Origin of the sequence: Actinomadura rupiterrae (assembly GCF_024172125.1) — a bacterium.
GTDB lineage: Bacteria > Actinomycetota > Actinomycetes > Streptosporangiales > Streptosporangiaceae > Spirillospora > Spirillospora rupiterrae.
Genome location: NZ_JAMZEA010000005.1, coordinates 684,174 through 799,516, shown reverse-complemented (window position 1 = coordinate 799,516; position 115,343 = coordinate 684,174). Strand labels below are relative to the sequence as shown.

General features: G+C 72.6%; 100 protein-coding genes, 1 tRNA gene and 1 pseudogene (2 of these 102 cut by a window edge). 62 read left to right on the top strand and 40 right to left on the bottom strand.

Features of this window, described 5'->3' with window-relative positions; all coding sequences use genetic code 11:
* Window positions 1-308: the 5' portion of a hypothetical protein gene (locus FHU30_RS20490; RefSeq protein ID WP_253877908.1), read on the bottom strand. It extends 55 nt beyond the left edge of the window; 308 of the gene's 363 nt are visible here — the first part of the coding sequence; it begins with the start codon at window positions 306-308; its stop codon lies beyond the left edge, outside the window.
* A gap of 137 nt (window positions 309-445) precedes the next feature.
* Here FHU30_RS20490 and FHU30_RS20485 point away from each other — a divergent pair, with 137 nt between their 5' ends.
* Both FHU30_RS20485 and FHU30_RS20480 read left to right on the top strand, forming a co-directional pair.
* Window positions 446-1,312 (top strand): ComEA family DNA-binding protein, encoded by an 867-nt coding sequence (locus tag FHU30_RS20485; RefSeq protein WP_253877907.1) that lies wholly within the window; start codon window positions 446-448, stop codon window positions 1,310-1,312.
* 3,896 nt (window positions 1,313-5,208) lie between these two features.
* Window positions 5,209-7,164: a DNA internalization-related competence protein ComEC/Rec2 gene (locus FHU30_RS20480; protein WP_253877906.1), complete on the top strand. Its 1,956-nt coding sequence runs from the start codon at window positions 5,209-5,211 to the stop codon at window positions 7,162-7,164.
* On the opposite strand, the gene holA is transcribed toward FHU30_RS20480, so the two are convergent.
* Both holA and FHU30_RS20465 read right to left on the bottom strand, forming a co-directional pair.
* Entirely contained in the window at window positions 7,161-8,120 is a 960-nt protein-coding gene (gene holA / locus FHU30_RS20475) for a DNA polymerase III subunit delta (protein WP_253877904.1), read from the bottom strand. The genes FHU30_RS20480 and holA overlap by 4 nt on opposite strands.
* Window positions 8,121-8,281: 161 nt before the next feature.
* A complete protein-coding gene (locus FHU30_RS20465; protein ID WP_301323301.1) occupies window positions 8,282-9,136 on the bottom strand; it encodes a LysR family transcriptional regulator in 855 nt (284 codons plus the stop codon).
* A 70-nt stretch (window positions 9,137-9,206) separates the two neighbouring features.
* Between FHU30_RS20465 and FHU30_RS20460 the strand changes: the two genes are divergently transcribed.
* Window positions 9,207-9,758, top strand: a complete 552-nt coding sequence (locus FHU30_RS20460; RefSeq protein WP_253877902.1) for a hypothetical protein — start codon at window positions 9,207-9,209, stop codon at window positions 9,756-9,758.
* Here the strand turns inward: FHU30_RS20460 and FHU30_RS20455 are convergent.
* Both FHU30_RS20455 and rpsT read right to left on the bottom strand, forming a co-directional pair.
* A complete protein-coding gene (locus FHU30_RS20455; protein WP_253877900.1) occupies window positions 9,673-10,236 on the bottom strand; it encodes an RNA 2'-phosphotransferase in 564 nt (187 codons plus the stop codon). The two genes, FHU30_RS20460 and FHU30_RS20455, sit on opposite strands and share 86 nt — an antisense overlap.
* Window positions 10,237-10,334: 98 nt before the next feature.
* The gene (gene rpsT, locus FHU30_RS20450; RefSeq protein ID WP_253877898.1) at window positions 10,335-10,601 is read right to left on the bottom strand and encodes a 30S ribosomal protein S20; all 267 of its coding nucleotides are present in this window, start codon (window positions 10,599-10,601) and stop codon (window positions 10,335-10,337) included.
* 285 nt (window positions 10,602-10,886) lie between these two features.
* On the opposite strand from rpsT, the gene lepA reads away from it, so the two are divergent.
* Complete coding sequence (gene lepA, locus FHU30_RS20445) at window positions 10,887-12,737, top strand: translation elongation factor 4 (protein WP_253877896.1); 1,851 nt, start codon at window positions 10,887-10,889, stop codon at window positions 12,735-12,737.
* Between the two features lie 240 nt (window positions 12,738-12,977).
* The gene (locus tag FHU30_RS20440) at window positions 12,978-13,781 is read left to right on the top strand and encodes a Uma2 family endonuclease (RefSeq protein ID WP_253877894.1); all 804 of its coding nucleotides are present in this window, start codon (window positions 12,978-12,980) and stop codon (window positions 13,779-13,781) included.
* Here FHU30_RS20440 and FHU30_RS20435 read toward each other — a convergent pair.
* The 3 genes from FHU30_RS20435 to FHU30_RS20425 all read right to left on the bottom strand — a co-directional run bounded on the left by FHU30_RS20435 (window position 13,774) and on the right by FHU30_RS20425 (window position 17,249).
* Window positions 13,774-14,385: a DUF4870 domain-containing protein gene (locus FHU30_RS20435; protein WP_253877892.1), complete on the bottom strand. Its 612-nt coding sequence runs from the start codon at window positions 14,383-14,385 to the stop codon at window positions 13,774-13,776. The two genes, FHU30_RS20440 and FHU30_RS20435, sit on opposite strands and share 8 nt — an antisense overlap.
* Window positions 14,386-14,799: 414 nt before the next feature.
* Window positions 14,800-16,206 carry a hypothetical protein gene (locus tag FHU30_RS20430; protein ID WP_253877891.1) on the bottom strand — a complete coding sequence of 469 codons (1,407 nt, stop codon included), beginning with the start codon at window positions 16,204-16,206 and terminating at the stop codon, window positions 14,800-14,802.
* Between the two features lie 173 nt (window positions 16,207-16,379).
* Window positions 16,380-17,249 (bottom strand): hypothetical protein, encoded by an 870-nt coding sequence (locus tag FHU30_RS20425; RefSeq protein ID WP_253877889.1) that lies wholly within the window; start codon window positions 17,247-17,249, stop codon window positions 16,380-16,382.
* 250 nt (window positions 17,250-17,499) lie between these two features.
* On the opposite strand from FHU30_RS20425, the gene FHU30_RS20420 reads away from it, so the two are divergent.
* Together FHU30_RS20420 and hemW are read left to right on the top strand one after the other, a co-directional pair.
* Entirely contained in the window at window positions 17,500-17,961 is a 462-nt protein-coding gene (locus tag FHU30_RS20420) for an antitoxin YezG family protein (protein ID WP_253877887.1), read from the top strand.
* Between the two features lie 490 nt (window positions 17,962-18,451).
* The gene (hemW, locus tag FHU30_RS20415; protein ID WP_253877885.1) at window positions 18,452-19,654 is read left to right on the top strand and encodes a radical SAM family heme chaperone HemW; all 1,203 of its coding nucleotides are present in this window, start codon (window positions 18,452-18,454) and stop codon (window positions 19,652-19,654) included.
* An 886-nt stretch (window positions 19,655-20,540) separates the two neighbouring features.
* On the opposite strand, the gene FHU30_RS20410 is transcribed toward hemW, so the two are convergent.
* Both FHU30_RS20410 and FHU30_RS20405 read right to left on the bottom strand, forming a co-directional pair.
* Window positions 20,541-21,320 carry a DUF4870 domain-containing protein gene (locus FHU30_RS20410; protein ID WP_253877883.1) on the bottom strand — a complete coding sequence of 260 codons (780 nt, stop codon included), beginning with the start codon at window positions 21,318-21,320 and terminating at the stop codon, window positions 20,541-20,543.
* A 185-nt stretch (window positions 21,321-21,505) separates the two neighbouring features.
* Complete coding sequence (locus tag FHU30_RS20405; RefSeq protein WP_253877881.1) at window positions 21,506-22,324, bottom strand: DUF3097 domain-containing protein; 819 nt, start codon at window positions 22,322-22,324, stop codon at window positions 21,506-21,508.
* Window positions 22,325-22,600: 276 nt separating this feature from the next.
* Between FHU30_RS20405 and hrcA the strand changes: the two genes are divergently transcribed.
* The 3 genes from hrcA (at window position 22,601) to FHU30_RS20390 (ending at window position 25,730) form a co-directional block, all read left to right on the top strand.
* A complete protein-coding gene (gene hrcA / locus FHU30_RS20400) occupies window positions 22,601-23,614 on the top strand; it encodes a heat-inducible transcriptional repressor HrcA (protein ID WP_253877879.1) in 1,014 nt (337 codons plus the stop codon).
* Window positions 23,615-24,754 carry a molecular chaperone DnaJ gene (dnaJ, locus tag FHU30_RS20395; RefSeq protein WP_253877878.1) on the top strand — a complete coding sequence of 380 codons (1,140 nt, stop codon included), beginning with the start codon at window positions 23,615-23,617 and terminating at the stop codon, window positions 24,752-24,754.
* 241 nt (window positions 24,755-24,995) lie between these two features.
* On the top strand, window positions 24,996-25,730 hold the full coding sequence (locus tag FHU30_RS20390; protein ID WP_253877877.1) for a 16S rRNA (uracil(1498)-N(3))-methyltransferase: 735 nt from the start codon (window positions 24,996-24,998) through the stop codon (window positions 25,728-25,730).
* Window positions 25,731-25,880: 150 nt separating this feature from the next.
* Here FHU30_RS20390 and FHU30_RS20385 read toward each other — a convergent pair whose 3' ends face one another.
* Complete coding sequence (locus tag FHU30_RS20385) at window positions 25,881-26,561, bottom strand: hypothetical protein (RefSeq protein WP_253877876.1); 681 nt, start codon at window positions 26,559-26,561, stop codon at window positions 25,881-25,883.
* On the bottom strand, window positions 26,558-27,145 hold the full coding sequence (locus FHU30_RS20380) for a SigE family RNA polymerase sigma factor (protein ID WP_301323450.1): 588 nt from the start codon (window positions 27,143-27,145) through the stop codon (window positions 26,558-26,560). The genes FHU30_RS20385 and FHU30_RS20380 overlap by 4 nt, the downstream gene beginning before the upstream one ends.
* A gap of 451 nt (window positions 27,146-27,596) precedes the next feature.
* On the opposite strand from FHU30_RS20380, the gene FHU30_RS20375 reads away from it, so the two are divergent.
* From FHU30_RS20375 to FHU30_RS20355, 5 genes are all read left to right on the top strand, one after another.
* Window positions 27,597-27,953, top strand: coding sequence for a histidine triad nucleotide-binding protein (locus FHU30_RS20375; protein WP_253877875.1), 357 nt, complete (start codon window positions 27,597-27,599; stop codon window positions 27,951-27,953).
* Between the two features lie 200 nt (window positions 27,954-28,153).
* On the top strand, window positions 28,154-29,215 hold the full coding sequence (locus FHU30_RS20370) for a PhoH family protein (RefSeq protein ID WP_253877874.1): 1,062 nt from the start codon (window positions 28,154-28,156) through the stop codon (window positions 29,213-29,215).
* Between the two features lie 6 nt (window positions 29,216-29,221).
* Window positions 29,222-29,701, top strand: a complete 480-nt coding sequence (ybeY, locus tag FHU30_RS20365) for an rRNA maturation RNase YbeY (protein WP_253877873.1) — start codon at window positions 29,222-29,224, stop codon at window positions 29,699-29,701.
* Window positions 29,698-30,993, top strand: a complete 1,296-nt coding sequence (locus tag FHU30_RS20360) for a hemolysin family protein (RefSeq protein WP_253877872.1) — start codon at window positions 29,698-29,700, stop codon at window positions 30,991-30,993. Before ybeY ends, FHU30_RS20360 begins: the two co-directional genes overlap by 4 nt.
* Before the next feature lie 221 nt (window positions 30,994-31,214).
* Entirely contained in the window at window positions 31,215-31,991 is a 777-nt protein-coding gene (locus tag FHU30_RS20355) for a hypothetical protein (RefSeq protein ID WP_253877870.1), read from the top strand.
* Between the two features lie 13 nt (window positions 31,992-32,004).
* On the opposite strand, the gene FHU30_RS20350 is transcribed toward FHU30_RS20355, so the two are convergent.
* The gene (locus FHU30_RS20350; RefSeq protein ID WP_253877867.1) at window positions 32,005-32,337 is read right to left on the bottom strand and encodes a cytidine deaminase-like protein; all 333 of its coding nucleotides are present in this window, start codon (window positions 32,335-32,337) and stop codon (window positions 32,005-32,007) included.
* Between the two features lie 160 nt (window positions 32,338-32,497).
* Here FHU30_RS20350 and FHU30_RS20345 point away from each other — a divergent pair, with 160 nt between their 5' ends.
* The 3 genes from FHU30_RS20345 (at window position 32,498) to era (ending at window position 39,343) form a co-directional block, all read left to right on the top strand.
* Window positions 32,498-34,618, top strand: coding sequence for an MMPL family transporter (locus tag FHU30_RS20345; RefSeq protein WP_253877865.1), 2,121 nt, complete (start codon window positions 32,498-32,500; stop codon window positions 34,616-34,618).
* A 75-nt stretch (window positions 34,619-34,693) separates the two neighbouring features.
* Window positions 34,694-38,338: an ATP-binding protein gene (locus FHU30_RS20340; RefSeq protein ID WP_253877863.1), complete on the top strand. Its 3,645-nt coding sequence runs from the start codon at window positions 34,694-34,696 to the stop codon at window positions 38,336-38,338.
* Window positions 38,339-38,407: 69 nt separating this feature from the next.
* Window positions 38,408-39,343, top strand: coding sequence for a GTPase Era (era, locus tag FHU30_RS20335; protein ID WP_253877862.1), 936 nt, complete (start codon window positions 38,408-38,410; stop codon window positions 39,341-39,343).
* Window positions 39,344-39,388: 45 nt separating this feature from the next.
* Here era and FHU30_RS20330 read toward each other — a convergent pair whose 3' ends face one another.
* Window positions 39,389-40,003 (bottom strand): hypothetical protein, encoded by a 615-nt coding sequence (locus FHU30_RS20330; RefSeq protein ID WP_253877860.1) that lies wholly within the window; start codon window positions 40,001-40,003, stop codon window positions 39,389-39,391.
* Window positions 40,004-40,102: 99 nt separating this feature from the next.
* On the opposite strand from FHU30_RS20330, the gene FHU30_RS20325 reads away from it, so the two are divergent.
* From FHU30_RS20325 to leuA, 3 genes are all read left to right on the top strand, one after another.
* Window positions 40,103-40,714, top strand: a complete 612-nt coding sequence (locus tag FHU30_RS20325) for a TerB family tellurite resistance protein (RefSeq protein ID WP_253877858.1) — start codon at window positions 40,103-40,105, stop codon at window positions 40,712-40,714.
* A gap of 95 nt (window positions 40,715-40,809) precedes the next feature.
* Complete coding sequence (gene ddaH / locus FHU30_RS20320) at window positions 40,810-41,580, top strand: dimethylargininase (protein ID WP_253877857.1); 771 nt, start codon at window positions 40,810-40,812, stop codon at window positions 41,578-41,580.
* Window positions 41,581-41,804: 224 nt separating this feature from the next.
* Window positions 41,805-43,511: a 2-isopropylmalate synthase gene (gene leuA, locus FHU30_RS20315; RefSeq protein ID WP_253877856.1), complete on the top strand. Its 1,707-nt coding sequence runs from the start codon at window positions 41,805-41,807 to the stop codon at window positions 43,509-43,511.
* A gap of 117 nt (window positions 43,512-43,628) precedes the next feature.
* On the opposite strand, the gene FHU30_RS20310 is transcribed toward leuA, so the two are convergent.
* Entirely contained in the window at window positions 43,629-43,880 is a 252-nt protein-coding gene (locus FHU30_RS20310; RefSeq protein WP_253877855.1) for a protealysin inhibitor emfourin, read from the bottom strand.
* A 62-nt stretch (window positions 43,881-43,942) separates the two neighbouring features.
* A complete protein-coding gene (locus FHU30_RS20305) occupies window positions 43,943-44,971 on the bottom strand; it encodes a M4 family metallopeptidase (RefSeq protein ID WP_253877854.1) in 1,029 nt (342 codons plus the stop codon).
* Window positions 44,972-45,156: 185 nt separating this feature from the next.
* On the opposite strand from FHU30_RS20305, the pseudogene recO reads away from it, so the two are divergent.
* The 3 genes and pseudogenes from recO to FHU30_RS20290 all read left to right on the top strand — a co-directional run.
* Window positions 45,157-45,882, top strand: a pseudogene (recO, locus tag FHU30_RS20300) (DNA repair protein RecO); the annotation flags it as partial.
* Window positions 45,883-46,118: 236 nt separating this feature from the next.
* Window positions 46,119-46,919, top strand: a complete 801-nt coding sequence (locus FHU30_RS20295; RefSeq protein WP_253877853.1) for an isoprenyl transferase — start codon at window positions 46,119-46,121, stop codon at window positions 46,917-46,919.
* A 194-nt stretch (window positions 46,920-47,113) separates the two neighbouring features.
* Window positions 47,114-47,956, top strand: a complete 843-nt coding sequence (locus FHU30_RS20290; RefSeq protein WP_253877852.1) for a TauD/TfdA dioxygenase family protein — start codon at window positions 47,114-47,116, stop codon at window positions 47,954-47,956.
* 216 nt (window positions 47,957-48,172) lie between these two features.
* Here the strand turns inward: FHU30_RS20290 and FHU30_RS20285 are convergent, their stop codons facing one another.
* The 8 genes from FHU30_RS20285 to FHU30_RS20250 all read right to left on the bottom strand — a co-directional run bounded on the left by FHU30_RS20285 (window position 48,173) and on the right by FHU30_RS20250 (window position 54,974).
* Window positions 48,173-48,598, bottom strand: a complete 426-nt coding sequence (locus FHU30_RS20285) for an OsmC family protein (RefSeq protein WP_253877850.1) — start codon at window positions 48,596-48,598, stop codon at window positions 48,173-48,175.
* A gap of 35 nt (window positions 48,599-48,633) precedes the next feature.
* Window positions 48,634-49,248: a hypothetical protein gene (locus FHU30_RS20280; RefSeq protein ID WP_253877848.1), complete on the bottom strand. Its 615-nt coding sequence runs from the start codon at window positions 49,246-49,248 to the stop codon at window positions 48,634-48,636.
* Between the two features lie 346 nt (window positions 49,249-49,594).
* The gene (locus FHU30_RS20275) at window positions 49,595-51,199 is read right to left on the bottom strand and encodes a M4 family metallopeptidase (protein WP_253877847.1); all 1,605 of its coding nucleotides are present in this window, start codon (window positions 51,197-51,199) and stop codon (window positions 49,595-49,597) included.
* Between the two features lie 238 nt (window positions 51,200-51,437).
* Window positions 51,438-51,833 (bottom strand): Fur family transcriptional regulator, encoded by a 396-nt coding sequence (locus tag FHU30_RS20270; RefSeq protein WP_253877845.1) that lies wholly within the window; start codon window positions 51,831-51,833, stop codon window positions 51,438-51,440.
* Entirely contained in the window at window positions 51,830-52,858 is a 1,029-nt protein-coding gene (locus FHU30_RS20265; protein WP_253877844.1) for a metal ABC transporter permease, read from the bottom strand. The genes FHU30_RS20270 and FHU30_RS20265 overlap by 4 nt, the downstream gene beginning before the upstream one ends.
* Complete coding sequence (locus FHU30_RS20260) at window positions 52,855-53,601, bottom strand: metal ABC transporter ATP-binding protein (RefSeq protein ID WP_253877843.1); 747 nt, start codon at window positions 53,599-53,601, stop codon at window positions 52,855-52,857. The genes FHU30_RS20265 and FHU30_RS20260 overlap by 4 nt, the downstream gene beginning before the upstream one ends.
* A gap of 41 nt (window positions 53,602-53,642) precedes the next feature.
* Window positions 53,643-54,602, bottom strand: a complete 960-nt coding sequence (locus FHU30_RS20255) for a metal ABC transporter substrate-binding protein (RefSeq protein WP_253877842.1) — start codon at window positions 54,600-54,602, stop codon at window positions 53,643-53,645.
* Window positions 54,603-54,695: 93 nt separating this feature from the next.
* A complete protein-coding gene (locus FHU30_RS20250; RefSeq protein WP_253877841.1) occupies window positions 54,696-54,974 on the bottom strand; it encodes an antibiotic biosynthesis monooxygenase family protein in 279 nt (92 codons plus the stop codon).
* Window positions 54,975-55,111: 137 nt separating this feature from the next.
* Here FHU30_RS20250 and FHU30_RS47140 point away from each other — a divergent pair, with 137 nt between their 5' ends.
* On the top strand, window positions 55,112-56,629 hold the full coding sequence (locus tag FHU30_RS47140) for a DUF1906 domain-containing protein (protein WP_253877839.1): 1,518 nt from the start codon (window positions 55,112-55,114) through the stop codon (window positions 56,627-56,629).
* 281 nt (window positions 56,630-56,910) lie between these two features.
* On the top strand, window positions 56,911-58,299 hold the full coding sequence (locus FHU30_RS20240; protein WP_253877838.1) for a glycine--tRNA ligase: 1,389 nt from the start codon (window positions 56,911-56,913) through the stop codon (window positions 58,297-58,299).
* A gap of 156 nt (window positions 58,300-58,455) precedes the next feature.
* Here the strand turns inward: FHU30_RS20240 and FHU30_RS20235 are convergent, their stop codons facing one another.
* Entirely contained in the window at window positions 58,456-59,142 is a 687-nt protein-coding gene (locus FHU30_RS20235) for a hypothetical protein (protein WP_253877837.1), read from the bottom strand.
* A gap of 286 nt (window positions 59,143-59,428) precedes the next feature.
* On the opposite strand from FHU30_RS20235, the gene FHU30_RS20230 reads away from it, so the two are divergent.
* The gene (locus FHU30_RS20230) at window positions 59,429-61,207 is read left to right on the top strand and encodes a bifunctional metallophosphatase/5'-nucleotidase (RefSeq protein WP_253877836.1); all 1,779 of its coding nucleotides are present in this window, start codon (window positions 59,429-59,431) and stop codon (window positions 61,205-61,207) included.
* 78 nt (window positions 61,208-61,285) lie between these two features.
* On the opposite strand, the gene FHU30_RS20225 is transcribed toward FHU30_RS20230, so the two are convergent.
* A complete protein-coding gene (locus FHU30_RS20225) occupies window positions 61,286-63,172 on the bottom strand; it encodes a glycoside hydrolase family 15 protein (protein WP_253877835.1) in 1,887 nt (628 codons plus the stop codon).
* Window positions 63,173-63,520: 348 nt separating this feature from the next.
* Here FHU30_RS20225 and ppdK point away from each other — a divergent pair, with 348 nt between their 5' ends.
* Together ppdK and FHU30_RS20215 are read left to right on the top strand one after the other, a co-directional pair.
* The gene (gene ppdK, locus FHU30_RS20220; RefSeq protein WP_253877834.1) at window positions 63,521-66,211 is read left to right on the top strand and encodes a pyruvate, phosphate dikinase; all 2,691 of its coding nucleotides are present in this window, start codon (window positions 63,521-63,523) and stop codon (window positions 66,209-66,211) included.
* Between the two features lie 113 nt (window positions 66,212-66,324).
* Window positions 66,325-67,107, top strand: coding sequence for a YdcF family protein (locus FHU30_RS20215; protein WP_253877833.1), 783 nt, complete (start codon window positions 66,325-66,327; stop codon window positions 67,105-67,107).
* A gap of 4 nt (window positions 67,108-67,111) precedes the next feature.
* Here FHU30_RS20215 and FHU30_RS20210 read toward each other — a convergent pair whose 3' ends face one another.
* Window positions 67,112-68,785 carry a M48 family metallopeptidase gene (locus FHU30_RS20210; protein ID WP_253877831.1) on the bottom strand — a complete coding sequence of 558 codons (1,674 nt, stop codon included), beginning with the start codon at window positions 68,783-68,785 and terminating at the stop codon, window positions 67,112-67,114.
* Window positions 68,786-68,932: 147 nt separating this feature from the next.
* On the opposite strand from FHU30_RS20210, the gene FHU30_RS20205 reads away from it, so the two are divergent.
* The 8 genes from FHU30_RS20205 (at window position 68,933) to FHU30_RS20170 (ending at window position 78,864) form a co-directional block, all read left to right on the top strand.
* Window positions 68,933-70,195 carry a deoxyguanosinetriphosphate triphosphohydrolase gene (locus FHU30_RS20205; RefSeq protein ID WP_253877829.1) on the top strand — a complete coding sequence of 421 codons (1,263 nt, stop codon included), beginning with the start codon at window positions 68,933-68,935 and terminating at the stop codon, window positions 70,193-70,195.
* Between the two features lie 49 nt (window positions 70,196-70,244).
* Window positions 70,245-71,471 carry an NAD(P)/FAD-dependent oxidoreductase gene (locus FHU30_RS20200; RefSeq protein WP_253877827.1) on the top strand — a complete coding sequence of 409 codons (1,227 nt, stop codon included), beginning with the start codon at window positions 70,245-70,247 and terminating at the stop codon, window positions 71,469-71,471.
* Window positions 71,472-71,541: 70 nt separating this feature from the next.
* Window positions 71,542-72,768, top strand: a complete 1,227-nt coding sequence (locus tag FHU30_RS20195) for an MFS transporter (RefSeq protein WP_253877825.1) — start codon at window positions 71,542-71,544, stop codon at window positions 72,766-72,768.
* A gap of 58 nt (window positions 72,769-72,826) precedes the next feature.
* On the top strand, window positions 72,827-73,288 hold the full coding sequence (locus FHU30_RS20190; RefSeq protein ID WP_253877823.1) for a GtrA family protein: 462 nt from the start codon (window positions 72,827-72,829) through the stop codon (window positions 73,286-73,288).
* A 199-nt stretch (window positions 73,289-73,487) separates the two neighbouring features.
* Complete coding sequence (locus FHU30_RS20185; RefSeq protein ID WP_253877821.1) at window positions 73,488-75,188, top strand: ABC transporter substrate-binding protein; 1,701 nt, start codon at window positions 73,488-73,490, stop codon at window positions 75,186-75,188.
* Window positions 75,189-75,198: 10 nt separating this feature from the next.
* Complete coding sequence (locus tag FHU30_RS20180) at window positions 75,199-76,188, top strand: ABC transporter permease (RefSeq protein ID WP_253877819.1); 990 nt, start codon at window positions 75,199-75,201, stop codon at window positions 76,186-76,188.
* Window positions 76,189-76,213: 25 nt separating this feature from the next.
* A complete protein-coding gene (locus tag FHU30_RS20175) occupies window positions 76,214-77,203 on the top strand; it encodes an ABC transporter permease (protein WP_253877817.1) in 990 nt (329 codons plus the stop codon).
* Window positions 77,204-77,208: 5 nt separating this feature from the next.
* Window positions 77,209-78,864, top strand: a complete 1,656-nt coding sequence (locus tag FHU30_RS20170; RefSeq protein ID WP_253877815.1) for a dipeptide ABC transporter ATP-binding protein — start codon at window positions 77,209-77,211, stop codon at window positions 78,862-78,864.
* Window positions 78,865-78,867: 3 nt separating this feature from the next.
* Here the strand turns inward: FHU30_RS20170 and FHU30_RS20165 are convergent, their stop codons facing one another.
* Together FHU30_RS20165 and FHU30_RS20160 are read right to left on the bottom strand one after the other, a co-directional pair.
* A complete protein-coding gene (locus tag FHU30_RS20165; RefSeq protein WP_253877813.1) occupies window positions 78,868-80,157 on the bottom strand; it encodes an alpha/beta fold hydrolase in 1,290 nt (429 codons plus the stop codon).
* Between the two features lie 38 nt (window positions 80,158-80,195).
* The gene (locus tag FHU30_RS20160; RefSeq protein WP_253877811.1) at window positions 80,196-81,065 is read right to left on the bottom strand and encodes an LLM class F420-dependent oxidoreductase; all 870 of its coding nucleotides are present in this window, start codon (window positions 81,063-81,065) and stop codon (window positions 80,196-80,198) included.
* Between the two features lie 84 nt (window positions 81,066-81,149).
* Here FHU30_RS20160 and FHU30_RS20155 point away from each other — a divergent pair, with 84 nt between their 5' ends.
* Window positions 81,150-81,524, top strand: coding sequence for a MerR family transcriptional regulator (locus tag FHU30_RS20155; protein WP_253877809.1), 375 nt, complete (start codon window positions 81,150-81,152; stop codon window positions 81,522-81,524).
* Between the two features lie 27 nt (window positions 81,525-81,551).
* Here the strand turns inward: FHU30_RS20155 and FHU30_RS20150 are convergent, their stop codons facing one another.
* Entirely contained in the window at window positions 81,552-82,169 is a 618-nt protein-coding gene (locus FHU30_RS20150) for a TIGR03086 family metal-binding protein (RefSeq protein WP_253877807.1), read from the bottom strand.
* An 82-nt stretch (window positions 82,170-82,251) separates the two neighbouring features.
* Between FHU30_RS20150 and pdxR the strand changes: the two genes are divergently transcribed.
* The gene (gene pdxR / locus FHU30_RS20145; protein ID WP_253877806.1) at window positions 82,252-83,652 is read left to right on the top strand and encodes a MocR-like pyridoxine biosynthesis transcription factor PdxR; all 1,401 of its coding nucleotides are present in this window, start codon (window positions 82,252-82,254) and stop codon (window positions 83,650-83,652) included.
* Between the two features lie 7 nt (window positions 83,653-83,659).
* Here the strand turns inward: pdxR and FHU30_RS20140 are convergent, their stop codons facing one another.
* The 3 genes from FHU30_RS20140 to FHU30_RS47135 are packed head-to-tail and all read right to left on the bottom strand — an operon-like array spanning window position 83,660 to window position 85,337.
* Window positions 83,660-84,310, bottom strand: coding sequence for a response regulator (locus FHU30_RS20140; RefSeq protein ID WP_253877804.1), 651 nt, complete (start codon window positions 84,308-84,310; stop codon window positions 83,660-83,662).
* Window positions 84,307-84,597 (bottom strand): ATP-binding protein, encoded by a 291-nt coding sequence (locus FHU30_RS20135; protein ID WP_253877803.1) that lies wholly within the window; start codon window positions 84,595-84,597, stop codon window positions 84,307-84,309. The genes FHU30_RS20140 and FHU30_RS20135 overlap by 4 nt, the downstream gene beginning before the upstream one ends.
* Window positions 84,537-85,337, bottom strand: a complete 801-nt coding sequence (locus tag FHU30_RS47135) for a histidine kinase (RefSeq protein ID WP_253877802.1) — start codon at window positions 85,335-85,337, stop codon at window positions 84,537-84,539. The genes FHU30_RS20135 and FHU30_RS47135 overlap by 61 nt, the downstream gene beginning before the upstream one ends.
* 317 nt (window positions 85,338-85,654) lie before the next feature.
* Between FHU30_RS47135 and FHU30_RS20125 the strand changes: the two genes are divergently transcribed.
* From FHU30_RS20125 to FHU30_RS20080, 10 genes are all read left to right on the top strand, one after another.
* Window positions 85,655-86,683, top strand: a complete 1,029-nt coding sequence (locus FHU30_RS20125; RefSeq protein WP_253877801.1) for an LAGLIDADG family homing endonuclease — start codon at window positions 85,655-85,657, stop codon at window positions 86,681-86,683.
* Window positions 86,684-86,897: 214 nt separating this feature from the next.
* A complete protein-coding gene (gene dnaG, locus FHU30_RS20120) occupies window positions 86,898-88,946 on the top strand; it encodes a DNA primase (RefSeq protein WP_253877800.1) in 2,049 nt (682 codons plus the stop codon).
* 77 nt (window positions 88,947-89,023) lie between these two features.
* Complete coding sequence (gene rpoD / locus FHU30_RS20115; RefSeq protein ID WP_253878070.1) at window positions 89,024-90,169, top strand: RNA polymerase sigma factor RpoD; 1,146 nt, start codon at window positions 89,024-89,026, stop codon at window positions 90,167-90,169.
* Between the two features lie 224 nt (window positions 90,170-90,393).
* Window positions 90,394-90,849, top strand: a complete 456-nt coding sequence (locus tag FHU30_RS20110) for a heavy metal-binding domain-containing protein (protein WP_253877799.1) — start codon at window positions 90,394-90,396, stop codon at window positions 90,847-90,849.
* A gap of 145 nt (window positions 90,850-90,994) precedes the next feature.
* A complete protein-coding gene (gene efeO / locus FHU30_RS20105) occupies window positions 90,995-92,140 on the top strand; it encodes an iron uptake system protein EfeO (protein ID WP_253877798.1) in 1,146 nt (381 codons plus the stop codon).
* Window positions 92,137-93,420, top strand: a complete 1,284-nt coding sequence (efeB, locus tag FHU30_RS20100; RefSeq protein ID WP_253877796.1) for an iron uptake transporter deferrochelatase/peroxidase subunit — start codon at window positions 92,137-92,139, stop codon at window positions 93,418-93,420. Before efeO ends, efeB begins: the two co-directional genes overlap by 4 nt.
* A 145-nt stretch (window positions 93,421-93,565) precedes the next feature.
* Window positions 93,566-94,213, top strand: coding sequence for a TerD family protein (locus FHU30_RS20095; protein ID WP_253877794.1), 648 nt, complete (start codon window positions 93,566-93,568; stop codon window positions 94,211-94,213).
* A 94-nt stretch (window positions 94,214-94,307) separates the two neighbouring features.
* Window positions 94,308-95,471 carry a DUF475 domain-containing protein gene (locus tag FHU30_RS20090; RefSeq protein WP_253877792.1) on the top strand — a complete coding sequence of 388 codons (1,164 nt, stop codon included), beginning with the start codon at window positions 94,308-94,310 and terminating at the stop codon, window positions 95,469-95,471.
* 125 nt (window positions 95,472-95,596) lie between these two features.
* Entirely contained in the window at window positions 95,597-96,925 is a 1,329-nt protein-coding gene (locus FHU30_RS20085) for an MGH1-like glycoside hydrolase domain-containing protein (protein WP_253877790.1), read from the top strand.
* Window positions 96,926-96,941: 16 nt separating this feature from the next.
* Complete coding sequence (locus FHU30_RS20080; protein ID WP_253877788.1) at window positions 96,942-97,439, top strand: hypothetical protein; 498 nt, start codon at window positions 96,942-96,944, stop codon at window positions 97,437-97,439.
* Here the strand turns inward: FHU30_RS20080 and FHU30_RS20075 are convergent.
* The gene (locus FHU30_RS20075) at window positions 97,436-97,855 is read right to left on the bottom strand and encodes a hypothetical protein (RefSeq protein ID WP_253877785.1); all 420 of its coding nucleotides are present in this window, start codon (window positions 97,853-97,855) and stop codon (window positions 97,436-97,438) included. The two genes, FHU30_RS20080 and FHU30_RS20075, sit on opposite strands and share 4 nt — an antisense overlap.
* Before the next feature lie 151 nt (window positions 97,856-98,006).
* Here FHU30_RS20075 and FHU30_RS20070 point away from each other — a divergent pair.
* The 5 genes from FHU30_RS20070 to FHU30_RS20050 all read left to right on the top strand — a co-directional run bounded on the left by FHU30_RS20070 (window position 98,007) and on the right by FHU30_RS20050 (window position 101,374).
* A tRNA-Asn gene (locus FHU30_RS20070) sits at window positions 98,007-98,079 on the top strand.
* Window positions 98,080-98,155: 76 nt separating this feature from the next.
* Complete coding sequence (locus FHU30_RS20065) at window positions 98,156-98,851, top strand: DUF2510 domain-containing protein (protein ID WP_253877783.1); 696 nt, start codon at window positions 98,156-98,158, stop codon at window positions 98,849-98,851.
* Window positions 98,852-99,007: 156 nt separating this feature from the next.
* A complete protein-coding gene (locus FHU30_RS20060; RefSeq protein WP_253877781.1) occupies window positions 99,008-99,661 on the top strand; it encodes a hypothetical protein in 654 nt (217 codons plus the stop codon).
* A gap of 351 nt (window positions 99,662-100,012) precedes the next feature.
* A complete protein-coding gene (locus FHU30_RS20055; protein ID WP_253877779.1) occupies window positions 100,013-100,738 on the top strand; it encodes a phosphodiester glycosidase family protein in 726 nt (241 codons plus the stop codon).
* 60 nt (window positions 100,739-100,798) lie between these two features.
* A complete protein-coding gene (locus tag FHU30_RS20050) occupies window positions 100,799-101,374 on the top strand; it encodes a TetR/AcrR family transcriptional regulator (protein WP_253877777.1) in 576 nt (191 codons plus the stop codon).
* 7 nt (window positions 101,375-101,381) lie between these two features.
* Here the strand turns inward: FHU30_RS20050 and FHU30_RS20045 are convergent, their stop codons facing one another.
* The gene (locus tag FHU30_RS20045; RefSeq protein WP_253877775.1) at window positions 101,382-103,010 is read right to left on the bottom strand and encodes a long-chain fatty acid--CoA ligase; all 1,629 of its coding nucleotides are present in this window, start codon (window positions 103,008-103,010) and stop codon (window positions 101,382-101,384) included.
* A 217-nt stretch (window positions 103,011-103,227) separates the two neighbouring features.
* On the opposite strand from FHU30_RS20045, the gene FHU30_RS20040 reads away from it, so the two are divergent.
* Window positions 103,228-104,958, top strand: coding sequence for an MFS transporter (locus tag FHU30_RS20040; RefSeq protein WP_253877773.1), 1,731 nt, complete (start codon window positions 103,228-103,230; stop codon window positions 104,956-104,958).
* Window positions 104,959-105,001: 43 nt separating this feature from the next.
* Here FHU30_RS20040 and FHU30_RS20035 read toward each other — a convergent pair whose 3' ends face one another.
* Window positions 105,002-106,192 carry an MFS transporter gene (locus tag FHU30_RS20035; RefSeq protein WP_253877772.1) on the bottom strand — a complete coding sequence of 397 codons (1,191 nt, stop codon included), beginning with the start codon at window positions 106,190-106,192 and terminating at the stop codon, window positions 105,002-105,004.
* A 100-nt stretch (window positions 106,193-106,292) separates the two neighbouring features.
* On the opposite strand from FHU30_RS20035, the gene FHU30_RS20030 reads away from it, so the two are divergent.
* Both FHU30_RS20030 and FHU30_RS20025 read left to right on the top strand, forming a co-directional pair.
* Window positions 106,293-107,141: a helix-turn-helix transcriptional regulator gene (locus FHU30_RS20030; protein ID WP_253877771.1), complete on the top strand. Its 849-nt coding sequence runs from the start codon at window positions 106,293-106,295 to the stop codon at window positions 107,139-107,141.
* Between the two features lie 130 nt (window positions 107,142-107,271).
* Window positions 107,272-107,760, top strand: coding sequence for a hypothetical protein (locus tag FHU30_RS20025; protein ID WP_253877770.1), 489 nt, complete (start codon window positions 107,272-107,274; stop codon window positions 107,758-107,760).
* Between the two features lie 28 nt (window positions 107,761-107,788).
* Here FHU30_RS20025 and FHU30_RS20020 read toward each other — a convergent pair whose 3' ends face one another.
* Together FHU30_RS20020 and FHU30_RS20015 are read right to left on the bottom strand one after the other, a co-directional pair.
* Window positions 107,789-108,145, bottom strand: a complete 357-nt coding sequence (locus tag FHU30_RS20020) for a hypothetical protein (protein WP_253877769.1) — start codon at window positions 108,143-108,145, stop codon at window positions 107,789-107,791.
* Between the two features lie 112 nt (window positions 108,146-108,257).
* Window positions 108,258-108,803, bottom strand: a complete 546-nt coding sequence (locus FHU30_RS20015; protein WP_253877768.1) for a GNAT family N-acetyltransferase — start codon at window positions 108,801-108,803, stop codon at window positions 108,258-108,260.
* 128 nt (window positions 108,804-108,931) lie between these two features.
* Between FHU30_RS20015 and FHU30_RS20010 the strand changes: the two genes are divergently transcribed.
* Window positions 108,932-109,876, top strand: coding sequence for a hypothetical protein (locus FHU30_RS20010; protein ID WP_253877767.1), 945 nt, complete (start codon window positions 108,932-108,934; stop codon window positions 109,874-109,876).
* Window positions 109,877-109,968: 92 nt separating this feature from the next.
* Here FHU30_RS20010 and FHU30_RS20005 read toward each other — a convergent pair whose 3' ends face one another.
* Both FHU30_RS20005 and FHU30_RS20000 read right to left on the bottom strand, forming a co-directional pair.
* Window positions 109,969-110,763, bottom strand: a complete 795-nt coding sequence (locus tag FHU30_RS20005) for a siderophore-interacting protein (RefSeq protein ID WP_253877765.1) — start codon at window positions 110,761-110,763, stop codon at window positions 109,969-109,971.
* On the bottom strand, window positions 110,763-111,785 hold the full coding sequence (locus tag FHU30_RS20000; protein ID WP_253877763.1) for an ABC transporter substrate-binding protein: 1,023 nt from the start codon (window positions 111,783-111,785) through the stop codon (window positions 110,763-110,765). The genes FHU30_RS20005 and FHU30_RS20000 overlap by 1 nt, the downstream gene beginning before the upstream one ends.
* A 177-nt stretch (window positions 111,786-111,962) precedes the next feature.
* On the opposite strand from FHU30_RS20000, the gene FHU30_RS19995 reads away from it, so the two are divergent.
* From FHU30_RS19995 to FHU30_RS19980, 4 genes are all read left to right on the top strand, one after another.
* Window positions 111,963-112,958, top strand: coding sequence for a FecCD family ABC transporter permease (locus FHU30_RS19995; RefSeq protein WP_253877761.1), 996 nt, complete (start codon window positions 111,963-111,965; stop codon window positions 112,956-112,958).
* Complete coding sequence (locus FHU30_RS19990) at window positions 112,955-114,082, top strand: FecCD family ABC transporter permease (protein WP_253877759.1); 1,128 nt, start codon at window positions 112,955-112,957, stop codon at window positions 114,080-114,082. Before FHU30_RS19995 ends, FHU30_RS19990 begins: the two co-directional genes overlap by 4 nt.
* 122 nt (window positions 114,083-114,204) lie before the next feature.
* Window positions 114,205-115,014, top strand: a complete 810-nt coding sequence (locus tag FHU30_RS19985; protein WP_253878069.1) for an ABC transporter ATP-binding protein — start codon at window positions 114,205-114,207, stop codon at window positions 115,012-115,014.
* 69 nt (window positions 115,015-115,083) lie between these two features.
* Window positions 115,084-115,343, top strand: partial view of an MFS transporter gene (locus FHU30_RS19980; RefSeq protein ID WP_253877757.1) — the beginning only. 1,231 nt of this gene lie beyond the right edge of the window; 260 of the gene's 1,491 nt are visible here — the first part of the coding sequence; its start codon is at window positions 115,084-115,086; the stop codon falls past the right edge of the window.

The window sequence follows — 115,343 nt, the reverse complement described above, 5'->3', positions numbered from 1 at the left end:
GCCTTACTGCCGAGCCGAATACCGCGCGGCATCGGCCACACCGGAACGTCCGTAACGCGCTGCCGGACGTGCTTGACCTCGAACAATGCAGCACACCGCGCATAGGGCCCAGGGGTGCCGGTAAACCCGTAAACGGCGAGCACAATCCTTCCGCCCGGCTGCTGCGGAGTTTGAGTGACCTCGGTTTCCGCCGCCGCGAACCCGGCCCGCCAAGCCGCGGATCCCGAGTTGATCTCCGACCCCGCCCGGGAATCCGCCGCCACAAGACAGACCAGAATGCACCCGAAAATCCCCAGCAGACGCGACATGACCGGCAATCTACCGCCCATCCCCGACGATCTTGATTCCCTCTTAGGCTCAGCTCTCTCACCAGCAGAAACGGGAGTTATCCACAGATCGGCGAGCGACTAGCACCCCGCTCGCGGTCTCTCCTAACGTCAATTGCATGAACCTTTTCGACCCGATGCCCCCACCGTCCGCCCACCTACGCTCAACCCCCCAAACCCCCGAACCCCCATCCCCCCGGAACCGCCCTCCCAGCCCGCGCCGCGAAGCACACCCACCCGAGCAAGCCGTCCGCGCCCCGACCTCCCGGAACACCCGCAACGCCACCTCCGAACCGCTGGCCAAGCGCCTGGTGACCCGCGCCCGAACCCTGCTGGACCACGACCGCCTGGACCCGGGCCTGGGCGGCACGCGAGCGCTCCTGATCGTCGGCGCCCTCGCGATCCTCGTCGCCGTCGGCTACCTCTGGATGGCCCGCCCCCGCCCCGACCCGGTGACGCCATCCGCGGCCACGGCCCCGTCCCTCTCGGTCACGTCGGCCGACCGGGCCTCCACCACGTCCACCCAGCCGTCCACCGCCACTCAGCTGGTGGTCCAAGTGATCGGCAAGGTCCACCGCCCAGGCGTCCTGACCCTGCCCTCCGGCTCCCGAGTGGCGGACGCCCTGAACGCCGCCGGCGGCATCCGCCCAGGCACCGACACCGGTGCCCTGAACCTGGCCCGCAAACTCACCGACGGCGAACAGATAGCCGTAGGCATCCACCCGCCGCCCCCAGCCCCAGGCCAAGGCCCGGCCCCGCCCACCACAGCAGGAACCCCCGCACCGACAAGCCCCCTGGACCTGAACTCCGCAACCGCCGACCAACTGGACCAACTCCCCGGAGTAGGCCCCGTCCTGGCCCGCCGCATCATCGACTACCGCACCCAGCACGGCCCCTTCCACACCACCGACCAACTCCAAGACGTCCCCGGCATAGGAGCCCGCCGCCTAACCGACCTAAAACCCCTACTAACAACCTCAAACTGACCCACCCAACTGCCCCACGCCAACGCACGCTCCCCACCCAGCTCCATCGCCACCAAAGCCCAAACCATCTCTCCAGAACCAAGCCACCCCAACTCCGCGCCCACCGACTACTCCAACCCCGCTCCGAACCAGCCCACCCAGAGTCCATGACCTCCTACTTCAGGCCGCAGGCCCGCCCCCGTCCCATCCCCGCGCCCGAAGCTTCCACCGAGCCCCCAGAACTCCGCCGCCACCACCGCCCAGAAGAGGACGAGGCCCACGTAAAGGCCCCGCCAGCCAGACGCCCAAGCACGCTCCATATCCACACCAACAGCGGGCCCGCCAACACGAGGGCCACGCCAGTAGGAGCGTCACGGCAGCAGCAGCGGGGCCCCAACAGCAGGGCTCCGCCGGACGGATGCCCGAACTGCCCGAAGTCCACGCCCGTCCCAAGCGCTCCTCCGAGACCGTCCTCATCAGGTCCAACACGCTCCAGCCAGCCAGTTCCGGCTCAGCCCGCTCCGCCCCGACCCGCTCCGCCCCGACCCGTTCCGTCCCGACCCGTTCCGTCCCGACCCGTTCCGTCCCGACCCGTTCCGTCCCGACCCGTTCCGTCCCGACCCGTTCCGTCCTAGCCCGTCCCACCCGGCCAGGTCCGTCCCGACCCGTTCCGTCCCGACCCGTTCCGTCCTAGCCCGTCCCACCCGGCCAGGTCCGTCCCGGCCCGTTCCACCCGACCCGGTCCGGTCCGGGCCGTCCTGTCCAGCCCGGTCCGGGCCGGCCAGCTCAGCCAGGTCTGTCCAGCTCGCGCCCGCCCGTCCCAGGCCCGCCCGTCCCAGACCTGCCCGTGCCAGGCCCGTCCGTCCCCATCCAGAGCGTGCGTCCCAGACCCATTCGAGCCCCGTTCACCCGCCCTAGCACTGTCTGAATCCGATCCATCGTCGAGTGGCGCAGGCCATCGCCCCTCGACAGGCCATGCTCGCGCCCGACCACCCGCACGAACGCGCCCGATTCCGAGCACTCCCGCCTGGCCCGATCCGCTTCACGCCAAGCCAGACACAAGCGACAACACCCGAACCCGCATCTGCAGCACTCGAGTACACGACATACGAGCCCGAACGTTCGTCCTTCCCGCGCCGCCTCCTGACCTTCACCTCCGACACCACAACCACCGCGCCGCACTCAGGAACACCCACGCCGCCATCCCGAACAGGACCCCACGCATGCTGCCGAACTCCGAGCCCGCCGCCAACCACCTCAACAGCCGAAGCAGTCACCACCCAACCCACGTCACCTCCCAGCCCTCAAAACTTCCTATGGCCACGTCCACACCCAGCTCTCTAGCCCCTCCCGCGCTGCGTCCCACGGTCCGCTCATCCAAATCTGCGCCGAACGGACCCGGGCGCGATCGAGCTAGCACTCCGATCGCGCCCGGGTTCCGACGAGACCGACTCCGAGGTGACCACCTCAACCCAGAACTCAACCGCTGGAGGCACCGATGACCCTGGATACGAACCCAGTGCAGATCGCACGAAGCGGCCGGGCGAAGGCACACGCACCCGCCCGCCCCAGTACCGCCAGCAAGGTGAAAGACGGAGCGACTACGAAGCACAGCGCGGAACGGCACCAGCCGACCCCACCCGCAGCTCGCCTCCGCACACGACCCCACTTCACACGCCAGCGCCCCAACACCCGATGCACCACCGCCCTACGCCAGCCGGTTCCGCGCCCGCTACCGCCCGCACGCCCCGCCTACCCGTGCTGCGCGCGCCTGCCTGGGCCGCGCCGTGTCACCCCCGCATATTGCGGACGGTCGCCTCGCGCCTGCCGTATTGCGCATGCCTGTCTCGCATACGCCACGTGGCGCGCATGTCTGTCTCGCATGCATCGCTCGCAGTCTGGTTCGCGAGCGTTTACCTTGCGCGGACTCGGGCCGGGTGCGCCTGCTTGGGACGGGCCGTGTTGCACACGCCTGTCTCGCGCACCCCCGGCTTCGCGCATGCTCGGGTTGGTGCCGCTGCGTGGCGCGGGCCTCTGCAGCGCTGCCTGTGTCGCGGACGCCGCAGACGTCCAGTGTCGTGCCTGCTTGCCTCGTGCGTGCCGGCTTCGCGCATGCTCGGGTTGTGTGGGCCCTGCCGGAACGGCCCCCCTTGCGCAGGCTTGCGCCGTGCGCCTCTGCTTCGTGCATGTTTGGCTCGCACAGGCTCGGGTTGGGTGCGTCTGCTTGGGTCGGGCCGTGTTGCACTCGCCTGTCTCGCGGACCCCCGCTTCGCGCCTGCTCGGGTTGGTGCGGCTGCGGGGGCGGGCCTCTGTACCGCATGCCTGTGTTCCGGACGCGGCGGACGCCCGGTGTCGTGCCTGCTTGCCTCGTGCGTGCCTGCCTCGCGCATGCGCGGGCTGTGTGGGCCTGCCGGAACGGCCCCCTGTTGCGCATGCTTGCGCCGTGCGCCTCTGCTTCGTGCACGTTTGAGCGGCACAGGCTCGGGCTGGGTTCCTTTGCCTGGGCGAGCTTGTCTCGCGCACGCTTGCGTTTCGGACGCCCTGTGCCGCGCTTGCCTGCTCGCCTCGCGCAGGCTCGGGTTGGGTGCGCCTGCGCTGGGCGCGCTCGTGTCGCGCAAACGCGTGTCGCGCAGTCTTGTTCGCCGCCGTGTGCCTTGCGCCTGCCCCGGCTGGGTGCGTCTGCCTGGGCGGGCCCGTGTCGCGCACGTCTGGTTCGCGGAGGCCTGCCTCGCACATGCTCAAGTTGTGCACGCCTGCCTCGTGCACCCTGCTTCGCGTATGCACGGGCTGGGTGCGTCTGCGTGGGCGGGCCGGTGTCGCGGGCGCCTGCCTGGCGCGCGCGCCGTGTTGCGGCTGTGGGCTGTGGGCTTTGGCACTGGATGGCACGGGTTTGCGAGGCCCGACGTGGCCTTGCTGGCTACGCACCTGTGGCGCGGGCGCGTCCCTGCCACTCGTGCTCGTATTGCGATCCGCGCAGGGCGGGGGCCGGTGGTGGGCTGGCCAGGTGCTTCGGAGGCGCGGTGTCGCGCCCGCTTGGAGCATGCCCGCGTGATGGGCGCTCCTGCTGCCCGTACATGTGGACGGGCCCGTCCGCCAGGCTTGGCCGGCCAACGCACGATCGGTTCATGCGTGCCGCGCTCGCACGCGTGGTCCATGCGTGTGTGGCGCGCACGCCTGCGTTTGCGAGCCAAGTCGGCTCGGTGGGAAGGGCGTTGTGCGCCTTGGTGTGCGGAGGGGGCGGCTGTCTGGTCTCCAGGGCGTTGGTGGTTGTGGCTGGCTGGTGGGAGGGGGTGCCGGTTGGGGGGCGAGGTTGTGGGCGGGACTTATTTGTGGGGTCGGGTTGGTGGAGAGGGGTTGAGATGCGGGAGGTCGGGGTGCGGTCGGAGCGGGGGGATGGGGGAGAGGACGAGCGGGAGGTAGTTGAGCAGGATTTGCGGCTTGTTGGGCCGGCGGCGGGGGCGTGGGGTGCGGCGCTTGTTTGTTTGGGGTTCGACGCGTGGGTTTGCGCGTTGGTGGGTGGGGTCTGCGGGGTTGTGGGGTGCGTGCTGCTCGTGTGGGCGGTCGGTCGGCGTGGGGAGGGGCGGCGCGGTGTGAAGCGGGGGCGGGTCGTGGAGTTGGAAGGGGCCCTGGCTGGAGGTGGGGGATTTGAGGGGGCCTGTGGCCGGGGTGCGGATGGTGAGGTTGTCCGTGATCGAGGTGTGGGGCGTGAGGGGGCGGGTGGCCGGGGCGATGGTCGGCTGGTGCTTGGTGGGGGTCGGAGTTTGGGGGGGTGGGTGGGGGTTGGGTTGGTTTGTGTGGCGGTTTCGGCAGTGGGGGTTGGGGTTCGGGAGGAGGCGGTTCGGGGCGGGCCGGTTTGGGAAGCCGGGCTTGCGCATCGGAGTGCGGGGGCGGTGGTTGCGGTGGCGGGGGATCCGAAGGTGAAGCGGGTGGGCGGACGGGAGGTGGTGATCGTTCGGGCTCGTGTGGAGTCGTTCGAGGGGACGCGGACGAGGGTGCCGGTGCTGTTGCTTGCTTCGGGACGGGAGTGGAGCCGGTTGGTTCCGAGCGCGAAGGTGCGGTGTTTCGGGCGGTATGTACCGTCCAAGCGGGCGGAGTTGCTGGCGGCGGTGGTGCTGGTGCGGGGGCCTCCGGTCGTGGTGGGCGGGCCGTCGCGGGTGCAGCGGGCGGCGAGCGGTGTTCGGGCGAAGCTTCGGGACGCGGCAAGCGTGCTTCGGCCGGACGTTCGGGGCGTCCTGCCTGCGATGGTCGTGGGGGACACATCGCGGTTGGATCCGGACCTTGCGGACGACTTCACCACGGCTGGGCTGAGCCATCTGCTGGTGGTTTCCGGCGCCAATCTGGCGATCGTGGTCGGGGCCGTTCTGGCTCTCTGCCGGATGTGCGGGGTGGGGAGGCGGAGTGCTCCGCTGATCGCGGGCCTGGCCGTCGTGGGGTTCGTCGTCATCGCGCGGCCGGATCCGAGCGTGCTCCGGGCTGCGGTGATGGCGGCGGTGGGACTGCTTGCGCTCTTTACGGGGCGTCCGCGTCAGGGGGTGCCTGCTCTGGCGGGTGCCGTGTTGTTGCTCGTCCTGGTCGATCCGGAGCTGAGTCGGTCGTACGGGTTCGCGCTTTCGGTCGCTGCTACGGCCGGGTTGCTGGTGCTCGCGCCTGCATGGCGGGAGCGGCTGCGACGGAGGTTGCCGGAGCGCGTGGCGGACGCCCTGGCTGTTGCGCTGGCGGCCGAGCTGGCGGTCGCGCCGATCCTGGTGATGATGTCTGGGGAGCTTGGCGTCGTTTCGATCGCTGCGAACCTGCTCGCCGATCCGGCGGTCGCCCCAGCGACGCTGCTCGGAGCGGTGGCCGCCGTGGTCGCGCCGTTCTCGGACGGGCTGGCGGGGATGATCCTCCGGCCGGCGCAGTTCCCAGTCCGATGGATCATCTGGGTCGCTCGCACGGCCGCGACGCTGCCCTATGCCACCTTGCCCTGGACGAGTGGGGCGCTGGGAGCGTTCGGACTGGTCGCGGCGGCTGGCGTGACCGTAGTGATGCTGCGTTCAGCCCGGCTGCGGTTGGTGTTCGCCGCCGCGGTCGTAGGTGTCCTGGTCGGCGTCGTCTGCATGCACGTCCTTGCGCCGGGTTGGCCGCCGCCCGGGTGGCAGCTTGTCGCCTGTGATGTCGGCCAGGGGGACGGACTCGTCCTGGCCGCGGGCACGGGACGTGGCGTTGTCGTGGACGCGGGGCCGGATCCGGACGTGATGGACGGGTGCCTCAGCCGCCTGCGCGTTCGCGAGGTTCCCTTACTGGTCTTGACGCATCCGCATGCCGACCACATCGACGGGGTGCCGGGCGTCCTGCACGGGAGGCGCGTGGGGCTGGTACTGGTCACCCCGCTTGGTTTCGGTCGCGAGGCGCGGTTCACGGGGCGCACTCCCATGCGTCCCGCGCTTCCGGGCGAGACGTGGCGGATCGGAGATCTCGGGCTGTCCGTCCTGGCTCCGATGCCGTCCAAGCCCCGGCTGACTCCGGGCGACGACGGGACGACCATGAACAACGCCAGCATCGTCCTGGTCGCGACTCGGCCCGGCTTCAGCGCGCTCCTGCCGGGCGATGTGGAGACCGAGGCGCAGCAGGCGCTCGTGTCAGCCGTCCCGCACGTCCAGGTGCTCAAGGTTCCGCATCATGGTTCGCGCAGCCAGCACCGCGCGTTCCTGGCTGCGGCCCACGCCTCGATCGGCCTGATCTCGGTGGGCAAGAACAACGATTACGGGCATCCGTCACCGGTGACGGTCGCGCTGCTGCAACACCTGGGCATCCGCGTGCTCCGCACCGACCAGCAGGGAGACATCGCCGTCGTCCGGACGCGGACGGGGCTGGCCACCGTCGCGCGCCACTAACGGGAGGAGCGGGCGTGGACGATCTGGGACACGGCCTTTTCGAGAGCATAGGCGGGGTCGGCGGCACCGCCCTTGACCTGGGCGTCCGCTTCGGCCACGACAGTGAGGGCGCGGGCCACGCCGTCGCCGGACCAGCCCCGCAGCTGGCGCTGGACGCGGTCGATCTTCCAGGGGGGCATGCCCAGGTCCTTGGCCAGGGAGGCGCCGCGCGCTCCCCGGGGGGCGCCGCCCACCTTGGCCAGACCCCGCACGCCCTGGGCGAGGGCGCTGACGATGAGGACGGGAGCGACTCCGGTGGCCAGGGCCCAGCGCAGCTGCTCCAGGGCGTCCGCGAGGTGGCCCTCGATGGCCTTGTCGGCGACGGTGAAGCCGCTGACCTCGGCGCGGCCCCGGTAGTACCGGGCGATGGCGGCGTCGTCGACCTTGCCGCCGGTGTCGGCGACGAGCTGGCTGCAGGCCGCGGCGAGCTCGCGCAGGTCGTTGCCGACCGCGTCGACGAGCGTGCGCGCCCCGTCAGCGGAGATCTTCCCGCCATGGCGGCGGATCTCGGCGCGGACGAAGTCGATCCGCTCACCGGCCTTGGTGATCTTCGGGCAGGCGATCTTGCGGGCGCCGGCCTTGGACAGGCCGTCGGCGACGGCCTTGCCCTTGGCGCCGCCCGCGTGCACCGCGACCAGCGCCACGTCCGGCGCGGGATTCTTCACGTAGCTGAGGACTTCGGCCGCCAGATCCTTGTTGAGGTCCTGCGCGGACCGGAGCACCAGCACCTTGCCGCCGCCGAAGAGCGAAGGGGAGGTCATCTCCGCCAGGCGCCCCGGCTCCATCCCCGAGGGGACGAGGTCGATCACCTCGGTCTCCGGGTCCTCCGCGCGGGCCGAGGCGACGATGTCCCCCACCGCCCGCTCGATGAGCAGCTCCTCGTCTCCGACGATCAGGGTGATGGCGTCCACTGGCACCCCCCAACAATGCCACACCCCCCGGACCGGACGAGCTGCTTGCGCCACGACAGGCGACCAGGCGCGAAGGGGGCCCGCTGAAGTCCCGGGTGCCGTCTCGGGTCACGGACAAGATGATCGCTCCGCCCGCAGGGTCGGTACAAGGAACGCGCGTGCAGCGCTCAGGGGTGGAGGGCGGTGAGGAGGGTGGTTGTGGGCGGGGAGGACGTTCGGTCGGGGTGGTGGAGGGTGTGGTAGCGGACTGGGGGGAGGTCGGTGATTTCGCGGTGGGTCAGGCCGGGCGGGGCGGGGATGCAGCCGTTCACTACGGCCAGGCCGGCGCCGAGGGTTACCAGGTGGAGGATCAGGGGCCAGCCGGATGCTTCGACGGCGAGGGTCCAGGGGATGTCGGCGGCGCGCAGGGCGCGTTCGAGGGAGGCGCGGTGGGGGCCGTGCGGCGGCGGGACGATCAGGGACGTCCCAGCCAGGTCGGACAGCGTCAGGGTGGGGTGGGCGGCGAGCGGGTGGTCCGCGGGCATGGACAGGACCTGGGGGAACGTCGCCAGCGGGGTCGTGGTTAGGTCGGCGGGCAGGACGTCCAGGACGGCGACCCCGACGTCGGCGGCGCCGCTGCGGACGGCGGCCAGGACGCGGGACCGGTCGCCGTTGACGAGCCGGACGCCGGAGGTGGCGTGCAGGCGGCGGATCGCGGGGCCCAGCAGGTAGAGGTAGGCGCCCTCGCCGGCGGCGAGCACCGGGACGCGGGCCCGGGACGTCCCGTTGAGGTCGGACAGGAAGGACGACATCCGGTCGTCCATTTCGCGGGCGAAGCGGGCGACGCGCTCGCCGTCAGGGGTGAGGACGAGGGTCCGGCCCTGGCGCCGGTAGAGGGGGCGGCCCAGGTCCTCGGAGAGCTTGCGGATCTTGGTGTGCAGGGCGGGCTGCGAGATGTGCAGGGCCTCGGCGGCGCGGGTGAAGTTGAGGTGCGCGGCGAACACGGCGAAGGAGGTCAGGGCGTCCGTCGACGGGCCGTTCATAGGAAGGGACTATAGAGCGAAGGCTAAGTAATAGTTCTGCTCAAGTGCTCGGGTTGCGACGCTCGGAGGCATGGAACCCAGGCTGGGCGTTGATTTCGGACGTGTCATTCAAGGCGGGCCGCTGGCCCCAGGGGGCGAGGACACCGCGTTCCTCGGCGGGACGCTGCGCGACGCGCTCGCCTCGCCGCCCAACGAGGGCGCGTTCGAGGCGCTCGAAGAGCTGGTCGGGCTGTTCGGCGGACGGGTGTGGATCATCTCCAAGTGCGGCGAGCGGGTCGAGCGGAAGACGCGCGCGTGGCTCGACCACCACCGGGTCGCCGGACGGACCGGGCTGCCGCGCACCCAGATCCGGTTCTGCCGTAAACGGGCGGAGAAGGCCGTCCACTGCGCGGAGCTCGGCATCACGCACATGATCGACGACCGGTGGGGCGTGCATCGGGCGCTGGAGGGGGTCGTCTCGTACCGGTACCTGTTCGGGCCGCAGGACGGCGAGGTGCCCGAGGGCCTACCCAACCCGCTGAACTGGGCCGATGCGCTCAGGATGATTCGCGCTGATCTTGCGGAAGGCGGGTCAGGTAGCGCGGCGGGACGTGGGCCACGAGCCACACGCCGTTCTCGCTGAGGTGGAAGTCGTGGCCGTCCGCGGCCATCTCGGCGGCGGCGACGGCCAGGACGACCGGAACGCCGCGGCGCGCGCCGACGCGCTCGGCGGTCGCGCGGTCGGAGGACAGGTGGACGGCGTGCCGCCGCATCGGCAGCAGCCCCTCGGCCATGATCGCGTCGAGTGACGTCCGGACCGTCCCGTGGAAGAGGACGGGCGGCGGCGGGACGCTCGGCAAACCCAGCTCCACCGGCACCGAATGCCCCTGGTTGGCGCGGATCCGGCGGCCGTCGTAGGCGTAGCGCCGCTTGTCGTTGGCCGCGACGACGTGCTCCAGTTCGGCGCGCGTGATCGGGAAGCCGTGCCGCCGGGCGGCCGCGAGCAGGTCGTCCACGTCGGCCCAGCCGTCCTCGCTCAGGGACAGGCCGATCCGCTCCGGACGGTGCCGCAGGTGCTTGGCGAGGTACTTCGAGATCTTCACCAGGCGGCGCTCGTCCATAGCCGCCGCCGTATCCGCGCCGTCCCTTCACATACGCCGACGAGGCCGTGGTCCCGGGTGGGACTACGGCCTCGTCGTGAAGTGCCTGGGAGGTGGCCTTACTTGGCCAGCTCGGCGGCGCGCTTGGCGATCGCCGACTTGCGGTTGGCGGCCTGGTTCTTGTGGATGACGCCCTTGCTGACGGCCTTGTCGAGCTTGCGGGCGGCGGCGCGCTGCGCGGCGACGGCGGCCTCGGTGTCGCCGGCCTCGGCGGCCTCGCGGAACTTGCGGATCGCCGTCTTCAGCTCGGACTTGACGGCCTTGTTCCGCAGGCGAGCCTTCTCGTTCTGCTTGTTCCGCTTGATCTGGGACTTGATGTTAGCCACGTCGTAGTGCCTCAGCCTTGGTTGCGATCCTGGTTCCCGGCACGCGACGACCGCGCGCCCGAGATTGTACGAACGTTGAACGGGGCGGACGGTGCCCCTCGGCACGACGCTACGCCACACGCAGTCGCACAGCTTACCAATCCGCCGCCACCGCCCCAAACCACGGCGCCCGAAAAGGGCGCTCGGGGCCGATGCACCGAGCATCCCCGGGGACATGGGACCATGGAAGGCGGTAGTGAGAGTCTGCCACGTCCTGTCCACCAGTGAGTTTGCGAACGGATCCCGGTGCCCGCACCTGAGCCCAACAAGACCGACCCCGCGATCATCCGCAACTTCTGCATCATCGCGCACATCGACCACGGCAAGTCCACCCTGGCCGACCGGATGCTGCAGCTCACCGGGGTCGTCGACCAGCGTCAGATGCGCGCGCAGTACCTCGACCGGATGGACATCGAGCGCGAGCGCGGCATCACGATCAAGTCGCAGGCGGTCCGGCTGCCCTGGACCGGCCCGGACGGCACCGACTTCGTCCTCAACCTGATCGACACCCCTGGCCACGTGGACTTCTCCTACGAGGTGTCCCGGTCGCTGGCGGCGTGCGAGGGCGCGGTCCTGCTGGTGGACGCGGCGCAGGGCATCGAGGCGCAGACGCTCGCCAACCTGTACCTGGCGCTGGACGCCGACCTGCACCTCATCCCGGTGCTGAACAAGATCGACCTGCCCGCGGCGCAGCCGGAGAAGTACGCCGAGGAGCTGGCCGGGATCATCGGCTGCGACCCGTCCGACGTGCTGAAGGTGTCCGGCAAGACCGGCGAGGGCGTCGCCGAGCTGCTGAACCGGATCGTCGAGACCGTCCCGGCGCCGGTCGGCGACCCGGACGGCCCGGCCCGCGCGCTGATCTTCGACTCGGTGTACGACACCTACCGCGGCGTCGTCACCTACGTCCGGATCGTGGACGGCCACCTGTCCCGGCGCGAGAAGTCGCTGATGATGTCGACCGGCGCGGCGCACGAGACGCTGGAGGTCGGGGTCATCTCGCCCGAGCCGAAGGCGGTCGGCGGGCTCGGCGTCGGCGAGGTCGGCTACCTGATCACCGGGGTGAAGGACGTCCGGCAGGCGCGCGTGGGCGACACCGTCACCGGCGCGTCCCGGCCCGCCGCCGGCCCGCTCGGCGGCTACCAGGACCCGAAGCCCATGGTGTTCTCCGGCCTCTACCCGGTGGACGGCGACCAGTACCCCGACCTGCGCGACGCGCTCGACAAGCTGCGGCTGAACGACGCGGCGCTGGTGTACGAGCCGGAGACGTCGGCGGCGCTCGGGTTCGGGTTCCGCTGCGGCTTCCTCGGCCTGCTGCACATGGAGATCGTCCGGGAGCGGCTGGAGCGCGAGTTCAACCTCTCGCTGATCTCCACCGCGCCGAACGTGGTGTACCGGGTGCTCATGGAGGACGGCTCGGAGCACACCGTCACCAACCCCAGCGAGTTCCCCGAGGGCAAGATCGACTCGGTGTACGAGCCGGTGGTGAAGGCGACCGTGCTCAGCCCGTCCGACCACATCGGCGCGATCATGGAGCTGTGCCAGTCCCGGCGCGGTGTGCTGCTCGGCATGGACTACCTGTCCGAGGACCGGGTCGAGATCCGCTACACGCTGCCGCTCGCCGAGATCATCTTCGACTTCTTCGACCAGCTGAAATCCAAGACCCGCGGCTACGCCTCGCTCGACTACGAGCCCGCCGGCGAGCAGCAGGCCGACCTGGTCAAGGTCGACATCCTGCTGCAGGGCGAGTCGGTCGACGCGTTCAGCCAGATCGTGCACAAGGACAAGTCCCGCGAGTACGGCCTGATGATGACCTCCAAGCTGAAGGAGCTCATCCCGAGGCAGCAGTTCGAGGTGCCCATCCAGGCCGCGATCGGCGCGCGCATCATCGCGCGCGAGAACATCCGCGCCATCCGCAAGGACGTCCTCGCCAAGTGCTACGGCGGCGACATCTCCCGCAAGCGCAAGCTGCTGGAGAAGCAGAAGGAGGGCAAGAAGCGGATGAAGACGATCGGCCGGGTGGACGTCCCGCAGGAGGCGTTCGTCGCCGCCCTGTCCACCGGCGACTCCGCCGCGTCCGCCGACAAGGGCAAGAAGTAGCCGCTCGCTGAGAAGCGGCCGCCCTGTAGGAAGCGGCCGCTCCGTTACGGCGCGTCCTCAAGATTGCCCCGCCGCAGCGGCGGCTCCTCAAGACCGTCCCGCTGTCGCGCCGTTACGGCGGGCTCTCAAGGCATCGTCGGACGGGCCGGATCAGGTGGGCGGCGCCGGGCTGTCCGCCGGGTGATGCGGCTTTGGCGAAAGCGGTGGTGACGCGGTGCCGCGAGGGCGACACTGTCCGTTGTGACGCACACCCTCCTGCACCAGGTTCTGGTGTCCGATCTGGTGGTCCCGGTCGGCCTCGCCCAGCTCGGCGGCCAGGAGTCCCTCACGGGCTTCGGCGCCCGCCTCTCCGACGACACGTGGCTGCGCAGCGACCTGATGGTCTTCCGCAAGGAGCAGGCCGAGGGCGACCTGTGGTTCATCCGCGGCGCGCCGCTGCTGGCGGTGGAGGTCGCCTCCGCGGCGTCCCGCGCGGCCGACCTCGGCGCCAAGCGCGACCTGTACGAGCGCGCCGGCGTCGCCGCCTACTGGATCGTCGACCTGCGCGGCGACGAGCCCGGGTTCCAGGTGTTCGAGCTGGACGGGGACGGCCGGTACGCCGAGCGCGCCCTGGTCACCTGGGGCCGCTCCGCGAAGCTGACCGTCCCGTTCGACATCGAGCTCGCCCCCGACCAGATCTTCGACCGGCTGCCCCGCCGCAGCGCCCCCCGAAGGAGCCCCGCCGTGCCCGACCCGGCGTCCGCGACCACCGACCCGACCACCGGCCCGGACGGCGCGGGCCGCCGCGTCGGCCCCGACCTGCCGCACGGCGAGGACCCGATCCTCATCGACGCGTTCGGCCACCGCTGGCCGACCGGCGCGGAGAAGGTCGAGCTGTGGGGCGGCTGCCCCGTCTTCTACGGCGAGTGGGACGACCGGGACGTCGAGATCGCGCGCCGCGCCTACCCCGACCGGGTCGTCCGGCTGGACCAGGAGGCGGGCGAGCCCGGCACGATGACCATCCTGCCCGCCCCGCCCGGCGACGAGCCCGACCCGGCTACTTGACCAGCGGCCAGGCGATGAACGGCGGCACCCGGCGGAACTCGCCGCGGTTGGCGGCGCGCGCCGCGTAGACCAGGAAGACCATCTCGACCGCCGAGAACAGCACCAGCACCCACAGGACGGCCGGGAGCAGCAGGGAGATCAGGCCGCCGACGGCCCAGACCGCGACGGACGCGATGCCCATGTTGAGGCCCTGCGCGGCATGCCGCCGGACGAACGGGTGCCGCGCCTTGCCGAGGTAGACGACGGCCGGGGCGACGATGGTGACGAGGAACTGCCCGATGTAGGCCATCAGCGCCCACGTCGTCTCGTCGTAGCCGATCTCCCCGTAGTTCTCGGGCTCCGGGGCGGGAGCGGGAGCGTTGGCGGGCGGCGCGCCCTGCCATCCGCCCTGGGCTCCGGCGGGCGGCTGCTGCCAGCCCTGTCCCGCAGGAGGCTGCTGCTGGTAGCCCTGGCCGGGCGGCGGCTGGTAGCCCTGCCCTGCGGGGGGCTGCTGCCAGCTCTGCGGGGACGGCTGCTGCCAGTCGCGTCCGCCCTGCTGCCATTGCTGGGCGTTCTGCGGCTGCTGCCAGGGGCCGGGTTGCTGAGGAGGAGGCCCGTAGGCCATGCGGTGCGTCCTCTCCGGGGTGCGGCGAAGGGGTGAGGCGAGAAGTGTACGACCGATAGGACGCCCCCGCCCGCGCCAAGGTTCCGCCCACCCCGCCACCACCCCCCGCCAAGCCGGACCGTAACCCCGCCCACCCGCCGATCTCGTGCGCCTGCCGCACTTGTGCGCTCGCCGCACTCGTGCGCCCGTGAATCTCGTGCGCCCGTGAATCTCGTGCGTCCGTGAATCTCGTGCGTCCGCGAATCTCGTCCGCTCGCGGACGTGGTGCAGCGCGAGGCCCGTCCGTCCGCCGGTTCTCGTCCGCTCGCGAATGCCGGGCACCGCGAAACCCTTCGGCCGCGAAGACCGTTCGCTTGTGCATCCCGCGCGGCGGGGGCGATGCCCCGGTGGAGGGCCGGGGCATCGCCGGGGGGGTCAGGAGTGCCAGATTTGCGCGGTCGGGGTGGACGGGGAGACCGTCACCGAGCCCGTCCAGGTGATGCTGGAGCCGGACTGCGGCAGGTAGTCGCGGTCCAGGAAGAAGCCGCGGCGGATGGCGGTCACGGTCGCGGACGCGCCGTTGTCACCGGCGCCGGTGGGCTGCCGGACGGCCTCGACGGACGCGATGTCGGCGACGGTCGTCCCGGCGGGAAGCTCGATGGTCGTCGCGGGCGAGCCGTCCCGGCTGATCGACCAGGACGGGACGGAGTGGTCGGAGCGGTACAGCCGCGCCGGGTCCTTCTTCAGCCGGACGCCGATGCTGACACCGGGCGCGGAGCCGGTGCCGGTCGGAGCGCCGGTGGTCTTGGAGAACTCCAGGTAGAGGTAGGTGCGCAGGTCGCCGACCGCCGGGGTGTCCGGGGACGACGGGTTCTCGATCTTGCCTTCGCGGTCCATCTCCTGGGCGGTGATCCGGTACGTCCAGGGGGTCTGGTCCATGAGGTACTCGCGGGCGCGGTCGTCCGGCCGGGTGGACGTGGTGTCCAGCAGGAAGCGGAGCTCGGCGTCCGGCGTGACCGTGTCGCACATGTTGTTGTTCAGCGTGCACGTCTGCATGACCGGGTGGTCGCCCTCGTACCGTCCGGTGAACTTCAGGGTCTGGTGCTCGGGCGCCTGGTAGACGGCGGTGTCGGCGACGCGGTTCCCGGCGGCGTCCACCTCGACCCGGTACACCCACTCGATGTCGGTGGTGCGGCCCCAGCGCGCCATCAGCGCGGGCGTGTCGGTGCCGCCGTCCTCGTTGCTCCAGATCACCGAGTACTCAAGGATCTTGTGGCCGGGGGTCGCGGCGGGCCGCGTCTCGTGCCAGGCGATCAGCGGCGCGTCGGTGTAGGCGTTCTGGTACGGGTCGCCGCCCGGACCGCCCGTCGCGTTGAGCGTGCGGCCGACCACGACCGGCGCGTGGCGCAGGACGAGCTGGTCGTCCTTCGGCTGGCGCACCTTCGGCTTGGACAGCAGGACGCGCCGGGCCGCGGGCGCCGAGCCCTTCGCGAACCGGAACGTGACCTTGTGCCTGCCGTGCCGCACGCCGCCGAGGCCGAGCGTCCGCGGCGTCGGGCCGGCGGCCGGGACGAGCAGGTCCGTGACGTGCCGTCCGTCCACCGAGACCGCGACGAGGGCGGCCTCCGCGCCCTTGCGCGCCCAGGACACGCCGGGCGCGGCGACGGTCAGGCCGAGCAGCGCCTCGCCGTCGCGGGCGGCGGTGAAGGAGACCGAGCGGGCCGGGCCGGACCGCTCCAGGACCAGCCCGGACGCGGCGTTCGCCGGGACGGCGCTGACCAGGGGGACGGCGGCGAGGCCCGCCGCGAGGCCGAGGGTGAGGTGGCGCAGACGAGTGTCCATGAGCGGCGAAGCTAAGGGCGGCTGATTGCGGCCCGGTGAAAGGAAGGTCCCCGAAGCGTGTCGGCTTCGTGGGGAACCGGAGAATGACCGCCCGGTCAGCTCGGCCCGACCGCGCGGTCGGGCCGCGCGCAGATCCGGTCGGGCTCCGCGCCGGACCAGCGGTGACCGGTCGGTCAGCGGAAGCCGTCGGCGAGGAGTTCGGGGAAGATGAGCGTCGCCCCGGCGAAGGCGAAGGACTCCGGTGCGTCGTCCGGGCGGGACAGGACGAGGCCCATCGCGGGGACGTTCACGATCCGCCCGTGCTCGACGATCTCGTGGCCGAGCTCCCGGAACAGGCCGACGACGTCGGCGGCGGGCTCGTCCAGCAGGTCGATGCCGTCCAGCCGGGGGCGCAGCTCGGGGTTGCCGCCCCAGCCGGGCGGGCGCCGGACGCAGACCTCGCCGAGCCGCTCCACGCCGTCCGAGCCGGTCTGGGTGGACAGCGACAGGACGCCGCGCCCGACCTGGATGCTGCGGTGCGCCGACCAGCCGCATAGGAAGGACGACCGCGGCGGATCGGTGCCGACGCGGCCGGCGACGGAGGCGAGGGTCGTCCAGGCGTCGGCGGCCTCGGTGGAGAACAGCAGGTGGTCGTCCGGCAGCAGGGCGCCGCGGCCGGGCTGGAAGGTGACCACGAACGGCGGGACCTCGCCGGGGAACCGCGCCGGGTCGGGGTCGCGCAGCGTGACCAGGCCCTCCCACTCGAACGGGTCGCGCACGGCGAACCAGGAGACCTCCGCCTCGACGCCCAGCTCGGCGAAGGTCCGGTCGGTGAGCCGGCGGGCGGCGAGCACGCGCAGGCCGTCCGCGACCTCGGCGAGGTGCCCGGACCACCACGGCGGCTCGCGGTCGCCGCGCCGGACGCCGGTCTGCCAGCGCACGCCGGGCCCGGCCAGCTCCTCGCGGTCCGACCGGCCGCACTCGGAGACGACCGTGAAGCTCCAGCCGTCCGCGTCGCCGCGCAGCGTCACCCGCGCCGGCACCAGCCCCCGTTCCCGTCCCACGCCGCTGACCCTATCCGCCCTCGGGGCCGGTGCGGCGCGGCGGAGTGCCTTCGCGGTGATCAAGGCGGGATGTCCGGGACTGTCCGGCGGTCCGGCGGCGCGGGTTGGCCGCGACACGGCGGGCGGAGCTTGGCCTGGGCCGATATGTCGGTACCGTCGTCTGGACGGTCTCGCCGCAGGTCCCGGCCGGTCCGGGGCGCGGGTCGCGTCCGCCGTGCCCGCCGCTCCCGTCTCGTCCGGAGGTTCCACCGTGACCAACTCCGAGCAGGTTCTCCGCAGCCCGCGCGAGCGGGAGGCGGTGAACGGCGCCGTCCGCGCGCTGCGGTCGGCGGCGCAGGGGGAGGGGGAGTGGGAGCGGCTGGGGCTGGAGTTCCGCGCGACGGTCGGCATCGACAGCGCCACCTTCGAGATCGTCGAGCCGGACGGCCGGACCCGCACCGCGATGCCGCCCGGCCAGGCCGTCGGCCGGATGGACGAGCTGCGCCGCGCGATGTACCGGCGCGACAAGGGCGCCTGGTTCACCGCGAAGCTGTCGGTCGAGCGCTCCGGGCGGTTCAGCGCCGAGTTCGACTACGACGGCGAGCCCGACTTCACCCCGCCGCTCGGACCGTCCGCCTACCGCATCGACTTCGACCGCTTCCCGCGCACCGAGGAGCACATCCCGGAATGGCTCCGCGCCAAGCTCCGCGAAGCCGGCCCCTCCGTCCACTAACCCCGCCCTGCCCGCCCTGCCCGCGCTGACCCGCCCCGCGCCGACCCGGTCCGCGCTGGCCTGGCCCGCGCCGGCCTGGACGGCGCTTGCCCGGCTCCCGCTGACCTGGCCCGCGCTGGCCTGGACCGCGCTGCCCCGACCCGCGTTGGCCTGGCCCGCGCTGGCCTGGACGGGGCTTGCCCGACCTGCGCTGGCCTGGACCGCGCTGGCCCGCCCCGCGCTGGCCCGGCTCCCGCTGACCCGGTCCGCGTTGGCCCGGTCCGCGTTGGCCCGGTCCGCGTTGGCCTGGACCGCGTTCGCCTGGGCTGCGTTGGCCTGGACCGCGCTTGCCTGGTCCGCGTTGGCCCGGACGGCGCTTGCCTGGACGGTGCTGGCCGGGCGGCGCTGGCCCGGTTCGGGCGGGGGCGGTTCGGGCGGTGGCTTGATCATGGGGCCGCGGTGGCGGACGGTCTGAGCAGGGGCAGGGGCAGGGGCCGGGCAGACTTGAGGGGTGCCCTCGACCCTTCCCGACGGAGATCCCGTCCCCGCAGACGGGACGCTGCCGCGCAGCGCCCTCGCGGGGCTCGGCGAGCGCCCGTTCGCGTTCTACGTCCACGTGCCGTTCTGCGTGACCCGCTGTGGCTACTGCGACTTCAACACCTACACGGCCACCGAGCTCGGCCCCGGCGCGAGCCGCGACTCCTACGCGGAGACCGCGGTCGCCGAGGTCCGGATGGCCCGCCGGGTGCTGGGCGACGCGGACCTGCCCGTCCAGACGGTCTTCGTCGGCGGCGGCACGCCCACGCTGCTCTCGCCGGACGACCTGGGCCGCGTCCTGGAGGCGATCGACAAGGAGTTCGGGCTCGCCGCGGGGGCGGAGGTCACGACCGAGGCGAACCCCGAGTCCGTGGACGAGGCGTACCTCGCGCGCCTGCGCGAGGTCGGGTTCACGCGCGTCTCGTACGGCATGCAGAGCGCGCGCGAGCACGTCCTGAAGGTGCTCGACCGCACGCACACGCCCGGACGCGTCCCCCAGGTCGTCGAATGGACGCGCGCCGCCGGGTTCGAGCACGTCAACCTGGACCTGATCTACGGGACGCCGGGGGAGAGCGACGACGACTGGCGCGCGTCCCTGGAAGCGGCGCTCGCGTGTGAGCCCGACCATGTCTCGGCCTACGCGCTGATCGTGGAGGACGGCACGCGCCTGGCCGCGCAGGTCCGGCGCGGCGAGCTGGCCGCGCCGGACGACGACGCGATGGCCGACCGCTACCTGATGGCCGACGAGCTGCTGTCCGCGCACGGCCTGAACTGGTACGAGATCTCCAACTGGGCGCGGAACGCCGATGCCGAGTGCCGCCACAACGTCCTCTACTGGACGGGCGCGGACTGGTGGGGGGTCGGCCCCGGCGCGCACAGCCACGTAGGCGGCACGCGCTGGTGGAACGTGAAGCACCCGGCGGCCTACGCGTCCCGGCTGGCCGAGGGCGTCACTCCCGCGCACGCGCGCGAGATCCTCGGCGACGAGGACCGGCACATCGAGCGGATCATGCTGGAACTGCGCCTCGCGGACGGCTGCCCGGTGGACTTGCTGGACGAGCGGTCCGTCCGGAGCCTGGTCGCGGACGGCCTGCTCGAACCCGTCCGCGACGGCCGCGCCGTCCTCACCCTGCGCGGCCGCCTCCTCGCCGACGCCGTAGTCCGCGACCTCACCTGACCACCGCCCCGTCCCGTCCGCACCGTCCGCGCGCCCCGAACGGACCGACCGCGCGCCCCCGAACGCGCCCACCGCGCAGCCCCGTCTGCACTGGCCGCGCGGCCCGGACGCACTAACTGTGCGCCGATCAGGCGGCGCGGGCGCGCTGACCGTGTGGCGTGGGCGCGCCGATCGGACGACCCGGACGCGCCGTCCGCGTGGCCCGGGCGTGCTGTCCGTGCGGACCAGGACGCGCCGACCTTGCGGCCACGTACGCGCCGATCGGGCGGCTCCGGACGCGCCCACCGCGCAGCCCCGTCTGCACTGGCCGCGCGGCCCGGACGCACTAACTGTGCGGCGCGGGCGCGCCGATCAGGCGGCGCGGGCGCGCTGACCGTGTGGCGTGGGCGCGCCGATCGGACGACCCGGACGCGCCGTCCGCGTGGCCCGGGCGTGCTGTCCGTGCGGACCAGGACGCGCCGACCTTGCGGCCACGTACGCGCCGATCGGGCGGCTCCGGACGCGCCCACCGCGCAGCCCCGTCTGCACAGACCGCGCGGCCCGGACGCACTGACCGCGCGGCCCGGGCGCGCTGACCGTGTGGCGCGGGCGCGCCGATCGGACGACCCGGACGCGCCGTCCGCGTGGCCCGGACGCGCCCTCCGTGCGGACCAGGACGCGCCGACCTTGCGGCCACGTACGCGCCGATCGGGTGGCGCGGGCGCGCCGATCGTGTGGTGCGGGCGCGGCGATCGGGTGGCGCGGGCGCGCTGACCGTGTGGCCCGGACGCCCCGACGGACGAGCCGGGCGCGCCGTCCGGGTGGCCCGGACGCGGCGACCGCGCGGCCCCGGGGAACCGGGGGCGCGCGGTCGGGTGGGTCAGGTGTTACGCGCGGTGGTTGCGCGTCACCGGACGATCGGCCAGGCCAGGAAGGCCGGGATGGCGTACCACTCGCCGGAGTCCGCGCGCGTGGTCGCGATGATGACGTGCACGAACTGGGCGAGCCAGAAGAGCATCGCTATCGGGACCGCCAGCATGGCGCCGACGCCGAGCGTGGCGGCCGACAGCGCGATCGCGGCCAGGCCGACGACCAGGCCGGAGATCTGGACGTTGAGCGCCTGCGCCGCGTGGTAGCGGACGAACGGCGAGCGCGCCTTGAACGTGGTGTGGAACACCAGCGGCGCGATCCAGGTGACCAGGCAGAGCAGGCCGAAGGTGAAGGCGGACAGGCAGAACGCGGCGGACATGCCGACCAGGCCGCTGAGCTCGGCCCAGCCCGCCTTGTCGCGCTCGTAGTGGGTGACCGGCGGCGGCAGCGGCATGCCGGGCTCGCCCTCGGCCCGGACCAGCGCGGCCTCGCGGGCGGAGAGACCGTGCGTCCAGGGCTCGTCCGCCGCAGGCTCGGCGACCGGCGCGTCGTAGACGGGCGCCTCGAAGGTCGGCCGCTCGCGGACCGGCGACTCGGGCGCCGCCGTCGGCCGCTCGCGGACCGGGGATTCGGGCGCCGCCATTTCGCGGGCCGGCATTTCCGGAACCGGCGTGTTGTGCATCGGTGCGTCGGGAACCGGCGCCTCGCGGACCGGAGACTCGCGGAAGGCGGTCTCGCGCACCGGCGAGGTGCGGGTCGGACGGTCGAGGACAGGCGTGCGGTGGCGGGTAGGCGTGTTGCCGTGACGGCCGGTCATGGTGCCCCCCTCTGACGCGAGTGCACGAAGAACACGTCTCGCAACCAGTAACGGAGCGATTGCAGGGCGGCATTCCGCTCACAGGGCAAAATTACAGAGCGTTATATACACATCACTGACCGCAACACGAAATAGACGTCAGATGTGCGGGTCAATGGTCATGAAACGTGCTGCGGAAAGGCGCGTCAGGGGGCGGTCACGAAATCGATGAGCTCCTCGACCCGGCCCAGCAGCTCGGGTTCGAGGTCCGCGTAGGTGTTCACGCGTCCGAGGATGCGCTTCCACGCCTCGCCGGTCTCCATCCGCCAGCCCAGCGCGTCCAGCACGCCCTCCTTCCAGGGGACGCCGCGCGGCACCCGCGGCCACTCCCGGATGCCGACGGCGGACGGCTTGACCGCTTCCCAGATGTCGATGAACGGATGGCCGGTGACCAGGACGAACGGCGACGAGACCTGCGCGGCGATGCGGCTCTCCTTCGACCCCGCCACCAGGTGGTCGACCAGCACACCGAGCCGGCGGCCCTCGTCCGGCGCGAACTCATCGACGATCGCGGGCAGGTCGTCCACGCCCTCCAGGAACTCCACGACGACGCCCTCGACGCGCAGGTCGTGGCCCCAGATCTTCTCGACCAGCTCGGCGTCGTGCGCGCCCTCGACGTAGATCCGGGACTCCTTGGCGACCTGCGCCTTCAGCCCCTCGACCGCGATCGACCCGGACGCCGACCGCAGCGGCCCCTTCGGCGCGGACGGCCCGGGCCGCACCAGCGTGACCGGCCGCCCGTCGATCAGGAACCCGGCCTTGGCGAGCGGGAAGATCCGCCGCCGGCCGTCCCGGTCCTCCAGCGTCACGCCGAACTTGTCGCAGCCGACGACCGCGCCGCAGAACCCGCTCGCCGGGTCCTCGGCGACCAGGCCCGGCTCGGCCGGGACCTCCGGGATGGTGCCCTTGAGGGGCCGCCGCCAGTCGCCCGCCAGAACGTCGTCACCGTAGTCCTTGCTCCGCACGGTGCACGACAATAACGACTCCGGGGGCGACAATGCCGACTCCGGGGAGGACGATGGCGGCTCCGGGGACGACGACGACCGCCCCCGGGCCGATGATGCCGACTCCGGAGGCGGCGGCGATGGGTCCGAGGCGCGGCGATGACGGGCTCAGGAGGACGGAATGGCGGCCTCTGACGCGGAACCGTGCCCCGGGCGGATCCGGGATGTCCCCTCCGGGCCGTACACTTGGCACTCGGAAGTATGGAGTGCCAGTACGGGGGCAGGGGAGGTGACCACGTGCTCGACGACCGGAAACTCGCGGTCCTGCGCGCCATAGTCGAGGACTACGTCTCCACCAACGAGCCGGTCGGCTCCAAGGCCTTGGTGGACCGGCACAACCTCGGCGTGTCGCCCGCGACGATCCGCAACGACATGGCCGTCCTGGAGGAGCAGGGCTACATCGCCCAGCCGCACACCAGCGCCGGCCGGATCCCCACCGACAAGGGGTACCGGCTGTTCGTCGACCGGCTGTCCACGATCAAGCCGCTGTCGAAGGCGGAGCGGCGCGCCATCGAGACGTTCCTCTCGGGCGCCTACGACCTCGACGACGTGGTCGGGCGCACCGTCCGGCTGCTCGCGCAGCTGACCCGGCAGGTCGCGGTGGTGCAGTACCCGTCGCTGACCCGCTCGTCGGTCCGGCACGTGGAGCTCGTGCCGGTCGCGACCGGGCGGGTGCTGCTCGTCCTGATCACCAACACCGGACGGGTCGAGCAGCGGGTGATCGAGACGCCCGCCGAGCTGTCCGAGGAGTCGGTCGGCCACCTGCGGGCGCTGCTCAACACGTGCCTGGACGGGCTCGCCTTCGGCGACGTCCCGGGTGCGGTCTCGGAGCTGCCCGAGCAGGTCTCCGCGGAGGAGCGGCCCGTCGCCGCGGCGGTGCTGTCGGTCCTGCTGGAGACCCTGGTGGAGAAGCACGAGGAGAAGGTCGTCTTCGCCGGCGCCGCCAACCTCGCCGCCATGGACTTCTCGCGCAGCCTCCGGGACGTCCTGGAGGCCCTGGAGGAGCAGGTGGTGCTGATGCGGCTGCTCGGCGAGTCCGCCGACTCCTCTACTGTTACGGTTCGGATCGGTACGGAGAACCCCGACGAGGGCCTCCGTTCGACCTCCGTGGTCGCCGCCGGGTACGGCGTCGGCGACCTCACATTGGCCCGCCTCGGAGTACTCGGGCCGACACGGATGGACTACCCCGGCACGATGGGAGCGGTACGGGCAGTGGCACGCTACGTCGGACAGATCCTGGCGGGGTCGTAGGTGGCCAACGACTACTACGCGACCCTCGGCGTCCGCCGCGACGCCGGGCCGGACGAGATCAAGAAGGCGTACCGGAGGCTCGCCCGCGAGCTGCACCCCGACGTCAACCCCGATCCGGAGACGCAGGAGAAGTTCAAGGAGATCACCCAGGCCTACGAGGTGCTCTCCGACCCGAAGAAGCGCGAGATGTACGACCTGGGGGCCGACCCGTTCGCCCCGGGCGGCGCGGCGGGCGCGGGGGCCGGCGGCTTCGGCGCGGGCTTCCCGTTCAGCGACATCATGGACGCCTTCTTCGGCACCGCGTCCGCGCGCGGCCCTCGCTCGCGCGCGCGCCGCGGCCGCAACGCGACGCTCCGGGTCGAGCTCGACCTGAACGAGACCGCGTTCGGCACCACCCGCGAGCTTTCCATCGACACCGCGGTGGTCTGCGACACCTGCCACGGCGACGGCACCGCGCCCGGCTCGCACCCCGAGACCTGCGACATGTGCCAGGGCCGCGGCGAGGTGCAGCAGGTGCAGCGGTCGTTCCTCGGCCAGGTCATGACGTCCCGGCCGTGCCCGCAGTGCGGCGGGTTCGGCTCGGTGATCCGGCACCCCTGCCCGGAGTGCTCGGGCGACGGCCGGGTCCGCACCCGGCGCACGGTCAAGGTCAAGATCCCGGCCGGTGTGGAGAACGGCATCCACATCCAGCTCGCGGGCGAGGGCGAGGTCGGCCCCGGCGGCGGCCCGCCCGGCGACCTGTTCCTGGAGATCGTGGAGAAGCCGCACTCGATCTTCGAGCGGGAGGGCGACGACCTGCACTGCACGGTCGGCATCCCGATGACCGCCGCCGCGCTCGGCACCAGCGTCACCGTCGAGACCCTGGACGGCGCGGAGGAGATCGACATCAAGCCGGGCACGCAGTCCGGCGAGGTGATCCGGCTGTACGGCCGCGGCGTCCGGCACCTGAACGAGTCCGGCCGCGGCGACCTGCACATCCACGTCAACGTCGAGACCCCGACCAAGCTGGACGAGGAGCAGGAGGCCCTGCTGCGCAACCTCGCCACCCTGCGCGGCGAGGAGCGCCCGCCCGGCAAGTTCGCCCCGGGCCAGCGCGGCATGTTCTCCCGCCTCCGGGACGTCTTCAACCAGCACGGATGACGCTCCGACCAGCACGGACGACGGCTCGACCGGCACGGACGACGGCTCGACCGGCACGGACGACGGCCGCGCGGCGGACGAGGTCCGGCGCGCGGTGCGTCGGCCGCAGTGTGCTGCGCCCGCGCGGCGGCGTGCTGCGGACGAGGCCCGGCGCGCGGTCCGTGGGCCGCGGCGTGCTGCGCCCGAGGGGCGGCGCGCAGTGCGTCGGCCGCGGTGTGCTGTGCGCGACGGGTGGTGCGCGGTGAGTGCGCCGGTGTTCCTTGCGGAGGCGGACCGGCTGGCGGCCGGGGGGAGCGTCCTGCTGGACGGTCCGGAAGGCCGGCACGCGGCGGCCGTCCGGCGGCTGCGGACCGGCGAGCGCGTCGACCTCACCGACGGCGCGGGCCTGGTCGCCGAGTGCGTCGTGACCGCGGCGGACAAGGCGTCCCTCACCCTGGACGTCCTGTCCCGGCGCGAGGTGCCCGCGCCGAGCCCGCGGCTGGTGGTCGTCCAGGCGCTGCCGAAGGGCGACCGCGGCGAGCTGGCCGTCGAGACCATGACCGAGGTCGGGGTCGACGAGATCGTCCCGTGGTCGGCCGCGCGCTGCGTCACGCAGTGGAAGCCGGAGCGCCGGGAGAAGGCCCTCGGCCGCTGGCGCTCCACCGCGCGCGAGGCCGCCAAGCAGGCCCGCCGCGCGCACTTCCCGGCCGTCGCCGACCTGGCGTCCACGGCGGACGTCGAGAAGCGCGTCGCCGCCGCGTCCGCCGCGCTGCTGCTGCACGAGGAGGCCGCCGAGCCGCTGACCGCGCTCCGGCCCCCTGCGGACGGCGAGATCGTCATCGTGGTCGGGCCCGAGGGCGGCCTCACCGGCGAGGAGGTCGAGCGGCTCAGCGCGGCCGGGGGGCGCCCGACGCTGCTCGGGCCGACCGTCCTGCGCACCTCGACGGCCGGCGTCGCCGCCGCGTCCGTCCTGCTCGCCGCCACAGGACGCTGGTAGGCCACCGAACCCGCGTCGCAAGGCCGTCAAAACGGGCTGGAAGGCCGCCGCGAAGCCTGCGCGCCAAGGGCCCTCAAACGGGCTGGAAGGCCCCGAAAACGCAGAAGACCCCCGGGCAGGCGCCCGGGGGTCTTTCGGTGCGTGCGAGGGTCAGCCGCTGGACGTGGGGACCTCCGGGCCGTGCGTCGGCGGCGGCGAGCTGGCGGGCGGGGGAGGCGAGTCGCTCGGCTTGGCCGTCGGCGTGCTCGGCGTCGTCGGCGTGGCCGACCCGCTCGGCGTCGGCGAGTGCGTCGGGCATGTCGGCGCGCCGGTCTTCCCGGCCGCCGGGTGCTTGGACGGGCTGTGGCTCGGCGAGGTGCCCGGCGCGTTCGTCGGGGACGGCGGGCACGTCGGCGACACCGTGGACGACACCGGGAACTCCGAGCTCGTCGGATGCCCCGAACCGGACGGGTCGGGCCCCGGCGTGGACGCGCCGGGCGTCGGCGCGGTCGAGTCGAGCGACCCGGCGCCCGAGCCGCCCTGCGAGCCGTGGTGGCCCTTGGCGAACGGCCCGTCGTTGCCCATCGGGGACTGGATCAGGTCGAACGTCTGGGGCGCCGACACCCCAAGGCCCGCGATCGCCACCGCGGCGCCGACCGCCAGGACCGGACGCGTCCAGTTCGCGGTGAACCACTCCCAGCCGGCCCGGCCCGGAAACCGGCGCCGCTCCCGCTCGGCCAGCCGGGCGCGGATGCGCTCCAGGCCGTCCGCCGAGGGCGTGACCAGCTCCGCCTCCGCGTGCAGGGCACGGCGCAGAGTCTCGCCGTGCTCGTCGTGCGGGCCCGTGGTCATGAGAACTGCTCCAGAACGTTGCGCAACGCGGCCATCCCGCGCGCCGTGTGGCTCTTCACGGCGCCCTTCGAGATGCCCATCGTCGCGGCGATCTCCGCTTCGGACAAATCGGCGTAGTAGCGGAGCACCAGCGCCTCGCGCTGCCGCGCCGGGAGCCGGTGCAGCGCGTCGACCACCGCCGAGCGCTCCAGCTCGCCGATGGCGCCGGCCTCCGCGCTGGGCGCGTCCGGCAGGCCCTTGGGGGCGTACTTCTCCACCACCGCCCGGTGCCGCAGCACCGAGCGCGACCGGTTGACCACCGCCTGCCGCAGGTAGGACAGCGCCTTGTCGGGGTCGCGGAGCCTGCGCCAGCCGCCGTGCATCGCGACGAACGCGTCCTGGACGACCTCCTCGGCCGTCCCCGCGTCCCGGACGAGCATGGCGGCGAGCCGCACCAGCGAGCGGTAGTTGGCGCTGTACAGCGCGGTCACCGCCTGGTCGGCGTCCCAGGCGACGGCGACTGCCCCCGCCGTTCCCCTGGCCACGAGGGTCTCGGTCACGTCTGTGGGACGCGCACCCTCGTCGTCCGGTTTACGAAAGGGCATCTTCTGCTGTGCCTCGGTCACCTATCCGCCGCCTTTGCCGTCCCCCAACCCCCGGTTCGGGCGGTCGCGGGGGCGGGCCCGTGACAGGGCGCACCCGACCGGTCGAGGCGCGGCTCGCAGACTCGGGCCGGGGGGAACGCCTGACTTGGAACCCTAGTCCAGTGGCACGCCGAAATCGGGCGTTCCACCGAAGGTTCCACCGAGGGTCGATCAAGGACCTTACCCGCTGCGCGTGGCGTTGGTCACGGTCTCAGTCGGCATCGCAGGTCGGGGCGGGAAAACTCGTTTTCGGCCCGCCCGATCGGCCGGAGCGGCCGCGTACGCAAGGTGCCGCGGAGCGCACACCGCGTACATCCCGCGCCGCCTCCTGCCCCGCACGCGCCGGGCGCGTCCTCGGCTCCGGCGGCTCCGCTCGCTAGGATGCGGACGCGGATCACGAGACGGAGGACGCATGGAAGCGAGCACGGCGGACTGCCTGTTCTGCAAGATCGTCGCCAAGGAGGTGCCCGCCACGGTCGTCCGGGAGACCGGCACGGCGCTGGCCTTCCGCGACATCAACCCGCAGGCGCCGACGCACGTCCTGGTGATCCCCAAGGAGCACCACCCGACCGCGGCCGAGCTCGCCGCCGCCTCCCCGGCCCTGCTCGCCGACGTGGTCACCCTCGCCGCCGAGGTCGCCGCCGAGGACGGCGTCGACGAGACCGGCTACCGGATCGTGTTCAACACCGGACCGCACGCCGGCCAGACCGTCTTCCACGTGCACGCCCACGTCCTCGGCGGACGCGGCCTGGAGTGGCCCCCCGGATAGCGATCCGTCGCCCGGACGGGCCAGGTGACCTTCCGGTCAATTCCGGGCGGCCTTCCGGGGCGCGTTCGGGCAACCCCGGGCAAATGGGGAGGCCATGCCGCGCGGCGGTCGGTAGCATGGAGGCGTGGCCGCCGCAAGGACGGCCGCGCGATACCCGTGGCGATGAGAAGGCAGGTCCGAGAGGCCGCAAGGCCCGGCTGATGGTCGAGTCAACACACCAGGGCAGCGACGGCGCCGCGCAGGACGGCGCGCGCTCCCAGATCCGCATCGTGGTGCCGGACGACCACTCCATGGTGAGCCTGCTCGGCTCCCGGGACGAGTTGCTCCACGTGATCGAGAGGGCGTTCCGCAGCGACATCCACGTCCGCGGCAACGAGATCACCGTCACCGGCGCCCCCGCCGAGACCGAACTGGTCTCCCGCCTGTTCGCCGAGCTGATCGACCTGCTGAACGGCGGCGCCCAGCTCACCCCCGACGCGGTCGAGCGCAGCCTCGCCATGCTCCGCAACGGGTCCGACGAGCGGCCGGCCGAGGTCCTGACGCTGGACGTGCTGTCCAGCCGGGGCCGCACCATCCGCCCGAAGACGCTGAACCAGAAGCGCTACGTCGACGCGATCGACAAGCACACCATCGTGTTCGGCATCGGCCCGGCGGGCACCGGCAAGACCTACCTGGCCATGGCCAAGGCGGTCAAGGCGCTGCAGGACAAGAAGGTCAACCGGATCATCCTGACCCGCCCGGCCGTCGAGGCGGGCGAGCGGCTCGGGTTCCTCCCCGGCACCCTCTACGAGAAGATCGACCCCTACCTGCGCCCCCTCTACGACGCGCTGCACGACATGGTCGACCCCGACTCCATCCCCCGCCTGATGGCCGCCGGCACCATCGAGGTAGCCCCCCTGGCGTACATGCGTGGACGCACGCTTAATGACTCGTTCATCATTCTGGACGAGGCGCAGAACACCTCGCCCGAGCAGATGAAGATGTTCCTCACGCGGCTGGGGTTCGGGTCGAAGGTGGTGGTGACGGGCGACGTCACGCAGGTCGACCTGCCGAACGGGCACCAGAGCGGGCTGCGGGTCGTCCAGGACATCCTGGACGGTGTCGACGACATCCACTTCTGCCGGCTGAACAGCCACGACGTCGTCCGGCACAAGCTGGTGACCGACATCGTGGACGCCTACAACCGGTTCGACGAGTCCCGGGTGGCGGAGCTGGGCAAGCAGGCGGCGCGCGGGGGCGCGTCGCGCAAGCGGGGGCGGTAGCGAGCGGTGAGCATCGAGGTACTGAACGAGTCCGGCGTGCCCGTGGACGAGCGCGCCATCTCGGACCTGGCGCGGCACGTGCTGGACGGGATGCGGGTGCATCCGCTGGCGGAGCTGTCGATCCTGCTGGTGGACGAGGAGGCGATGGCCGAGCTGCACGTCAAGTGGATGGACGAGCCCGGCCCGACCGACGTGCTGTCGTTCCCGATGGACGAGCTGCGGCCCGGCCAGCTGGACGGAGGCGCCGGCGACGACGGCGAGCTCGACCCGGGGCTGCTCGGTGACGTCGTGCTGTGCCCGGCGGTCGCCGAGCGCCAGGCCGAGCAGGCCGGGCACTCCACCGCGGCCGAGCTGGAGCTGCTGACCACGCACGGCATCCTGCACCTGCTCGGGTACGACCACGCCGAGCCCGAGGAGCACAAGGAGATGTTCGGGCTCCAGGACGAGCTGCTCGGGTCCTGGCGGGAGAAGAACTCCGCGACATGACCTCCGGGCAGGGATGGCTGCTGGGGCTGGCGGTCGTCCTGGTGGTGGTGGCCGGGCTGCTGGCGGGCACCGAGGCGGCGTTCGCCCGGATCTCCCGGCACCGGGTGGGCGAGCTGGCCGCAGCGGGCCGCCGCGGCGCGGCGAAGCTGACCGAGATCGTGGCCGATCCGGGGCCGTACGTGAACATGGTCCTGCTGCTGCGGATCGGCTGCGAGGTGCTCGCGACCGTGATCGTGGCGGACCTGTGCGTGTCCTGGCTGGGCGAGACCTGGCGGGCGTACCTGTCGGCCGCGGTCGCGATGATCGTGGTGAGCTTCGTGGCGGTCGGCGTCGGGCCGCGCACGCTGGGGCTGCAGCACGCCGAGCGGTTCGCGCTGGCGGGCGCGACCGTGATCCCGCCGGTGGCGCGGGTGTTCGGGCCGCTGCCGCGGCTGCTGATCCTGCTGGGCAACGCGCTGACACCGGGCAAGGGCTTCCGCGAGGGGCCGTTCGCGACCGAGGCGGAGCTGCGCGACCTGGTGGACCTCGCCGAGCAGCGCAGCCTGATCGAGCCGGACGAGCGGCAGATGATCCACTCGGTGTTCGAGCTGGGCGACACGCTCGTCCGCGAGGTGATGGTGCCGCGCACCGACATGGTGTTCATCGAGCGCGACAAGACGCTGCGGCAGGCGATGTCGCTGGCGCTGCGCTCGGGGTTCTCGCGGATCCCGGTGGTCGGCGAGAACGAGGACGACGTCGTCGGCATCGCCTACCTGAAGGACATCGTCCGGGCCACGCACGAGGACGCGGCGCGCGCCGGGACCTCGGTGGAGTCGGTGATGCGCACCGCGACGTACGTGCCCGACTCCAAGCCGGTGGACGAGCTGCTGCGCGAGATGCAGGCCCGCCGGATCCACGTCGCGATCGTGATCGACGAGTACGGCGGCACCGCCGGGCTGGTCACCATCGAGGACATCCTGGAGGAGATCGTCGGCGAGATCACCGACGAGTACGACGTGGAGATCCCGCCGGTCGCGTGGCTGGACGGCGACACCGCGCGGGTCACGTCCCGGCTGCCCGTGGAGGACCTCGCCGAGGTGTTCGACGTCGAGATCGACGTGGACGACGTGGACACGGTCGGCGGGCTGCTCGCGTACGCGCTGGGCCGCGTCCCGATCGAGGGCGCGACGGCGACGGTGGCGGGGCTGCGGTTGCGCGCCGAGTCGCTGGCCGGCCGCCGGAACCGGATCGGTACCGTCCTGGTGCACCGCGAGAAGCCCGAACCCGAGGGTCTGGCCCCCGACGGCTCCTGACCGTCCGCAGGTCAGGGGCCCGCGACCCCCTTGAACCTCGGTTGCTGTAGGTGTCAGTGAGGCTGCTGACCGTGAGCGGGCGGGGTTAAACCTCGGGGGCGGGCGGGCATGATCTCGCGCGTCACGTCCGCCGTGCGACCGGCGGGCACGGGGTTCGGGGGGATTCCATGGCGCGCACCGTCCGACGTCCCGCTGTCCGTCCCGCTGGATGGGGTCGTGCGGTGGCCGCCTCGGCGCTGGTGGCGCTGGCCGCGTCCGGGTGCGGTGCGGGACGTCCCGGAATGTCGCGTGCGGCGGTCGCGGCGCTGAACGCCGGGTCGGCGGTGCTGGCGTCGGCGGCCATCCGGCAGGCGGACGTCCCGGAGGGGTTCCTGCCCGCCGAGGACCAGCAGGTCTTCCGCGGTCTGCGGCCGTCCGACCCGGAGTGCGCGCGGCTGCTGGGCATGGTGGACGACGCCAGCTCCGCGTCGTCCAAGGCGCGGCGGGACGTGTCGCAGTCGCACGCGGCGTTCTACCGGGCGGACCCGGCGGCGAGCCTGGTCGAGCACGTGCTGCGCCTGCCGTCCGGTGAGGCGGCCCGGCGCGTGGACGAGGCGCGGCGCGCGGTCGCGAACTGCCCGACCCTCGACATGGGCGTCCCGGGCGCCACCGGCTGGAACGGCAACGCCTTCGACCAGCACGGCCTCACACGCGCGCGCCTGAACCACCCGGAGACGCTGAAGGACGCGGTCGCCGTCCGGTACAGCCATCCGGACGGCGGGAGCCGCTACGGGCTCGACCTCATCTTCGCCCGCGCCAACGGCGACCTGCTCATCCTGGCCGCGCCGGGCGAGTTCAGCGAGGCCGGTGAGAAGCAGTTGAGGGCCACAGAGGCGCGCGTCCTGCGCAAGCTGGCGGACGCCCATGACCGGCAGGTCATCCTGACCCCAGGCCCCAGCCTCAGCCCGAGCCCCAGGCCTCGCCCGAAGGCCGCGCCCAGCCCGAGCCCGACGCCCTAGGCGCCCGGACGGATCAGAGGGTGGTCTGGACGGTCCCGTCCGGCCCGGCCACCAGGACGGGCGCTTGGGAACCGAGGTCGCGGACGGCGGCGACGTCCGTCTCGGACGCGGTGCCGGCGGCGGTGACGAGCGCGGCGGCCTCCAGGTCCTCCGCGCCGCTGGACACGGCCATCGCGACCGCGACCTGCAGCGCCGACAGCTTCAGCGACGGCAGGTCGACGCTGGTCGCGACGTAGGTGCGGCCGGTCTCGTCGCGCACCGCGGCGCCCTCTGCGGCGCCGTTGCGGGCCCGCGACGACCGGGCCAGCGTGATGATCTTGGAGTCCTCGGGGTTCAGCTCGCTCACGCCGCCACCCTACCGACGCCCCGCCTCCCGCCTCCGTCCGGACGCCTTGCGAGCGGGCCGCAAGTGGGGACGGTTCGGTCGCAAGTGGTTGGCAAGTGGGCGGCAAGAGGGGCGCGGCAGCCTGGCGGCGTTGAGTTGCGACGTCCCCTGGGAGCCGAGAATGTCCCGTTTGCTCTATCGCCTCGGAAGGGCCGCGGCGCTGCGGCCCTGGCGGATGATCGTCGTCTGGCTGGTCGCGATCGGCGCGTTCGCCGGGCTGGCCGCCGCGTTCGGCGGCGCCGAACATGACAACTACCGGCTCTCCGGGAGCGGCGCGCAGCAGGCGTCGGACCTGCTGACCGACCGGTTCCCGGCGCTGTCGGGCGCGGACGCGCGGGTGGTGGTGCACAACCCGTCCGGCCAGGTGGACCAGGCGAAGCTGCAGGCCGCCGGGGTGAGGTTGCGCGCGCTGCCGCACGTCGCGGGCGTGGATCCGGCGCCGCTGGGCAAGGATGGCGCGACGTCGCTGCTGACCGTCCGGTACGACGTGCCGGTCACCGACCTCAAGCCCGCGCCGTCCCTGGACAAGCTGAAGGACGCGACCGCGGACCTGAAGGCGGCCGGCTACAAGGTCGAGTTCGGCGGGCAGCTGCCGGAGAACGTCGGGGCGCCCGGCGGTGTCGGCGAGGGCGTCGGCATCGTGGCGGCGCTGGTGATCCTGTTCCTGGCGTTCGGGTCGGTCGTGGCGGCCGGGCTACCGCTCGCGGTGGCGCTCGCCGGGCTCGGCGTCGGCGTCTCCGGGATCACCCTGCTCGCCGCCGTGACCGACATCGCCACGACCGCGCCGACGCTCGCGATCATGGTCGGGCTCGGCGTCGGGATCGACTACGCGCTGTTCATCCTGACCCGGCACCGCGAGGGCCTCGCCGCCGGGTTGCCGGTGCCCGAGGCGGTCGGCCGCGCCACGGCGACGGCGGGCATGTCCGTGCTGTTCGCCGGGTTCACCGTCCTTCTCGCGCTGTGCGGGCTGCTGCTGTCGGACGTCCCGGTCTTCATGACGATGGGCTTCGCGACCGGGATCGTGGTCGCCGCGACCGTGCTGACCGCGCTCACGCTGCTGCCCGCCGTCCTCGGCCTGGCCGGACGCCGGGTGCTGCGCCGCCGCGACCGCGCGGCCGGCGCGGTCGTGCACACCGACGCGCCGCTCGTCCGCCGCTGGGCCGGGCACGTCGGCCGCCACCCGTGGGCGTGGCTGCTCGCGAGCCTGGTGATCCTGCTCACCCTCGCCGCGCCCGCCGCCGGGATGCGGACGTGGCCGAGCGACGCCAGCAGCGAGCCGTCCTCCAGCACCGTCCGGCAGGCGTACGACCTGCTCGCCGAGGGCTACGGGCCGGGCGCGAACGGCCCGCTGCTCATCGCCGTGGACCTGCGGAAGGTGAACGCCGCCGAGCTGCCCGCGATCCAGCAGCGCGTCGCGCGCACCGAGGGCGTCGTGAACGTCGCGCCGCCGGAGTTCTCGCCCGACCGCAGCGCCGCCGTGCTCATCGCGACGCCCGCCTACGGCCCGCAGGACAAGCGCGGTCCGGGTGTCGTGGACCGGCTCCGCTCGCACGCGCTGCCGGACGGCGCGGAGATCACCGGCCTCAGCGCGATCTACGTGGACCTCAACCGGCGCCTGGACGACCGGCTCTGGCCGGTGATCGGCGTCGTCGTCGCGACCTCGTTCGTCATGCTCCTGCTGGTGTTCCGGTCGGTGCTGGCGCCGCTGAAGGCCGCCGCGATGAACATGCTGTCGATCGGCGCGGCCTACGGCGTGCTCGTCGCGGTGTTCCAGTGGGGTTGGGGCGCGTCGCTGCTCGGCCTGCCGCATGCGGTGCCGGTGTCCAGCTTCATCACCTTGCTGATGTTCGTGGTGCTGTTCGGCGTGTCGATGGACTACGAGGTGTTCCTGCTCTCGCGGGTCCGCGAGGACTGGCTGCGGACCGGCGACGCGCGCGGCTCGGTCGGCACCGGGCTCGCCGCCACCGGACGGGTGATCTCCAGCGCCGCGCTGATCATGGTGGCGGTGTTCGCCGGGTTCGCGTCCGACCCGAGCCTGGTGGTCAAGCAGATGGGCGTCGGGCTCGCCGTCGCGGTGGCGCTGGACGCGACGCTCGTCCGGCTCGTCCTGGTGCCCGCGACGATGGCGCTGCTGGGCAAGGCGAACTGGTGGCTGCCGAAGCCGCTGGCCCGCGTCCTGCCGCACTTCGACCCGCACGGCCCGGTGGAGGCCGAGGAGGAGCGGACGCCCGTGCCCGCCTGATCACGCGGAGTGGCCCGAGAGCCCGGCGTGCGGGGCGATCAACGTCCGGTACGTCGGGCTATTAGGCTTTTATCCGTGGCGCTGGCGGTGCGAGTTCTGGGGGCCTTCGAGGCCGTGGTGCGCGGGGGGCCGGTGGACCTCGGCGGTCCGCGGCAGCGCTCCGTGCTGGCCCGGCTCGCCGCCGCGCACGGACGGCTCGTCCCGGCCGACCGGCTGGTGGACGAGCTGTGGCCGGACGGCGCCCCACCCCGGGCCGCCGCCGGCCTCCAGTCGTTCGTCTCGCACCTGCGGCGCGCGCTGGAACCGGACCGTCCGCCTCGTACGCCCGCGCGCGTGCTGGTGACCGTCCCGCCCGGTTACGCACTGCACCTCCCGACGTCCGCCGTGGACGCGTGGAGCTTCGACGAACTGGTCAACCGCTCCGGCGAGGCCGACGACCCGTCCCAGGCACGCGAACTCGCCGAACAAGCACTGGACCTGTGGCGCGGCCCCGCCTACGCCGAATTCGCGGACCTGCCCTGGGCCGCCGCCGAGACCGCCCGCCTGGACGAGCTGCACCGCCTCGCCGTCGAACGGCGCGCGGAGGCCCTGCTGGACCTGGGCGCCGAGGCCGAGGCCGTCCCCGACCTGGAGGCGCACCTGGCCGCCAACCCGCTACGTGAGGACGCCTGGCGCCTACTGGCCCTGGCCCTCTACCGCGCAGGCCGCCAGGGCGACGCCCTAGGCGCCCTGCGCCGGGCCCGCAACGTCCTCACCGACCAGCTCGGCGTAGACCCCGGGCCGACCCTCCGCCCCCTAGAAGCCGACATCCTCACCCAAGCCCCCCACCTGACCGCCCCACACGCCCCGAACCCGCCTCGCCCGAACAGGCCAGCCCCAAACGCGCCCAGTTCGCACGCGCCCGACCGGAACGTGCCTCGCCCGGACGTGCCCGCACACGCGCCTGGCTCGCACGCGCCTGGCCCGGACGCGCCTGGCTCGCACGTGCCTGGGTTGGACCTGCCTGGATCGGACGGGGTGGGGTTGGTGGGTGAGGGTGTTGCGCGGGTGGACACGTCAGCGGTGGCCTGGGGCAGTGTGGCTTGGCTGGACGCGACTCGGCCGGGTGCGATGGACGTTGAGGCCCGGCCGGCGCGGGGGCGGTTGCGGCTGGTTTCGGGCGCCGAGGAGGCGTTCGTCGGGCGGGACGAGGAGAGCGCGCGGCTCGTGGAGGCCGCCGCGCGGGCCGAGGCGGGCCGGTTCCAGGTCGCGCTGGTCGGCGGCGAGGCGGGGATCGGGAAGACGGCGCTGGTCGAGAGGGTGGCGCGGCGGCTCGCGGCGGACGGCTGGCGGGTCGCCTGGGGGCGGTCCGAGGAGGGTGGGGGAGCGCCCGCGGCGTGGTCGTGGGCGGAGTTGCTGCGCATCCTCGCCGCCGGGCAGGCGCCGGACGCGTCCCTCGCCGCGCGGCTCGCGCCCCTGCTGGACGAGGCGTCCGCCGCGGGCTCCGAGACCGCCATGGACGCGGCGACCGGGCGGTTCCGCCTGCATCTGGCCGTCGGCGACTACCTGGCCGACCTCGCCGCGCGCGGGCCGCTGATGCTCGTCCTGGACGATCTGCACTGGGCCGACGAGGAGACGCTGGTCCTGCTGTCGCGGCTGCCCGAGCGGCTGCGGGAGCTGCCCGTCCTCGCCGTGGGGACGTTCCGTCCGGCCGAGGCGGACGGGATGGCGGGCGCGCTCGCCCGGCTGGCCCGGTACGAGCCCGTCCGGCTCGACCTCGCCGGGCTGGCGGACGCTGAGGTCGCCGCGCTGGTCCGGGCGTCCTGCGCGGCCGAGGTCGGCCCGTCGGAGCTGGCCGTGATCGCCGAGCGGACCGGCGGGAACCCGTTCTTCGCCCGCGAGACCGCGCGGCTGCTCGACGCCGAGGGCCCGGACGCCGCCGCGCGCGGGGTGCCCGCCGGGGTCGGGGACGTGCTGCGCCGCCGCTTCGCCCGGCTGCCCGAGCCGGCGCTGACCGTCCTGCGGCACGCGGCCGTCGCCGGGCCGGAGACCGACGTGCGGGTGCTCGCCGACCTGTCCGGCGGGGACGAGGACGCCGTGCTGGACGCGGTGGAGGCCGGTCTCGCCGCCGGGCTGGTCACCGAGCCCGCGCCCGGCCGGATGCGGTTCGCGCACGCGCTCGTCCGCGACACGCTCAGCGCGGAGCTGTCGGCGACCCGCCGCACCCGCGTGCACGGGCGGATCGCCGCCGCGCTCGTCCGGCACGCGCCCGGCGAGGTCGGCGCGATCGCGCACCACTACCTCGCGGCGGGCACCGACCCGGACCGCGCCGTCCGCTTTGCGACGCTCGCCGCGTCCGCCGCCGAGGCCCGCTTCGCCTACGCCTCGGCCGCCGAACTCTGGGAGCGCGCCGCCGCCGCCCTGGCCACCGCCACCGGCCCAACCTTCGCCACGCCCTCCGACGCCGCCGGACGGGATGTTCGGGCGCGGGAGCGGTTGGAGTTGGAGATCCGGGGTGTTCGGGCGGCTGCGTTGGCGGGGGCGGTTGTGCCGTCGCGGGCCCGGCGGGCGCGGTGCGTCGCCGAGGCGCGCGCGCTGGGGGACATGGAGCTGCTGGCCCGCGCGATCACCTCCTACGACGTGCCGACGCTCTGGACGCCGCGCGAGTACGGCAGCGTCGACACCGACCTGCTGGCCGCCGCCCGCGAGGCCCTGGACGGCCTGCCGGACGACGCGGACGAGCTGCGCGCCCGCCTGCTGACCACGCTCGCGATCGAGCAGGAGGGCGAGTTCGGCGACGAGGGCCCGCGGGCCGCGCGCGAGGCCCTGGCGATCGCACGGCGGCTGAGCCGTCCCGAGACCCTCGCGGCGGCGCTGAACGGCTGCTACCTCAACGGGTTCCGGCACGCCGCCGGCCGCGACGACCGGCACGCCGCCGCGACCGAGCTGCTGGAGCTCGCGACCGAGCACGAGCTGGGCGCCTACCAGGTCCTCGCGCACCTCCAGCTCCAGCAGTCGCACATGGCCTACCTGCGGCAGGACGAGGCGTCCCGGCACCGCGACGAGGGCCAGCGGCTCGCCGACCTGTACGGGCTGCCGCTGCTGCGCCGGATCAGCGGCTGGCACCGGGCCCTCAGCCACGCGTTCGTCGCCGAGTACGAGGAGGCCGAGCGTGTCTACTGGGAGGTCGGCGAGTCCATCTCCCGGACCGGGATCTGGGCCAGCGAGCAGGGTGTCACGTTCTTCGGGATCTTCTGCCTGCGGCTCATGCGCGGCCGCGCGGCCGAGATGATCGACAGCGCCCGGTGGATGGCCGAGCGGTGGCCGCACATCAACGCGACCGCCGACGTCCTCGCGGTCTGCCTCGCCGAGGCCGGGCGCATGGACGAGGCCCGCCGGGCCGTCGCGGACGCGGGCCCGGTCCGTCCGGACTACTTCTTCGAGCTGGTCACCGCCCTGCGCGCCCGCCGCGCGATCCTGCTCGGCGACCGCGACCTCGCCGTCCGCTGCCTGGACGACCTGCTGCCGTACGCCGACCACATCGCCGGGGGAGCGAGCGCGGTCGCCACGCTCGGCCCGATCGCGCAGACCCTCGGCGACCTGGCCGCCTTCCTGGGACGTCCGGACGAGGCCGTCGGGCATTACCGGCACGCGGCCGCGATCGCCGGGCGGATGGGCGTGGACCACTGGTCGCGCGCCGCCGCCGACGCGCTCCGCGCCCTGGGCGCCCCCGCCGCCTGACCGCCGTCCCGCCGCGAGCCGGGGCGGCGGTGGACGAGGCGCTGCGCCGCGTCGGCGACAATTGGTGACGTGACAGCGCCAGGATCGCCAGCCGAGACCCCGCAGCCCGAGCCGTTCCGGTCCGGGTTCGCCTGCTTCGTCGGACGGCCCAACGTCGGCAAGTCCACCCTGATGAACGCGCTGGTGGGGACGAAGGTGGCGATCACCAGCAGCCGCCCGCAGACCACCCGGCGGGCGATCCGGGGCATCGTGCACCGGCCGGACGCCCAGCTCGTCGTGGTCGACACCCCCGGCCTGCACAAGCCGCGCACGCTGCTCGGCGAGCGGCTGGACAGCCTGGTCCGGTCCACCCTCACCGAGGTCGACGTGATCGGCTTCTGCGTCCCGGCGGACCAGCCGGTCGGCCCCGGCGACAAGTACATCGCGCGCGAGCTGGCGAACGTGAAGCGGACGCCGGTCGTCGCGATCGTCACCAAGACCGACCTCGCCACGCCCGAGCAGGTCGCCAGGCAGCTGCTCGCGGTCGGGGAGCTGGGGACCTTCGCCGACATCGTGCCCTGCTCCGCGGAGGACGGCTTCCAGGTGGACGTGGTGGGCGACCTGCTGATCAACCACCTGCCGGAGGGCTACCCGCTCTACCCCGAGGGCGACCTGACCGACGAGCCGGAGCAGGTGCTGGTCGCCGAGCTGATCCGCGAGGCCGCGCTGGAGGGCGTCCGGGACGAGCTGCCGCACTCGATCGCCGTCACCGTGGACGAGATGTCCCCGCGCGAGGGCCGCGAGGACCTCACCGACATCTACGCCCACCTCTACGTCGAGCGGGACAGCCAGAAGGGCATCATCATCGGGCACAAGGGCGCCCGGCTGAAGGACGTCGGGCAGCGCGCCCGGCGGCAGATCGAGGCCCTGCTCGGCACCAAGGTCTTCCTCGACCTGCGGATCAAGGTCCTCAAGGACTGGCAGCGCGACCCCAAGCAGCTCCGCCGCCTCGGCTTCTACGACTGATCGGCTTCCACCGCCGGCGGCCGGCGGGCCGGCCGTCCGGACGGGTCAGGGCTGCTCGGGGGCCTCGGCGACGGCCGTCCGGGACCGCACCCGGCCGCGCGCCCGGACGGCGACCGGGCGGGCCAGGCTGAACCCCACGACCAGCAGGGACGCGGCGACGCCCAGGTACCAGCCGTAGGCGAGCGTGGCGTGCGTGCGGGACGCGAGCAGCGCGCCGTCGTCGTTGAAGTGGTCGCTCGCCCGGCCCAGCCGCAGCGCGAACAGGACGCAGGCGACCAGCGCGAGCGCCCCCGGCAGCGCGGCGAGCGAGCCGATCCGGGCGTCCCGGCCGACCGAGCCCCAGAGCGCGAGCGCCGCCGCGGCGAGGGCCAGCACCGGGACGACCACGATGGTGCCGTCCAGCTCGATGCCCGCCACCGAGCCGAGGTCGTCGCTGACCGTGGCGCCGAGCAGCTCGGTGAGCATCTCCAGCCGCGCCCACGGCAGGAACGCCGACACCAGCAGGGTCCCGGCGGACAGTACGGTCAGCACGCTCCAGAGCGTCCCGGCGCGGCGGCGCCGCGCGGGCCGGGCCGGGAGTTCCGGTCCCGGTCCGGGAGCGGGCGCCCGCGGCTCCTCCTCGGGCGGCAGGAACTCGGGCCGTCCCATGTCACCGGTCATGTGCCCAGCGTAGGGGGCGGGTGCCCGGTTGATCGTGCGGGACGCGGGAGGCGGCGGGGATCGGTAGTTTGGATGCGTCCGTTATGGGAGGAGAGACCGGTGTTGCTTGTTTTCGGCTTTTCGGTGTTCTTCCGCGCGACGGGTGAGGGGATCTTCCACTGTCCGCGCTGCGGCGGGGACCGCGCCTACCGCCGCCGGTCCGCCCGCCGCTGGCTCACCCTCTTCTTCCTCCCGGTCGTCCCGCTGCGCCGCCTGGGCGAGGTGGTGGAGTGCCGCGTCTGCAGGACCCGGTTCGCCGTGTCGGCGCTGCGCACCCCGACCGCCCAGCAGCTCGCCGCCGCGCTGCCCGCCGGGATGCGCGCCGCCGCCGGGCTCGTGCTGCGCGCCGGGGACCCCGACGACGAGCGCAGCCGCGCCCGCGCGATCGAGGCCGTCACCGGCTACGGCGAGCCCGGCTACGACGACGACGCCGTGGACACCGACCTTGAGCTGCGCGACGCCTTCCTGGAGGAGGAGGTCGCGCGGGCCGGGACCGGCCTGGCCGTCGAGGCGAAGGAGTGGTTCCTCGCCCGCTGCGTCCGGATCGGGCTGGCCGACGGCCCCCTGGACGAGCCCGAGCGGCAGACCCTGCACCGCGTCGCCCAGCTCCTCGGCATGAGCCGCGCGCACGCGCTCGGAGTCATCACCATGACCGAAGGCGCCGCACACTGACCTCACAGCGCCGCACACTAACCTCACAGGGAACGCCCGCCGGCCGCGGCACGGACGGCGGGGACGGCCCGCACGGGCCCGGGAGGGGCGAGAGCATGGCGGACGCAGGGATCGCGCTGGTGCGGCGGCCGGGACCCCGGCTCGCGGAGGGGATCGTCACCCACATCGAGCGCCGGCCGGTGGACCTGGCGCTCGCCCGCCGCCAGCACGACGCCTACACGGCGGCGCTGCGCGCGGCGGGCTGGAGCGTCCGGGCCGTCCCGGAGGCCGACGATGCGCCCGACGCGGTGTTCGTCGAGGACACCGTCGTCGTCTGCGGGGACACCGCCGTCCTGGCCCTGCCGGGCGCGCCGGAGCGGCGCGCCGAGGTCGCGGGCACCGAGGCGGTCGTCCGCGATCTCGGGCTCCGGATCGAGCGGATCACCGAGCCCGGCACCCTGGACGGCGGCGACGTGCTGGCGGCCGGCGACACCGTCTACGTCGGGCGCGGCGAGCGCACCAACGAGGAGGGCATCTGCCAGCTCGCCCGGCTCGTCGGCGGGCGCCGGACCGTCCCGGTGGACGTGCGGGGCGCGCTGCACCTGAAGTCGGCGATGACCGCGCTCCCGGACGGCTCGCTGATCGGCGTCCCGGAGTGGCTGGACACCTCGGCGCTGCCGGGGCTGCGGGTCGCGCCCGAGCCGGCCGGCGCGCACGTGGTCGTGCTCGGCCCGGACCACCTGCTGCTCTCCGCATCCGCGCCGCGCACCGCCGATCTACTCGCCGCGGACGGCTTCCGCGTCACGGTCGTGGACATCGGCGAGTTCGAGGCCCTGGAGGGCTGTGTGACATGCCTCTCCGTACTCGTCCCGACACGGCTTTCCTGAATACGCTGGTAGGAGCCGCGCGAGAAACGATCATCTCAGATCGCGAGACGTGGTTTCCGTGTTGCGGATGGGATCTGTTAGCTTGACAACCGTGTTCGCGGACCTGCTTCTCCTTAGCGGCCGCAGCGGGGGCCTGTAGTCAGGTCGGCTCCCTCGCTGCGGGAATCTGACGTGACCGTCGGCCGCACAGACCGCAAGGACTGAGCAGAGGGAAGCCCACCCAGATGTATCCGCAGCAGAACACCTCCGGCATGCCGTTCCAGCGCTACAAGCCGTTCGCACCGGTCAGGCTGACCGACCGCACCTGGCCCGACCGGGTGATCACCGAGGCGCCGCGCTGGTGCGCGGTGGACCTGCGGGACGGCAACCAGGCCCTGATCGACCCGATGGACTCCCACCGCAAGCTCCAGATGTTCGAGCTGCTGGTCCGGATGGGCTACAAGGAGATCGAGGTCGGCTTCCCGGCGGCGAGCCAGACCGACTTCGACTTCGTCCGGCAGATCATCGACGAGGGCCGGATCCCCGACGACGTGGTGATCCAGGTGCTGACGCAGGCGCGGCCCGAGCTGATCGAGAAGACCTTCGAGTCCGTCCGCGGCGCCAAGCAGGCGATCGTCCACCTGTACAACTCGACGTCCACGCTCCAGCGGCGCGTGGTGTTCGGCCAGGACAGGGACGGCATCACCGCCATCGCGGTCGAGGGCGCCAAGCTGTGCAAGAAGCTCGCCGAGCAGGCGGGCGACACCGAGATCTACTTCCAGTACTCGCCCGAGTCGTTCACCGGCACCGAGCTGGAGTACGCGGTCGAGGTCTGCAACGCCGTCAACGAGGTCTGGCAGCCGACCCCGGACCGCAAGGTCATCGTGAACCTGCCCGCCACGGTCGAGATGGCCACCCCGAACGTCTACGCCGACCAGATCGAGTGGATGAACCGGAACCTGGCGTTCCGCGACTCGGTCATCCTGTCGCTGCACCCGCACAACGACCGCGGCACCGCCGTCGCCGCCGCCGAGCTGGGCTACCAGGCCGGCGCCGACCGGATCGAGGGCTGCCTGTTCGGCAACGGCGAGCGCACCGGCAACGTCTGCCTGGTCACCCTCGGCCTGAACCTGTTCACCCAGGGCGTCGACCCGATGATCGACTTCTCCGACATCGACGAGATCCGGCGCACCGTCGAGTACTGCAACCAGCTGCCCGTGCACGAGCGGCACCCCTACGGCGGCGACCTGGTCTACACCGCGTTCTCCGGCTCGCACCAGGACGCGATCAACAAGGGCTTCGACCACCTGCGCCGGGACGCGGCGGCCGCCGGGGTCCCGGTCGAGGAGTTCACCTGGGAGGTCCCGTACCTGCCGATCGACCCGCACGACGTGGGCCGGACGTACGAGGCGGTCATCCGGGTCAACAGCCAGTCCGGCAAGGGCGGCGTCGCCTACGTCATGAAGACCGAGCACTCGCTGGAGCTGCCGCGCCGCCTGCAGATCGAGTTCTCCCGGGTCGTCCAGCAGCACACCGACGACCAGGGCGGCGAGGTCACGGCCGAGCGGATGTGGGAGATCTTCGAGCGCGAGTTCCTGGCGAACGGACCGCGGGTCGGCCTGCTCGCGCACCGCGCGGTGTCCCGGGTGGACGAGAAGGACCGGCTGTCCTGCGACGTCCGGGTCGGCGGCGAGATCCGCGAGATCGAGGGCGTCGGGAACGGCCCGGTCTCGGCGTTCGAGGACGCCCTGGCCACCGTCGGCGTGAACGTCCGCGTGCTGGACTACGCCGAGCACGCGCTCAGCGCGGGCGGCGACGCGCGCGCCGCCGCCTACGTCGAGTGCGACGTGGACGGCCGCACCGTCTGGGGCGTCGGCATCGACGGCAACATCGTCACCGCCTCGCTCAAGGCCATGCTGTCCGCCGTGAACCGCGTCGCCCGCACCGCCTGACGGCACGCGCCGTCCGGGCCGGGACGGACCGACGTCCGGTCGGCCGGTCGGCGGTCGGCCGGTCGAGGAGAGCTTTCCGGGTGCCGCCCGCGCGGGGTCGGCACCCGGAAACCCCCTTCAGCCTCCGTCGAGGACGTGGTGGACGAGCTCCCGCAGCGGCCCGGTCAGCTGCGCCTCGCCGACCACGGCCTCCCGGCCGTCGATGTCGATGTCGTAGACGAACTGGTCGGGGATGCGGCCGGGCGGAGGGACCTTCGCCAGGTCGACGCGGCCTACCAGCCCTGCCAGCAGGGGGTCGTCGGCGCTGTCGGCCTGGCCGCGCCGCTCGATCCCGGCGAAACCGCCGCTTCGGACCACCGTCACCTTCACCAAGGTCTCCTCCGCTCTCGTCGCGCGGACCGGGATTCCCACCCAGGGTGAGAATCTCACGGTCACACGTGGACGCCTACCCCCGTCCACGCCTGCCGTACCGCGGACGCCTCCGCGCCGGACGCGCCGTACAGCGACCCGGCGGTCTCGACCGTCGCGGCGGCGAACGCGGCGAAGTCCGCCGTGGCCGCCAGCTTCCCGCCGGTCAGCGTCTGGTACCAGATCTTCCCGGCCTTCTCCCAGGCGTGCCCGCCGATCGCCGCGGAGGCGAGGTAGAACGCCCGGTTCGGGATGCCCGAGTTGATGTGCACCCCGCCGTTGTCACGGTACGTGTCGACGTAGTGCGCCATGTCGGCGGGCTGCGGGTCCTTGCCGAGCTGCGGGTCGTCGTAGGCCGTGCCGGGCGCCTTCATCGAGCGCAGCGCCACGCCGTGCACGCTCTTGGCGAGCAGGCCCTGCCCGATCAGCCAGTCGGCCTGGTCGGCGGTCTGGCCGAGGTGGTACTGCTTGATCAGCGAGCCGAACACGTCCGAGACCGACTCGTTGAGCGCGCCGGACTGGCCGTAGTACTCCAGCGCGGCGGTGTACTGGGTGACGCCGTGGGTGAGCTCGTGCCCGGTGACGTCGAGCGGGCCTGTGAACGCGGTGAACAGCGTGCCGTCGCCGTCCCCGTAGACCATCTGCTCGCCGTTCCAGAAGGCGTTGTCGTAGTTCTGGCCGTAGTGCACGGTGGAGATCATCGGCAGCCCGGCGCCGTCGATCGAGTCCCGCTGGTAGGCGGTCTCGTAGAAGTCGAACACCACGCCGAGCCAGTCGTAGGCGGTGTTGACCGTGGCGTCGGAGGTCGGCCCGGCGCCCTCGGCGCGGACGGTCTTGCCCGGCAGCGTCTCGGTATGGCCGGCGTCCTTGATGGTGCGGCTCGGGTTGAAGTCCTGCGTGGCGGACGGGGCGGCGACCGGCAGCACCCGGCGCTCGGTGCGCTGGGCGGAGCTGATCACCAGGCTGCGGCGGGCGAGCTCGCGCAGCTCGGGTTCGTCGGCCTCGCGGGCCATGTGGTCGAGGATGTGCGGCGGCACGATGGTGCATCTCATGGTTCAACGCTGCCATCCCCGGAGTGACTTGGGCCACATCTTCGGCCAACGTCGCCCGGCCGAATCCGGTCGCGGAGCGTAATGATCTCGTTTCGGCGCGCCGATCGTGCCGGGGATGTGCGGAGTGTGCGCGGATCGGGTGATCTCGTGCGGGGGCACGTCCGGACGTGGGCGACAATGGGCGGGTGACCCTCTACCGCGACGAAGGCATCGTCCTGCGCACCCAGAAGCTGGGCGAGGCCGATCGCATCGTGACCGTGCTGACCCGGCGCTCCGGCCGGCTCCGCGCGGCGGCCAAGGGGGTGCGCAAGACCCGGTCCCGGTTCGGGGCGCGGCTGGAGCCGTTCACGCACGTCGACCTGCAGCTCTACGAGCGGCGCTCGCTCGACCTGATCACCCAGGCCGAGACGCTCCGGCCGTACGGCGAGCGGCTGGTCGTCGACTACCCGCGGTACACCGCCGGGACGGCGATGCTGGAGACCGCCGAGAAACTGACCGCCGCCGAGCGCGAGCCCGCGCTGCGCCAGTTCCTGCTGCTGCTCGGCGGCCTGCGCACGCTGGCGGACGGCACGCACGACCCGCGCCTGGTGCTGGACGCGTTCCTGCTGCGGTCGCTGTCGGTGGCGGGCTGGGCCCCGGCGCTGGACGAGTGCGGCCGCTGCGGCGACCGCGGCCAGCTGCGCGGCTTCTCCATCGCGGGCGGCGGCGCGATGTGCGCCCGCTGCCGGCAGCCCGGCACCGCCACGCCCGCGCCGCCGACGTTCGCGCTGATGCTGGCGCTGCTGCGCGGCGAGTGGGACTACGCCGACGACTCCGAGCAGCGGCATAGGACGGAGTGCAGCGGCCTGGTGGCCGCCTACCTCCAGTGGCACCTGGAGCACGGCATCCGCTCCCTCCGCCACGTCGAACGCGACTCCGGCGAGCGCGGCACCGCCGTGCCCGAGCGCGGCCCGGACACCCCCGAGGCCGGGGACCTCTCCGGCGCTGGAGACCTCTCCGGGGCCAGGGACTTCCTCGGGGCCAGGGACGTTCCGGGAGCCGGGGACTTCCCCGGGGCCGGAGATGTCCCGGGGGCCCGGGGCGCATCCGGGGGCCGGGACGCCGAACAACCCGCCGGGAGCGGCGGGACGACCGACAGGGAGACAGTTTGAGCAGGGCCGCCGTTCAGCCGCCGTACCCGCACCCGACCGGGGTGCGCCCGCCCGCGATCCCGGCCGAGCTGGTGCCCCGGCACGTGGCGATCGTGATGGACGGCAACGGACGCTGGGCCAAGCAGCGCGGGCTGCCCCGCACCGAGGGGCACAAGCGCGGCGAGGACTCGCTGTTCGACGTGATCATGGGCGCGATCGAGCTGGGCATCCCGTACGTGTCGGCGTACGCGTTCTCCACCGAGAACTGGCGGCGGTCGCCGGACGAGGTGCGGTTCCTGATGGGCTTCAACCGGGACGTGATCCGCCGCCGCCGCGACCAGCTGGACTCGATGGGCGTGCGGGTGCGCTGGGCCGGGCGGCGGCCGCGGCTCTGGCGCAGCGTGATCAAGGAGCTGGAGGACGCCGAGGCGATGACCCGCCACAACGACGTCCTCACCCTCCAGTTCTGCGTGAACTACGGGGGCCGCGCCGAGATCGTGGACGCCGCGGCGCAGCTCGCCCGGGACGTCCGGGACGGCAAGGTCAACCCGGACAAGATCAGCGAGAAGACGTTCGCGAAGTACCTCGACGAGCCCGGCATCCCGGACGTCGACCTGTTCCTGCGCTCGTCCGGCGAGCAGCGCACGTCGAACTTCCTGCTCTGGCAGTCGGCGTACGCGGAGATGGTGTTCCTCGACACGCTCTGGCCCGACTTCGACCGGCGGCACCTCTGGCACGCCTGCGAGGTCTACGCGAGCCGCGACCGCCGCTACGGCGGGGCCGAGCCGAACCCGCTCCCGGTCGCGCCGTCCGCCTGACGCCCGGCTGCCCGCTCGCCGTCACCGCGCGTCCGCCTGCCGCCACCGCGCGTCCGCCTGCGTCCGGTCGTCCGCTCGCTGCCTCCGCTTTCGCGCGGTTCGCCGCATCACTCTCGTGGTGCGGCGTGGGCGCTTAGTCGATAATCCCTACCTGATTGGTTGACTTTTGCGGGACGGCGGCCTACCGTCAAGCCATGGCGTACCGTCTGCTGGACCTGCCGACCGCCCGTCCCGTCCGGGCCCGCCACGCCGCTCGCGCGGCCCGCGTCGAACCCGTCGCCGGACGGATCGGCGCGGCGGTCACCGGCGTCCGGCTGTGTAGCGGACTCGACGACGAGACGGCGCGCCTGCTGCGCCGCGCGCTGCTCCGGCACAAGGTGCTGTTCCTCCGCGGCCAGGGCGATTTCGGCGTTTCCGAGCAGGCGGAGCTGGCCGCGCTGTTCGGCGAGCCGTCGGCCCCGATCGTCCGCTCCGGCTGCGCGGCGCCCTGGCACCGGGGCAGCTGGGAGGCCGACGACGATCCGGCGGGCGGCTGGCACACCGACGGAAGCGACACGATGCGTCCGCCCGGCGTGTCGGTGCTGCACGCGCTGACCGTCCCGCCGTTCGGCGGCGACACCGTCTGGGCGAACACGGCCGCCGCCTACGACCACCTGCCGGTCGAGCTGCGCGAGATCGCCGACCGGCTGTGGATCGAGCACGCCGGCCCGGACGGGGTCCTCGACCATCCGCTGGTGACCGTCCACCCCGAGACGGGGGAGCGGGTGCTGCTGCTCGGCGCGTACGCGCGGCGCGTCGCGGGGCTCAGCGACGAGGCGGACGCGGCCGCGCTGATCCGCCTCTTCCAGGAGCACGTCACGGCGCTGGAGAACACCGTCCGCTGGCGGTGGCGGCCGGGCGACGTGGTGATCTGGGACAACCGCGCGACCCAGCACCGGGACGTCCGCGACGTCGGCGAGGGCGGGCCCGGGGAGCGGCGGCTGCGCCTGGTGGCCTGCGCCGGAAGCGCCCCGCTGCCCCTCCACCCGCATCCATGAGCGGCTCTCCGACCGCTGCGGCTATGAGGCGCGCTCACCGAGCGCTTCGGCTTTACCCGCATTACTGAAGGACACGCTCCGAGCGCTTCCGCTTCGACTCCCGCGGACCGCTTGCGCGGAGCGTCGCCTCTGGCCGGATGTAGCGGTCCGTCCGGCCGGGGCGGATGAGTCGGTCCCCGTCGCCCGTGCGGGCGGCGGGGACCGGTCTCGGCGGGGCTAGACGAGCGCCGCGTCCAGCGTGATCTTCGTTCCGGCCAGCGCCTTGCTCACCGGGCAGTTCGCCTTGGCGTCCTGCGCGGCCTTCTCGAAGTCGGCCGCGGCCAGCCCGGGCACGCTCGCCCGGACGGTCAGGTGGATCCCGGTGATGCCCTCACCGGGCTGGAAGGTGACCTCGGCCTTGGTGTCCACCTTCTCCGGCGGCGTCCCGGCCCCGGCGAGGCCGTGCGAGAGCGCCATCGAGTAGCAGGTGGAGTGCGCGGCCGCGATGAGCTCCTCGGGGCTGGTGCGCCCGTTGGGCTCCTCGGCCCGGGACGGCCAGGAGACCTCGTAAGTGCCGATCTTGGACGAGTCGAGCGACACCGTCCCCTGGCCGCCCATGAGCGGGCCTTCCCAGTGCGCGTTCGCGATTCGAGTGGTTGCCATGCCCCCGATTCTGCCAACCGCGCGTGAACGGCCCGTCAGTGGACGAGGTTCCCGGCGGTGGTCCAGTCGGTGACGATCGCCTTCTGCGCCGCGGCGAGCGTGATCTGCCCGGCGCACAGCGCCTTGTACAGCTTGAACTCGACCTGGTCCTTGGGGTTGGGGTTGCCGGGCTCGGGCCAGAGGTTGCGCGGGTCCTTGGGGTTGCCGCCGATGGAGAGCGGGATGAAGTGGTCCTCCTCGTAGGAGGACGGGCTGGTGTCCTTGTAGCCGTACTCGATGATCTGCTGCTTCTTCAGCGCGTTGGTGTAGGACACCGGCGGGCGGATCGTCTTGGTGTAGCCCGCGACGCAGACCGTCTTGTGGATGTTGGCCTGCGTGACGTCCGGGTTGGTGGCGCCGGGCGTGCACTTCGGGTCCGGGTGCGTGGTGGCGGGGTCGGTGCTGGACGCGTGGCACGAGCCGGGCGCGTGCGAGGTGGGGACGCCGGTGGGGTTCCCCGGACCGCCGCTCGACGACTTCCTGGGCTTGTGGGACGAGTCGGAGCCCGCCGTCCCGGCGTCGGAGCTGCCGGACCCGCAGGCGGTGGCGGTGGCGAGCACGGCCGCGCAGGCCGTGAGCAGGAGCGGGCTTGTGCGGCGGTTGAGGAGCATGTGGTCCCCCCTGGGAAGGATTTCATTGGTGGTCTGTTTTGACGCAGTTGACCACTATGCCGGTCCGTCACGAGAGGGACCATGCCGAAAAGGTCTTTGTTGCAGGGCGAAACGTGGCGCGAGCGCACCGCGTGCTGCCGGGTGACCGTGTGCCGGATGGGGGCGCCACCTGCGGGAACGCTGCGGCCGCGAGGACGGTGCGGCGGTGGGGGACGGTGCGGCCGCGAGGAGGGTGAGGCGGCGGGGACGGTGAAGCCCCGTGTCCTGGCGGGGCGGACACGGGGCTTCGGTCCCCGGAGACGTTCGAACGGCCGCTGGCTGACGTCCATGGCCGTCCAGGCCGCGGTTAGTTGACGTTCACGGCCGTCCAGGCGGCGGCGACGGCGTTGTACTGCGTGCTGCCCGCGCCGAAGAGGTCCTTGGCGGCGTTCAGCGTCGCGGTGCGCGCGGCCTTGTAGTCCGTGCTCGACGTCATGTAGGTGGTCAGCGCCCGGTACCAGATGCGCGTCGCCGCGTCCCGACCGATCCCGCTGACCGCCTTGCCGTCATAGGTCGGGCTGTCGTAGTTGACGCCGTTGATGGTCTTGGCGCCGCTGCCCTCGGACAGCAGGTAGTAGAAGTGGTTCGCCACGCCGGACGAGTAGTGCACGTCCAGGTTCTTCAGGTCCGCGGACCAGCTGTCGGGCGACTTGCCGTCCCTGCTCGGCTTGTCCATGAACCGGAGCGCGGGCTTGCCGAACCCGGGCAGCACGATCCGCTCGCCGACCAGGTAGTTGCCCGTCTCGTTCGGGTTGTTGGCGTAGAACTCGACGGCCGCCGCCATGATGTCGGAGGTCGCCTCGTTCAGCCCGCCGGACTCCCCGCTGTAGGTGAGGTTCGCGGTCGCGCTCGTCACGCCGTGCGTCATCTCGTGCGCCGCGACGTCCAGCGAGGTCAGCGGCGCGAGCTGCTGCCCGTCACCGTCGCCGTAGGTCATGCAGAAGCAGGAGTCGTCCCAGAAGGCGTTCGCGTACTTGTTGTCATAGTGGACGCGGTTGGACGAGCCCTTGCCGTCGCCCTTGATGCCGGTGCGGTTGAAGACCTCCTTGTAGAAGTCCCAGGTCTCGTCCGTGCCGTACTGCGCGTCCACGCCGGCAGAAGCGCGGTTGGAGTTCGTCCCGTCGCCGAAGTGCGTGGTGGACGAGGTGAACACGTTCGTGGGGGCGCGCCAGAGGCAGAAGATGAAGATGCAGAAGTCGGTCTGGTTCTGCGCGTCGCCGGTGTAGGTGCCGCCGCGCGTCGGGTCCTTCATCTGGTAGGACGACCCGGACCTGGTGAGCTGGAGCGGGACCGTCCCGGAGTACAGGCCCTTGCCGTCGCCCGCGTCCGTCTTGATCGTCTCCTCGCGGAACAGCACCCTGCCGGTCAGCGCGTCCACCGACGTGAAGACGCGGCTCGGCGTGCCGTCGGCCTTCTTGCCCTCGGTCTTGAACCGCCAGGCGAGCCGCGGCTGGTGGTCGGCGGTGCGCGCCTCCACGACCAGCATCCCGTCGTCGCGCAGCTTGTAGTGCTTCGCCGCGGCGGCCTTCTTCGCCTTCGCGGCCGTCACCTTCGGCGCGGTCGGGCTCGGCGCGGACCGCAGCGTGACGCTCGTCCCCTCGTACGCGCCGGACCGGCTCTGGTGGACGACCACGTCGCCGCCGAGCACGGGCAGGTTCCGGAAGGTGCGGACCATGCGGGTGTGGGACGTCCCGTCCCGGTCCACCGCCACGCCCACGACCTTGAACTTCTGGTCCGACGCCGCCTTCAGGTCGCCCGCGTGCGCGTCGGCTGCGCCGAGCGCGCGGCTCGCGGCGACGGAGGGCGCGGGTGCCGTCGGGGCGGGCGCGGCCGAGGCGGCGGTGGGGATCACGGCGGTGGCCGGCGCGGCGAGCAGTGCGGCGCCGAGCACCAGGCGGGGGGTGTTTCTCATGAACGCCCTCTCATGCGAGCGCCATGGCTCCCCCGGGGCCCGATCGGCGGGCCCGCCGTGGCGTGGGGACATTTATGACATGAGAGGTATTCGGTTTACTTGGTGAAAAGTGACAGAAAGCGGAACGGATGTTCGCGAGGTGTCACCCGTCACCAACCGTGACCAGGCATCCTGCCCCCGTGCCCGCACCCAGGCGGCAGGTGTCCCGCCGTGCGGCGGACCCGGACGGCCGCGCGGGTCAGCCGGCGGCGGTGCAGTCGGCGCAGCGGCCGAAGATCTCCACGGTGTGGGTGATGTCGCTGAAGCCGTGCTCGGCGGCGATGGCGTCGGCCCACCGCTCCACGGCCGGCCCGGCCACCTCGACGGTCCGGCCGCACTGGCGGCAGACCAGGTGGTGGTGGTGCTCCTCGGAGCGGCAGGCGCGGTACACCGCCTCGCCCTCGGAGGTGCGCAGCACGTCCACCTCGCCGGCGTCGCACAGCGCCTGCAGCGCGCGGTAGACCGTGGTGAGGCCGATCTTCGAGCCGTCCGCGCGCAGGTCGGCGTAGATGTCCTGCGCGCTGCGGAACTGCTCGCTGCCCGAGAGCGCCTCGCGGACCGCGTTCCGCCGGGACGTCGTGCCCCCCTTGGTCATTTTCCGAGCACCTCCGCCTCGGCCTCCACGTCGTGCCGGCCCTCCGGACCGCGCGCCGCGGTCCCGCCCGGCCCGCACGCCCCGGCCTCCGCCGCCGGTCCGCACGCCGCGACCGGGGCCGCGCCCGGGCCACCGCCGTCCGCCGGGACGCCCGCCGCGTGCGGCGGGAGGCCCGCGGGCGCCGCCGCGCCACCGTGCCCCGTCCGGGCCGCGTCCGCCCGGCGGCGGCGGAGCGCCGCGCCGGCGGCGACCGCGGCCAGGAACACCGCGAGGGCGAGCAGCACGATCGCCGGACCCGGTTGAAGATCGTACTGGAACGAGCTCAGCAGCCCCGACACCGCCGACAGTACACCGATCACCATCGCGGTCAGCATGGTGGCACGGAAGCCCCGGGCCACCTGCTGCGCCGCCGCCACCGGGATGATCATCAGCGCGCCGACCAGCAGCAGCCCGACCGCGCGCATCGCGATCACGACCGTGACCGCGGCGGTCACCGCGATCAGCACCGACAGGAACCGCACCCGCAGCCCCGCCGCGCGCGCCAGCTCCTCGTCCTGGCAGAGCAGGAACAGGTCGCGGCCGAACACGGCCACGATCGCGAGCACCGCGACGGCGAGCCCGGCGACCAGGTACAGGTCGTCCATCGTGACGCTGCTGATCGAGCCGAACAGGTAGGACTGGAGGCTGGTGCCGCCGCTCTGCGCCTGGGTGAGCAGCGCGCCGCCCGCGAGGCCGCCGTAGAACAGCAGCGCGAGCGCGACGTCCCCGCCGCTGCGGCTGCGCGCCCGCAGCAGCTCGATCGCGAGCGCGCCGAGGACGGTCACGACCAGCGCGCCGAGGATCGGGGACGTCCCGGTGAGCAGCCCGAGCCCGATCCCGGTGAGCGCGATGTGCCCGATGCCGTCGCCGAGCAGCGACAGCTTGCGCTGCACGATGAAGGTGCCGATCGCCGGGGCTGTCAGCCCGATCAGGACCGCCATGACCAGCGCGATCCGCATGAAGTCGTAGGCCAGGACGTTGCTCATGCCAGGCTCCCCGCGGTCTCCTCGGCGGCCGGTCCGGACGCCGGTCCGGACGCTGGTTCGCCTGCCGGTCCGGACGCCGCGTCCGCGCCGCGGAGCCGGGCCTCGGCGGCGATGCGGCCGTTCTCCAGCCGGACGGTGCGGGTGATCAGCGGCTCCAGCGGGCCGAGCTCGTGCAGGACGAGCAGGACCGTGCGGCCCTCGCCGGTGAGCATGCCGAGCGTGCGGGCGAGGGCGCGCTGGTTGTCGGCGTCGACCCCGGCGTTCGGCTCGTCCATGACGATGACCTCGGGCTCGCCGGCCAGCGCGCGGGCGATCAGCACCCGCTGCTGCTGCCCCCCGGACAGCAGGTGGGCGGAGTCGCGCGCGCGGTCCGCGAGGCCGACGGCTTCGAGCGCGCGGTCCACGGCGGCGCGGTCGGCGGACGACGCGGGGCGCCAGCGGGACTGCCGGGCGGTGCGCCCGGACGCCACGACCTCGCGGACGGTCGCCGGGACGCCGCCGCCCATGGGCAGCCGCTGCGGGACGTACCCGATCCGCGCCCAGTCCCGGAACCGGGCGGGCGTAGCGCCGTAGATCTCGGTGCGTCCGCCGCTCAGCGGCAGCAGCCCGAGCAGCGCGCGGACGAGGGTGGACTTGCCGGACCCGTTCGGACCGGTGAGGGCCAGCACGTCACCGGACTCGACCCGCAGGTCGATCCCGGACAGCACCTCCCGGCCGTCCAGGCGAACACGTCCATCGGTCATGGCGAACGGGGGTCCATCGGTCATGGCGAAGGGGGGCGGGGTCACGAGCACTCCAGTGCGGGACGGAGGATGTCGAGGTCGCGGCGCAGCACCGAGAGGTAGTCGTCGGACGAGCCGGGCTTCACGCCCTCGACCGGGTCGAGCACGGCGGTCTTCACGCCCGCCTCCCGGGCCAGCGTCTGGGCGACCTTGGGGCTGACGAGCGTCTCGGTGAACACGGTGGTCGCGCCGGTCTTGCGCACCTCGTCGGCGAGCTGCGCGAGCCGCTTCGGGGACGGTTCGGCGTTCGGGTCCACGCCCGCGATCGGGACCTGGGTGAGGCCGTAGTGGTCGGCGAGGTACCCGAACGCGGCGTGCGAGGTGACGACCGTCTTGCGCTTGCAGGTCTTCAGGCCGGTCTGGAACGCGGTGTCGAGGTCGTTCAGCTGCTTGACCAGCGCGTCCGTGCGGGTCCGGTAGTCGGCGGCGTTCCTGGAGTCGGCCTTGGCGAGGTGGTCGCCGACGCCCTTGGCGATGGCGGCCATGCGTCCCGGGTCGACCCAGACGTGCGGGTCGTAGTCGGTGTGGTGCCCTTCGCCCTCCTCGCCGAGGTCGCGCGCCGGGAGGGTCTTGACGGCGGACACCGCGTCGAACGACTTGCCCTTGGCGCGCTTGGCCACCGCGTCGTCCACGGCGGGCTGGACGCCCTTGACGTAGAGGGTGAGGTCGGCGCTCCCCACGTCCGCGATCTGGCGGGGGGTGAGCTCCAGGTCGTGCGGCTCGGCGCCGGGCTTGGTCAGCGTCTGCACCTTGACGTGGTCACCGCCGATCTTCTGGGCGAGCCACGCCATCGGGTAGAAGCCCGCGACGACCTTGGTCCGCCCGCCGCTCCCGGCGGAGCCGGACCCGCAGGCGGTCAGGCCGAGCGTCCCGGCGAGGGCGACGGCGGTCAGGGGGACGAGGGGGAGCGCGCGGCGCCTCGCGGGGCGGGAGGCACGGCGGTCGGCAGGCTTGGTGAACACACCCCAAGTCTGGACAAAATGAAAACGGTTGTCAAAACCGTCATCACGGATGTGGCGGACGCAACAGGCGTTCCGGAGCGGACCGGTTCGGCCTCAGAGCACCTCCTCGTACGCGCCGGGCTCGTCGATCGCCATCGCCGCGAGCGGGTAAAGCCGCATCCGGACGGAGGTGACGCCGAGCGCGCGCCGGTAGTAGCCCGCGCCGTCCCACTCGGTGATCAGCGCCCACAGCTCCGGGTCGTCCACGGTCCGGGCGAGCCGCCCCGCGCGGTGGCCCGGACCGGCGGCGAGGTCGGACAGCAGGGCCTTCATCTCGGCGGTGAAGTCCGCGGCGCGCTCGGCCGGGACCCGGAACCGGGTGATCGCGATCATTCCGCCATCCTCCCAGCACGCCGGGCCAAAGATCGGGGAAATTCCCGGCGCGCCCCGCCGCCCGCGCGCGCCCCCTGAAGATCATGAGAGGCGCGCGGCCCGCGACCGCGGGCGCTCACCGGGGAGAGGGGATCGACGTGCGTCCAGCCGCCATGCCGATCGTCGTGCTGGGACTCGCGCCGCTGGCCGCGGGCCTCGCCGTAGCCGTACCGGCGCCCACCGCCGCCGGCGCGGCCGACGCACCGCCACCCGCCGCCGCGTCGGCACCCGCCGCCACCGGGTCGGCGCGCACCGCCACCGGGTTGGAGCGCACTGCTACCGGGTCGGCGCGTGCCGTTGCCCGCGCTCCGGAGGCGTCCGCGGGCCGTGCCTCGTCGGGGCGGCGCGTGGTGGTCTACCGGGGTGTCGAGGTGCCGGTGCCGCGGGGCTGGGAGGTGCACCGGCTGGACGCCGAGCCGGGCGCCTGCGTGCGGCTCGACCGGCGCGCGATCTACCTCGGGACGCCGGGGGAGCAGTCGTCCTGCCCGGCTCGCGTGGTCGGCGGCGCCGAGGCGGTGCTGATCCGGCCAACGCGTCCAGGCCCGGCGGCGGCCTCGCCCTCGACGATCCGCCGCACCGGCCCTGTCCGGCCGGACCGGCTGGCGTCGATGGCGCTGCCCGCGAGGCGGGACGGCGTCGTCCGCGTGCCGCTTCCGGAGGCGGGCGTGACGATCACCGGCCTGTACGGCGAGCATCCGGCCGCCCTCCGGCGCGTCCTGCGCTCGACGCGGCTCAGCGCCGGCTGGACGCATGACCCCGAGTCCCAGTGGCCGCACGCCCCTGGTTCGCAGTGGCCCGACGACCCCGGTTCGCAGTGGCCGCGTGATCCCGGTTCGCAGTGGCCGCACGACCCGGCGCCGCGTCCGGCCTACGTCCTCCCCGAAGTGGACCAGTACGCCGACCAGGCCGCCGCCCGGACGAGGCGGGAGCCGCAGCGGGAATGGGCGTCCGGACGCGGGTTCGACGCGTGCGCCGCGCCGTCCCTGCGGGCCATGCGGGCCTGGCGGAGCGCCTACTCGGTCGCTAACGTCTACATCGGCGGGGTCTCGCGCGGCTGCGCGCAACCGCACCTGAACGCCGGGTGGGTCCGGGCCGTCCGGGCCATGGGGTACCGGCTGATCCCCACCTACGTCGGGCCGCAGGCGCCCTGCACCCGGCACCGCGCCCGCTTCGACGCCAGGCGGCCCGAGCGGGCCGCCCGGGCCGCGGCGGCCGATGCCGTCGCTCGTGCGCGCGCGCTCGGCATCCCCCGGAGCAAGCCGATCTACTACGACATGGAGGCGTACCGCAGCCACGGCCCCTGCCGGACGGCCGTCCTCCGCTTCCTACAGGCCTGGACCCTCGCCCTGGGCGCGCGCGACTACCCGGCCGGGATCTACAGCGGGGCGAGCACCGGCATCCGCGACCTGGGCTGGGCCAAGGGCTTCGTGAAGCCGCGCTCGATCTGGTTCGCGCACTGGGACGGTAAAGCGAGCGTCTACGGCAGTTCCGTCCTGCCCAACCGGTGGTGGTCCCCGCATCGCCGGATCAAGCAGTACCGGGGCGACCACAGGGAGAGCCACGGCGGGGTGACCCTCTACGTGGACAGCAACGTGGTGGACGGCCGCGTCTACTGAGCGGACACCGACGCCTTGCGGCGTGCGGGCACCGCCGCATCTCGGCCTGGTATCGGGCGGCGGGATATCGAGTTCGGCCGCCGCGACCGGTGCCCTAAGCTGGGGAGGGCTGCCCGGAGCGCCGCTCCGTGAGCATCGCAGCAGCCTGAGCACGAAGCGGCCCGGGCACCAGATGGGCCGCGCACGAACCAACGGGGATCACGCTCGCCGCCCTTCCGCCTTGCGCGGCGGGGCGCGCTACGAACAATCCCGCCGACCGCCAGCCGGATGGAGAAACGCTGATGGCACGCCGTTCCGACGTGATGGACACGATCATCAATCTCAGCAAGCGACGGGGCCTGGTGTTCCCGTCCAGCGAGATCTACGGCGGTCTGCGCTCCTCCTGGGACTACGGCCCGCTGGGCGTCGAGCTGAAGAACAACGTCAAGCGCCAGTGGTGGAAGTCGGTCGTGCAGGGCCGCGACGACGTGGTGGGCCTCGACTCCTCGGTGATCCTGGCCCGCGAGGTCTGGGAGGCCAGCGGCCACGTCCGCGAGTTCGTCGACCCGCTGACCGAGTGCCAGTCCTGCCACAAGCGGTTCCGCGCCGACCACCTCACCGAGGCCTACGAGGAGAAGCACGGCCACGAGCCGGCGAACGGCCTGGCCGACGTCACCTGCCCGAACTGCGGTGTCAAGGGCGCGTTCACCGAGCCCAAGATGTTCAACGGCATGCTCCGCACCTACCTCGGCGCGATCGAGGACGAGTCGGGCCTGGCCTACCTGCGCCCGGAGACCGCGCAGGGCATCTTCATCAACTACCTGAACGTGCAGCAGTCCGCCCGCCGCAAGATCCCGTTCGGCATCGGCCAGATCGGCAAGTCGTTCCGCAATGAGATCACCCCGGGCAACTTCATCTTCCGCACCCGCGAGTTCGAGCAGATGGAGATGGAGTTCTTCGTCAAGCCGGGCAGCGACGAGGAGTGGCACCAGTACTGGATCGACGAGCGGTTCGCCTGGTACACCGACCTCGGCATCAAGAAGGACAACCTGCGGCTGTTCGACCACCCGAAGGACAAGCTGTCCCACTACTCCAAGCGGACCGTCGACATCGAGTACCGGTTCGGCTTCTCCGGCAAGGAGTGGGGCGAGCTGGAGGGCGTCGCGAACCGCACCGACTTCGACCTGACCACGCATGCCAAGGCGTCCGGCCAGGACCTGTCGTTCTTCGACCAGGAGGCCGGCGAGCGGTTCGTCCCGTACGTGATCGAGCCCGCGGCGGGCGTCGACCGCTGCACCCTGACGTTCATGATGGACGCCTACGCCGAGGACGAGGCGCCGAACGCCAAGGGCAAGCTGGAGAAGCGCACGGTCATGCGGCTCGACCGGCGGCTCGCCCCGGTCAAGGTCGCGGTGCTGCCGCTGTCCCGCAACACCGACCTGTCGCCGAAGGCCCGCGACCTCGCCGCGCGGCTGCGCAAGAACTGGAACGTCGACTTCGACGACGCGGGCGCGATCGGCCGCCGCTACCGCCGCCAGGACGAGATCGGCACCCCGTTCTGCGTCACCGTCGACTTCGACACCCTTGAGGACGACGCGGTGACCGTCCGGGAGCGGGACACGATGAGTCAGGAGCGCATCTCCCTCGGCCAGGTCGAGTCTTTCCTCGCCGCGCAGCTCGTCGGCTGCTAGCCGACGAGACCACCGCGCGAAGCGGCGCCGAGCCGCCGGGCAGAACGCCGAGCTGAAGAGGGGCCGTCTCCGTGGGGGAGACGGCCCCTTTCGCGTGGCGCGCCCGCGTTCAGCCGCGGGGTGGGCGCGCCCGCCGATGGTGTGCGGGCGGGGGGACTAGGAGGCGGCCACCCACAGCTGGAGGCTGTAGTTGCCGGAGCCCGGCGAGCTCTCGCCCTGGAGCTGGTAGGCGGCGGTCACCGTGGCGGTGGACGGGCACAGGAAGTTGCTGCCGGTCGAGATCTTGTTGATGGTGGCGTTGGCCAGCTTGATCTGGGCCTGCGCGACCGTGGTGTCGGGCCGGTTGGGGTTGTTCGGGTTGTAGCCGTTGGCGGTGACGCTGCCGCCGTAGTAGCAGGTGATGCCGCCGAAGATGCTGGCGTCGGCGCGGACCTTGAACCCGGCGATGGTGACGGTGGCGTCCCGGCCGCCGGTGTGCGCGCCGTCGTAGGTGACGTTCCCGCCGCTCCACGGCAGGCTCTGCGCGGTGACCGTGACGGTGCCGCCGCCGCCCGGGCAGGCCGGCCCGGGGTTGTTGGTGAACGTCGCGGAGTTGATCGTCAGGGCGGTGCCGTCGGAGTGCACCGAGCCGAGCATGGTGGACTGGTTGCAGGAACCCCCGCCGACGGAGGTGCTGACGGTGGCCGTGCCGAGCAGCGAGCCCTTCACGTTGCCGCCGAAGAGGGGGCCGGTCGCCGAGCCGGAGTGGATGCCGGTCCCGGCCGCCGTCGCCGCCGTGGCGGAGCCGACGACGAGCGCGGCCGCGGCCGCGGCCAGCATGAACGATTTCCTGATTTGCGCCACCGGATGCTCCTTTGTCCGGTTACGGGGTGGGCAACGCGAAGGTAACTTCATCTCTCTCGTCCGAAAAGAAGTCTGACCGAGGTTGTTATGGCCGGAATGTGACACTCGCTCATGTTCAAAGTCGGGTTACGTTGGGGGATTGGGCAATTTCAAGCCCAATGGGCCGTATGTGACTTGGTGTCACGATCGGCTGTTCATGCGCCGTCGGTCCCGCCGTGGGGTCCGCGTCACCTGGAAATGATCATCTGCGTGCCGTACCCCGCACTCGACGAAACGGACATGGCGCATGCGTACGGCACGACTCGGAAGGGCCCGAAGGGCCGCCGCCGCCCTGGCGGTCCCGCTGGCGGTGGCCACGGCGATCGGAACGGTCCAGGCCCCGGCGGCCCTCGCCGCGCCCGCGCCGGTGGACGTCCAGCTGCTGTCGATCACCGACTTCCACGGCTACCTCCAGCCCTACAACGACGCCGCGAACGGCCAGGTCCAGCTCCCGGACGGGACGAGGCTCACCGTCGGCGGCGCCGCCTACAACGCCGCCCACCTGCAGCGGCTCCGCGCCGGGCAGCGCAACTCGATCCTGTTCTCGGCCGGTGACAACTTCAGCGGCTGGCCGTTCGAGGTGGACGCGTTCGGCGACGAACCCACGATCGAGGTGCTGAACAAGCTCGGTGTCCGGTTCTCCACGGTCGGCAACCACGAGCTGGACGTCTCGGCGTCCAACCTCAAGGACCACATGATGAAGGGGCGCTGCTTCGGCGTCCGCGACGTCGACAGCTGCTTCACCGACTCGACCGGCCACCGGTTCCGCGGCGCGAAGTTCCCGTTCTACACGGGCAACATCGTGGACGCCCGGTCAGGAAAGCCCATCCTGAAGCCCTACAACATCGAGTGGGTGCGCGGCGCGAACGGCAGGCGGATTCCGGTCGGCTTCATCGACCTGACCGTCCCGGACACGCCGGTCGGCAGCACGTCCTACCAGCCCGGACTGCGCTCGCTGCCGCTGCTGGAGACCGCGGACCGGTACGCCGCCGAGCTGCGCCGGCGCGGGGTCCGCGCGATCGTGGCGAACGTGCACGACGGCGGGACGGCCGGCGGCGGGTTCAACGCGTGCGCCAACCCGTCCGGGCCGGTGATCGACTTCGCCCGGAAGGCGTCCCCGGACATCGACGCGATCGTCACCGGCCACTGGCACGCGGGCTTCAACTGCTCGCTGCCCGACCCCGCGGGGGACCCGCGCCCGGTGATCGAGGGCCTCAACCACGGGCGCCTGATCAGCGAGATCGACCTGAAGCTCGACCCGCGCACCGGCGAGGTGGACCGTTCCGCGACCCGCTCCGCCAACCACCCGGTGACCCGCGACATCGCCCCCGACCGCGAGGTCCAGCGGATCGCCGACTACTGGACCGGGCGCGGGAACCGCCGCGCCGCCGAACCCCTCGCCACCCAGACCGGCGACTTCACCCGCGCCGCGAACCCGCAGGGCGAGAGCACGCTCGGCGACCTCGCCGCGGACGTCCAGTACTGGACGGCGAACCGCGGCCCCGCCGGACGCGCCGACCTCGCCCTCGTCGCCACCAAGCCCGCCCAGGGCAGCACGGCCCTCGCCGCGGACCTGCCCGTCGCGAAGGGCACGTCCGCCGGGGACGCCGACGGCCGGATCACCTTCGGCGAGGCGTGGCGCGCCTACGGCTACGGCAACCCGATCCTCACCGTCGGGCTGACCGGCGAGAAGATCCGGCAGGCGCTCGAACAGCAGTGGCAGAAGGGCAGGTTCGCGCCGCTGGCGGTTTCGGCGAACGTCCGCTACCGGTACGACGCGAGCCGTCCGGACGGGCAGCGCGTCGATGCCAAGGACGTCCTGATCGACGGCAAGCCGCTCGACCCCGCCCGCACCTACCGCGTCGCGGCGCTCGCCTACATGCTGATCGGCGCGGACGGCTACCCGGCGCTGACCGGCTTCACCGACCCGTACCGCAACGCGCCCGCCGACCACGAGGCGTTCGTCGCCTACCTGCGCGCGCACCCGACCCTGACGCCCGCCCCGCTCGACCGCGTCAACGGCTGACGGCAGGCGGCAAGCGGCAACGGAAAGGGCCGGAGTGGACGTAGTGTCCGCTCCGGCCCCTCGACCGTCAGGGCCGGGTCAGGCCAGCGGGGGCTCCTGCTCCCGCTCCTCGGCCTGGATCACCTGCATGACCGCGTTGATCAGGGCCAGGTGGGTGAACGCCTGCGGGAAGTTGCCCAGGTGCCGCCCGGTGTGCGGGTCGATCTCCTCGGCGTACAGCTGCAAGGGGCTGGCGTAGCTCAGCAGCTTCTCGCACAGCGCCTTCGCCCGCTCCACCTCGCCGATCATCACCAGCGCGCTGACCAGCCAGAACGAGCAGATCGTGAAGGTGCCCTCCTCGGAGTCGAAACCGTCGTCGGTCTCGCTCGCCCGGTACCGCAGCACCAGGTCGTCCTCGGACAGCTCGTCGGCGATGGCGAGCACCGTCTCGCGGACCCGCTTGTCGTCCGGCGGCAGGAAGCCCAGCAGCGGGATCAGCAGTGCCGAGGCGTCCAGCGCGTCCGCGCCGTAGTGCGCGACGAACACGCCCCGGTCGTCCAGCGCGTTCGCCAGGACGTCGGCGTGGATCTCGTCGGCCGCCGCCTGCCAGCGCCGGGCCCGGTCGTGGTCGCCGCGGATGCGGGCGAGCCGCGCGCCGCGGTCGGCCGCGACCCAGCAGAACATCTTGGACGAGGTGAAGTGCTGCGGCTCGCCGCGCACCTCCCACATCCCGGCGTCCGGCTGCCGCCAGTTGTCCAGCGCGTCCTCGACCTGCTTCACCACGATCTTCCAGAGCCGGTCGTCCAGCCGGTCGCGCTTGCGCACGAACATGTAGACCGACCCGATGATCGCGCCCCAGACGTCGTGCTGGTTCTGCACGTACGCCTCGTTGCCGATGCGCACCGGCCGGGCGCCGTCGTACCCGCTCAGGTGGTCCAGCGTGGACTCGGGCAGCTCCTCCCGGCCGTCCAGGCCGTACATGATCTGGAGCTTGCCCTCGGCGGCCTCGGCGACGTCGGTGATGAAGTAGAAGAAGTCGTTGGCCTCCCAGTCGTAGCCCAGCGTGTAGAACGCCCACAGGGCCATCGTGGAGTCGCGGATCCAGGTGTAGCGGTAGTCCCAGTTGCGCTCGCCGCCGGGCGTCTCGGGCAGCGAGGTCGTCGCCGCCGCCGCGACCGCCCCGGACGGCGCGAACGTCAGCCCCTTCAGCGTCAGCGCGCTGCGCTGCAGGTGGCTGCGCCAGGGGTGGTCGGGGAACCGGCCGCGGTCCAGCCAGTGCTGCCAGTGGTGGACGGTCCAGACCAGCCGGTCCTGCGCCTCCTCGTAGGTGGCGGGCGGCTCGTGCTCGCTCCAGGACAGCGCGACGAACCGGGCGTCGCCCTGCTTGAGCAGCGTCCGGGACGTGGCGAGGGAGCCCTCGAACCCGACGTTCATGTCCGTCGTCAGGCGCAGCGCGACACCGTTCCCGCGCGCGATGGCCTCGTGGTAGCCGGCGCCGGAGTGCTCCCAGCGGGCCGGGGTCTGGCCGTAGTCGAACACCGGCATGCAGTCGAGCCGGACCTGGGCCTGGCCGTTCACGCAGCGCACCATGCGCAGCAGGACGTGGTCGGCGTCGTAGTCGGTGGGGGCGCGGCGGTGCGTGTGGGACCGCTCCGTCTCGTGGTGCCAGGGCCCCATCAGCAGGGCGTCGGTCACCACGATCCACCCCCCGTGCACCCACCAGGTGGTCTCCATGACCATCGTGCCCGGGATGTACCGCTGCGCGGCGGGCACCTCGACACCCGCCGGGCCCACCCGGAAGTACCCGGCGTCGCGGTCCAGGATGGAGCCGAACACGCTGGGCGAGTCCATCTTGGGCAGGCACATCCACTCGATGTTCCCGCTCGGGGCGACCAGCGCGGTCGTCTCGCAGTCCGACAGGAACCCGTAGTCGGCGATCGGAGCGAACGGCTCTCCCGCCCGGCCACCGGCGACCTTCGGCCTCACGGCCTCACCTCCTCTGTGGTCCATCATTCCCTCCCTTCGGCAATGGCCCGGCCATGGATCGGGCCGGGGCCGCCGTGGGATTCCCCGGCGGGGGTATCGGGCGCTTCCTGCCGGGGAGGCGTCTTAAGTCGTTATTGGTATAGGCCATTACAATGCTCCTGAGCTGGGGAAACGGGCCACGGGGCGACGGGCGCCGAGCGAGCGGCGAATCCGCGGGTACAGTCCCCGCAAACAGGGCGAAGCTCCTACTGCCTGGACAAACGCGATCTTGTACGACACCGCGGACGGTCCGGGCGGGGGAGACCCCGCCCTGTCGTTGGGTGGAACCGGAGCGAGAAGGAGCTCCCCGTGCCGAAGTTCGTGTACGACTTCACTGAGGGCAACAAGGACCTCAAGGATCTGCTGGGAGGCAAGGGCGCCAACCTGGCCGAGATGACCAATCTCGGGCTGCCCGTGCCGCCCGGCTTCACGATCACGACCGAGTCCTGCAGGCACTACCTCGAGCACGGCACCCTCCCCGAGGGGCTCGAGACCGAGATCGACGAGCACCTCGCCGCGCTGGAGTCGGCGATGGGCAAGAAGCTCGGCCAGCCGGACGACCCGCTGCTGGTCAGCGTCCGGTCCGGGGCGAAGTTCTCCATGCCCGGGATGATGGAGACCGTCCTCAACATCGGCCTCAACGACGCGTCCGTCGCGGGCCTGGCGGCCCAGGCGGGCGACGAGCGGTTCGCCTGGGACTCCTACCGGCGGCTGATCCAGATGTTCGGCAAGACCGTCCTCGACCTGGACGGCGAGCTGTTCGAGGACGCCCTGGAGGACGCCAAGCGCGCCAAGGGCGTCAGCACGGACGCGGAGCTGGACGCCGAGGACTACCGCACCCTCGTCGGCACCTTCAAGAAGATCGTCAAGGACGAGACCGGACGCGACTTCCCGACCGACCCGCGCGAGCAGATGAACCTGGCGATGCTCGCCGTGTTCGACTCCTGGAACGCGCCGCGCGCCATCCTGTACCGGCGGCAGGAGCGGATCCCGGTCGACCTCGGCACCGCGGTCAACATCTGCTCGATGGTCTTCGGCAACCTCGGCATGGACTCCGGCACCGGCGTCGCCTTCACCCGCGACCCCGCGTCCGGGCACCAGGGCGTCTACGGCGACTACCTGCAGAACGCGCAGGGCGAGGACGTCGTGGCGGGCATCCGCAACACCGTCCCGCTCACCGAGCTGGAGCGGATCGACAAGACCTCCTACGACCAGCTGCTCGAGATCATGGAGACGCTGGAGAACCACTACCGCGACATGTGCGACATCGAGTTCACGATCGAGCGCGGCAGGCTGTGGATGCTCCAGACCCGAGTAGGCAAGCGGACCGCCGCCGCGGCGTTCCGCATCGCCTGCCAGCTGCTCGACCAGGGCCTCATCGACGCCGACGAGGCCGCCTCCCGGATCACCGGCGACCAGCTCGCCAACCTGATGTTCCCGCGCTTCGACTCGTCCGCCGCGAAGGACGCCAAGACGCTGACCAAGGGCATGAACGCGTCCCCCGGCGCGGCCGTCGGCAAGGCCGTGTTCACCAGCGACGCGGCCGTGGCCGCCGCCGAGCGCGGCGAGGACGTCATCCTCGTCCGGCGCGAGACCAACCCCGACGACCTGGCGGGCATGGTCGCCGCGCGCGGCGTCCTCACCTCCCGCGGCGGCAAGACCTCGCACGCCGCCGTCGTCGCCCGCGGCATGGGCAAGACCTGCGTCTGCGGCGCCGAGGAGCTGGACGTCGACGTCAAGGGCGGGAAGTTCACCGCGCCGGGCGACGTCGTCGTGTCCGAGGGCGACGTGATCTCCATCGACGGCACCAGCGGCGCGGTCTACCTGGGCGAGGTGCCGGTCGAGGACTCGCCGGTCGTCCAGTACTTCGAGGGCAGGCTGTCCGCTTCCGACGGCGACGAGCTGGTGGTCGCCGTGGACCGTGTCATGGCTCACGCGGACGCCCGGGCCCGGATGAGCGTCCGCGCGAACGCCGACAACCCCGAGGACGCCGCGCGCGCCCGCCGGTTCGGCGCGCAGGGCATCGGCCTGTGCCGGACCGAGCACATGTTCCTCGGCGACCGGCGGCAGCTGGTCGAGAAGCTGATCCTCGCCGAGACCGGCGACGAGCGGCAGGCCGCCCTGGACGCCCTGGAGCCGCTGCAGCGCGCGGACTTCGAGGGGATCTTCGAGGCGATGGACGGGCTGCCGGTGACGATCCGGCTCATCGACCCCCCGCTGCACGAGTTCCTCCCCGACCTCACCGAGCTGTCGGTGAAGGTGGCGCTGGCCGGCGCGGACGCCGATCCGCAGGACCGCCGCCTGCTGGAGGCCGTCACCCGGCTGCACGAGCAGAACCCTATGCTCGGACTGCGCGGTGTGCGGCTCGGTTTGGTGATTCCCGGACTTTTCGGCATGCAGGTCAGGGCGATCGCCGAGGCGGCCGCCGCGCGCCGGTCCGCGGGCGGCGACCCGCGCCCGGAGATCATGATCCCGCTCGTCGGCGCGGTGCAGGAGCTGGAGGCCGTCCGCGAGGAGGCCGAGGGCATCCTGAAGGACGTCGCGGCGCGGACCGGGGTGGACGTCCCGGCGCTGATCGGCACGATGATCGAGGTCCCGCGGGCCGCGCTCACCGCCGGGCAGATCGCCGAGGCGGCCGAGTTCTTCTCCTTCGGCACCAACGACCTCACGCAGATGACCTGGGGCTTCTCCCGGGACGACGTGGAGGCCGCGTTCTTCTCCCGCTACCTCGAACTGGGCATCTTCGGCGTGTCGCCGTTCGAGACGCTGGACCGCGAGGGCGTCGGGCGGCTCGTCCGGATCGCCGTCGAGGAGGGCCGCGCGACACGCCCGGGCCTGAAGCTCGGCATCTGCGGCGAGCACGGCGGCGACCCGGACTCGGTGCACTTCTGCCACGAGGTCGGGCTCGACTACGTGTCCTGCTCGCCGTTCCGCGTCCCGGTCGCGCGGCTGGAGGCGGGCCGCGCCGCGATCGAGACGGCCGGCAGCGACAGCCGCTGACCGCGCGCAGCGGCAGGCGGTGATCATGCGCCCGGTCCGTCCGGTTTTCTTACCGGACGGGCCGGGCGAACCGTTCGCGTGTCCGCCGTCGTCTAACTAGCGTGTCAGGTGCGATGACGATGGAACTGGACGTGCCGGAGAACGAGCCCGAGTTCGAGGACCGGACCCCCGCCGAGGGGACCGGGCGCAAGCGCGGCCGCAAACGCCGCAGACCCCGGCCGCGCTGGTTCGTCGTCACCGTCGGCGTGATCGGCGCGCTGCTCGGCATCATCGTCGCGACCCCGCTCACCGTCGGCCTGCGGGTCTGGTACCAGGCGCGCCAGGACGAGCGGCCCCGCTCGGACGCGATCATCGTGCTCGGCGCGGCGCAGTACAACGGCGTCCCGCAGGCGACCCTGAAGTGGCGGCTCCAGCACGCGCTGGACCTCTACCAGCACGGGGTCGCGCCGCGCATCGTCACGGTCGGCGGCAAGGCCCCCGGCGACAACTTCACCGAAGGCGACTCCGGCCGCCGCTGGCTGATCCGGCAGGGCGGCCTGCCGGCCGACAAGGTGATCTCCGTCCCGGTCGGCCGGGACACGCTGCAGAGCCTCAAGGCCGTCGGGGCCGAGTTCAAGCGGCTCGGGCTGCGCTCCGGCGTGATCGTCACCGACCCGTGGCACGAGCTGCGGGCCAAGCGGATGGCGTCGGACAACGGCATCGACCCCGCCGGCTCGCCGACCCGCAGCGGCCCGAGCGTGCAGACCCGCGACACCCAGTTCCACTACATCGTCCGCGAGACCGGCGGGTACCTGTCCTACGTGCTGTTCGGCAAGAGCGTGCACACGCCGGAGGAGACGATCAAGGGCGTCGTCCCGGACAACACCGGCACGCCGAGCACCCCGCCGAGCCGCTGACCTCCTACCGCGGCGCGGGCGCCTCCGGGTGGGGCGGCGGCGCCTGCGGGTGGGGCGGCGGCGCCTGCGGGTGGGGCGGCGGCGCCTGCGGGTGGGGCGGCGGCGCCTGCGGGTGGGGCGGCGCCTGCGGGTGGGGCGGCGGTGGCTGCGGAGAGGGCGGCGCTATCTGCGCGGCCTGCGCGGGGGGCTGCCGCGCGGCCAGGAAGGCCGGGTGGTGCTCCGCCGGGACGCCGTAGCGCTCCAGCAGGGCGCGCAGCTCCCCGGACGCGGCCGGGTCCGCGACGACGCGGGCGGCGAGGTCCTTGACGTCCACCTCGGCGCCCGAGGCGTCCCGGAGCGTGGCCGGACCCTCCCAGGACAGGATCCAGCGCGCCTTGCGGGTCTCGACGAGGACCCCCTGCACCGCGCGGACCAGCACGTTCTCGACCAGGGCGCGGTCGTCGCCGCTGCCCTGCCAGCCCAGCTCGCGCAGCCCCGCGGCCAGCTCGGGGATCCGCCCGGCGGCGAGGGCGGCGAACGCCCCGCCGAGGGTCGGCTCGGCCGCGCCGTTGATCCGCTGCGCCGCCACCAGCAGGTCGCTGACGGCCTCGGCGTTGCCCGCGTTGTAGAGCGCGCGGGCGGTCAGCTCCTCCCACGGGACGGCGGGCAGCGCGCGCGCCTCGTCCGACCAGAGCTCGGCCTCGATCGCCCGCTCGGCCCCGGCGGGGTCGCGCAGCACCGTCCACGCGGACCGGTCGTCCACCCGGACGGGGCTCTCGGCCAGCCGGGAGATCGCGGCGAGCCGCTCCGGCAGGCTCGGGTGCGAGTCGTACGGGGAGGTCTCGGCGCTGTTCGCCTCGTTGAGGAACCGGTCGCGCTGGCCGTCCAGCAGGCGCCGCAGCCCGCCGTACAGCTCGGTCGGCCGGGCCTTCGCCGCGCCGATCATCGGCAGGTACTCCGACCCGTACGCCTTCCAGGCCGCGCCCGCGATGTGCACCTTGGTGAGCGCCTCGGACGCGGCGCGGCGCCCGGCGATCCGGACGGCGAACTCGTCCGCCTCCAGCTCCTGCCGCCGCGACACCGCCTCGGAGATCCGGAAGTACAGCTTGGCGTACCAGACGAACAGCCGCTGGATGACCGGATGGTTGCCGAGCCCGCCGATCGCCCTGATCAGCGCGACCCGACCCCGGTAGGTCGGCTGGCCGAGCCGGGTGTGCGAGCCGCTGTAGTGGCCCAGCTCGTGCCCGAGGACCGACGCCAGCTCGGACCGGGTGAGCAGGCTCAGCAGCGGCAGCCCGACGAACATCCGGCGGCGCTTGGCGCGCAGGCCGAGCCAGGACGTCTCCTCCATGACGGCGGCGTTCACGTCCGGGACGATCCGAATCTCGTCCGGCGGCGCGGTGCCGACGGCGCCGGCCAGCGCGGTGACCTCGCGCCACAGCTCCGGCTCCTGCTCGGGGGTGACGGCCCGTCCGTACTGGTCCGCGCCGTCCTTGCCGCGGCCGACCATGAACAGCGCGCGCAGCAGGGCGAGCGCCGCCACGGTCAGCACGATCACCACCTTGAGCGCGGCGAGGTGCGAGGGGTGCATGAGGAAGAGCGCGTCGGCGGTCACGGCGACCGCGATGACGAGCCCGACGAGGAGGTAGAAGCCGGCGAGGAGGGTGAGCGCGAGGACGGCGCGCAGCGTGGTGGTCATCGGCCGGACCCTGGCTGCCTGGTGGTCATGTTCCCTGGCCTTGATGATCGGGAGGTGAAGGGGATCGGGGGGTGGACGGGGGCGGGAGATCGCGGAGGGACGGGGGATTCGGCGGGAATCCGGGTCGGGTGCGTACGCTGGGAGGAGATGAGCGTATACACCGACCGTGACCGCGCGCGGCGGGCCCCCGAACCGCCCAAGCGCCGCGACCGAACCGCTTTCGAGCGCGACCGCGCGCGGGTGCTGCACAGCGCCGCGCTCCGCCGGCTGGCCGCCAAGACCCAGGTCGCCTCGCCGGGCGCGCCCGAACCGTCCGGGAACGTGCAGATCCTGCGCACCCGGCTGACCCACTCGCTGGAGTGCGCCCAGGTCGGGCGGGAGCTGGGCAAGTCCCTGGGCTGCGATCCCGACCTGGTCGAGACCGCGTGCCTGTCGCACGACATCGGCCACCCGCCGTTCGGCCACAACGGCGAGGCCGCCCTGGACGCCGTGGCGGCCGACTGCGGCGGTTTCGAGGGCAACGCGCAGAGCCTCCGCGTCCTGACCAGGCTGGAACCGAAGTCGTTCGCCGAAGACGGGAGCAGTGTCGGCCTCAACCTGACCCGCGCGGCGCTCGACGCGGCGATGAAGTACCCGTGGCCACAGTCGGACGCCGTGGACGGGAAGTTCGGCATCTACGCGGACGACCTGGGCTACGCGCGCTGGGTGCGCGAGGGCGCCCCCGAGGGCCGCGCGTGCTTCGAGGCCCAGGTCATGGACTGGAGCGACGACGTCGCCTACTCCGTCCACGACCTGGAGGACGCGCTGGTCGCCGGGCACATCGACTTCGCCCGGCTCGCCGACCCCGCCGAGCGGCGGCTGGTGTGCGAGACGGCCGCCAAGCTGTACTGCGCGGGCTCCCAGGTCGCCGCGGACGTCGCCGAGCTGGAGGAGCGCTTCACGGACCTGCTCGCCGAGCCGTACTGGCCGGACCGCTACGACGGCTCGATGCGCACCCTCGCCGCGTTGAAGAACCTCACCAGTTCCCTCATCGGACGGTTCTGCGTGGCGGCCGAGCAGGCGACGCGCGCCGCCTATGGGGACCGTCCGCTCACCCGGTACGCGGCCGACCTGATCGTCCCGCGCGAGCAGCGGCTGGAGAACGCCGTCCTCAAGGGCATCACGGCGCACCACGTGTGGATCAGCCACGAGACCGAGCGGGCCCGCCAGCGCGAGCTGATCCTCGACCTGGCCGACCGGATGTCGGCCGGCGCGCCCGGCACGCTGGACCCGATCTTCCGCGAGGCGTTCGAGGCCGCGCCGGACGACGCCGGGCGGCTGCGCGCCGTCGTCGACCAGATCGCGTCCCTCACCGACACCTCCGCCGTGGCGCGGCACCGCGCCCTTGTCTCCCCTGGGGAGTCGGCGTAGTGAGTTAAGAACGGCCCGTGTCCGGGAGCCCACGCTAAGGAGACCCGCCATGCCCCAGCAGACGTTCGTCATAGTCGGAGCGAGCCTGGCCGGCGCCAAGGCAGCGGAGACGTTGCGGAACGAGGGCTTCGACGGCCGGATCGTCCTGGTGGGGGAGGAGATCGAGCGTCCCTACGAGCGCCCGCCGCTGTCCAAGGGCTTCCTGCTGGGGAAGGACGAGCGGGAGTCGGCGCACGTCCACCCGGCGGAGTGGTACGAGGCGAACCAGGTGGAGCTGCGGGTGGGGACGTCCGCGACGTCCATCGATCGCGTGGAGCACCAGGTCGTACTGTCGACGGGGGAGCGGCTGCCTTACGACCGGCTGCTGCTGGCCACGGGCGCGTCCCCGCGCCGGCTGGAGGTGCCGGGCGGGAAGCTCCAGGGCATCCACTACCTCCGGACGATGGCCGACTCCGCGGTGCTGCGCGAGGCCCTGTCCCCCGGCGGGCGGCGCGTGGTGGTGGCCGGGGCGGGCTGGATCGGGCTGGAGACGGCCGCGGCGGCCCGCGAGTACGGCAACGACGTGACGATCATCGAGCCCGAGCCGGGCCCGCTGCACCGCCACCTCGGCCCCGAGCTGGGCGAGGTCTTCGCGGGCCTGCACCGGCGGCACGGCGTGGACCTGCGCTTCGACCAGAGCGTGGCGGGCTTCTGGGGCGCGGGCCAGGTGTCGGCGGTCGTCACGTCCGGCGGGGCGGAGATCCCGGCGGACGTCGTCATCGCCGGGATCGGGGCGCGCCCGAACACCGGCTTGGCCGAGGACGCGGGCCTGGACGTCTCCGACGGCGTCCTGACCGACGCGAGCCTCCGCACGTCCGATCCGGACATCTACGCCGCCGGGGACGTGGCCGCGTTCTACCACCCCGTCCTGGGACGGCGCGTGCGCGTGGAGCACTGGGCGAACGCCCTGGACGGCGGACCGGTCGCGGCGCGCGGCATGCTCGGCCAGGAGGCCGTGCACAGCGCGGTCCCGTACTTCTTCACCGACCAGTACGAGCTCGGCATGGAGATGTCGGGCCTGGCTTCGCCCGGCGACTACGACGAGATCGTCTACCGGGGAGAGACCGACGCCCTGGAGTTCATCGCGTTCTGGCTCAAGGCGGGCCGCGTGGTCGCCGCCATGAACGTCAACGTCTGGGACGTCACCGACGACCTCCGCGCCCTGATCGCCGGCGGCGCCACCCCCGACCGCGCCCGCCTGGCCGACCCCAAGGTGCCCCTGGCCGATCTCGCCTGACCACCGAGCCGGCCTGGGCCTGAGTGGACAGAGCGGGCATGGTGGGTGATCTTGGTCATAGGGTGTGGGGGTGACCGCACTCGCCGCCGGAGCCCGCGCCGACCTGCGTTCCGCGCGCCGCGCGGTGACCGTGGCCTTCCTGGTGCACGGGCTCTCCGCGGCGGCGTGGGTGGCGCGGATCCCGCAGATCAAGGAGCACCTCGGGCTCGGCGCGGGCACGCTCGGGCTGGCGCTGCTCGGCTCGCCGGTCGGGGTGGTGCTGGCCACGCGGGTCGCGGGCCGGACGGTCGCACGGTGGGGCAGCCGGACGACCGTGCTGGTGGCCGGGACGGCCGCCGCGCTCGCCCCGGTGGCGCTCGGTCTCTCGCTGAACCTGCCGATGCTGGTCGGCGCCCTGGTGCTGCTCGGCGCGTCCCTCGGCCTCATGGACGTGGCGATGAACGCCCAGGGCGTGGCGGTCGAGCGCGGGTACGGACGTCCGATCATGTCCGGGCTGCACGGGGTCTACAGCATCGGGACGCTGGTCGCGGCGGTGATCGGGTCCGCGGCCGCGCACGCGCATGTGCCCGTGGCCGTCCACCTGAGCGTGCTGGGCCTGCTGCTCGTCGCGCTCCTCCAGGCGGGCGCACGCGCCCTCCTGGACCGTTCCAATTCCTTGCTGGACGAAGGCGCCTCCACGACCGTCTCCGACCCCGTCACGGCCTCTGAGGACGGTTCGGAGGCTCCTCCGGCCTCGTCCGGGAAGGGAGCCGGGGTCCTGCTGGCCCTGCTGGGGATCGTCGGGCTCTGCTCCTTTGTCGGGGAAGGCGCGATGGCGGACTGGAGCGCCGTCTACCTGAAGGAGTCGCTGGGCGCCGGAGCCGGGTTCGCCGGGCTCGGCTACGCGGGGTGCGCGGTGGCGATGACCGCCGGACGCCTCGCCGGAGACCGCGTGGTCGGACGGTTCGGAGCCGTGAAGGTGCTGCGCGCCGGGTCGCTGGTGGCGTGCGCGGGACTCGCCGGCGGGCTCGCGGCGGGCGTGCCCTGGGCGGCTGTAGCCGGTTTCACCTTGTTCGGGCTTGGCGTGGCGGCGGTGGCGCCGGTCACGTTCAGCGCGGCCGGGAACCTGCCCGGGATTCCGGCGGCGCACGGGATAGCGCGGGTGACGGCGACCGGCTACCTCGGCCTGCTGGGCGGTCCTCCGGTGATCGGGTTCGTCGCGCAGGCGGTCGGGCTGCCGTGGGCGCTGGCCGTCCCGGCGGCGCTGGCGGGCATGATCGCGCTGCTCGCGGGGGTGACGCGGGCGGCCGATCGTTGACCTTCTGTGATCACCCTTGCGGGGATCCATCCGGACCTGTCGGGTAATGTTCCGGCAAGTGAGCACCTTGCAGCGGTCAAGGCCCAACAAAGTGGCCCTGGCCGTGCGTCCCTACCGGCCGTTCCTGAGCGAACTGCTCAGTTTCGGCTTCGTGGGGTTCGTCGGCACGGTGATCACGATCGGCGGCGCGAACCTGCTGCGGGCGTGGCTCGGCGGCTCGCCGGTCACCAGCGTGGTCATCCCGACCCTGGTATCGACCGTGACGTCCTACCTGGCGAACCGGTACTGGACGTTCCGCCGCCGCGACAGCGACGGCTCCGGCCGCGAGTTCGTGATCTTTTTCGCGCTCAACGGCATCGGCATGCTGATCCAGGTGCTCTGCACGGGCTTCGTCTACTACTCGCTGCAGCTGCACGGCGGCATCGCCTACAACCTCGGCCTGCTCGCCGGGCTCGGCCTCGGCTCGTGGTTCCGCTACTGGTCGTACCGCAAGTGGGTGTTCACCCCCGCCGCGGCCTGACGCGCGGACGCCTGGACGCCTGGACGCCTTCCCGACCCCCTCCGAACCCCTTCCGGAATCCGGAAGGGGTTTTCCCGTGCCGCTACTCAACTAAAAAGGTAGGGAAAGTTGCAAAACGCCGGAACCGGGGTTACGGTCATGCCGCGCGCCCCGAACCCCCGTGGGCGCACGCTCGGAAAGTCGGAAAGAGGCACCCCCGATGAGGCTGCGACCGTTCGTCCTGCTGGGATCCGCGCTGCTGGCGGCCACGTCCGCCGTGGCCGGCTGCGGCGGGGGCTCCGGCTCCGGCGGCGGCGCGGCGTTCGACCCGAAGACCTGCCAGGGCGGCACGCTGACCGTGCTGAACCAGGGCGGGCTCGGCAAGTTCGACCCGGCGACGCTCTACACCTCCGGCGGCGGCGCACTCCCGTCGCTGGTCTACCGGACGCTCACCACGCGCAAGCGCGTCCCCGGCCAGGACGGCACCAAGCCCGTCCCGGACCTGGCCACCGACCTCGGTACGCCCAGCGACAACGCCAAGACCTGGAAGTACACGCTGCGGGACGGCCTGAAGTTCGAGGACGGCACGCCCATCACGTCCAAGGACGTCAAGTACGGCATCGAGCGCTCGTTCTCGCCGGACCTGCCCGGCGGCGCGCCCTACCTGCACGACTGGCTGGTGGACGGCACCGGCTACAAGGGCCCGTACAAGGGCGGCGACCTCAAGTCGATCGAGACGCCGGACGACAAGACGATCGTCTTCAAGCTCCGCGCGCCGCACGGCGACTTCCCCTACCTCGCGACCGCCACCCAGTTCGCGCCCGTCCCGAAGGCCAAGGACACCGGCGTGAAGTACCAGAACGCGCCCGTCTCCAGCGGCCCGTACAGGGTCGCGAAGTACGAGGTCGGCAAGAAGCTGGTGCTCGTCCGGAACCCGTCCTGGTCGCGCGCGGTGGACGGCCAGCGGCTCGCCTGCCCGGACCGGATCGAGGTGACCGCCGGGCTGGACGCGACGGTGATCAACCAGCGGCTGTCCAGCGGGTCCGGCGCGGACGCGAAGGCGATCACCACCGACACCTCCGTCGGACCCGAGCAGCTCGCCCGCGTCGGCGGCGACCCGAACCTCGCCAAGCGCGTCGCGCGCGGCGTGTTCGGCGAGACCAAGTACCTCGCGTTCGACACCACCAAGAAGCCGTTCAACGACGTCCGCGTCCGGCAGGCCGTCGCGTACGCGATCAACCGGCAGTCGGTGATCAACGCGATCGGCGGCAGCGAGCTGGCGTCCCCGGCGACCACGTTCCTGCCGGACGGCAAGGCGTTCGGGCAGCAGCCGTACGACTACTTCCCCGCGGGCCAGTCCGGCGACCCGGCCAAGGCCAAGGCGCTGCTCGCTCAGGCCGGATACGGCAGCGGCCTCACCGTCGACCTCGCCTACCCGAACGTCGACACCGACGGCATCGGCCCGAAGGTCGCGCCCGCCGTCCAGGACGCGCTGAAGCAGGCCGGGATCACCGTGAAGCCGAAGCCGTTCAGCGACGACGACTACCGCAACGTCACCGGCAAGCCGTCCACGCAGCCCGCGCTCAGCCTCCAGACCTGGGGCACCGACTGGCCCGCCGGCGGGCCGTTCCTCATCCCGATCTTCGATGGCCGGCAGATCATCACCAGCGGCGGCAACTTCAACCTCGCGCAGCTGAACGACCCGGCGGTGAACAAGGAGATCGACCGGATCAACACGATCACCGACGCCGCGCAGGCCGCGCCCGCCTGGGGTGCGCTGGACGCGACGATCGGCAAGCAGGCTCTGGTCGTCCCGCTGTACCACCCGAAGACCGTCGCGCTGTTCGGCAAGGACGTGAAGAACGCCTACGTGGACGAGTGGCGCGGCTGGTACGACATCGCGTCCGTCTCGGTGAAGTGACGGCCGCGCCGTGACCCTGTTCGACAGCGAGCTTGCCGCTGGCGCGGACCCGGTACTCGCCCCCGGCGAGGAGCCGGTACCCGCCGCCGGGACGGACCCGGTTCCGTCCCGGCGCGGCGGGGCCTGGCGGCGGCTCCGCGCCGACCGCTCCGCCCTCGCCGCGCTCGTCCTGGTCGGCCTGCTGGTCCTGGTCGCGCTCGCCGCGCCGCTGCTCACCGCGCTGGAGGGCCAGGACGCGACGACCTTCCACAGCCAGCTGCTCGACTCGGCGCGCGGCGGCGTCCCGCACGGCGCGTTCGGCGGGATCGGCGCGGACCACTGGCTCGGCGTCGAGCCGGGCACCGGCCGGGACGTGTTCGCCCGGATCGTCTACGGCGCCCGCGTCTCGCTCGGCGTCGCGCTCGCCGCGACCGCCCTGGAGCTGGTCGTCGGCATCGCGATCGGCCTCGCCGCCGGGCTCGGCGGCCCCCGGGTGGACGCGGTCGCCGGACGCGTGATCGAGATCGCGATCGCGTTCCCGTCGCTGCTGCTGGCCCTCGCGCTGCTGGCGATCGTCCCGCAGTCGGTGCCCCGGCCCGTCCTGGTCGCGCTGGCGATCACGGCCGTGAACTGGGGCAACGTCGCCCGCGTCACCCGCGCGCAGGCGATGTCCCTGCGCACCCGCGATTACGTGGACGCCGCGCGCCTGGCGGGTGTCGGGCCCGTCCGGATCGCGCTGCGCGAGATCCTGCCCGGCCTGACCACGCCGCTCATGGTGCTCGCCGCGCTCAAGGTGCCGAGCAACATCGTCAGCGAGGCGGGCCTGTCGTTCCTCGGCGCCGGCGTCCGGCCGCCGACGCCGTCCTGGGGGCAGATGCTCTCCACCTCGACCACCTGGTTCCAGACCGACCCGGCCTACGTGATCGTCCCCGGCGGGCTGCTGCTGGTGACCCTGCTGGCCTTCTCCCTGTTCGCCGACGGCGTCCGCCGCGCCCTGGACCCCCGGAGCACCCGCGTATGAGCACCACGTTGAGAAGGACGGGCGCGTGATCTGGTTCCTGGTGCGGCGCCTGCTCGCGACGGTCGCGGTGCTGCTGGTGATGTCGGCGATCGTCTACGGCCTGTTCTACCTGATGCCCGGCGACCCGGCCGTGCTCGCGTGCGGCAAGCGCTGCGGGCCGGACCAGCTCGTCGTCACCCGGCACAAGCTCGGCCTCGACCAGGCGGTCTACCTCCAGTACTGGCACTTCCTGCAAGGTGTCGTGGTCGGCCGCGACTACTCGTCCGGACCGGACGTGAACCATTGCGCCGCGCCCTGCCTCGGCTACTCGTTCCAGTCCGACCAGCCCGTGACGAACCTGCTGCTGGACCGGCTGCCGGTGTCGGCGTCGCTGACGCTCGGCGCGCTCGTCCTGGCGCTGGTGCTCGGCGTCGGCGCGGGACTGCTGTCGGCGCTGCGGCGCGGGACGTTCGTGGAGCGCCTGCTCACCGGCGTGACGCTGCTCGGGTTCTCGACGCCGGTGTTCCTGATCGGGCTGATCCTGCTGCTGGTGTTCTGCGCCTGGCTGAAGGTGCTGCCGTTCCCCAGCTACGTGCCGCTGACCGAGAACCCGGCGGAATGGGCGCGCAACCTCGTCCTGCCGTGGTGCGCGCTGGCGCTCATCGAGGCGGCGCTGTTCGCCCGCGTCGCCCGCGCGGGCACGCTGGAGACGCTCGCCGAGGACCACATCCGGACGTTCCGCGCGTACGGCGTGCCCGAGCGGCAGGTCGTCCGGCGGCACGCGCTGCGCGGCGCGCTCGCCCCGGTCGCGACCATCACCGCCGTGGAGCTCGCCACGATCATCGTGTCGGCGATGCTCACCGAGAGCATGTTCGGCCTGCCCGGCATCGGCAAGCTCGCCGTCGAGGCCTCGACCAGCGTCGACCTGCCCGTCATCACCGGCGTCACGCTGCTCGCCGGGACCGCCGTCGTGCTCGCCAACGCCGTCGCGGACCTGCTGCACGCCGCCATCGACCCGAGAGTGAAGCTCGCATGACCCCGGTGAGCGAAGCCCCCATGACCCCGGTGGGCGAAGCTGCCACGGCCCCCGTCCTCTCCGTCCGCGACCTGCGGGTGCGGTTCGGCGACCGCGAGGCGGTCGGCGGCGTCTCCTTCGACCTCGAACCCGGCCGCGCGCTCGGCGTGGTCGGCGAGTCGGGGTCCGGCAAGAGCAGCCTCGCGCTCGCCCTGTCCCGCCTGCACACCGGCGCGGACGTCACCGGCGAGGTCCGGGTGGACGGCACGGACGTGCTCGCCGCGTCCGACGCCGAGCTGCGGCGGCTGCGCGGCGGCCGGATCGCCATGGTCTTCCAGGACCCGCTGTCCTCGCTCGACCCCTACCTGCGCGTCGGCGACCAGATCGCCGAGGTCTACCGCGTGCACACCGGCGCGACCCGCCGCGCCGCCGCCGCCAAGGCCGTCGAGGTACTGGACCGCGTCGGCATCCCGGACGCGTCGCGCCGCGCCCGCGCCCATCCGCACGAGTTCTCCGGCGGCATGGTCCAGCGCGCGCTGATCGCGATGGCGCTGGCCCTCGAACCGCGCGTGCTCGTCGCGGACGAGCCGACCACCGCCCTCGACGTGACCGTCCAGGCCCGGCTGCTCACCCTGCTGGACGAGCTGCGCGAGGAGACCGGCATGGCGCTGCTGCTGGTCAGCCACGACTTCGGCGTGGTCGCCGAGACCGCCGACGACATCCTGGTCATGCGCGCCGGGAAGACCGTCGAGCACGGCCCGGTCGAGACCGTCCTGCGCACGCCGTCCGCCGCCTACACGCGGGAGCTGCTCGAAGCCGTCCCACGCCTGGACACCCCGCGCCCGGCCGTGGTGACGTCGCGGACGCCGCCGCCCGAACAGGCGGACAGTCCCCAGGAATCGCTGCTGCGCATCAGCGGGCTACGCCGGGAGTTCCGGCTCGGACCGCCATTGCGGCGGCGCGTGGTTCCGGCCGTGGACGGCGTGTCTCTGGAGGTCGCTCCCGGCGAGGTGCTCGGCGTCGTGGGGGAGAGCGGCAGCGGCAAGACGACCCTCGCGCGGCTGATCGTCCGGCTGCTCGCGCCGTCCGCCGGGACGATCGAGTTCGCCGGACGCGACGTCACCCGGCTCCCCGCCCGCGAGCTGCGCCCCCTGCGCCGCGACCTGCAGATGGTGTTCCAGGACCCGCTGGCCTCGCTCAACCCGCGCCGCACGGTCGGCGACAGCATCGCCGACCCGCTGCGCGTCCTCGGCGAGCCCGACGCCGAGCGCCGCGCCCGCGACCTGATGGACCGCGTCGGACTCGACCCGGACCGCTACGGCGCCTACCCGCACGAATTCTCCGGCGGGCAGCGCCAGCGCGTCGGCATCGCCCGCGCGCTCGCGCCGGACCCGCGCCTGCTGGTCTGCGACGAGCCCGTGACGTCCCTGGACGTCTCGACGCAGGCGCAGATCCTCGCGCTGCTCGCCGAGCTGCGCGCCGAACGCGACCTCGCGCTGCTGTTCGTATCGCACGACCTCGCCGTGGTCCGGCAGGTCAGCGACCGCGTCGCGGTCATGCGCGCCGGACGCGTCGTCACCCTCGGCGACGTCGACACCGTCTACGACCAGCCCGAGGACCCCTACACCCGGGCCCTCCTGGCCGCCGTCCCGAAGCTGGCCGCCCTCACGCCCGCGACCTGACGGTCAGGCCTCGCCGCGGGACATCCGGATCAGGCGGTCGAGGACCTTGCCGCCGCTCACCCGCAGCCCGTCGTGCTCCCACTTGTTGGTCACCCAGGCCCGTGCGTTGGGGACGGCGCCGATCGTCTCCATGGACAGGCCGAAATCGACGTACATGTCGTCGTGGTAGACGGCGGCGGACACCGGGACCTCGTTGCCGCGCAGCCGGGCCGGGTCGTACAGGGCGGGCCAGTCGGCGCGCTCGGCGAGCAGGTCGGCGGCCTCGCGGAGCGGGGCGAGGGACGGGTCGTCCGCGACCATCCAGGGATAGATCATCTCGCCGGTGAACAGCAGCGGCCCGGGGCCGTCCGGGTCCGGGGCGAACTCGGGGAACTCGGCGCGGAGGCGCTGCGCCGCCCAGCGGGTCGACTGCCCGCCCTGCGCGTAGAGCGGCTCGTGCAGGACGATGTGGATCGGCGCGTCGGTGTGGCTCAGGTGCGTCCCGACCTCCTCCAGGAAGACCGGCGACAGCTCGGGCCCGCCGTCGGCGAAGGCGAGTTCGAGCAGGTAGTGCAGGCGGTCCGCGCCGGTCCCGGTGCCGAGCATCAGGCCGAGCGACTGGAAGCCCTCGACCGTGAGGCGGCGCCCGTTCGGCAGCCGCTCGTCGTGCCCCGCGAGGCGGCGCGCGATGTCGCGGACGAGGTCCACGTCGTCCGGGTAGCGCTCGTAGAAGGCGGCGTTCTTGGCGGCGACGCGCGGGTACGTCCGCCGGTAGACGTCCTCGGCGGTGGCGGTCAGGCCGGGCGTCCCGCCCGTGACCAGCGCCTCCCGGACGCCCTCCGCCGCGAACGACAGGTAGGTGTGCGCGCAGAACCCGCCGAAGCTCTGCCCGAGGACCGTCCACGGGACGTCGCCGAGCAGCTCGCGCCGGACCAGCTCGGCATCCAGCACGATCGAGTCGGCGCGGAACCGGGCCAGGTAGCGGGCCTGCTCCTCCGGCTTGCCGAGCGCCGCGACCCGCCGCGCCGTCACCGGCGTGGACAGCCCGGTGCCGCGCTGGTCCAGCAGCAGGACGCGGTAGTCCTCCAGCGCCCGGTCGAGCCAGCCCTCCCGGCCGGCGAACCGCGGCCCGCCGTACCCCGGCCCGCCCTGAAGGAACAGCAGCCACGGCAGGTCGCCGCGACCGGCGTGCGCGGTCGCGACGACCTCGCGGGCGAACACCTCGATCCGCGGCCCGTCCGGGGCGTCGTGATCGAGCGGGACGAGGAAGCGGTGGCCGGTGACGACGGTCCCGGTCTGGCGGAACGAACGCATATCCCCGACCCTAAAGCCCCGGCGCCGCGGGCCGGAGGTCAGCGGCCCGCGGGGACGATCTTTTCGGCTTGGGAACGGGCCTCGGAGAGGACGCCCGCGATGTCGGTGCCGGGACGCTGGGAGAAGATCACCTGGTCGATGCCCGCCTCGGCGAGGCGTCCGGCCGTGTCGAGGGCCTGGGCCGGGGACGCGTCGTCCGGGAGCAGGGTCAGGGACGTCTTCTCGATCTCGGCGTAGTCCCGGCCCTCGCGCTCGCAGTGCTCGCGCAGCACGTCCAGCTTATGCGGGAGTTGGTCGCCGTCGAAGATGTTGCAGGCGTCGGCGTACTTCGCGACGAACCGCAGCGTCTTCTTCTCGCCCATGCCGCCGACCAGGATCGGCGGGTGCGGGCGCCGCACCGACTGCGGCGAGTTCAGCGGGCGCTCCGCGGTGACCTTCGCGCCGTGGAACGGCGCGTCGTCGCCCTTCCACATCTGGTGGGCGAGCCGGAGCGTGTCCTCCAGCAGCTCGAACCGCTCGGCCGTCGGCGGGAAGTACAGGCCGAGGCCGCGCGACTCCTCGTCGTTCCACGCCGCGCCGACACCGAGCCAGGCGCGCCCGCCGGACAGCACGTCCAGCGTGGTGACGGTCTTGACCAGCAGGCCGGGGGACCGGTAGCTCACCCCGGTCACCATCGTGCCGAGCGTGATGCGCTCGGTGAGCGCCGCCGCGTAGGCGAGCGCCGAGTAGCCCTCCAGCATGGGGTCCTCGGCGGGGCCGACCGACTGGATCTGGAAGAAGTGGTCCATCACCCACAGCGAGTCGAGCCCGCCCTGGTCGGCGTCGCGGGCGATCCGGGCGAACTCCGGCGCGATCCGCTCGGGGCCGCCGGGGAAGGTGAAGCTGGGTACCTGAAGTCCGATGCGCATGGTTCCGAGTCTCGGACCTGGAGCGCACTCCAGGTCAAGGGCCCCTGTTGACCTGGAGCGGACTCCAGGTGAAATCCTGACCCGGTGAGTTCCTACTCCCCGGCCGAGACCGCCGAGAAGAGCGGTTTCAGCATCGACACGCTCCGGTACTACGAGAAGATCGGCCTGCTGGGCGGGATCGCGCGCAACGCGTCCGGACGGCGGGTGTTCAGCGACGACGACCTCAGCTGGCTCGGCATGCTGCGCTGCCTGCGCGAGACCGGCATGCCCATCGCCGAGATGCTCCGCTACTCCGAGCTGGCCCGCGGCGGCCAGGAGACCTTCGCCGAGCGCCTCGAACTCCTCCAGGACCACGACCGCCGCGTCGAGGCGCAGATCCGGCTGCTCCGCGCCCAGCAGAAGAAGATCAAATGGAAGATCTCCTTCTACAGCGGCAAGGGCGTCCCCGAAGACGACTAGCGTCGCCGGTCGGACGCCGGTTCGGGATCAGGCCGGGCGCCAGTGCGGGTCGCGGCCGAGCATGCGGAGGAGGCGCTCGCGCAGGTCGGGGCCGTCCGCGGGAAGGGACGGGCCGAAGCTCTCGCCCGGACGGCGCGACTCCGGATCGTCCGGGACGATCTGGGCGACCTTCAGCGACGCCTCGACCAGGTCCGCGTCCGGCTCCCAGGGGAGGCCGAGCGTGGCCGCGACGTCCCAGGCGTGCACGACCAGGTCGACCACGTGGAACGTGATCGCCAGAGCGCCGGGGAACGCGCCGCCGTCGCGCACCTCCGGCAGGGCGAACTCGCGGGTCAGGACGCCGTCGTCCGCGAACGCCTCCGTGACCAGCCGACCGGACGCGACGACCGCCGCGTGCGGGTCGTCGCCGAGCGAGCCGCCCCGCCACTCCGCGAGGGTGCCGCCCTCGCCGCGCGCCGCCGCCGCGAAGCCGATGTCCTGGCTGACCTGGTGCCGCAGCAGGCCGTACAGCGTCCAGTCCGGGCAGGGCGTCGGGCGGGCGAGATCGGCGGGCCCGATCTTGGCGGTCAGGGAGGCGAAGAAGTCGAGCGCCCGGCGGTCCAGGTCGCGGAAATCCGAGGTGAGCAGGTCGGTCAGCACGTCCATGCGTCCACCGTAGGGACCCTCAAAGGCCCACGTACAGAGCCAATATCGACCTGCCTTACTAGGCCAATCTAGACTGCGCGGCGTGGAGCTGCACATCACCCTGGACGACCGCCGCGACCTCACCGGAAGCCTGTACCGGCAGCTCAGGGACGCCGTCCTGGACGGGCGGCTGCGCGCGGGTGAGGCGCTGCCGCCGACCCGCGAGCTGGCCCGCCGCCTCGCCGTGTCGCGCGGCACCGTCTCGGTCGTCTACGAGCGGCTCGCCGCCGAGGGCTACCTGGAGGCGCGCGTCGGCGCGGGCACGTTCGTCCGCGAGTCGGCCGTCCCGACGCCGGCGCGCCGCCCGTCCGCCGCGTCGCCGCTCCGCCCGCGCGAGGTCTGGACGGGCCTGCGCGCCTGGCCCGACCGGCTCCGGGACGTCCCGTACGACCTGCGCGCCGGCCTCCCCGACACGCGGCTGTTCCCCTACGAGTCGTGGCGGCGGCTGGTCGCGGGCGAGCTGCGTCCCAAGATCTACGACATCGGCGACCCGGCCGGGCTGCCCGTGCTGCGCGAGGCGATCGCGCGGCATGCGGGAGTGTCGCGGTCGGTCCGGGCGAGCGCGTCCGACGTGGTCGTGACGTCCGGCATCCAGCAGGCGCTCGACCTGATCGGGCGCGTGCTGCTCGAACCGGGCGACGTCGTCGCCGTCGAGGACCCCGGCTACCCGCCCGCCGCGACGCTGTTCCGCTCGCAGGGCCTGCGCGTGACCGGCGTCCCCGTGGACGCCGAGGGCCTGCGCGTGGACGCCCTCCCGCCCGACGCCCGCGCCGTCTACCTCACCCCGTCCCACCAGTTCCCGATGGGCATGCCGATGTCGCTGCCGCGCCGCCGCGCCCTGCTCGACTGGGCCCGCCGCCGCGACGTCGTCGTCATCGAGGACGACTACGACACCGAGTTCCGCTACGGCGGCCGCCCGGTCGAGCCGCTCCAGTCCCTGGACGAGGACGGGCGCGTCCTCTACCTCGGCACCTTCTCCAAGCTGATGCGCCCGGTGCTGCGGCTCGGCTACCTGGTCGCGCCGCCCGCCCTGCACGAGGCGCTCCGGATGGCCCGGCACGTCACGTCCTGGCACGGCGACCCGCCCGTCCAGGCCGCCCTGGCGCGCTTCATCGACGAGGGGCTCCTCGCCCGCCACATCCGCCGGTCCCGCCGCGTCTACGAGGAGCGCCACGAGCACATCGCCGCGGCCCTCGCCGCCGACTTCGCCGACCGCCTCACCCCCATCCCGTCCGCGGCCGGTCTCCACCTGAGCGCGACGCTATCCGGCCCCTCCGACATCCGGACCGTCCGCGCCGCCGAGGCCGAAGGCGTGGCGCTCTTCCCGCTCTCCGACTTCGCCGTCACCGAGCCCCCGGTGAACGGCCTGGTCTTCGGCTACGGCGCCATCACCCTGGACGACCTCCCCGAAGCCCTTCACCGCCTCCGCCACGTCCTGACCTGACCCCGCTTCAGGCGAGGCCGTGGTCGTGCGCGAAGCCGACGGCCTGGATCCGGTCGCGCAGCTCCAGCTTCGCCAGGACGCGCCTGACGTGCGCCTTCGTCGTCACCTCGCCAATGTGCAGGCGCGCCGAGATCTCCGCGTTCGACAGGCCGCGCGCGACCAGGCCCAGCACCTCGCTCTCGCGCGCGGTGAGCCGGCCCAGCCTGCGCTGCACGGCTTGCGGAGGCGGCGCGGGGGAGACACGCGCGAATTCGGCCAGCAGGCGCCGCGTCACCGACGGCCCGAGCAGCCCCTCGCCCGCCGCGACCGTCCGGACGCCCTCGATGAGCGTCTCCGGCTCCGTCCGCTTCAGCAGGAACGCGCTTGCGCCCGCGCGCACCGCCGCGAACACGTACTCGTCCAGCTCGAACGTCGTCAGCACCAGCACCCGCGGCGGGTCCTCGGCGGCTGTGATCCGCGCCGTCGCGGCCACGCCGTCCAGCACCGGCATGCGGACGTCCATGAGCACCACGTCCGGACGCAGCTCCCGAGCCATCAGCACCGCCCGCGCCCCGTCGGCGCCCTCGCCGACGACCGTGATGTCCGGCTGGGTGCCGAGCATCATCCGCAGGCCGCCGCGCATCAGCTCCTCGTCGTCCGCCAGCAGGACCCTGATCACGCCGCCTCCGGGAAGCGCGCCGCCACGCGCCAGCCACCGGACGGCCCGGGACCCGCCTCGCAGGTGCCGCCGAGCCGGGCGGCCCGGTCGCGCATCCCGTCCAGGCCGCGCCCCGACCCGGCGGCCGTCGCCGTTACGCCGTCGTCCACCACGACCACTTCCATCCCGTCCCCGTAGGACAGCTCCACGCGCACGCACGAGGCGGACGCATGCCGGACGACATTGGTCAGCGCCTCCTGGACGATCCGGCGCACCGCCCAGGCGACCGCCTGGCCCGCGTCGTCCACCGGCCCGTTCGTGACCAGTTCCGAGCGCAGCCCTCCGGGCAGGCCGCCGAGCAGCCGGCACACGACCTCCGACAGCGGGGGCGGATCGTCGTCCAGGAGCCCAAGAACGCGGTCCATGTCGGCGAGCGCCTCCCGGCCGACCGCTCGACCTGGCGCAGCGCGTCCCGCACCTCGGCGCGCTCGCCGCCCAGCGCGAGCCGGGCCGCGCCCGCCTGCGTCACCATCACCGTCACGGCATGTCCAACGGCGTCGTGCAGTTCGCGCGCCATCCGCGCCCGCTCCTCGGCCAGCGTGCTGCGCCGGACGGCCGCCGCCCGCTCCTCCTCGCGCAGGCGCATGACCCGCGTCGTGTCCCCGACGAACCAGCAAGCTCCATGCAATACCGCCCCGAGCACCAGCGCAGGGAAGCTCACAGAAGCGAGCGCCGCCAGCACCGCCGCTACGGGCAATGCCGCGATCTCCACCGCGCGCGCACGAGGACGACTCTGCGCGACCGTCGCCAGCGCCAAGGCGGACGCCGCCGACAGGTTCGTCAGCGGATGCCCTGCCACAGCCACCGAGACCGTCGCGCCCGCCGCCGCCCATAACGCGATGACCGGAGCGAACCGGCGCCCGGCGAACGCCGCGAACCACACCACGGCCGCCACGCGCACCACCACCGGCCCGTGGAACACCGAGGCCGTGGCGTCGGACGGCCCGATCGCGATCGTCGCTGACGCGTACCCGACGAACGCGTCCACCCCGACCCACCGCCACCGCCGATCAACCTCGCGATCAGCGCCCCCACCGCCCCAGGCTCACGCCCGCAGCGTACGGAAGGCGGTGCGGACCGGTCATCGTGCCGGGGGAGGGGGCTTTGTCCCCCACGGGGGGACGAGGCCGGGCCGCGCTGGGGGACGACCGTCGCGGGCAGCGCTTCGTAGCGTCCGGGACATGACGGAGAAACATGAAATCCGCTGGTGGCGCCAGGCCCTCGGCTTCGTCCTGATCTTCTCCGGGATGCGAACCCTTGCTCAGAGAGAGGAGAATGTCAGAGGGTAGTCGTAGCGTCACAGACATGTATTCGGAAGCGACCTCCTCTCGCCGCTCCTGGCCAGGTTCCTCCGAGGAACTCCTGACCGGCGGCTGGGCAGGAGCCACCAAGATCCTTACGAAAGCGGGATGCCGGGCTATTCGCGAGCTGTGCGACGGGAAGCAGCACCAGGTACTGGGCCGGGACGCCTGCTGGCACGATGTGACCTTCGCGCCTTGCGGAGCCGGGCCGGTTCTCAGCGTGGTCGTCGGGCGAAATCGGCAGACCAAGATCTTGCAGGCTGCTCCCGGGCAGTCATGGCTCCTGAGAACGGGCCCGTCGCGCAAGCAAAGGGCCCTGGTCCCGACCGGTCACCTGAAAGAGGGGGACAGGCTCGCGGTCGTCTTCCCCCGCAACGGTGTCCGGCAGACGACTCCTTCACCTTTCGGGATCGCCCACGGCATCACGTTCGGTGACGGCACGCTCAACGGCACCGGAAGCATGGCGCAGCTGGACCCGGCGAAAGACCGGCCTCTGCTCAAGTGGTTCTCGAACAGCGTCGTGACCGAGACCAGGGCTCCGCATCAGCTGCTGGTGCACCACCTGCCACGGTTCTTCAAATCGCTCCCGCCCATGCAGGAGTCCGTCCCCTATCTGTACGGGTGGTTGGCCGGATACCTCGCGGCGGACGGTCATGTGGCGAAGGACGGGACGGTGATGCTCAACTGCGCCAAGCGGGAGATCCTGGAGTACGTCAGGACGGTCAGCACGCGGCTCGGCATCGGGACCTATGGGATCACCGAGCAGGTGCGGGAAGGCTTCCCTGGCCGCCTACCGAGCTCGATCTTCAGGGTCCACTTCGTCACGGAAGATCTTTCCCCAGCGTTCTTCCTGCTTGAGGAGCACCGCCGGCGATTCGAGGTGTCCAGCAAGGCGTTCAGCCGTAAGGGCTGGGTCGTCCGAGATGTCCGTGGGCCCGTCGATGGTCGCAAGGACCTCTTCAGTATCAGCCCCGAGGGACATGGCGAATGGGCTCTGGAAGACAACATCCTCGTTGCCCGTCTACCGAAGTGACAAGATCGGCCATGCGTTGCTAGGCGTTCCCCCTCCGAGGGAGCGAGGTGTTCGACAGGAGTTTCGGCTGCTGGTCGGGTGGCAGCGGGCAGCTGGGCGCAGGCTCTGAGGCTCCTGCCTTGTGGGCGGCTGCTCCATGGCGGGGGCGGCCAGGGGTGGGCGAGGTCGGGCAAGCGGCGCGGAATGTCCGGGCGCGCGCCTAGACTCGTTCGCTGTGGCAGGCCGGATTCGCAATGAGGACATAGCGCTCGTACGGGAGCGATCGTCGATCGACGCCGTGATCGGCGAGTACCTCCAGCTGCGGAGCGCGGGCGGGGGCAACCTCAAGGGCCTTTGCCCGTTCCACGATGAGAAGTCGCCCTCGTTCAACGTCACCCCGGCTCGTGGCCTCTGGTATTGCTTCGGCTGCGGGGCCGGCGGGGACGTCATCAAGTTCGTCCAGGAGATGGACCACCTCGGCTTCACCGAGGCCGTCGAGCGGCTGGCCGCCAAGGCGGGCATCCAGCTCCGGTACGAGGAGGGCGGCGCGTTCGAGCCCCGCCGCGACCAGGGGCAGCGCGCGCGGCTGGTCGAGGCGCACAGGGCGGCGGCCGAGTTCTTCGCCGAGAACCTGCGCGCGCCCGAGGGCATGATCGGGCGGCAGTTCCTGTCCGGGCGCGGCTTCGAGGCGGCCGACGCCGAGCGGTTCGGGGTCGGGTTCGCGCCGCGCGAGTGGGAGGGCCTCGTCCGCCACCTGCGGGGACGCGGGTTCGCCGATGCCGAGCTGATCGCCGGCGGGCTGGCCAAGGAGGGCCGCCGCGGCCCGATGGACCGGTTCCGCGGCCGCCTGATGTGGCCGATCCGCGACCTGTCGGGCGATGTCGTCGGGTTCGGCGCGCGCAAGCTCTACGAGGACGACGACGGCCCGAAGTACCTGAACACCCCCGAGACGCCGATCTTCCACAAGTCGAACGTCCTGTACGGGGCCGACCTGGCGAAGAAGGAGATCGCGCGGTCCCGGCAGGCGGTCGTCGTCGAGGGCTACACCGACGTGATGGCCTGCCACCTGTCCGGCGTGCCCACGGCCGTCGCGACCTGCGGGACGTCCTTCGGGGACGAGCACATCAAGATCCTCCGCCGGCTGCTGATGGACCAGGACGAGTTCCGCGGCGAGGTGATCTTCACCTTCGACGGCGACGCGGCCGGGCAGAAGGCCGCGCTGCGCGCGTTCGAGGGCGAGCAGAAGTTCGTCACGCAGACCTTCGTGGCCGTCCAGCCGGACGGCCTGGACCCCTGCGACCTGCGCGTCCGCCATGGCGAGGCGGCCGTGCGCGACCTGGTGGCCTCGCGCACGCCGCTGTTCGAGTTCGTCGTGCGGTCGCGGATCGGCGAGCACAACCTGAACACGGCCGAGGGGCGGCTCGCCGCGCTCGACGCGGCCGCGCCGGTCGTCGCGCGCATCAAGGACCGGGCGCTCCGGCAGATGTACGCGGTCAGCCTCGACCGGTGGCTCGGCATCATGGACGAGCGTTTCGTGCTCCAGCGCGTCCGCGACCTGTCCCAGCGCGAGCAGGCCCGCCGCAACGGCCAGGGCCGTCCGGGGCAGGGCGGCGGCAACGGCCAGCGCGGCGGCGCGAACGGCAACGGGAACGGCGCGGGCGGCCGGAACGGCGGCGGTTACGGCGGCGGTCAGGGCTTCAACGGAGGCGGCGCGTCGGCCGGGTCGTCCGGCGGTTACGGGACGTCCGGGCAGGGCCAGGGGCAGGACGAGGCGGGCGCGGATTCGGGCCGGTCCGAAATGCCGACCTACGACCCGCACGACCCCGGCGTCCTGCTGGAGCGGGAGCTGTTGAAGCTGGTAGTGCAGCGTCCGGCGGTGGTCGGGCCGGGGTTCGACGTGGTTCCGGGCGAGGCGTTTCTGGTGCCCCAGTTCGCGACGGTCCGGGGTGTCGTGGGGGCGGTCGGCGGGGTCGCGTCGGCGGCGGATCCGGCCGAGTGGATCTCCCGGCTGCTGGAGCAGGCGGCGAACACGCAGGTCAGAGACCTGATCACCATGCTCGGAGTCGAGCCGACACAGTCCGCGTCCGAATCGGATGACCGTTATGCCGCCGCACTGCTGGCCCGAATCCAGGAACGCCTGCTCACCCGGCAGATCGCGGACGTCAAATCTAAACTCGGACGGCTGAATCCGGCCGAGCAGGCCGAGGAATACCATCGGCTCTTCGGTGATCTTGTCGCGCTTGAGCAGCAGAGACGGGTGTTGCGGGAGCGCGGGCTTGGATAGCGGTAAGTCAAGAGACCGCAAAATGGGTCCTGTGATCTAGGCCCTCCATAACGCAGACTGTCCCCGTGGGCCCTTCGGTGCTGCCAAGCGAGGCGCCATCGGTTGACCAGGTGGCGGACCTCGTCGCACGTGGCAGAGAACGCGGCGGTGTGACCGTCGATGACGTCGCTGCCGCACTCGACCGCTCGGACTTGCCGGACGACTCGTTGGAGCGGGTCGTCCGAATGCTCGCGGAACAGGGGGTCGAGGTCCTGGAGTCTCCGCAGGAGACCGAGGACGTCGCGCGAGCAGACGAGGCAGATCTCGGCAAGCGGGCGCCAACGAGCGACCTGGTGCGCATCTACCTGAGAGAGATCGGTCGCGTTCCGCTCCTCACGGCAGAAGATGAAGTAGAACTGGCGAAATCGATCGAGGCGGGTCTTTTCGCCGAGGAGAAACTGGCGCACACCGCCATCCTCTCCCCGGCGCAGAGGTGCGACCTCGAACTGCTCTCCCGGGAGGGAATCCGGGCGAAGCAACGTCTGATCGAGGCGAACCTGCGGTTGGTCGTCTCGATCGCCAAACGCTATGTGGGCCGGGGCATGCTGTTCCTCGACCTGATTCAGGAGGGAAATCTCGGACTCATCCGCGCCGTCGAGAAATTCGACTACACCAAGGGGTTCAAGTTCTCGACCTACGCCACCTGGTGGATCCGCCAGGCGATCACGAGGGCGATCGCCGACCAGGCCCGGACCATCCGGATCCCGGTGCACATGGTGGAGACGATCAACAAGCTGGTGCGCGTGCAGCGCCAGCTCCACCAGGACCTCGGCCGCGAACCGATCCCCGACGAGATCGGCCGGGAGATGGGGCTGACCGCCACCCGGGTCGTGGAGATCCAGCGGATCGCCCAGGAGCCGGTGTCGCTCCAGTCCCCGATCGGTGAGGAGGACTCCGACCTCGGCGACTTCATCGAGGACTCCGACGCCGTCGTGCCGATCGAGGCGGCCGCGTTCATCCTGCTGCAGGACCAGCTGGAGGACATCCTCGGCACCCTGTCGGAACGGGAGCAGCGCATCATCCAGCTGCGCTTCGGCCTGACCGACGGCCACCCCCGGACCTTGGAGGAGGTCGGCCGGGAGTTCGGCGTCACGCGCGAGCGCATCCGGCAGATCGAGTCCAAGACCCTGGCCAAGCTCCGCCACCCCTCCCGCGCCCAAATGCTCCGCGAATATCTCGACTAGCGCTCCTTTATCCCACCCGCCACCCCCGGGCCGCGTCCTCCCAGGAGGGCGCGGCCCGTCCGGCGTGCCCGCGCCCGCGCCTGTGCTCGTGCCTGTGCCCGCGCTCGTGCCTGTGCGCGGGCGGTCGTCGCGCGGGCACGCACCGGTGTCCGAGGACAGGTGAATCGTGGGTTGAGGTGGTGAGTTGACGCTTGTGTCGGAAGAGGGGGGTAGCGTGTCGTGCCATGCTGATCGTGACGACTGACGCGCTGGCCGGGTACGCGATTCGCGGGATGCTCGGTGAGGTGCTGGGGGTGGCCGTCCAGGCAGATCAGGCGGCGGCGCCGGGGGACGGGTCCAGCGGGACGTTCCGGATGGGTACCGGGGAGCAGGCCGCGGCGGGGTTGCTCGCCGCGCGGCGCCAGGCCGTCGAGCGGCTGGCCGACGACGCGCGCCGCAAGGGCGCGAACGCCGTGGTGGGGATGCGGCTGGACGCGGTGCCGCTCGGCCACGGGGGCGGGCACGAGGTGTGCGCGTACGGGACGGCCGTGTGGGTCGAGCCCGTCCAGAACGTCCAGAACCAGCCGCAGCAGTACCAGCAGCAGGGCGCGGTGCCGCCGTTCGGCGGGGAGCCGGCTCCGGGCGGGCCGCCGATGGCGGCGCGCAACCTCACGATCGGCCTCCGCGACCCCGGACGCTGACCCGGTTCGTTCCACCATCTCGGTCTCCGTCGGCTTATATCGGGGGAGGGGTGGTTTTGCTCACTGTCCGGGGCGCGACTTGACGGCCTCTGGTTAGGTTCAGCTAATTTAGGCAAGCCTAACCAATGACCGTCCTGGAGTCCCCATGCGTCCCACCCCCGTCCTCGCCCTCGCGGGCGCCACCGCCCTCTCGGCGTCCCTGCTCGCGGCCTGCGGCGGCGGTGACGACGGTGGCGGGAAGGACGGCGGCGGCGCGATCAAGGTGACCGCGTCCGACAGCGCCTGCGAGGTCGCCAAGAAGGAGCTGCCCGCGGGCAAGATCACCTTCCGGGTGGTCAACAAGGGCTCGCAGGCGAACGAGTTCGAGATCCTCCGCCCGGACGGCAAGATCCTCGCCGAGCGGGAGAACATCGGCCCGGGCACGGCGGTCAACTTCGTGGTGAACCTGGCCGCCGGCGACTACAAGGCGCTGTGCAGCGCGGGTCAGACCGGCAAGGGCCCGACCCAGGACATCAAGGTCACCGGCTCGGGCGGCACCGCCGGGGCGGCCGACCCGCGCCTGAACCAGGCGGTCGGCGAGTACAAGTCGTTCGTCCTCGCGCAGGTGGACGGGACGATCGCCAAGACGCAGAAGTTCGCCGACGCGGTCAAGGCGGGCGACGTGGCGAAGGCCAAGGAGCTCTACGCGCCGTCCCGGATGGGCTGGGAGACGATCGAGCCGGTCGCGGAGAAGTTCGGCGACATCGACCCGCGGGTCGACGCGCGCGAGGCCGACCTGAAGCCCGCCGAGAAGCCGAACTGGTCCGGCTGGCACCTGCTGGAGAAGGCGCTCTGGAAGGACGGCTCGGTCAAGGGCAAGGAGCAGTACGCCGACCGGCTGATGGCCGACCTGAAGAACCTCAAGGGCCAGATGGCGACGCTGACGCTCGACCCGGTCAACGACATGGCGCACGGCGCGAAGGAGCTGCTCGACGAGGTCGCCACCGGCAAGGTCACCGGTGAGGAGGAGGCGTTCAGCCACACCGACCTCTGGGACTTCAAGGGCAACGTGGACGGCGCGAAGAAGGTCTACGACCTGCTCCGTCCGGTCGTCCAGCAGAAGGACGCGCAGCTCGCCAAGGACCTCGACGACAACTTCGCCGCCGTGGAGAAGCTGCTCGACAAGTACAGGAAGGGCGACGGGTACGTCTCCTACGACACCGTCGGCCCGAACGACCGCAAGACGCTCGCCGACGCGGTGAACGCCCTCGGCGAGCCCCTGTCCAAGCTCGCGGGAGTGGTGGCCAAGTGACCAGGGCCGAAGAGGCGAAGGACGGTCGGGAGAAGGACGGCGACGAGGCGCGCGGGAGGCTCTCCCGGCGGCGGATGCTCGGCTTCGGCGGCGCGAGCCTGCTCGTCGGCGCCGCGGCCGGTGTCGGGATCGAGCGCGTCGCGTCCGCGACCGACGACGACACCAAGAACGACAGCACGTCCGCGGTGCCGTTCCACGGCCCGCACCAGGCCGGTATCGCGACGCCCGTCCAGGACCGGCTGCACTTCGCCGCGTTCGACGTCGTCACGAGCGACCGCGCCAAGCTCGTCCGGATGCTGAAGGACTGGACCGCCGCGGCCGCCGCCATGACCGCCGGGAAGCCGGTCGGCGCGGGCGCGGTCGGCGGCCCCGCGGTGTCCCCGCCGGACGACACGGGCGAGGCGCTCGGCCTGCCGCCGTCCCGGCTGACGCTGACCGTCGGCTTCGGCCCGACGCTGTTCGAGAAGGACGGCAAGGACCGGTTCGGCATCAAGTCCAAGCGCCCGGCCGCGCTGGTCGACCTGCCGCAGTTCCCCGGCGACAACCTCGACCCGAACCGCTGCGGCGGCGACATCGTCGTCCAGGCATGCGCGGACGACCCGCAGGTCGCGGTGCACGCGATCCGCAACCTGGCGCGCATCGGGTTCGGCGTCGTCGCGGTCCGCTGGTCGCAGCTCGGGTTCGGCAAGACGTCCTCCACCACCCCGGACGCGCAGACCCCGCGCAACATGTTCGGTTTCAAGGACGGCACCCGCAACGTCGCCGGCACCGAGACGACCGCGCTGGACAAGCACATCTGGGCGTCCAAGTCGGACGGTTCGGACTGGATGGCGGGCGGCACCTACCTCGTCGCGCGCCGCATCCGGATGCACATCGAGACCTGGGACCGCACGTCCCTCGGCGAGCAGCAGGACGTGATCGGCCGGGACAAGAACGAGGGCGCCCCGGCCGGGCAGCGGCGCGAGCACGACGAGGTCGACCTCGCCAAGCTGAAGCCGACCGCGCACGTCCGGCTCGCGCACCCGGACTCCAACGGCGGCACCCGGATCCTGCGCCGCGGCTACTCGTTCACCGACGGCTCGGACGGCCTCGGCCGCCTCGACGCGGGCCTGTTCTTCATCGCCTTCCAGCGGGACCCGCGCACCGGCTTCATCCGCGTCCAGAACAACCTGGCGACGGACGCGATGAACGAGTACATCCAGCACGTCGGGTCGGGCGTCTACGCCTGCCCGCCGGGCGTCCGCGAGGGCGGCTACTGGGGCGAAACCCTGTTCGCGTAAGGGGAAGGCGGAACAGGCGGGACGGGCCGTGCGAACCCGTTCCGCGCGGGAACGGATAGCATCGCGAGAGCGTCCAAGAGCGTCGTGCGGCCCGGCTCCGCCGTCGCTCGCGGCGCGTCCGCCGACTCCGAGGAAGTGGTCCGTCATGGGTGCACCGCTCACCGGTGGCGACGCCGTCCCCCTTTCCGGACCCGCTGCGTCTTCCGGACCCGCTGCGTCTTCCGGACCCGCTGCGTCCGCGCTTTCGGTCGGTTTCGGCTGGACGCCGCCGGAGGAGTCCCGCGCCGACTTCGACCTGGACGCCTCGGCCCTCATGCTGGACGGCGCCGGTGCCGTCCTGTCCGAGGACCACTTCGTCCACTTCAACAACCCGCGCAGCCCGGACGGCTCGGTCGAGCACCACGGCAAGCACGCCGGCGGCAGGCACGCCAGCGGCAAGCACGCCGGCGGCGAGACCGCCGGCGTCCATACCGAGGGCGAGACCATCGGCGTGGACCTCGCCGCCGTCCCGGAGCGCTGCGCCCGCATCGCCTTCCCCGTCTCTATCTTCGACGCGGCCAACCGCGGCCAGCACTTCGGCCAGGTCGGCGGGGTGTTCGTCCGGCTCGCGCGGCGGCCGGACGGCGCCGAGCTGGCCCGCTACGACCTGCCCGCGGGCCAGGACGGCGCGACGGCCGTCGTGATGGGCGAGCTGGACCGGCACGGCGGCGGCTGGCGGTTCCGCGCGGTGGGCCGCGGCCATCCCGGCGGCCTGCGCGAGATCGTCCTCGACCACGGCCTGGCGGCCCGATGACCCGCCCACGGCCCGGCGGCCCGATGACCCGCCCGCAGCCTGGCGGCCCGATGAACCGCACCCCCTATCGACCCTCGACACGGAAACCGGGGCCATGATCCTTCGCACCTTCGGCTGGTCCGCCGCCCTCACGGTGGTGGCCCTGCTCGTCGCGCTGGCCTACCAGGGCCCGGAAGCGCTCGCCCTGGTGGCGATCCTGGCCGTCCTGGAGATCTCGCTGTCGTTCGACAACGCCGTGGTGAACGCCAAGGTCCTCGACCGGATGGCGCCGTTCTGGCAGAAGGTCTTCCTGACCGTCGGCATCGCGATCGCGGTGTTCGGCATGCGCCTGGTGTTCCCGCTGGTCATCGTGGCGCTGACCGCGAAGCTGAGCCCGCTGCGGGCGTTCGACCTGGCGCTGTCCGAGCCGCACCGGTACGAGGCGATCATGCGGGACGCCTACCCGATGATCGCCGGGTTCGGCGGCGCGTTCCTGCTGATGCTGTTCCTGAACTGGGTGTTCGAGGACCGGGAGCTGCGCTGGCTCGGTCCGGTCGAGGCGGCGCTGGCCCGGTTCGGACGGCTCGACCAGCTGCCCGTCGTGGTCACCGGCGGCGTGCTGGCCGCGGTGTCCGGGCTGGTCGCCGACGACCCGGCCGAGGTGATGATCGCCGGGGTGCTCGGCATGATCACCTACATCCTGGTGGACGGCCTGGGTGAGATGTTCTCCGACGCCGGCATCGAGGAGACCGCGGACGAGGCCGACGCCGCCGGCGCCCCCGGCGCCCCCGCCCGCCGCGGCGGCCCGAGCAGTGCCGCGCTCGCCGTCGGCAAGGCCGGATTCTTCCTGTTCCTGTACCTGGAGGTGCTGGACGCGTCGTTCTCGTTCGACGGCGTGATCGGCGCGTTCGCGATCAGCACCGACCCGATCGTCATCGCGCTCGGCCTCGGCGTCGGCGCGATGTACATCCGGTCCCTGACGGTCTACCTCGTCCGCAAGGGCACCCTGCACGAGTACGTCTACCTGGAGCACGGCGCGCACTGGGCGATCGGCGCGCTCTCGGTGTGCATGATGATCAGCATCGGGCACGAGCTGCCCGACTGGCTGACCGGCGGCATCGGCGCGGGCCTGATCCTGGTGTCGTTCGTGTCCTCGGTCGTCCGCAACCGGCGCGAGGCCGCGGCCGAGGCCGCCGACGAGGCCGCGGATGAGGCCGGGACACCCGAGGCGGCGGCGGACGGAGCGCCCGCCGACCCCGCCTCGATGATCGACCGCTGACAGCGGTCAATCACGGACAGAGCCCTCCGGACGAAGACAAGCTACGCCCCGCAAAGGGTCGTCGGAACGCTTCCGAGCGGTCACAATCGCGGTAACCGCACCGGCCGGGAGGACATGCGACACCCATGAGCTCCCGTCTCACCGGCGACGAGACCGCGCTGTGGCAGGCCGCGGCACGGGTCCTGGACGCCAACTGGACGGGGACGGCGACGGTCCCGTCCCCGGGCCTGTACCCGCACCAGTGGAGCCTGGACTCGGCGTTCGTGGCGATGGGGCTCGCCCGGCACCGCCGCGACCGCGCCGAACGCGAGCTGCTGTCGCTGTTCCGCGGCCAGTGGGCGGACGGCCTGCTCCCGCACATGGTCTTCAACGAGACCCTCGCCCGGCACGCCTACTTCCCGGGTCCGGAGCTGTGGCACGGCGACGGCGGCCGCTCCCGCGCGCCGCGCGGCGTCCGGACGTCCGGCCTCACCCAGCCGCCGCTGCACGCGCTCGCGGCGCTCCGGCTGCACGCGTCCGCGCCGCCGTCCGACGCGATCCGCAGCCTGGACTTCCTGCGCGGGCTCTACCCGTGCCTGGCCGCCCAGCACCGCTACCTGGCCCGGGCGCGCGACCTGGCGGGCTCGGGTTTGGCCGCGATCTGCCATCCGTGGGAATCGGGCATGGACAACAGCCCTACCTGGGACCGTCCGCTAGGGGCCCTGCGCCTGCCGCCCGCCGCGTACTCGCCGTCCAGGACGCCGCGCGACCTCCCTACAGGCGAGGACTACGACCGGTACGTCCACCTGGTCGCCCTCCTGCGCGCGCACGACTACGACCCCGCCTACATGCGCGAGGACCACCCGTTCGCCGTAGAGGACCCGCTGTTCAACGCCGTCTACTTGGCGTCCGAACATGCGCTGGCCGAAATCGCGGCGCTCCTGGGCGCGGACACGCGTCCCCACCTGGACCGGGCGGCCCGCATCCACACCGCCCTCCTGGAACGGCTCTGGGACACCGAGCAGGGCTGCTTCCGAGCCCGCGACCTCCGGGACGACCGGCTCCTCCCGGTCGTCACGGTCGCCGCGTTCGTCCCGCTCCTCGACCCGGACCTGCCGTCCGCGGCCGTCCGCCAGACCGTCGACCTGCTGCTGTCCGCCCGCTTCGCCGGTGCCGCCGGGTACCCCGTGCCGACCTGCGACATCCAGGCGCCCGCGTTCGACCGCGGCGGCTACTGGCGCGGCCCCACCTGGATCAACACCAACTGGCTGCTGTGGCACGGCGCCCTCGGCCACGGCCTCACCGTCGTCGCCGACCTGCTGTACGGGTCCACGCTCCGGCTCGTCCGGCAGTCCGGCTTCCGCGAGTACTTCGACCCGTTCGACGGCACAGGCCGCGGCAGCCACGACTACAGCTGGTCCGCCGGTCTCGTCCTGGACCTGCTGGCGGCCAGGAGGGCCCCGCGGGCCGCGTGAGACTACCCTGGGGATCATGCGCCTCCCCAGGTCGACCCGAGCCCTCCCCGCGGACGTCCGCGCCGCGCTGGACCTGCCGCGCGGCGACCGCGTCCTCGCCACCGCCCCCACCCGCGGCGGCTCGCACGTCGTCGCGACGGCCCGGGCGCTCTACGTCCCGACCGGGGACGGCCTGGCCCGCGTCCCCTGGGAGCAGGTCGACCAGGCGTCCTGGAAGGACGGCTGGCTGCACGTCCAGGAGACCCTCGGCGGGCCGGAGCACCACGTCCGGCTGACCGACGCCGGCTCGGTGCCCGAGACCGTCCGCGAGCGCGTCACCTCCACGGTCGCCGTCTCGCACCATGCCGAGCTGCCCGGCGGCGGAGGCGTCCGCATCGCGGGCCGGCGCCCGCCCGGCGGCGGCGAGGTCCGCTGGACCTTCGTCTTCGACCCCGGCCTCGACCCCGCCGACCCCGGCCTGCGCGCCCAGGCCGAGCAGGTCCTCGAAGACCTCCGCCGCTCGACCGGCCTCTAGAAGTCCTCGGCCTCCCGGCCCGCCTCCATCCCGGGCCCGACCCAGGCGCTGGACGTCTCGCCGCCCTGCCCGCCCGACACCCCGGACCGTCCGCCCTGGGTGCTGACCGGCCGCGACTCGGTCCGGCTCATCCCGCCGGCGCGCCCGACGCCGCCGTGCCGCGGCGACGAGGCGCCGCCGTCCGAGGACCCGGCGAACCGCGCCAGCGGCCCGCCGCGCTCGCGGGCCGCCCCGGCCACCCGCTCCCGCGCGTCCGAGGCCCGTTCCCGCACCGCCTCCGCGGCCCCCTGCACCGCAGGGCTCTCGGCCATCCGCTGCGAGGCCTTCCTGATCTGGTCGTACCGCTCGCGCCCGGCCCTCGTGCCCAGCACGTACCCCACCGCGACCCCGACCGCGAACGTCACCCGGTACTTCATCCCACCCCCACAGGACTGCACGAACCGTGACCCACCCATACCCGCCCGCGTACGCCTCACCCGCGCCCCGGTTCAGATGCGCGAACCACTCCCCGGATGCGCTAATGTATTCCTGTCGCCAGGGGGCGAAACCCCCGGAGACCAGGGACAATCCCGCGTAGCTCAATCGGCAGAGCAGCCGGCTGTTAACCGGCAGGTTAGTGGTTCGAGTCCACTCGCGGGAGCCCACACGCTCGCAGAGCGAGCGCCCGAGGCCGTCACCACCACGGTGACGGCCTCGTCGCACGTCTGGAGGGTGGCATGAGTCAGCCGGGTTGGTATGCGGATCCCTACGGCGGGGGCGGCCTCCGCTGGTGGGACGGAACGGTCTGGACCGACCACGCCCAACCCGCCCCGAACGCGCCGCAAGCCCCCGGGGGCCCGCAGTTCAACCTGGAATACCGCAAGTTCCACGTCTGGGCCGACCAGCACACCCTCGGCGTGAACGGCCGGACGATCCCCATCGCGAACATTCGGTGGGTGTCCCACTGGGTGGTGCGCAAGGTCCAGGGCAGCTCGGGCCTGAACGACCCGACCCGCGGCAACTTCCAGTACAACTTCAAGGCGGGCGTGGACCCGTCCCGCAGCCGGGGCGACGTGCACGCGGACTTCTACCGCCGCTACAAGGAGAAGGAAGACCCCGAGGCGTGGACCGCGCTGATGCGGTTGCTACGCGAACGCGTCGAACCCGACATCCTCGCCCGCATGGACGCTCGGATCCGGCGCGGCCAGCCCATCGACTTCAGCCGCCGGGCGCACGTCCACCCCGGCGGCGTAGTCGTAGGCCGCGACTCCTTCCCCTGGACGGCCATCCAGAGCGCGAAGGACCACGGCGGCCGCGTCTGGCTCTTCGTCCACGGCCGCGAAAAACCCCTCCCCGTCGCCGTCCACGAAACCCCCAACGCCATCCTCCTCGCCCCCCTCATCAACCAGATAGCCACCCGCCACCGCTCCTGACGGCACGGGAGCGTTCGCGAGCCGGCCGGGTAGCCGCATGTGGACGAACTACAGTTTCGACACTGTCCGGACAGTGGGCGCGCATTTGGAGGGCGTGCTAGAAAAGCACGGATAGTGACTCATGACACCCCGCATGCGTCAAGTCTGGGGAGTTCTATGTCGCATTGGGTGCGCCCGCACTATCGTAATGGACGGTATGTGAGGGGGCATTGGCGGAGGAATCCCGGCAAGGTTGCCGCAGCCGGCGTCAGTGTCACGGTGGTCATCGGCGGTGCGAGCTGGGCCGGCGACGGACTGCTGACCCCGAAGGCGGGCAAACCGGCCGCTCCTCGGGCGGTCGGCGGCGCGCTCTCGTCGGACGCGCAAGCGGGTATCACTCGCGCCAGAGTTGCGTTGGAGGCCAGTCATTACGGCACGAAGGTCTCGATCAGCTTTGGGACCGACTGTGCAGGGCGCTCTGAGGGGCGGGTACGGGAGTTCCTCCGGACGAATCCGTGCAAGGGCATGGCGCGGGGGCTCGTGCAGCTCGGCGAGATCGACCGGGACCTTGTCCTGGTCGCCGTCTCCTGGGTGGAGATGCCCGATGCCGCGACCGCACACGGTTATAAGGATCTGGTCGACGCCAATGCCGGCAAGATCACCGAGCTCTCGCGCGAGATGCCACTGCTCAGGGGAATCTCCTTTGAGAACCGGACCTTCATGACCGGACTCAAGGGCACCTTTGTGTGGAACGTGGAAGTCAAGCCCCAGTCGCCGACGATGTCGGACACGGTGATCAACGGGATTCTCGAAGACTCCCGCCAGCAGTGAGGGCACCGCAGCCGGGCGCGGGCCCCGGCCGTTCGCCGAAGGCAAGCGCTGAACTCGGGTGAGGTCGGCGGCGTCTCATCTCGCATGATCCTTGGCCGGGTTCGGTGGAGTTGGTGGTGGTTGGTCGCGGTGCTGACGGCGGTCGTGCTCGTCGTGGTGGGAGTGGGGGCCGTGGCGTATGGGGAGGGTGGGTGGTATGGGGTTAATGTGATGTTGCGACGGGGGGCCTCTACGTGGGTGAACGTGGGGGTGGGGGACTCGCGGTTGTCTGCGGGGATGCGGGTTTCGCTGGCGGGGCGGCGGACGCCGGATGCGGTGGGGGCGGTGTCGTGGCGGCAGGTGGCCGGGGGGTTGGATGTCGCTGAGGTGCCGGTCCGGGTGGGCGGGCAGGACGTGGACGCGTTGCTGCTCACCAGGGTTGATCCGGCGCGGTACCGGTTTCGGGTGCTGAACCGTCCGGCGGGGGATCGCGGGGTCGGCGGGTGGATGAAGGCGACCGGGGCTTCGGTGGTCGTCAACGGGAGCTACTTCGGACGGCACGGGTTTCCGGACACGCCTGTGGTGAGTGACGGGCGGCGGCTCGGGCCGCAGGATTACCAGGCGGCGCACGGGGCGTTCGTGGCGGGGGACTCCGGCGCGAAGCTGGTGGATCTGGCCGGGACGGACTGGCGGCGGGCGCTCGACGGGGCCCGGCAGGCGATGGTGTCCTACCCGATACTGGTCGGCGGGGACGGCCGCGGGCGGACGGCGGGCAAGGACGAGCGGTGGTTGGCCAACCGGAGCTTCCTCGGGCAGGACGGCGCCGGGCGGATCATCGTGGGGACGACGCGGGACGCCTACTTCTCGCTGCCGGCGCTCTCGGAGTTCCTGCCGCGCGCCGGGCTCGACCTGCGGCTCGCGCTGAACCTGGACGGCGGGCCGGTCGCCTGCCAGAAGGTGGTGGCGGACGGGTACCGGCGCGACTTCTGCGGGAAGTACGAGACGGCCGTGCACGGCGGGCACCTGCAGCTGCTGCGGCCGCTGGTCGACTTCCGCGGGTGGGCGCTGCCGATGGCGCTGGTGGCCGTCCCGCGGTGAACGGGCCCCGCGCTACCATGCGAGGTGCTTGCTGCCGCTGTTCCGGGAAGGCGGGGCCGGGTGACGCTTCAGGATCGGCTGGTCGCCGTCGCGACGCGGCTGTTCGCCGAGAAGGGCTACGAGGGGACGTCCGTCCAGGAGGTCGTGGAGGCGGCGGGCGTCACCAAGGGCGCGATGTACCACTACTACGGGTCCAAGGACGAGCTGCTCTACGAGATCTACCACCGGCTGCTGGACATGCAGACCAAGCGCCTGGAGCAGATCGCGGACGGGCCGGGCACGGTGGAGGAGCGGGTCCGGGCGGCGGCCGTGGACGTGCTGAACACCTCGTTCGCCAACCTTGAGGACCTGCGCGTGTTCTTCCGGTCGACGCACCTGCTGTCGCCGGAGCGGCAGGCGGCCGTCCGCGCCGAGCGGCGCCGGTACCACGAGCGGTTCCGGGCGCTGGTCGAGGAGGGGCAGGCCGACGGGACGTTCCGCGCCGGGACGCCGGCCGACATCGTGGTGAACTTCTTCTTCGGGACGGTCCACCAGATCGGCGCGTGGTACCGGCCCGGCGGGCGGCTGAAGGCCGAGGAGGTCAGCGAGCACTACGTCGGGCTGTTCCTCGACGGCCTCCTGGCCGCCCGCGCCTAGCCCGCGGCTAGAGTTTCTCGATCTTCAGGTCGGACGCGGCGTGCCGCGCGCGCAGCGGCTTCTTGTCGAACTTCCCGACGGTCGTCTTGGGCACCTCGTCCAGGAACGTCCAGTACTCGGGGACCTGCCACTTCGCCATCCGGCCGCGCAGGAAATCGGCCAGCTCGGCGGCCGTCGCCGACGCGTCCGGACGAAGGACGACGCAGGCGAGCGGCCGCTCGTCCCAGCGCGGGTCCGGGACGCCGATCACGGCGGCCTCGGCGACGGCCGGGTGCGCCATCAGGTGGTCCTCCAGCTCGACGGACGAGATCCACTCGCCGCCGGACTTGATGACGTCCTTCACCCGGTCGGTGATCTGGAAGAAGCCGCGCCGGTCGATCGTGCCGACGTCGCCGGTGCGCAGCCAGCCGTCGTGGAACTTCTCCGGTGCGTCCACCAGGTGGTAGGAGCCGGTGATCCACGGGCCGCGGACCTCGATCTCGCCGACCGACTCGCCGTCCCACGGCAGCTCGGCGCCCGCGGGGTCGGTGATCCGCATCTGGACGCCGGGCGCGACGCGGCCGGACTTCATCCGCCAGTCGACGTCCTCGGACGAGTCCGGGTCGACACCCGGCGGCGGGAACGCCATACCGCCGAGCGGGCTGGTTTCGGTCATGCCCCAACCCTGGACGATCCGCAGCCCGTAGCGGTCCCGCGCGCGTTCGAGCAGCGAGCGCGGCGCGGCGGCGCCGCCGGAGTTGGCGAGCCGCAGCGACGACAGGTCGATCTCGTTCCGGTCGCCGTAGTCGAGGATCGCGTGCCAGATGGTCGGGACGGCCGAGGCGACCGTCGTCCGCTCGGACGCGATGAACGCGGTCAGGTGCTCGGGCTGCAGGAACCGGTCCGGCATGTGCAGGGTCGCGCCGGACAGCAGCGACGCGTACGGCAGGCCCCACGCGTTCACGTGGAACATCGGGACGATCGCGAGCACCCGGTCGTCCTCGCGCGGCCCGACCAGCGACGACGAGTTCGCCGCGAGCGCGTGCAGGAACGTCGAGCGGTGCGAGTACACCACGCCCTTCGGGTCGCCGGTCGTGCCGGACGTGTAGCACATCGACGCCGCCGACCGCTCGTCCAGCTCGGGCCAGGCGAACCCCGGCTCCTCGGCGGCGAGCAGCTCGGAGTACCGCAGGACGGGCCGTCCGAGCGCGGACGCGTCGCCGTCCCCGACCATGATCACGTGCCGGACGGTCGGGATCCGGTCGGCGACCCGGGCGAGCAGCGGGACGAGCGAGCCGTCCACGATGATCACCGAGTCCTCGGCGTGGTTGACGATGTGCGCGAGCTGCTCCGGGAACAGCCGGATGTTCAGCGTGTGCAGCACCGCGCCCATGGACGGGACGGCGAGGTACGCCTCGAAATGCTCCTGGTTGTTCCACGCGAAGGTCGCCACGCGGTCGCCCGGCTGGACGCCCAGCCTGGTCAGCGCCGCCGCGAGCCGCTCCGCGTTGTCCGCGATCTCCCCGAAGCCCGCGCGCCGCGCCGGCTCCTCGCCGCCCGCCCAGGTCACGCACTGGCTGTCGGCGTAGATCGACCGCCCGTGCCGCATGAGCGCGGCGACCGTGAGCGGGAAGTCCTGCATGGTGCTGGTGATCACGACCACCCTCCCGGTGATACCGACCGGCCGGTATGTGTGCTCGATATCACCATACCGACCAGTTGGTATGCAATATCGGCCCACCCCTTGCCGCCACCGCGGGTCCGGACTTACGGTGACCGCACTTCCACCACCGCACTTCCACACGGCGACTGCGCACTCGCACTTCGGGGACCGTTTCGTTCGTTTCGGGGGACCTCCAGCCCAGGGAGCTGAGATGTCCGTCTCCTCACCCACCGGCGACTCACCCACCGGCGACTCACCCACCGGCGACTCACCCACCGGCGCCGCCGGACGGCCGCCGACCAGCAGCCCGCTGCAGGGCGCGCTCGTCCGCCTGTGGCGGCGCGACCTCGCCCGCTACCCCGACTCCGCCCGCCGCTACGCCTACCTCGCGATCGTCGTGGCGACCACGGTCGTCCTGTACTACCTGCTCTACGTCCAGTACGCCGTGGCGACGTCGATCATGGCGCACTACGGCATGACCTTCGCGTTCTTCATCTCGATCTCGGTCGTGGGGAACGCGGTGGGCGCGTTCGCCTCGCTCGTCGCGGGCCTGGCGGACCGCTGGGGGCGGGCGAACATGGTCGTGTACGGCCTGCTCCTCGCCGGGGTGGTCGTGCTCGTCCTGCCGCACTCCCCGAACAAGGCGACCTACCTGGCGCTGTTCACGGCGCTCAGCTTCGTCGAGGGCATCGTCCTGGTCGCGACACCCGCGCTGATCAGGGACTTCTCGCCGCAGCTCGGCCGCGCCACCGCCATGGGCTACTGGACGATGGGACCGGTCGTCGGCAGCCTCGTCGTCACCACCGTCACCAGCCACACGCTCGGCTCGTCCACCTGGCAGGACGAGCTGACCTACGCCGGGATCACCGCGCTCGCGGTCTTCGTGGTCGCGCTGTTCGGCCTGCGCGAGCTGTCGCCGCGGCTGCGCGACCAGATCATGGTCAGCCTGCGCGACCGCGCGCTGGTCGAGGCGCGGGCGCGCGGCATCGACCCCGAGCACGCGCTCAAGGGCCACTGGCGCCAGATGCTCCGCCCGGACATCGTCGGCTCCGCCTTCGCCGTCAGCGTCTACCTGCTGCTCTACTACGCGGCGGTCGGCAACTTCGTGATCTACTTCTCCGCCACGTTCGGCTACAGCGAGCAGCGGACGAACGGCCTCGCGAACTGGTACTGGGCCGCCAACGCGATCGCGCTCGTCGTGACCGGCCTGGTTTCGGACGCGCTGAAAGTCCGGAAGCCGCTGATGCTGTTCGGCGCCCTCGCGTCCATCGCGGTGACCGCGACGTTCGCGATGCTCGCGACCCATCCGCACACCGGCTACTACACCTTCGCCTGGCTGTTCGTCGGGATCGGCGTCTTCGGCGGACTCACCTACGCGCCGTGGATGGCGGCGTTCACCGAGACCGTCGAGAAGCACAACCCGGCCGCGACCGCGACCGGCCTCGCCGTGTGGGGGTGGCTGCTGCGGCTCGTCGTCGCCGCGTCCGCCGCGTGCATCCCGGCCGTCGTGACGTCCGTGACGCCGCTGGTCGACCACAGCGCGGAGGTCAAGGCCGCGCAGGCGCAGGCGGCGCCCGCCCTCGCCGTCATGCGGGCGCATCCGGAGCTCTTCGCCGAGCTGGCGAAGTACCCGCCGGGATCGGTCCCGCCGGCTGTCCGGACGCGCGCCCTGCAGGAGGTCGGCGCTGGGGGGCTGGCGACCGTCCAGAAGGCGCAACCGCAGCTCGCGACGCTGAAGAAGCACGGTCCGGCCGTCCAGAAGGCCGCCGCGGACGGTCCGAAGCAGTGGCGGACGTGGTGGTGGGTCTGCGTAGCGGGCCAGGCGGTCTTCCTGCCGTTCGTCTTCATCGTCACCGGCCGCTGGAGCCCCCGCCGCGCCCGCGAGGACGCCGAGGCCCACGACAAGGCCCTCACCGCCGAACTCTCCGCCCTCGAAACCTGACCCTTACGGGCCGCGAAGCCTTGCCCGGCTTCGCGGCCCCCGTTCAGCGCGGCACCGCCGCAGCCCGGCGGTCGGTGCGCAGGAGCAGCAGGGCCAGGACGCTGCAGGTCAGGCCGAGCACCGCGAGCGCGTCCCAGCCGAACGACGGGTAGAGCACCGAAGCCAGCGCGCCCCCGACCGCTCCGGCGAAGACGTTCGAGGACATGTACGCGGTCGTCACCCGGGCCGTCTGCGCAGGTCGCGCCGCGATGAGCGTGGACTGGTTGGTGATGTGCTGCGCCTGCATCCCGGCGTCGAGCAGCGCGACGGCGAGGATCACGCAGGCCGCACCTGTCCGTCCGCCCCCGCCGGACGCGGCGGAGACGGCCCACGCGACCGCCGTGGCCGTCCAGCCGAGGCGGGAGACCAGCGGGCCGTGCCCGCGGTCGAACCAGGTGCCCGCGTTCTTGGCGATCAGCGCCCCGACCAGGCCGATGATGCCGAAGAGCCCGATCGCCTGGTCCGAGAAGCGGTAGGACGGCCCGGAGAGCAGCAGCGTCAGGCCCGTCCAGAGCACGTTGAACGAGACGAAGCCGAGGACGCCGACCAGCATCCGCCGCTGGACGAACCGGTCGCGCGCCGCGATCTCCAGCACCGAGCCGAGGAGCCGCCGGTAGCCCGATGGCGGCTCGTCCGCCCGGGAGGCCGGGAACGTCGCCAGGACGGCGGCCGACCCCGCGACCAGCACCGCCCCGGCCGCGAACGTGACCCGCCAGCTGAACGCGCCGCTGACGAAGCCGCTGATGCTGCGCGAGAACAGGATCCCCAGCAGGACGCCGCTCATGACCGTCCCGGTCGCGCGGCCGCGCTCGTGCAGCGGGACGAGCGACGCCGCGTAGGAGAGCAGCACCATCGCGGACGCGCCGCCCAGCCCGACCACCACGCTCGCCGCGATCGCGACCGGCAGCTGGTGGCATCCGGCGAGGACCAGCATCGCCGCGGCCTGGACTCCGAGCAGGATCTGCGCCAGCCGCCGCCGCTCCACCAGGTCGGCCAGTGGGACGAGGAGGAGCTGCGCCGCCCCGTTCCCGGCGAGCGTGGCCACGACGACCAGCGCGGCCCGGCTCGGCGACGTGTGCAGCGAGCCGGCGAGCGAGGCCAGGATCGGCTGGCTGTAGTACATGTTCGCCAGGGTGCTCGCCGCGACCAGCGCGAACAGCCCCGACCTGGCGTGCGGGGACACCGTGATCGTCATGCGTCCACGGTCGGTGCGCCGCGCGCGGAGGGGCAGGCCGGGACGTGCCTGGCCATGCCGTGGCCACCCTCCCGGCGCCGCGGCGTGGCACCGTGGACGCATGACGCCGGACGACCCCCGCGACGAGTTCGCCGCTTTCCTGCGCCACCACCGGGGACGCGTCGCACCCGAGCAGGTCGGCCTGCCCCGGTCGTCCGGACGGCGCGTCCCGGGGCTGCGGCGCGAGGAGCTGGCCATCGTCTCCGGGGTCAGCCCGGACCACTACCAGCGCGTCGAGCAGGGCCGCGTCCGGCCGTCCGCGCAGGTCATCGACGCCATCGCCACCGCGCTCGGCCTGGACGGCACCGAACGCGCGCACCTCCAGGCCCTCGCCCGCAACCTGAAGGCCCCGCCGACCCGCGCGCATCCCGCGTCCGGCGGCGGGACGAGCGTGCGCGGCCTTCAGGAACTTGTCGACTCGTTCGCCGGGCCGGCCTTCGCGCTGAACCCGTGCCGTGACGTGCTGGCCTGGAACCGGCTCGGCGCGGCGCTGATCACCGACTTCTCCGCGCTCCAACCCCGTGACCGGAACATGGCGTGGCTGGTCCTGACCGATCCGCGGATGCGCGACCTCTATCCCGACTGGAAGGCCGGCGCGCAGGGCCAGGTCGCGCTGCTCCGCCACGCGAGCGCCAAGCATCCCGGGGACGCGCGCATGGAGAACCTGATCGGACGCCTCGCCACCGCGTCCCCGGAGTTCGCCGAGTGGTGGCCGCAGCAGCAGGTCATGGAGAAGACCTCCGGGACGAAGGCACTCAACCATCCCGGGATCGGGCCGATCGAGCTCGGCTTCCACGTGCTGCGTCCGGCGGCGTCCTCGGACATCGAGCTGGTCGTCTACTTCGCGTCCACCGATGAGGAGCGCGAGCGGCTCACCGCGCTCGCGAAGTGGTCGTCCGAAACCGCATAGGACCGTCCGCAGGTCGGGTTTCGGTCGGATCGGCGTCCGTCGGGTTTTGTTTCCTTACGGTCACAGGGCGTGTCGGGCGGCGCGGGCCCGGGGAAGGGGTGGGGCAGGGGTCCGAAAGGAAGAAGCCGCCATGGGGGTACCACCGCTCCTCGGCGCGGCCGCCGCCGCGCTGTCCCTGACCACCCTCGTCGCGGGCTGCCGCGGAGGCGACGAGTCCTCCCATCAACCGCAGCCGCTGACGTCGCAGACGCTCGCCATGCCCTTCCCGTCCACCACGCCGTCGCCCACCGGCACGCCATCGCCCGGCCCGGCGGACGGCGCGAACCTCGCGGCCTGCCGCGAGGGCCGGTGCGAGGTGCGGGTGCGCGCGGGCGACCAGATCGAACTGGCCCAGCACTTCGAGGCCGGACCGCTCGTCATCACCGACGTCACGCCCGAGCACGTCTCGATGCGCTGGACGTTCACGGGCGGCGGCATGGGCGCCGGGGACGCCGGCCCGCAGGGCACGATCATGTTCGGCGGCGGCGGCACGATGCTGACCGTCCACATCGTGAGGATCGCCGTCCCCACCGCGACCCTCCGCCTCTCGCCGGGCGGGTCCGGGCCTGAACCCCGCTGACCGCGGCCGGCCCCGGACCCGTCCGCGGTCAGCGGAAGACGACGCCCATCGCGTCCAGGTGCCCGGTGCCGATGCTGGCCCTCGACCCGTACGGCGCGCGCACGATCGGGATGCCGCTGCAGGCACCGTTGAAGTAGATGTCGACGGTGCTGCCGCTGTCGTTGTCGAACACCTCCCGGACGGAGTTCGCGACCATCGGGATCCGGACGCACCCGTGCCCGCCCTGAGCGGCGATCGCCGATTGCGTGAGGATCCGCCCGTCGCGGTCCAGCTGGTACACGGTGAGCTTGCCGTTGCCGTCCTCCGACGGCGGTTCGTCGGCGTACGCGGCCACCGGTGCCAGCACGACTCCGGCGGCCAGAACGGTCGAGATCAGGCGATGCATGGAAACCCCCTGAGAGTTCGCCCAACGCCCCCCATCCTCGTTCGCCCCGCACCCTCGCGGACGCGCCCTGGCCAGCGCTTTTACCACTCCTGTCCACCAACAAGACCGAATCTCAGGGATGGACCCAGGTCATCAGCTCGATATCGGGCCCCTCCCGCCGCGGCCGCAGGACGGGCGCGTCGTCCGTAAGCCGGAACCCGGCCGACCGCGCGACGCCCTGGCTGGGCAGATTGTCCGGCGCGATCCTCAGCACAACCCGCTCCGGCGCGAGCACCTCCTGCACATGCCCCGTCAGCAGCCGCACGGCCCGACTGGCCAACCCCTGCCCCTGATGCTCGGGCCCGATCCCATACGCGATCTCAACCGTCGAGACCGGCTCGTCCGTCCTGCGGACATACAGGACCTCGCCCAACGGCGTCCGCCCATCGGTGGTGACGGCGAACTGAAGCAGCCGCCCCGACGCGCGCTCGCGCCGCGACTTGTCGAGGTAGGCGCGTGCCGCGTCCATGTCGAACGGCGAGGCAAGCGGAGTCCACCGGGCGAACTGCGGGTTGTCGAACAGCGCGACCATCGCCGCGAGATCGGCATCCGTCCAGGCCCGCAGCTCAAGCCCGAGCCCGACCAGCAGAGGAGAGGGGTAACCATCGCTGACGCTCATCCCAAGATCTTCGCAACCCGCGCGAACCCCTGCCTACCGCCCCGTTGCGTTACGGTGCGCCCGCATGATCTCGTTGACGCCCGCAAGGCCCGTCCAGTCGCTCCCCCGCGCACGGATCGTGATGACCCATGCCTTCCCCAAGGCTCCTCACCACCACATTCGCCACCCTCGCAACACTCCTCGCCGCCCTCGGCCTCGGCTTCTCCGTGCACTCCGTCCTGGCCTCGGACGGACTCTGGTGGGAGCTGGGGAGCGGGCACAGAGGCGCGGAGGTTCCGCTCGCCCTGGCGCTCGTCTTCGGTGCCGCGGTGGTGGCCGTCGTGGCGCGCCGAACCACTTCCGCCGCGCTTCTCTGCATCGCACCGGCGCTCGCCCAGCTCGTCCATCTCGCGACGTCGTGGTCCTGGCCGGGGGATGGGCACGGGCATGCGCATGGCGAGGTGAGATACCTCTACCGCTACCCGCTCGGCGAGCTGAACATGGCGGCGTACAACGGCGGCCCGAGCTGGAGCGAGATGTCGACCATGGCCGCGATCGGTGCGGGACTGCTCGCCGCGATGGCCGGCGTGTTCTCGGCGAGCACCCGGAACCGGCCACGCCTCCTGCTCGTGGCGCTTCCCGGATTGGCCGGGATGGCCATCGGAGCGAACTACGCCGCTCAGAGACTCTCCGCGCTGCATCGGGAAATGGGCTGGTGGGGCATCTGGCAACACGCCGCCACCATGCTGATCGCCGTCGCGCTGGGCGCGGCCTTGCTGCTGTTCGCGCGGGTCCGGCGCCTTGCCGGAGTTCGGGCGGCGGCACTGGGAGGGGCCGGAGCGCTCCTGCTGCTGATGCCCCTGGCTCAGGAACTTTGGGACAACCGGCCGACGTTCATCGCCCGGAGTACGGGCGGAAATCCCAGCATGGGCGGGTGGTTTGCCAGCGGCCCTATCGTGCGCGACAAATGGAACGGGATCGCGGAGGTGATCGCGTCTTTGGGCGCGACGACACTCCAGCTGACCATCGTCCTCGCCGCGCTCGCCGGCCTAGCGTGCGCGTGGCCGGAGCGCCAGGGGCCGTCCTCCAGGTAGGGCCGGGGGGCGGGCGGCCGTACAACTGTCGTCCTCGCGGCGCTTACCGCTGGGGTGTTCGTTCGGGGTGAGCGGCGCGAGGACGGTGAGGGTCAGTCTTCTGGGGTGTGGGGGGTGGCGCCGGCAAGGGTTTCGGCTAGGAGGGTCTCCTCGGTGGAGCCTTGCCGCCAGTAGCCCATGAACTCGACGGACTCGCGGGGCATGCCGCGGTCTTTGACGAGGTGGCGGCGCATGGTCCGGACGGCGCCGGCCTCGCCCGCGATCCAGGCGTAGTCGGCGGGCGGGGCCTTGCGGACGGCTTCGGTCAGCGGTTCGTCGCGGTTCCGGACGAGCCAGGTGACGTCGCGGGGGAGGTCCTGGCGGTCGTCGTCGTGGGCGATCTGGACGTAGACGTGCGCGGTGGTGGCGGGCGGCAGGGACTCCAGGTTCGCGCCGATGGCGGGGAGGGCCGATTCGTCCCCGGCGATCAGGATCGTCCTGGCGGAGGGCGGGGGCGCGAACTCGACGCCGCCGTTGTCGGGGGCGGTCGGGCCGAGGGCGAGGAGGCGGTCGCCGGGGCCTGCCGTGCTCGCCCAGCGGGAGGCGGGGCCGAGGTCGCCGTGCAGGGCGAAGTCGACGTCCACCTCGCCGGGGCGCTGGGCGCGGACGGTGAAGGTGCGCATGACGGCCCGCTCGGACGGGTCGAGCGCGCGCCAGGCGGCGAACCAGTCGTCGTCCGGGACGTCCGGCATGACCGGGCGGTCCTGGTGCGGGTGCGGGAAGAACAGCTTGAAGCGCTGGTCGCGGCCGCCGGAGACGAAGCCGTCGGGCGCGGCGAGGGTGATCCGGACCATGGACGGGCCGAGGCGCGTGGCATGGAGCACCGGCATGTCGAAGAAGCGGAACATCAGGCCACCTTCCTCGCGTTCTTGATCGTCTCGGCGAGCCGCTCGATGATCGGGGCGCAGCCCGCGTAGGAGAAGCGGGGCTCGGGGTCCCAGCCGAACACCTGGTTCGCCTTCACGGCGGGCAGGTTGCCCCAGGACGGCTTGGACCCGAGGTCCTTTGGCTGGAGGGCCTGGGTGCGGGCGTCCAGCAGGATCACGTCCGCCTTGTACTTGCCGGCGTTCTCCCAGCTCAGCGACTCGAAATAGCCGGTCTGGTCGATCTTGGACGGGACGATGACCTCGACGCCCAGCTGCCTGAAGAACTGCAGGTCGGCGTTCTTGGCCGGGGACGAGGCGTAGAAGAGGTCGGGGCTCGCGGACGCGGCGAGCACCTTCACGCCCTTGTTCGCGGCGACGGCCTGGCGCAGGGACGCGACGGCCTTGTCGAAGCGGTCCTTGGCGGCGAGGTTGGTGGGGGAGCGCAGGTCCGCGTCGAGCGCGGTGGCGAGCGCGGCGTAGTGCTCGATGGGCGTGGTGAGCGTGGTGTCGCCCGCCTGGATCCCGACGCTCGGCGCCAGCTTGAAGATCTTGTCCTTGCTCTCGGCGGGGACGTAGAACAGGTTCGGCTTGACGAACATGTGGTCCACGAGCAGCTCGGGCCGCAGCGCCGCGTACTTCTCGATGTTGAACTCGCCGTACGCGTTGCCGATGACCTCGACCTTGCTGACGTCCACGTCGCCCACCTGCGGGTCGCGGCTGCCGTCCTTGCGCTTGGCCGGCCCGTACACGCCGACGATGCGGTCGGTCACGCCGAAGTCCCAGAGCGCGGCGGCGGCTCCGACGTAGGCGACGACGCGGCGCGGACGCGTCTTCGCCTCGGCCTTCTGGCCCCGGTCGTCGGTGAAGGACCACGCGCCGCCGTCGGCGCCCTTCGCGTCGCCGCTGGTTCCGCCGCACGCGGCGAGGACGGCGCCGAGGGCGAGCGCGCCGCCCGCGCCGAGCAGGCCGCGCCGGGACAGGCGGGAGGAGGCGAGGTTCGTCATGTCGTGCGTTCTCCGAGGTCAGGGGTTGCGGGGGACGCCTATCGGTCCGATAGGCAGGACTTAGGTTAACCTAACCTAAGTTTTTGTCCAGGGCCATGGCCGGGTCCCCGCCGGCCCGGCCCGCCGGCCGTCCGGGCCGGGTGTCCGGTCCGCCGTCCAGGAGTCGAGGAGTCGCCCGTGAGCCCGCCCCCCCTGTCCCGCGCGCGGCGGTTCGCCGCCGCCGCCGTCCTGCTGGCGGCCGTGCTCGCGCTGAGCCTCGCGGTCGGGGCGCGCCCGCTCGGGCCGGACGAGGTGTGGCGCGGCCTCACCGACTCCGGGACCGAGGCGTACGCGGTCGTCCACCAGATGCGGCTGCCGCGCACGCTGCTCGGGCTCGTCGTCGGCGTGGCGCTCGGCCTCGCCGGGGCGCTGATGCAGTCGCTCACCCGCAACCCGCTCGCCGACCCCGGGCTGCTCGGCATCAACGTCGGCGCGTCCGCGGCGGTCGTCACCGCGATCTCGTTCCTCGGCGTCACGTCGTTCGCCGGGTACGTGTGGTTCGCGTTCGCGGGGGCGGGCGCCGTGGCCGTCCTGCTGTACGGGATCGGCGGCGGGCGCGCCGCGACCCCGGCGCGGCTCGCGCTCGCCGGAGCGGCGATCAACGCGGCGCTGTACTCCTACGTCAGCGCCGTCCAGCTCCTCGACACCGCCTCGCTCGACCGGATGCGGTTCTGGACGGTCGGCAGCCTCGCCGCCGCGCAGACCTCCACCGTGCAGAAGGTCACGCCGTTCGTCCTGGTCGGCGTCGTGCTCGCGGTCGTGCTGGCCCGCCCGCTGAACGCGCTCGCGATGGGCGACGACACGGCGCGGGCGCTCGGCGCGCGGCCCGCCCTGGTGCGCGGTACCGGGATCGCCGCGGTCACGCTGCTCTGCGGCGCGGCGACCGCCGCGTGCGGGCCGGTGGTGTTCCTCGGCCTGATGGTGCCGCACCTCGTCCGCGCGATCACCGGCCCTGACCTGCGGTTCCTCCTCCCGTACAGCGCGCTCGCCGCGCCCGTGCTGATGCTCGGGGCGGACGTCGTCGGACGCGTCGTCGCCCGTCCCGGCGAGGTGCAGGTCGGCGTCCTGACGGTCGTGCTCGGCGGGCCGTTCTTCCTCTTCTTCGTCCGGCGCCGGAAGGTGGCGGCACTGTGAACGGGAGCAGCGTGTCGAGCGGCACTACGGCCGACGGCACTGCGGTGGGCGGCGCGGCGGTGGGCGGCGCTGCGGCGGGCGGCGCGGCGAACCGCGGGGTGGTGCTGGTCAGGACGGGTGGGGTCTCGCTCAAGCTGAACGCGCGGGCGGTGCTCGTCGGCGCCGCGTGCGCGGTGGCCGCGCTGGTCGTGAGCGTGTTCGCGATCGGCGGCGGCGACTACCCGCTGAGTTTCGGCGAGGTCGTGCGCGCCGTTTTCGGGCACGGCGACGCGTCCACCGACTTCATCGTCAACCAGCTGCGGCTGCCGCGCGCGGCGACCGCGCTCGCCGTCGGCGCGGCGCTCGGCCTCGCGGGCGCGCTGTTCCAGTCCCTCGCGCGGAACCCGCTCGGCAGTCCTGACCTGCTCGGATTCACGCAAGGGTCGACCATGGGGGTGCTGGTCGCGATCGTCCTGCTGGGCGGGAGCAGCCTCGCGCTCGCGGCGGGCGCGGTGATCGGCGGAGTGCTGACCGGCGTGCTGATCGTCCTGCTGGTCGGACGGAACGGCGCGCACGGGCAGCGGCTCGTCCTCGTGGGCGTCGGGATCGCGGCGATCCTCACCGGCGTGAACGGCTACCTGCTCACGAAGGCGCAGATCACCGAGGCCGCGCGGGCCGTCCTGTGGCTGACGGGCAGCCTGGACGGACGCGACTGGAAACAGGCCGCCCCGCTGCTCGTGATGCTCGCGCTAGCGGGCGCCATCACCGTCTCGTGCGGGCGCGCGATGCGGACGCTCGAAATGGGGGACGAGGCGGCACGCGCGCTCGGCGTCCCGGTGGACCGCGTCCGCGGCCTGCTCCTCGCCGTGGCCGTGCTGCTCGCGGCGCTCGCCGCGGCGGCCGCCGGACCCGTGTCGTTCGTCGCGCTCACCGCGCCGCAGCCCGCCCGCCGCCTGACCCGCGCGTCCGGACCGAACGCGCTGCCCTCCGCGTGCCTCGGCGCGGCGATGCTCGCCGCCGCCGACCTCGCCGGGCAGCGGCTCGTCCCCGGCCACCAGCTCCCCGTCGGCGTCGTCACCGGCCTGCTCGGCGGCGGCTACCTGATCTGGCTGCTCTCCACCGAACGAAAGGCAGGACGCCTGTGACCCCCGCGAAGACCGGCGCATCGATCACCGCGAAGACCGGCGCATCGACCCCCGCGAAGGCCACGGACGCGGCCGCCGGGACGCATGCCGAAAGCGCCGCTCCGAGGCTCGCCGCGTCTGGGCTGACCTTGGCCTACGACCGGCGCGTCATCGCCGAGGGCCTGGACGTCGCCATCCCGGACGCGTCGTTCACCGTCGTCGTAGGCCCGAACGCGTGCGGGAAGTCCACGCTCCTGCGCGCGCTCGCGCGCGTGCTGCGCCCGACGGCCGGGACGGTGACACTGGACGGTGAGAAGATCGCGTCCTGGCCCGCGCGCAAGCTCGCGCGGACGCTCGGCCTGCTCCCGCAGTCGTCCGTCGCGCCGGAGGGCATCACCGTCGCGGACCTGGTCGCGCGCGGCCGGTACCCGCACCAGGGCCTGCTGCGGCAGTGGTCGCGCGAGGACGAGCGGGTCGTCGCCGAGTCGATGGAGGCGACGGGCGTGGCGGCGCTCGCGTCCCGGGGCGTGGACGAGCTGTCCGGCGGCCAGCGGCAGCGGGTGTGGATCGCGATGGCCCTCGCCCAGCAGACGTCCCTCCTGCTGCTGGACGAGCCGACCACGTTCCTCGACATCGCGCACCAGATCGAGGTGCTCGACCTGTGCGCGCGGCTGCACGCCGAGGGCCGCACGGTCGTGGCCGTCCTGCACGACCTGAACCAGGCCGCCCGCTACGCCACCCACCTGGTCGCCATGCGGGACGGGCGGATCGTCGCCGAGGGCCCGCCCGCCGAGGTCGTCACCGCGGACCGGGTGGCGGAGGTGTTCGGCCTGCGCTGCCGCGTCATCGACGACCCGGAGTCCGGGACACCCCTGGTCGTCCCGGCGGCCCCGGCGGCTGGTTCCGGTTCGAGCGGTTCACCAGGGAATGTCGTGAAGGTCACGCAAGTCTGACCTGACCGGAGCGGCCAGAATGGTTGTACGGTTACAACGGTTATAGACCTACAACCAATGGAGGCCCGGGTGCCCGAGCTCAGCCACCGGCGCCGGCTGCTCGTGCTGGCGATCTGCTGCCTCAGCCTGCTGATGGTCAGCATCGACAACACCGTCCTCAACGTCGCGATCCCCGCGATGCAGCGCGACTTCCACGCCTCGATGTCGGGGCTGCAGTGGACGATCGACGCCTACCTGATCGTGGTCGCCGGGCTGATGATCACCTCCGGCTCGACCGCGGACCGGCTCGGCCGCCGCCGCGTCTTCCAGTTCGGGCTCGTCCTGTTCAC

Excerpts from the sequence above, each read along its gene's own strand:
- FHU30_RS20185 (WP_253877821.1), top strand. The coding sequence starts at position 73,488 with ATGAGGCTGCGACCGTTCGTCCTGCTGGGATCCGCGCTGCTGGCGGCC.
- FHU30_RS20360 (WP_253877872.1), top strand. The coding sequence starts at position 29,698 with ATGACCTCCGGGCAGGGATGGCTGCTGGGGCTGGCGGTCGTCCTGGTG.
- FHU30_RS20430 (WP_253877891.1), bottom strand. The coding sequence starts at position 16,206 with ATGGACACTCGTCTGCGCCACCTCACCCTCGGCCTCGCGGCGGGCCTC.
- FHU30_RS20460 (WP_253877902.1), top strand. The coding sequence starts at position 9,207 with ATGGAACCCAGGCTGGGCGTTGATTTCGGACGTGTCATTCAAGGCGGG.
- FHU30_RS20205 (WP_253877829.1), top strand. The coding sequence starts at position 68,933 with ATGAGCGTATACACCGACCGTGACCGCGCGCGGCGGGCCCCCGAACCG.
- FHU30_RS20040 (WP_253877773.1), top strand. The coding sequence starts at position 103,228 with ATGTCCGTCTCCTCACCCACCGGCGACTCACCCACCGGCGACTCACCC.
- FHU30_RS20200 (WP_253877827.1), top strand. The coding sequence starts at position 70,245 with ATGCCCCAGCAGACGTTCGTCATAGTCGGAGCGAGCCTGGCCGGCGCC.
- FHU30_RS20305 (WP_253877854.1), bottom strand. The coding sequence starts at position 44,971 with ATGAGATGCACCATCGTGCCGCCGCACATCCTCGACCACATGGCCCGC.
- FHU30_RS20380 (WP_301323450.1), bottom strand. The coding sequence starts at position 27,145 with ATGCCCTTTCGTAAACCGGACGACGAGGGTGCGCGTCCCACAGACGTG.
- FHU30_RS20010 (WP_253877767.1), top strand. The coding sequence starts at position 108,932 with ATGCCTTCCCCAAGGCTCCTCACCACCACATTCGCCACCCTCGCAACA.
- FHU30_RS20260 (WP_253877843.1), bottom strand. The coding sequence starts at position 53,601 with ATGACCGATGGACGTGTTCGCCTGGACGGCCGGGAGGTGCTGTCCGGG.
- FHU30_RS20230 (WP_253877836.1), top strand. The coding sequence starts at position 59,429 with ATGCGTACGGCACGACTCGGAAGGGCCCGAAGGGCCGCCGCCGCCCTG.
- FHU30_RS20060 (WP_253877781.1), top strand. The coding sequence starts at position 99,008 with ATGTCGCATTGGGTGCGCCCGCACTATCGTAATGGACGGTATGTGAGG.
- FHU30_RS20030 (WP_253877771.1), top strand. The coding sequence starts at position 106,293 with ATGACGCCGGACGACCCCCGCGACGAGTTCGCCGCTTTCCTGCGCCAC.
- FHU30_RS20065 (WP_253877783.1), top strand. The coding sequence starts at position 98,156 with ATGAGTCAGCCGGGTTGGTATGCGGATCCCTACGGCGGGGGCGGCCTC.
- FHU30_RS20025 (WP_253877770.1), top strand. The coding sequence starts at position 107,272 with ATGGGGGTACCACCGCTCCTCGGCGCGGCCGCCGCCGCGCTGTCCCTG.
- FHU30_RS20165 (WP_253877813.1), bottom strand. The coding sequence starts at position 80,157 with ATGCGTTCGTTCCGCCAGACCGGGACCGTCGTCACCGGCCACCGCTTC.
- FHU30_RS20290 (WP_253877852.1), top strand. The coding sequence starts at position 47,114 with ATGGCGTACCGTCTGCTGGACCTGCCGACCGCCCGTCCCGTCCGGGCC.
- FHU30_RS20275 (WP_253877847.1), bottom strand. The coding sequence starts at position 51,199 with ATGAGAAACACCCCCCGCCTGGTGCTCGGCGCCGCACTGCTCGCCGCG.
- FHU30_RS20150 (WP_253877807.1), bottom strand. The coding sequence starts at position 82,169 with ATGGACGTGCTGACCGACCTGCTCACCTCGGATTTCCGCGACCTGGAC.
- FHU30_RS20240 (WP_253877838.1), top strand. The coding sequence starts at position 56,911 with ATGGCACGCCGTTCCGACGTGATGGACACGATCATCAATCTCAGCAAG.
- FHU30_RS20085 (WP_253877790.1), top strand. The coding sequence starts at position 95,597 with ATGAGCTCCCGTCTCACCGGCGACGAGACCGCGCTGTGGCAGGCCGCG.
- FHU30_RS20250 (WP_253877841.1), bottom strand. The coding sequence starts at position 54,974 with ATGATCGCGATCACCCGGTTCCGGGTCCCGGCCGAGCGCGCCGCGGAC.
- FHU30_RS20370 (WP_253877874.1), top strand. The coding sequence starts at position 28,154 with ATGGTCGAGTCAACACACCAGGGCAGCGACGGCGCCGCGCAGGACGGC.
- FHU30_RS20410 (WP_253877883.1), bottom strand. The coding sequence starts at position 21,320 with ATGACCGGCCGTCACGGCAACACGCCTACCCGCCACCGCACGCCTGTC.
- FHU30_RS20385 (WP_253877876.1), bottom strand. The coding sequence starts at position 26,561 with ATGACCACGGGCCCGCACGACGAGCACGGCGAGACTCTGCGCCGTGCC.
- FHU30_RS20035 (WP_253877772.1), bottom strand. The coding sequence starts at position 106,192 with ATGACGATCACGGTGTCCCCGCACGCCAGGTCGGGGCTGTTCGCGCTG.
- FHU30_RS20265 (WP_253877844.1), bottom strand. The coding sequence starts at position 52,858 with ATGAGCAACGTCCTGGCCTACGACTTCATGCGGATCGCGCTGGTCATG.
- FHU30_RS20090 (WP_253877792.1), top strand. The coding sequence starts at position 94,308 with ATGATCCTTCGCACCTTCGGCTGGTCCGCCGCCCTCACGGTGGTGGCC.
- FHU30_RS20270 (WP_253877845.1), bottom strand. The coding sequence starts at position 51,833 with ATGACCAAGGGGGGCACGACGTCCCGGCGGAACGCGGTCCGCGAGGCG.
- FHU30_RS20075 (WP_253877785.1), bottom strand. The coding sequence starts at position 97,855 with ATGAAGTACCGGGTGACGTTCGCGGTCGGGGTCGCGGTGGGGTACGTG.
- FHU30_RS20215 (WP_253877833.1), top strand. The coding sequence starts at position 66,325 with ATGACGATGGAACTGGACGTGCCGGAGAACGAGCCCGAGTTCGAGGAC.
- efeO (WP_253877798.1), top strand. The coding sequence starts at position 90,995 with ATGCGTCCCACCCCCGTCCTCGCCCTCGCGGGCGCCACCGCCCTCTCG.
- FHU30_RS20455 (WP_253877900.1), bottom strand. The coding sequence starts at position 10,236 with ATGGACGAGCGCCGCCTGGTGAAGATCTCGAAGTACCTCGCCAAGCAC.
- FHU30_RS20110 (WP_253877799.1), top strand. The coding sequence starts at position 90,394 with ATGCTGATCGTGACGACTGACGCGCTGGCCGGGTACGCGATTCGCGGG.
- FHU30_RS20160 (WP_253877811.1), bottom strand. The coding sequence starts at position 81,065 with ATGCGCATCGGACTTCAGGTACCCAGCTTCACCTTCCCCGGCGGCCCC.
- FHU30_RS20465 (WP_301323301.1), bottom strand. The coding sequence starts at position 9,136 with ATGAACGGCCCGTCGACGGACGCCCTGACCTCCTTCGCCGTGTTCGCC.
- FHU30_RS20210 (WP_253877831.1), bottom strand. The coding sequence starts at position 68,785 with ATGACCACCACGCTGCGCGCCGTCCTCGCGCTCACCCTCCTCGCCGGC.
- FHU30_RS20080 (WP_253877788.1), top strand. The coding sequence starts at position 96,942 with ATGCGCCTCCCCAGGTCGACCCGAGCCCTCCCCGCGGACGTCCGCGCC.
- FHU30_RS20485 (WP_253877907.1), top strand. The coding sequence starts at position 446 with ATGAACCTTTTCGACCCGATGCCCCCACCGTCCGCCCACCTACGCTCA.
- FHU30_RS20330 (WP_253877860.1), bottom strand. The coding sequence starts at position 40,003 with ATGACCGGTGACATGGGACGGCCCGAGTTCCTGCCGCCCGAGGAGGAG.
- FHU30_RS20375 (WP_253877875.1), top strand. The coding sequence starts at position 27,597 with ATGGAAGCGAGCACGGCGGACTGCCTGTTCTGCAAGATCGTCGCCAAG.
- FHU30_RS20020 (WP_253877769.1), bottom strand. The coding sequence starts at position 108,145 with ATGCATCGCCTGATCTCGACCGTTCTGGCCGCCGGAGTCGTGCTGGCA.
- FHU30_RS20125 (WP_253877801.1), top strand. The coding sequence starts at position 85,655 with ATGTATTCGGAAGCGACCTCCTCTCGCCGCTCCTGGCCAGGTTCCTCC.
- ddaH (WP_253877857.1), top strand. The coding sequence starts at position 40,810 with ATGGCGGACGCAGGGATCGCGCTGGTGCGGCGGCCGGGACCCCGGCTC.
- FHU30_RS20095 (WP_253877794.1), top strand. The coding sequence starts at position 93,566 with ATGGGTGCACCGCTCACCGGTGGCGACGCCGTCCCCCTTTCCGGACCC.
- FHU30_RS20435 (WP_253877892.1), bottom strand. The coding sequence starts at position 14,385 with ATGGCCTACGGGCCTCCTCCTCAGCAACCCGGCCCCTGGCAGCAGCCG.
- FHU30_RS20345 (WP_253877865.1), top strand. The coding sequence starts at position 32,498 with ATGTCCCGTTTGCTCTATCGCCTCGGAAGGGCCGCGGCGCTGCGGCCC.
- FHU30_RS20285 (WP_253877850.1), bottom strand. The coding sequence starts at position 48,598 with ATGGCAACCACTCGAATCGCGAACGCGCACTGGGAAGGCCCGCTCATG.
- leuA (WP_253877856.1), top strand. The coding sequence starts at position 41,805 with ATGTATCCGCAGCAGAACACCTCCGGCATGCCGTTCCAGCGCTACAAG.
- FHU30_RS20000 (WP_253877763.1), bottom strand. The coding sequence starts at position 111,785 with ATGACGAACCTCGCCTCCTCCCGCCTGTCCCGGCGCGGCCTGCTCGGC.
- FHU30_RS20015 (WP_253877768.1), bottom strand. The coding sequence starts at position 108,803 with ATGAGCGTCAGCGATGGTTACCCCTCTCCTCTGCTGGTCGGGCTCGGG.
- FHU30_RS20005 (WP_253877765.1), bottom strand. The coding sequence starts at position 110,763 with ATGTTCCGCTTCTTCGACATGCCGGTGCTCCATGCCACGCGCCTCGGC.
- FHU30_RS20280 (WP_253877848.1), bottom strand. The coding sequence starts at position 49,248 with ATGCTCCTCAACCGCCGCACAAGCCCGCTCCTGCTCACGGCCTGCGCG.